The following is a 115,343-nucleotide window of genomic DNA, read 5'->3' on the forward strand; positions in this document are numbered from 1 at the left end:
CTGCTGCCAACGCACCGTTTCTGACTTTGCTGGCCGGATGCATCCTGGTGCAACTATTGTGGCGCTGGCCGATACCCACCGGCCTGGCCTACGTGCTGGGATGTTTCGTTTTGGCCGCGCTCGCGATCACCCGCGGGGCTTTGCAAAAACGTCGTTTTGCGGCGGACGGAACACATAGTGGCGATTTGCTGTGGGCCGTGGGCAGATTTCCACTGGCTTGCGCGCAAGCCCTGGTAAACGGGATAGGCATGGTGATTACCGGGGCCGCTGGCGGGCTCGCCCTGGCCTGGGTGCTTTATCTTTTTGAGCTGGTAACGGTTGATTTTGCGTTCCTGGCGGGAGCTACCGGTGCAGTGCTAATGTCGTGGTTTGGCCCGGGCGGTGCGTGGACGCGGGAAGGTTCCCGGATCGTGTTTTCCGTGCTCGCCCCTTCGCCCGGTTACCGGCGTTTTTGGGGAGTGCTACTCGCTTTGGGCGCGGTGGCTTTACTGGCCGTCACGCTAAGCACGCCAACCAAATGGGCGCCGCTACCGGACGCACCTTTCTTTATTCCCGGCGCACCCGACGTCGATTTGGAATCCATTTTTGGCTAAATCAAAGGGAATACTGTGGCCGGGTCCGCCTTTGCGGGCTGAGAAAGGCGATACGCTATAAACGATGCTAATGCGCGACGGCGTAGCAAGCGTTCGGCGTCGTCGAAAACACTGAAGGAAGAGAATGGCGAAAAACGAAACGAAGGCACAACGCCGTGAGCGCGCCCGCGAGGCGGCCGCGAAACTTCGTGAGGAAGAAAAGAAACGCACCCAACGCAACCGCCTAATCGCGATAATCGTGGGGATCGTGGTGGTGGCTCTGGTGGGAGCAGCGATCTGGTACATCGTTTCCGGCAATAAGAAGTCGGCGATCTCGGATGCGGGTGAACAGTCGAGCACGGAGATCACCACCAAACTGCCGCAGGAAATTAACGAATTCGGCGGAATCAGTATCGGTAAGGAACTGGCTGCCGGTACCTCTAATAGTGGAGTGCCGCGGGTTTCGATTTACTTCGATTACCTGTGCTCACACTGCACGGTTTTGGACGATGAATACGCCGAAACTCTACGGCAGATGGCTCAGGACGGGAAGATTACTCTCGAGTACTATCCCACCTCGATTTACCCGAATATTCCCTTCTCTGCAGACGGGCAGCGCATCGAATTCTGGATCGCGGAGCACGCTCCCGATAAGTACCTGGACTTCCACAATAAGGTGTTCGCGGATATCACCATTCCGCTCTTTGCCCAGCCCACCGAAGGGGGCGTGCAACCGCCAGATGTTTCCGCCCTGTATGACGAAGCTAAGCTCGTGGGGCTCAGTGACGAGCAAGTGGCGCAGATGAAGCAAGATATCGACGGCGGTGCTTACAAGGAACTGTCTGAGCAGGCCCTCAAGCAGTTCACCAAGAACGGTTTCACCGGCACGCCGACGATCCTGATCAACGGCAAACAATACAATGAAAACTGGGCGAATGGCGCCCTGCTCAAGGCCATTGAAAACGCTAAGTAGCAAGGTTTGCTAGCCGCGCTTTGCTAGCCGAGCTTTGCTAGCCACGCTTGGCTCCGCTAGGCGTGCTTAGTGGCAAGCTCGGGCGTAGAACAGCCCGGTAGCAGAGCAACCCGGCGGCAAAGCAACCGAGTAACAAAGCAACCGAGCAACAAAGCAACCGAGCAACAAAATAGCCCGGCGGCAGAGCAACCCGGCGGTGGGGAACCCCGGCGGTAAAGTAGCCCGGCGGTAAAGTAGCCCGGCGGTAAAGTAGCCCGGCGGCGCCGTAATGCGAAGCAAATTACATAACAAAAAGGTCCCAGTGCTGGTCCGTGGCTTATATCTCGGCCTGGCACTGGGACTTTTCCTTAGAAACCGGTACACTTCTTCAGTGCCCGCCTAGCGGGCCACGCCCTTGTAGCTCAGTTGGTAGAGCACCTGTCTTGTAAACAGGGGGTCGCAGGTTCGAGTCCTGTCGGGGGCTCCAGTTTTATTTGCTGATGTGCAACCATCCGTTAACCTCCTATTCATATTACTTTCTCGGCGTAATCAATTTGGGCTTCCGGGTGTTTTTATCTCTTTCGCGCCGTGTTAGCTTTTTTCTAAGCCACAACCGATGGCCAAAGTAGACAGTTGGCGGAATGCAGGATGTACACCCGCGGGCAAGGAGGCCCTGGCATGGAAAACGCACAGCAAAGAACGCACAGCAAAAAAGCAGTCGGCGTCGTTATCGCAGTAATCTGCGTGGCCCTTTGTGCGGCTGTAGTTTATGGTCTCATGCGCTCTGCACGCAGCACCGCGGAGCCGCCCGCATCGGTATCGCGCGAGGCCGCCGTCGCCAAGATGCGGGAATGTACGGACGCGTATGCGAACACGAAAACCTACACCCTCGAATCTGGCCGTACGCTGGTAGCGCCGGTCACTTTTCTCGATCCGGAGGATGTGGCTACGTGTTGGCGGGAAAATAACCCGGAAGAAGTGGCCTTTTTGGAAAAGCAGGATTGTTTCCCGGCGCAGGTTACTGAACGAAACTGGGATAACGCGTGGGCGTGCGCCATGGAATGGGACGCAAACCTTCCGGGTACAACGTGGTACCTGAGCAAAGTGAAAAACAGCTTTGGGGTGATGCCAGATAGCGTGGCGGAAGCGATAAAGGCTTACAAAAAGACGCCGAACGCAAAAACTCTGCAAGAAATAGCAGAACTGGTACCAAGCACCAGCTCCAACCAAGAAACCCTTGCTGCCGAAGCTGCCGCGCACGGGGTTACGCTGGAAGTTGCACCCTAGCCATTCGCTACCGGTAAAGACCAGTCAATAGGCGCCCCTCCCTGCGCAACCAGGAGTTCGTTTGTGCGGGAGAAGGGTCGGGATCCGAAGAATCCGCGCGAAGCGGAGAGCGGGGAGGGGTGCGGGCTTTCAATCGCCGGGATCGAACCGAGTAGCGGACGTAATTCTTGTGCCTGCCGGCCCCATAGAATGGCCACCAGTGGGCCGCCGCGCCGGGCAAGGGCGCGAATCGCGTGGTCGGTGATTTTTTCCCAGCCGCGCCCGCGATGCGAGGCAGGTTTCCCGGGTTGCACGGTAAGCACACGGTTTAGGAGCATTACACCGCGTTGGCACCACGGTGTAAGGTCTCCGGTGGCTGGGGTGCCAACTCCGACGTCGGCCTGCAATTCTTGAAAAATGTTACGCAGGGAACGCGGAATTGGTTTTACTTCCGGAGCTACCGAGAAACTCAGTCCAACTGGGTGGCCGGGGGTAGGATACGGATCTTGGCCAACGATAAGCACGCGCACATCCGCCAGCGGATAAGTGAAAGCGCGCAATACGTTCTGGCCGGCCGGGAGATAACCACGCTGTGCGGCGTTTTCGGCGCGCAGGAAATCTCCCATGCGGTGAATATCTGGTTCTACGCTGGAAAGTGCGGCAGCCCAATCGGGGGCAATGATCTCGGAAAGCGGTTGCATAAACCCCAGGGTAGTAGCCACACCGCCAAAACGGGCAAAGCTTTCCGAAAGGTATGGGGTTTCCCGAAGGTGTGGGGCTTCCCGAAGGGCGTCCGCCGGGGTGGGGTTACCCGAAAGAGCGCCGGGGAAAAGCGCCGGGGAACACTAAGGAATAAGAACAAAGAAGGAAGGCGAATCGGGTACGTGAGTGCTGCAGAAGAACGCAAGGCGAAGGCGGCCGCGCGCGAGGCGCCTAGCCGGGAACAGCCGGCCGCTACCCGAAAACAGCCTGCGCGCGAGGCGCCTACCCAGGAACAGCCGGCCGCTACCCAAGGACAGCCCGCTACTCAAGAACAGCCTGCGCGCGAGGTGCCTAACACACTTGCCACCGAGCCCCTTACTGCCGCGGAGCAGAAAGTCTTGCATAATGAGAAAACCTGGCGTTCGCGGTTTCGGCGCAAAGCGGCATCGATCACCGCTTTGGGGATGACAGAAACCGAGTACTACCTGCTGGTGGCGAGTGCCGTGGAAAAGCCCGCGGCGGAGTTAGCGGATCCGGAACTAGTACGCCGGATCCGGAATTTACGCGCAGAGCGGGCTAGGGAGCGCGGCACATTCGGGCGTGGGGAATCGTTCCCGCAGAGGTGAAAGGTTAGGCTAGAGCTGTGGCTAAGAAGTATCCGGAGGACGAATTCGATATCGCGGCACGCCAGCGAGTAACCCAAGGCGCGCACCGCAAACAGAAATCGAATGCGAAATGGTGGATCGCCCTGGTGGCGGTCTTGATTTTGGCGCCCCTCGTGGGAATTGGGCTGATAAAGCTCAATAATGTAAACGTAGATTCCTTGGTGAAGGAATCTCCTACCCCGGCCGTGGTAGAAACGGCCACGCCAGAACCGGATCCCTCGGCTTCTTTGCCGGTGTATGGCGAAGGCGAACAGCCCGGTGAAAGCCCGATACCGGAACCCGGCCAACCGGTGAAGCCGGGTGCGAACGGGGCAGAAGATGGAACCGAGGCAAATGCGGACGCGGCGGAAGCAGAACCGGCCGAAAATCCCACGCCCCAGGCCGATACTTCGAAGTCTATTTCCTTGCTCAACGCTTCCGGAATTAATGGCTACGCGGCAAAGAACCAGAACCTTCTCCTCGAAGCCGGCTATACGAATGTGGCGATTGGTAATTACCGCCACGCCGCCCCGGCCCATAGCCAGATCTTCTACCCGGCCGCAGCCGATCTACCTACCGTGCAAGCAATTGGTGCGGCCTTAGGGATCACCGATTTCGTGGAAAACGCACAAGCCACGGGTGGCAACCAGATCGTCGTCGTACTCGTGGACTAGGCGAAACCCACCGCGCGCGGACGCGCCGAATATCAGACCCGGCGGGCGTGCTTGCCGCGAAAGCCCACCCCCAGCGGATGCGCCAGCCACCGGATCAGTGGGAGCACTGCCTGGGCGGTACTTGTGATGGGCGAGGCTCCCGGTGAGGTGTGCTAACCCGTGGCCGCTGCGCGTGACACCCGTGCGGCAAACCCTGTTTGGTATTGAAAAACCGCCGGTATTTCTTCCCACTCTCGCCAGGCGCGAAAAGTTGAGTTCCAAAGACTCAAGTTTGCGGCGCGCAGTTTTCCGTAAAAGGGCGGGAAATTGCGGGTTTGTGCCGTATTTGCGGCGAGCGTGAAGCGTGGCTCAATATTTTCTAAAACTTGCACTCTCCGGGTTCGAGTGCCAAAATTCTAACTGGCACTCGAAGTGACAGAGTGATAATTCGTTCGGCCGATGAGGAGCTTCCAGCCGCTATGGAAAACGGTTGGCGCTTCGTCCGTCGCGGGCATCAGCCGGAAACATCCCTAGGGGAGGAAAATCCGTTATGGCAAAGACCATTCTTTTCGATGAGGATGCTCGCCGCTCTATGGAACGCGGCTTGAATCTTCTCGCCGATACCGTCAAGGTAACTCTTGGGCCCAAGGGCCGCAATGTTGTTCTGGACAAGAAGTGGGGCGCCCCCACGATCACGAACGACGGCGTTTCCATTGCTAAGGAAATCGAGCTGGAAGATCCGTACGAACGCATCGGTGCGGAACTGGTCAAGGAAGTAGCGAAGAAGACCGACGACGTGGCCGGTGACGGTACCACGACCGCTACGGTTCTGGCGCAGGCGCTGGTTGAGGAAGGCTTGCGCAATGTGGCAGCAGGCGCGAACCCGATCGCGTTGAAGAAGGGCATCGATAAGGCAGTCAAGGCGGTTTGCGCCAAGCTGCTCGAAGACGCCACCGAAGTTGATACGCCGGATCAGATTGCTTCTACCGCCGCCATTTCCGCGGGCGATCCGGAAATCGGCAAGGTCATTGCCGAAGCTATGGATAAGGCCGGCAAAGAAGGCGTTATTACGGTGGAAGAATCCACCGGGCTGGAGCTCGAACTGGAGCTCACCGAAGGTATGAACTTCGACCGCGGCTACCTTTCGCCGTACTTCGTAACCGATTCCGAACGTCAGGAAGCGGTACTCGAAGATCCGTACATCCTGCTCGTAGACAGCAAGATTTCCAATATGAAGGATCTGCTCCCGGTGCTGGAGAAGGTCATGCAGGCGGGCAAGCCGCTCTTCATCGTGGCAGAAGATGTAGAAGGCGAAGCGCTGGCCACCCTCGTGGTCAACAAGATTCGTGGCGTCTTCAAGTCGGTAGCCGTGAAGGCTCCGGGCTTCGGCGATCGCCGCAAGGAAATGCTGCAGGATATGGCAGTGCTGACCGGCGGCCAGGTAATTTCCGAATCCGTGGGTCTGAAGCTGGAGAACACGGACCTCTCCATGCTCGGCAAGGCCCGCAAGGTTGTTGTTACCAAGGATTCGACCACTATCGTGGACGGCGCGGGCACGGCTGAAGATATTGAAGGCCGCACCTCGCAGATCCGCAAGCAGATCGAAAACTCCACCTCCGAATATGACACGGAGAAGCTGCAGGAGCGTTTGGCGAAGCTTGCCGGTGGCGTGGCCGTAATCAAGGCCGGCGCGGCTACCGAAGTGGAACTGAAGGAACGCAAGCACCGCATCGAAGATGCCGTGCGGAACGCGAAGGCCGCGGTTGAGGAAGGCATCGTCGCCGGTGGTGGCGTGGCCCTCATCCAGGCCGGTGCGGAAGCATTCGATTCGCTCACCTTCGATGATAAGGACGAAGAAACCGGTGCGGAGATCGTACGCGTAGCCATCCAGGCGCCGCTCAAGCAGATCGCGATCAACGCCGGTATGGAAGGCGGAGTCGTAGCCGAAAAGGTCAAGGGCCTGGGCAAGGGCGAAGGCCTGAACGCGGCTACCGGCGAATACGAAGACCTGCTCAAGGCTGGGGTTATGGACCCCGTCAAGGTGACCCGTTCTGCACTCCAGAACGCGGGCTCCATCGCGGGTCTGTTCCTCACCACGGAAGCGGTTGTGGCCGATAAGCCGGAACCGGAAACCAATAACCAGGGTGGCGAACAGGGCGGCGGCATGTACTAAAGCGCCCCGCGCGTGAGCGCGGCCGTGAATACACATACGCGCTCTAAATAACGACGCCGAACGGGCGGGCAACTTTACGTTGCCCGCCCGTTTTGTGCTAGCTACGTGCCGCTTCCGCAATCCGACTTTTTGGCCGCGCTCGATATTTTTCTTGGGGTTGGCGGTGCTAGGGGTTTGCGGCGCTGTGAGAAGGCGGTGCTAGGGGTTGGCGGCGCTATTCTTCCGGTTCGCGCTCCACTCCGTGCGTGGGCGCGGGCGGCAAATCCGGATTAGCTTGGGCCCTAATATCAGACAAGAGTTCAGGATCGAGGCGCGGAAGCTTCCCGGTTTCAGAGGCCAGAGTTTTATCACGCAAAGGCGAATCGGCCTTGGCCTCCAAAGCTTCCCGCACTTCCCGTTCCAAAGCTGCAGCATGTTGGGATTCCTCAATCCGCCGCAAGATTTTCTCCGAAACTTCTTCCCGGCGCCGCTTACCCTCCCGAGCTGCGCCCGCGGCTGCCGGTACAGCTGGAACCGGAGCGGCAGGAACTTTAACGGAAGCCGCCGTAGCGGATGCCGGTTTAACCGGGGGAGCTGTAGCGGAAGCAGCCGTAGCGGAAGTAGCTGTAGCGGAAGCAGCCGTAGCGGGTGCCTCGGCGTGTGGGGCAGCGGCCGGCTCCGCCTCTGCCTCCGCGAGCGGTTCGGCCGCCGGTTCCGGGGTGGGGAAGCCGGGTGTGGGCAAATATTCTTTACCGCGCGGGGCCGGACTGTCCGTGCTCCGCAATTCCGGATAAGCCGCCAAGATGCGGTCAAGTTCGGCGGTGAGGTTCTGCCGTGCCGAGTTTTCCCATTGCCGGGCGGTAGGCGTGAAATACAAGTATTTGCGGGAAAGTAATTTCTGGATCACGCTACTGCGGCCGCGGTAGTAGGAAGAATCGTCATAGAACGAGTATTCGCGGCGCAAGCAGTCCAAATAGGAACGGTAGTGTTGCGGTGGTTCTGCCAAAACTGCCAAATGTGCATCACGCAAAACCATGAGGTCAATATCGCGCGGATCTACCGGTCCGCTCGTCGAACCGCCAATCACTGCCCACTTTTCGGGATGTTTACTGGCCATTCCACGAATCAATTCCGCTACGCGTTGGGAAGCTTCTTCGGGCACGTCTAATTCTCGCAAAGCCGATTGCGCGGCCAAAGCCGAAGCGAACTCGTTTTCGCCCGGGTTGCGCCGCGTGCCGGCGTCTTTCGGCGTCGTAAATTCGACGCCGTGGTACCAGGCTGCTAAACGCACCACATCGGGTGAGTGGGTTTCGGTGATCAGTGCCTCTAAATCTTTGAGCATCGCTACCACGTGCGAAAGGCCGTGGAAAGTGCGCGCGGGGTCGCTCCAGCGAGCAATCAACTCCGCACCGGCGGCTTCGATTTGTTCACGCGGGGCCGGGGAACCGAGCCCTCGCACCGAACGGTAGTAGCTTGCAGGCAACCACGCAGGTATTTCACCCATGAGACCTCCCCGCGGGCTGTTCCCGCGCATCGCTGCCGCCCCCGTGGTGGGCGCTAACGTAGTGGCAGTCTAGTCGGCAAAAACATGGGCGGAGCAATAACAAGGCCTAGGCGGTGTGAAACCGCAAACGTCCGCTCACAAAACCTTCCCTTATGCCCCGCCCTGGTTTGGGCAGGAAGCGGAAGCGGGCGCGCCGCCACGCGGCAGGCCACCCGATCAACTAACGTAGAAACGTGACCACTATAAACCCGAGTTTTACCGCTCCCGCCGGTAAACCTATCGCTTTAATAACGGGCGGCACTTCCGGTATTGGCCGGGCTTTCGCGCGGCTGCTCGCCCAACGCGGCTACAACCTGGTGATCGTAGCCCGGGGAACTACCGGGCTGGCTGAAACCGCTGCCGAATTGCAAGCTAGCGGCGCTGCGTGCGAACAAATCCGGGCCGATCTGGCCGATCCGGAAACGGTCACGGCCCTATGCGAATGGGTTGCGAGTCGGAATTTTGCTTTCGACGTTTTTGTCAATAATGCGGGGACGGGCCTTTACCAACCATTAGCCACCACAGACTTCGCGGAGGCGGAAACGGCCCTCACGGTAATGGGCCGGGCCCCGGTAAAACTTGGGGGAGCGGTAGCCCAAAAAATGCGGGAAGCCGGTTCGGGGCAGATTATCAATATTTCTTCGGTGCAAGGTTTTGTGCCGATGGGCATGTATGCGGCCATCAAAGCTTTTATTCGGGTGTGGTCTGAATCCTTAGCCTTGGAACTGGCCGGAACGGGCGTGACGGTGACGGCCGTGTTACCCGGGTGGGTGCGTTCCGGTTTTCACCGTGCCTCTGGCGGGCGGCGTAGCGGCGTCCCCGATTTTCTGTGGCTCGACCCCCAGCAAGTGGCGGCGGCAGGGTTACGCGCAGCTGAGCGCGGCAAGATCCGGTGTACGCCGAGCCGGCGCTACCAGGTGATCGCTTTCTTAGCGGAGAAAGGGCCACGCCGCGTCGTGAACCGGGTAGCCCGCGCCCTGCGTTCCGCCAAATCTAGCGCATCCACCAAACCAAGCGCTTCTGTACCTGCGAGCACGCCGGCTGAGAGCCCCGCAGCAAGTTCCGGTTCTTCCACAGGTACCGTTGCAGGTACGTTTAACGACGGCGTCGGCACGAACCACGATATAATTCAGGCCACGAATGCAGAACTTGGCGAGCACGGGGTGAGGTGATCGGTAGTGGAGGAACTCGAACCGATTGATCCCTATCTCGACGACGGCAAAGCCAAGCGCCGGCATCGGGTGCGCAAATTCCTCACCAAACCGGTACTCAACACGGTTCTGAAAAGTACCGTGCTGGGGGAAGAAAACATTGAGGATTTAGACGGGGCTTTCGTGTTGGTGCCGAACCATTCTTCGCACCTGGATGCACCCATGATTTTCTCCCTCCTGCCCGATAAACTCACGGAACGGCTGGCCACCGGGGCAGCCGCCGATTATTTTTATCGCAACCCGGGGATTTCTGGCCTCACCTCGCTGTTTTTCAACACTTATCCGATTGAAAGAAAGAAGAACACGCCTTCGAAACACGGACGGGGTTTGAAACCGGGCCGCGCGAAGGGAATGACGGGTCGCCTCTTGCGGGCCGGAGTGCCGATCCTGATTTTCCCGGAAGGTACACGTTCCCGCACCGGCGAACTCGGCACCCCCAAAGCTGGGGCCGCCGCGCTCGCCCAAAGATTCGAAGTACCGATCGTGCCAATCGCAATGGCGGGCGGGCACGAAGCCATGCCGGTAGGCGCGGTACTGCCCAAACCGCGCAGCGAAGTATTCCTCTTTATTGGCAAACCCATGTACGGCCAAGAAGGGGAAGACGCCGATTCCTATATGAAACGCGTATTCCGCGCCATCGAGCTCATGCTCGAACAAAAAACCGCCCACCCGGTGGAAACCGACGGCACTAGCGCCTTCGACCCCAAATAGGGCAGTTTTTCTTTTCCCGTGCTGGCGGGTGCTCGCGGCGCGTTTATTTTAGTGTCAGTGCTCTGCGGATTGTGCGGGTGCCGGTGATTCTTCGGGAGAGAGTAGGCCGGCCGCGCGCATGGCAATCTCATCGCTGGAAGCACCCGGGAAAGCAAGTTGGACGGTGAGGCCGCCGCCCGGAGTTTCGAAAGCGTGCGCGCTGCCGCCATGGGCGCCCATAATCGCGGCCACGATCGCCAGGCCTAGGCCCGAGCCGCCAGAGGCACGGGAGCGGGAAGTATCCGTACGGTAGAACCGCTGGAAGATCTTTTCGGAATCTTCCGGGGAAATACCCGGCCCGTGGTCCCGTACTTCAATAATGCCCCAACCGTTATCAATGCCTACCGCGAGCTCTACCGGGGTTTCTTCTGGAGTATGTGCCAAAACATTACTGAGCAGATTGGCGATCACCTGGGTGACCTTATTGTGGTCGGCCGTGATTATGACATTGGGTGGTTCGGGGCTTTGCAAACCAATTAGCTGCGAATGCCGCTGGGGTGCCCGGGCTTCCAGATCGTAGAGGGAATCTTCCGCAATATCCGTGAGGGAGAGAGATTCCAATTCGAGGGGCCGGCCCTCATCCATCCGAGTTAGTTGCAAAAGGTCTTCTACCAGTTCGGACATGCGAGATGCTTCCGATTCGATGCGGCCCATACAGTCGGCCACTTTATCTTCGGGTACCCCGTTCATCCGGTACAGCTCGGTGTAGCCCTTCACGGTAGCGAGAGGAGTGCGTAGCTCATGCGAAGCATCGGAAGCAAATTGCCGCATTTGGGCTTCGCTGCGTTCCTTATCCGCAAAGGCATCTTCAATTTGGGTGAGCATCGTATTAATGGAAGTGGCCAGAGAACCCACTTCATCGGCGTCGTCATCGTGGGGAACGCGTTTCGTAAGATCGCCGGCCGCAATTGCTTGCGTGGCCCGTTCAATATCGCGCAAGGAACGCAAAGTGCGGGAAATTGTGGCGCTCACGGCAAGTGTGCCAGCCAGCATCGTGGCTACCCCGAGCAGCCCGAAGATCAAAGCGAGCCTGGTTACGGTGAACATAATCGGGGCGAGGGGCTGAGCAATAATCGCGTAGCCGAGCACTTGCCCGCCTTCATCTTTAACGTCCAGCACGAGGGCACGCCATTTTTGCCGCCCATTTTCGCCAGCCACCGTGAAAGGATCACGGTTGACCTTGGCGTCTTCGCCGCCCCGCAGAGCCTGCTTGATAATTCCTTCCGGGTTACCCGGGATGCCATAACGCAAAGAAGTGGAGGGGCGGATTTCGATCGGCTCTACAGCAACGTCCGGGGAAGCCCCGAAAGACAGGTAAATGTAGTAGTTGGAAAAACTGTAGGGAGTTTGGCCTTCGATCTGCCGTTGGTTTTCGATGTCATTGAGCAGGCGGTCAGCCACGCTATAGCCAGAATTGCGTAGGTCGGCATCGGTAGAACTGAGCATGTATTGCCGCATTAGCGTGGTGGTGGCTATCCCTAAGAAGAGAATTGCGGCACCGATAATTACCACGAAAACCGCCACGAGCTGTTTCGTGAGTGAACGGTGAGGAATGGTAGACGCCGCCTTTTGCCGCCGGTTTTCCCGCCCGCGGCGTTGCTTCGTGCCGGCTTGTGGGGAAGTGCGGAAAGTGTGTGCCTGTTGCTGGGGCGTTTCTTGGGTTGCAGATTGCCGCATCGCCGGGCTTCACCTACTTCGAGGTTTTGTTACCGCGGAGGACGTAGCCGATACCACGCCGCGTGTGAATTAGCGGGACGATTTTTTTCGCTTCTTCCGGATCAGTGATCCCCAGGTTTTCCGGAGAATCGATCTTGCGCCGCAAATAGGAAATATAGGATTCGACGATGGAGATTTCACCCTGCCAGTTGTAATCCCAAACGTGATCCAGAATCTGGCTCTTGGAGACCACACGTTCGGCGTTGATCATGAGGTAGCGCAAAAGTTTGAACTCGGTGGGGGAAAGTTCCACTTCCCGCCCGGCACGCCGCACCTCGTAAGAATCTTCGTTCAGTTCCAGATCTAGATAGCGTAACACCGGCGAATCCGCTTCTTCCGGGTTGGAGCGGCGCAATACCGCCCGGATCCGCGCTACCACTTCTTCCAAAGAGAAAGGCTTGGTGATGTAATCATCGCCGCCGATTGTGAGGCCCTGTACTTTATCCTTCACGTCATCACGCGCGGTCAGGAAAAGTACGGGCAGGTCCGAATCGCGTTCCCGCATGCGGCGCAGTACTTCAAAGCCGTCCATGCCGGGCATCATAATGTCAAGAACTACCAGGTCAATTGACTGGTTTTGCTGGTGGGCCAGGGCTTCTTGCCCGTCTGCCGCCGTGAGTACCTCAAATCCGGCGAAATGCAGGGAGGCGGAAAGCAGTTCGCGCAAGGATGGTTCATCGTCGACGACGAGGATCGTGGCTTCCGGTTCTTTTTCTTCGTTTCTAATATTGCTCTGAGCACTCATACTTAGACATTGAACGCGTGAATTCTGGGAGTTTTCTGGACGTTTACTGGGAAAGGGATTGCCCCGGTGCGGGCCGGAAAATCGGCGCGAACCGGGGCGAATCTGTAAGTTAGCAGCAGCGCTGCTATTAGCGCGGGCAGTAGGCGGCCGGCGGGAACCAGCTGCCCATGCCGGCCGCTAGCACCGCGCTGTAGCAGTTCCTTAGTGGTGCTTTAGCGTGCTTTAGTAAGAGGTGAAATCTTTGCCTTCGATTTGTTCGGGTGCACTGCCGCTTTTGAGGGCGGCCAAACGCGCTTCGATTTCGGCGTCGTTGGAATGATCTTCCAACTCGGCAAACTGATCGGCCAGGGAAAGGCTAGCCACTTCCGCCTTACCCGCGGCCAGGGCTTCGTCTCGGCGCACGCGTTCTTCGAAGCGGGAGAGTTCCGAGGTTGGATCGAGCACGTTGATCGAGCTGATCGCGTCTTGTACACGTGCCTGGGCAGCAGCGCTCTTTTGGCGCGCCACCAGGGAATCACGCTTGTTCTTCAGCTCGTTGAGCTTCTCCTTCATCTGGATGAGCCCGCTCTTGAGCTGTTCTACTACTTGTTGCTGGCTGGTAATAAGCGGTTCGGCCTCTTTGGCTTCTTTTTCAAACTCGATCTGCTTGCCCAAAGCAACCTTGGCGAGGTTATCCCAATGGGCCGCGCCTTCCGCATCCCCGCGCCCGCGCATCTCATTGGCCTTGGCTACCGAAGCGGCTGCCTTGTTACCCCAGTCTTGGGCAGTGCGTAGGTCTTCCTTATAGTCAGCTTCGGATAGCCGCAGATTGCCAATGGTTACGGCCACGGCGTCTTCGGCTTCCGCAATCGAGTTGGTGTAGTCCCGCACCATTTGATCCAACATCTTTTGGGGATCTTCCGCCCGGTCGAGCAAAGCGTTGATATTCGCTTTGGCGAGCTGGCTAATCCGCCCCAAAATCGTTTGCTTCTCCGCCATTATTGTCCTTCCTTCCGCGCCCACGCGCCGAAAAACTATTTTGCGCCGGAGCGCCGGAAATATACTTGCGCCGGAGCGCCGCGTTTCTATGTTCTTACGTTACTGAAAACCGGGGTGGTATTGCATCCTTATGCAGGGCTTTTAGTTGTTTTTTTGCCTGCCGGCGAGAGCTGTAGCGCAGCCGGGTGTAACCCAGCTTGGTACCGGCCGTCGCCCAAAACTTTAGAAGGAGAAACCTCCTCCCTTTGCGCCGCCGGAACTACCGCCAGAACTCCCACCGGAACTTCCGCCGGAACCGCCGCTCCAGCCGCCCCAGCTACCGCCCCAGCCGCCGCGGTTGCCTGAAGTTAGGCCGCCAATAATCACGCCGGCCAAGAAATTGCCCCAGTCTCCGCCGCCGCTGTGCCCGCCGCGCCGGTCTTGATAGTCATCCCAACCGGAATTGACGTCGGTTTGGGCGCGATGCAAAGCCTGTTGCGCTAAAGAATCAGCTTGCCGGTACCGGGAAACCGCCGTTTCGGGGTCACTGTTTTCGCAGGCCTGCCCGTGCGCTAATTCCCGCTGGGCAGAGTTGAGAGCAGTGCGGGCAGGGCTACTAACCAGCCGCCGGTACTGGTTTATATAGTCTTCCGCTGCGGCCACCGCAGCCCCCGCCTTTTCCCGCAAACGGCCGGCCGTGGCCACCATACGATGCCGGTTTTCTTCTTCGGTGCGCACTTGCACTAGCGCCTCATCCAAAGCGGCTTCCGCCTCGGTGAGCGCCGCAATTCCCGCGAAAGGATCAGCCCCGTGCCGGTTATAAGTGCCCACGACTTGCTGGGCGGCCTCTTTTTCAGCCTGGATATGAGCATCGTCGCTACCCAAACGATCCGCATCCGCAATATCGGCATAAATCGATTTCAGCCGTTCCACCAGTTCGTTTTCGGCTTGCGTGAAGGAATCTTGGGCGTGCGAAATCTTCTGATACTTTTCCTGCGCCGGCGTCAAAGCTTCTTCCGCGATCCGCGCAAACGGTACCGCCTGGTTACGTTCCCCGGCCTGCACATGCTCTTGCCCTTCCCGGATCGCTTTTTCGCAAGCTTCGAGTAGCCCCGGAATTTCGGTTTGCAAGGTTCGCAAAGTCTGCATCGCTTCCGGACCGTACCGCTGCGTGAGGGTATCTAATTGTTGCCCCGCAGCCGGCAAACCTGCGCGCAAGTCCTGGCAGGAAGCAGCCAATTTGCTAAGCCGCCGCTCCACGTTTTGTGCCAGATCGCGCAGCTCGCGCAGTCGCGCGTTTTGTTGGTCTACCAACTGTTGGGCTTGCCCGCTCAAAGCGAGGATCTGGTTGTGCATGTCCCGAGCTTGCGCGGGAGTTTCCGGTTCGTCATCATCCAATTGCCGGCGAATCTCAAAAGCTTGCGCCAGCAAAGCCCGTGCCTGTTGGAATGCCTCCGCAAACTGGGCGGCCTGCGCCTCCCCAAATTCGGCCTTCGCAAACTCTGCTTCCGCGCTGGCATCGCGTACGGCGTCGTCGGCCGCTAAAAGCTGCCCGGAAGCCCGCTTGGCAAGCGCATCCAGCTGCTCACTTTCCTGGTGTTTACGTTTCCGGTAAATAACGACGCCGACCACCGCGCCAGCGCCCACCAGCAGGAACACAATAATCCACGGGGCCGGGTTGAAATCGTGTTGATTGGCGTATTCGGCTTCCAGATTTTGGATGGCCCGCTCGGCCGCTTCCGCCCAGTTACCTTCCCGCAAAGCGTTCATGGCCGAGGAGTCAAAAGCATCCCGCACTTCTTCGGCAGTGAAAGACTGAGGCCCGTAGCCCACCGAAACCTGGCCGGCCTGGGTAGCAACCGCAATCACCGTGGCATCTTTCGCCTGGCCGGAAAGATCATGGGTTTTGCGGGCCCAATCCTCCGCACCGGCACCATCAAAAACATCCACGAAAACAAAGCGCACGGTTTGGCCGGTATTTGCCGCCAGCTCGTTGAGCTGGGTGCGCAGATCCGCCGCTTCGTTCTTGGTAAGTACCTGCGCGGTATCGGTGACCGCAGAAATTTGTTTTAGCGGTTCTTCAGCTCGGGCAGGGCCGGCCGGAAATAAGGTAGCTACGCCCGCACACAGCGTGGCCAGAGCTAACCCGATGGCCCGCCTACCGCGCGGATGCCACACTCTGGTGTTCTTTTGCCGCGCGACTTTTTCGGGGTGGCGCGCGGCCTTCTGCGTTTCTTTCCGGCGTCGGAATCTCATGCCTCAAAACTACCGGAAGTGGCAAGCCCAGGGTAGCGGCAAACCAGGCAGCGGTAAGCCCAAGGCAGCGGTAATCTCCAGGCGGCAGCAACCCAAGGTCGCGGCAACAAGTGCGCCGCGCGCGTAGTGAAAGGTGTGTCAGCGGGGCAACTGTAGCCTACGCAGGGCTCGCGCTATACTAGGGCGGTGCTTCCGCGCGGCCGCCGGCCGGGCGGTTTTTCCTAGAAAGCGAGTGTAAATTGCCAACCGGTAAGGTCAAGTTCTTCGACGAGAAGAAGGGGTTCGGGTTCATCGACGGTGATGACGGTGTGTCAGTATATCTGCCTGCCGATGCTCTCCCCGCGGGGGTGAAGCGCATCAAGCGCGGCACACGAGTTGACTATTCGGTGGCTGATACGCGGCGCGGCCCGGAGGCCCTCACGGTAGAAATAGTGGAACCGGTGGAATCCCTCGCGCATATTAATAGGCGTCCCCCAGAAGACATGGTGCCGGTAGTAGAAGATCTGATTCGTCTGCTCGATTCGGTATCTGGGCAGCTGCGGCGCGGACGCTACCCGGAAGGAGGCCGGCGGCTGGCCCGCGCACTGCGTGCCCTCGCCGATGAATTTGATGGCTGATCTCAAACTAGAAGCCGTGGCACAAGCGGCAGTTATAACTCCGGAACAACCAGACCGCGTTTACCCGCAAGCAGACTGCGAGGGGGAGCGGTTGCTCGTACGCGCGAGTGAAACTGCGCAAGAATTCCTCAAAAATGAGATCCCGGAACGGTATGTGGGGGCCCACGCTGGCCTGATTCTGGAAGAAGAACGCGTACTCACGCACTATTTCAAATGCGAACACCCCGGCTACCAGGGCTGGTATTGGGCAGTCACCATAGCCCGGGCCCCGCGCTCGCGGCGCGTGACCATTAGTGAATACGAAATGGTGCCGGGCGAAAAGGCCATGCTGGCCCCGCGCTGGGTTCCCTGGGCAGACCGTATGGAAGCCATCGAAGCTGAAAAGCGCAACCAGGAAGAGGCCGCAGCTGAATACGAACGCCGCGAACGTGAAGCGCGGCGGGAGCGGCGCGCCCAGCAAGCCCGCGCTGCCGAAGCCGGGCAGGTAGACGGCACCGAGCCGGCAAAAGAAAAGACGCGCAGGCGGGAGTGCATCTCGCGCACGGACTCGGCGCGCACGGAATCAGAGCGTACAGAATCAGGGACGCCGCGCACGGAATCAGGGCGTACAGAATCAGCACGCGCGGAATCGGGGCGCACAGACTCGACACGGCAGGGTTCTTCTCGGAAGGATATTGCGCGGAAAGTTTCTGCACGCGAGGAATCTACGCGGAAGGGTTCTGCGCGCGAGGAATCGCGCGGCAGGAAAACGCGCGGCACGAAAACTAGCGAAGCAGGGGCCGCGGGCACGGATTCGCCGCGGGCAACGCGCGCTGCACATCCCGAACTGTTCCCAAGTTTGGCAAGTTCGCGGCGGCGAGTGGTGCGGCGCGGTTCACGCGGGCGCCGCTATCTGGCCGGGCAAGAATCGGAGGACTGACGCGTGTTACGGCTGCAGGGCCGTGCGCGTGCCTATGACTGGGGTGGCACGCAGGCAATTCCGGCTTTATTTGGCTATGCGCCCGCGCAAATCCCAGTTGCGGAACTCTGGTTTGGGGCCCACCCAGACGATTCGGCCACGGTAGGTGGCAGCGCGGATACCCCGCTATTTGATCCAGCCCAGCTCTACCCAAAATCTCCGCAGGCCGATCACCGTTTGGAAGCTAACACACAGCGCCGCCGCCGGCGGCTAACCCACTGGAGAAACCGCGGCCGCGATGCGCGCAACGAACGCGAAGCGAGTAACAATAGCGCCACCGCGCCTACAGATTTATCCTTGCGGGAATATATTGCCCGCGATCCAGTAGCCGCGCTGGGCCCGGAAGTGGCCCGGCACAGCAGCGAATTGCCGTACCTGCTCAAAATTATTGCGCCCGAACAGCCTCTTTCTTTGCAAGTGCATCCTTCTTTAGAACAGGCACGCTTCGGTTTTGCCCGAGAAGATGCCGCCGGTATTGCGCGCAATGCCCCGGAAAGAAACTATCGGGATACAAACCATAAACCGGAACTGGCCTACGCCCTCACGCCTTTTGAAGCGCTCGCCGGATTTCGCACTAGCCGGCGCATTGCCGGCGTACTTTCCGGCCTGAATACCGAACTTTCCGCGCGCATGTTAGAGCTCATGGAAGAAGGTATAGGCACGGTTTTCTCGTGGCTACTTTCAGCCGAAACTCGGCCCGATAGTGAGCAAATCCAAGCGGTAGTTGAGGCCTGCGCGGCCCGGCTTGCCCGGGGAGAAAGCCCCAGCCCCCGCGCCGACCGCATCGTGGGCATGCTCGCCGAGCGTTACCCAGAAGACCCCGGCGTAATCGCCTCCCTCCTGCTCAACCCGCTCAGCTTGCGGCCCGGCGAATCCGTGTTCGTACCCGCCGGAACCGTGCACGCATATCTATCTGGCACAGCGATAGAAATTATGGCCTCCTCCGATAACGTGTTGCGCGCCGGGCTCACCCACAAACACGTGGACGTGCCCGAGCTACTGCGCATTATGGACACCGTTGCCGCCCCGCCGATTCGGATCGCCCCGGAACGGATGTCTGCCGCGGTATCAACCTTCTATGCCCCGGTAGACGATTTCGAACTTTCCGTGGTCCGTTTACGTGACGCCACCGCCACCGAAGCGTTACGTGCCCGCGGTCCGCGTACCGTCCTTTGCCTCGAAGGCGCGGCGCAACTAACTACCGACGCCGGAAGCGAAATGCTCAACACCGGTCAAGCAATTTTTGTGCCCGACGCCGAAGGCCAACTCCGCGTGCGCGGGTTTGGCGAACTCGTGGTAGCCAGCGTGCCCTAAGCGCGAGCATTGGCAGCTGCCGCACCGACCGCCGCATCCGACCCTCGCATCCAATCCCCGCATCCGTTCTCCGCAGGTGGGGCGACCAGTAAGCTTGGCCGCCGCTCACCCCGGGGTTCATGATCCGTTCTCCGCAGGTGGGGCGACCAGCAGGGCGGAACCCTAAAAATGGGTGGCCGGGCAACCAACAGGGCGGGACCCTAAAACTGGCAGGCCGGGAGGAAACTCACAGTGGAGGCAAAACCGCGAAATGTCGCGGAAAACTCTCGGTGCGTCTCGAATGGCGAGACGAATCTCGCTCCGAATATCCAAATGGCGAGATTTGCGTTGCTTCTGCGCGGGCAGACGGAGAGAATTAGTCCAGTCAGAGGCAATTTCTCGTACCGGCGTTGGCTTTCGCCGTCGTTCGTAAGGCGCAAGCAGCACCTCAGCCGGTACGGGGCCGGGCCCGCGGCGCGCAACCACGCCACGTACGGCCGGGCCAGGCGCCTAGGCGCTCCGCGTTAGAAACGCGTATAAGGAGAATACATTGACTGCTAAAACGCAGGTTGAAAACACGTCCGCGCCCGATGCATCATCCGCACCTACCAAATCGAGCGGGATTCTCGGCTATTTCAAAGTGAAGGAGCGCGGCTCAACCGTAGCGCGTGAACTTCGTGGCGGCCTCGTAACTTTCGTCGCCATGGTTTATATCCTCGTCCTCAACCCGATTATTCTTTCCGGGCCGGATTCTACCGGCATGTACCTGGGTGGAGGCACAGAACCGAATATGCCGGCAATTGCGGCCGGCACCGCCCTCGTTGCCGGAGTAATGACAATCCTCATGGGGGCGGTGGCGAACTTCCCCATGGCCATGGCTGCCGGGCTGGGATTGAATACTTTGGTGGGCGCCGTAATCGTGCAGATTCCGGGTATGACCTGGGCAGACGGCATGGGCATTATCGTCCTCGAAGGTATTGTGATCACCCTGCTCGTGCTCACCGGCCTGCGGGAAGCTATTTTCCGGGCGGTTCCCAAGTTCTTGCGCACCGCCATTTCGGTGGGCCTGGGCCTGTTCATTACGCTCGTTGGCCTCACCAATGCCGGCATCGTTTCCGGAAACGCAGAAGGCGGCACCATCCTCAACTTCGGAATTAACGGTTCCGTATCTTCCTGGCCCTTCCTCGTATTCGTAATCGGCCTGCTCGTAACCTTCGTGTGCATCGCCCGGAAAGTTTCCGGGGCCTTGCTGATCGGCATTGTAACTTCTACCGTGCTCGCCGTTATCGTGGAACAGGTGGCCCGCCCGGGATTGCGTGCCGACGGCGTAGTGACCGGCTGGTCGGGTAGCGCTCCGGTACTTTCCGGAAGCCCGATACAAATCCCCGACTTTGCCACCCTCGGCGAATTCTCCATCGTGGGCCCGTTCCAAAAGATCGGGGTTATCGCCGTCGTCGTCCTCACCTTCTCCGTAATGCTCGCCGACTTCTTCGACACCATGGGAACCATGGTGGCAGTGGGCCGGGAAGGTAACCTCTTGGACGAAGAAGGGCAACCCGAAGGTACCTCGCGCGTGCTCCTCATTGACTCGCTTTCCGCCCTGGCCGGCGGTATGGGCGGCGTCTCCTCGAACACATCCTTCGTGGAATCCACCACCGGCGTGGCTGATGGTGCGCGTACCGGCCTCGCCTCGATCACTACGGGCGTGCTCTTCCTTCTCTCCATGTTCTTCGCCCCGTTGGTCACCTTGGTGCCCTCCGAAGCGGCGGCACCTTCCCTGGTCGCGGTGGGTCTGCTCATGCTCGACGGCGTTATCGAAATCAACTGGGAAGATCGCCTAGAAGCCGTACCGGCCTTCATGACCATCGTGTTCATGCCCTTTGCCTACTCGGTTACCGTGGGCATTGGCGTGGGCTTCATCTTCTACGTGCTCATGGCCGTATTCATGGGCAAGGCACGGCAGATTAAGCCGCTCATGTGGGTTTCCGCGGTACTCTTCGTGATCTACTTCCTGCTAGATCCGCTGCAAAGATTGCTCGGAATCTAAATGCTTGTTCTGAATCTAAGCGCCGGTTCGGAGTCTAAGCGCCTGTTTGGAATCTAAGCGCTTGTTTGGAAGCTGTAGAACAAGCTAAATCCGGGCGCGTGCCGGCTGGCGGCGCGCACATAATTCCATAGGTAACTCCCGCGGGGAGGTACGGCTACACGGCCTGACTAATAGCTAAAAGCAAGTAGCTAATAGCTAATAGCAAGGAGGGGCGGTGGCCGTGCCTCCCCGCAACCTATTTTGCCGGGCGCGGCAGACTGTAGCAGGGTAAAGCAGCCAGCTGCGAACTGGCGTCGCTGCGAACCGGCGTCGCTGCGAACCGGCGTCGCTACTGCACCCCGCCGGTATTGCCGCTGCTGATTCGGCACGTTCGCAGCGAAGGGTAGCGATCAATAAGACAGAGACAGGTGTCCCAGAACTGTCGTACAATATAAAACCGTTCTGTCGCAAGACGGCGCCAGAAGGCAATATTTATTACTGATAATCGCGGGGAGCTGAGCACTCTTGGGGCGTACATTCGCCAGCCTGAAATTCTACAATTATCGAGTTTGGTTCTTTGCGGCTTTGATTGCAAACACGGGTACGTGGATGCAAAGAATTGCGCAAAACTGGCTTGTTATCAACGATCTCACCGATAATAGCGCCTCCGCAGTAGGTCTTATTACCGCCCTGCAGTTCGTGCCCGTTATTTTTGTGATGCCGGTGGCCGGCTCTTTGGCAGACCGGTTCGATAAACGCAAAATCGTGTTCGTTACCCAGCTGGGTCAAATGCTTTCCGCTTTCGGTTTGGCAGCCCTGATACTTACCGGCACGGCCAATCTGGGAAATGTGTGCCTTTTCGCCTTCATTTTGGGGATCGTGGCAGCTTTTGATTCACCGCCGCGCCTCACCTTTATTTCGGAGTTGGTACCGCCGCGTTCGCTCCCGAACGCTATCGGGCTGAATTCGATGTCCTTCAATATTGCCCGCCTGATTGGCCCGGCCCTGGCCGGCGCGCTCATTGCCGCGGTTGGCACCGGGTGGGTTTTCGTTATCAATGGCGCCATGTTCTTGGCCACTCTGGTAGCGCTCTTGCTCATGCGGCCCAAAGAATTTCATCCGGCTCCGCAGTCCGAACAGAAGGAAGGGACCGTGGAAGGGATCGTGCACGGCCTCAAGTATTTGCGGCGCCGTTCCGATCTCATGCTGATTTTCGTGGTGGTGGGTATCGCTTCCTGCACTGCCATGAACAACAATTTGACGACGGCGGCTATGTCTACCTCCGTTTTCGATAAGGGCGCCGGCGAATTTGGGGTAGTGGGATCCGTCCTCGCCATCGGTTCGCTCAGCGGTGCACTACACGGAGCTCGGCGCACCGCCCAGCCACGCGTGCGCTCGGTCGTTGGCGCGGGGTGCGGCCTGGCCATAGCCATGGCGATTAATGCCTTAGCGCCTAGCTTCTGGCTCTACACGGTCACGCTGATTCCCGTTGGGTACTTCATGATCGTGATGCTCACGGCGGCTAATACCGCCGTGCAGATGTCTACCGCTCCGGATATGCGCGGCCGCGTGGTTTCCCTGTACCAGACCGTGGTGCAAGGCGTAGTCCCGGTAGGGGCTCTGCTCACCGGGTGGATTTCGGATGGCTTTGGCGCCCGCTGGGGCGTGGGCATGGGTGCTATTGGGTGCGCCGTTGCTGTTGTGGGCGCACTCATCTGGGGCCGCCACAAGTGGGACGTGGAAATCCACTACCGCATCCGCGAACCCCTGCACCTTGAAATTCTTGGCCCGCTAGAGCACGAACAAGAGCAAGCAGAAGAAGAGGCAGCCACCACGGCGTCGGCCCCGGCAGAAGAAGCAGCCCCGGCAGAAAAGGCCGGGCCAGAACTGGGGCGCGAAAGGGCTGCGAGCCAGCAAGCAGAACACGCGGCAGAAAAAGCATCGAAAAAGAAAACTGTAGAAATTCCAGAAAACATGGATAATGTGAACGGGATGGGCATCACGGAGGAAAGTGCCGCGGCAGGTACCTGCGATGCCGGAAGCGCAAGCGAAGACGCAGCGCCAAAATCCCGGAAAACGGAGGGTGAAATAGATGAGTAGTCGGCCAGAAGGGGAAGGTCTCGTCGATACCCGCGAGATGTACCTCAAGTGCATCTACGAGTTAGAAGAAGAGGGGATCGTCCCCATACGGGCACGGCTTGTGGAAAGGCTCAACCAGTCCAAACCTACGGTTTCGGAAACCACTGCCCGCCTGGAGCGGGATGGTTTCTTGGTTGTAGATAAACAGCGGGTTATTCGGCTCACCGCGCGGGGGCGTGCCCGGGCTACTTCCGTGATGCGCAAGCACCGCTTAGCAGAACGGCTATTGGTAGACGTGATCGGCCTGCCCTGGGAGCATGTGCATCTGGAAGCATGCCGCTGGGAGCACGTAATGAGTGAAGAACTGGAAGCCCGGATCGCGCAGATTGTGAAAGACGCCAGTCGCGATCCCTTCGGCAACCCCATCCCGGCAGCAGATGTACTGGGCCCAGGCGAAAATGCGGCCCGCCCGGCCGGCCTGGTCTCGGTAGAAAAATATCTCGCCGACCGCCGCGCCGCGCAGGCAGCAAACCAAAGCAGTGGTGCGTCAGAAGGTGGAAAGACGCCGGCGCGCGGCCCCGCAGACCGCAGCGAAACCTCGGTTGGCGCCGGCCAGGCCGCTAAGGCACCGCACCCGGATAGCACCGTGAGTACGGATAGCACCGCGAGTACAGAGTGTGCGCAAAGCGATACGGTAACGCTGGCCCGGATTGGCGAAACCCTGCAAACTGAGCCGGAGGTTTTGCTGGCTTTGCGCGAAGCCGGAGTAATGCCCGGGCAGCAAATCCGCATTATTGACGCCGCCACCGCAGCCGAATGTGCCCACTGCGGGGAACAGAGCACAGCACCCCAAGCAAGTGCGGGAGTAACAGAAGCTGCCGGCGCAGATGGCCACGTTATTGCGCAGAGTGCCAAAGGGTCGTTAGAGCTTACAGAGTGGATGCAAAAGCACCTGCAGTTACAGGTCTAGGCTCGCGGGGCATGCGGCTGTGCGGTGAGCAGACTAACAGGCCGCGCCAGAAATTGGGGCGCGCGGCGGCGGACTTTCGGGTAATGTATACGCGGCGCTTAAAGAGGCATAGCGGCCGGAAAGGTCACTGTTTCTGGCAGCTGCCGCAAACTGCGAACTGTATGCCCCCAGTCACAAAAAACGTAACCAGATCGTAACTTCTCGTGAACTTTGTGATTTGCGGACCAGTGCGGTAGCGATGGTGCCGTGCCTCGGAAACTGGCGGATTCTCGCCAGTTCTAGGGATTGATTTAATAGTTTGCGAAGAAAGTGGCGTAGCGCTCTGTTATCGAAACGTGACATTTCGGAGAAAGCTAGGTACTCTCTTCTTATATCCGGAGAGCGCGCTCTCTCTGGTTTCGAGTTTTGAAGGTTCACCAAGGAGTTCTTTTATGTCGGGAAGCCATGCGTATCGCGAGGCTAAGACTGGGATTCTCAATTCTTCTGCAGGGCGCGGTGTTATTGCCGCTCTCGCTTTCGGCACTGTCACCGGTTCCTTGATTCCGGCTGCCACTGCGGATACCCAGGATGCAAAGGCAACCCCTCTAAAGGCGGTATCTAACCCGCACGCTAATAACGAGGCAGTTGCTACGGAAGCAGTAACGGCCCCGGCAGATGCACAGTGGAAGATCGAACAGATCGAAGTAGGCGATACGCAAGCGATTGCGGACGCCTTCAGCGTGGAAGCGGCCCCCGAGGTTGAAGTAGCTGCGCCAGCCGCAGAAGCACAAACCACCACGGAAACGGCAACGCGTGGCACTTCCACGCAGGCAGCTACCGCCGCTGATGAAGAAGATGTAACGCCGCGCGCGGCGGTCAGCGGTTCGGGCTCTTCCGTTACCGGAACGGCTCTGGCCTACGCTGGTTCTCCCTACCGCTGGGGTGGCACCACTCCTTCGGGTTGGGACTGCATTGGCTTCGTGCGTTGGGTATATGCCCAGCACGGAGTTTCCATCGGAAGCACTCCGGCCTCCGTACTGTCGGCAGGTCGGCAGGTTGCCTACTCGGATGTACAGCCGGGAGATATTCTCTACTGGCCGGGTCACGTAGCGATTTCGCTCGGCAATGGCAAGAACGTAGCCGCCTGGAACCCGTCCATGGGAACCACGGTCGGTCCGGATTCTTGGGTAGGTACGCCCACCGTTATCCGCGTGTTCTAAACAACACGAACTAAAAACTTTTTCTCCACTCCGGGAATTTCAATACTCCTCGCGCTAGCGCGAAAAATATTTCGGTGCCGGGCATCCGCCTAGCACTCAAACAGCAGGTGAGCTTGCGGGCTCACCTGCTGTTTTTTTATGCCCGGCCGCGGTTCGGCAATGCTTTATCACCAGGTAATTCTCGGGACGGTAAAATATTGGCGCGTTAATATTTGGGGCTAGCTTTGCAAAGTGGAAGAATAGCGGCATGTACGTGCACGAAAATCTCGTAGTCGTGGGAGTCGATGGATCGGAATCGGCGCTGGCCGCATTGCGGTGGGCAGCAGCGGTAGCGCGCAATCGCGGTGCCGAACTGCGCGCAGTGACCTGCTACCAGCCCGGCCCGGATCCAGAAGCTTCCCGCGTGGGTGCCGAATCAATCGCCCACGAAGCCCTGGCAAAAACTGATACTACTGGCCTGAAAATAAGTGTTCATGTGGAAGCCGGCTCCGCGGGAGAGGTGCTCGTTGAACAGTCGAAAATTGCTTCCCGCGTCGTCGTCGGATATTTGGGTGCAGACACCACGGGAGGTGCTGAACCCGGACCGGTAGCCGCCTACGTGACCACCCGTGCCTACTGCGCCACCGTAGTAGTACCGCGCACCGATAGCACCCGCCTGCCCATCCGCCACATCGTAGTGGGCGTAGACGGCTCCACCGCCTCCCGCTACGCAGTAGAACTAGCCGTGCGCATGGCCGGCCGCTGGGGCGCCAAACTTTCCGCCATCAACAGCGTGCACGTGGAATCCCAGGCGGGGATGCTCGTGAGCCCCGAACTAGCTAAGGAAGTCCTGGAAGATACCCGGGTGGGGCTGGAAGAAACTGTGCAGGAAATCATGACGGGCAAGGAAGAAATCGAGGTCAAATGCTACGCCGTGGAAGGTTCGGCGGCGCGCTTACTCGGCGAACTCTCCTCCTCGGTAGACCTCGTGGTGGTCGGTACGCGTGGGCGGAGCGGCGTGGCGCAGTTTATTTTCGGGTCGACGGCGCAAGGCGTGCTCCGCAATGCGAAATCTCCCGTGGTGGTAGTACCAGCCCGCGCGGCCGAAAACGTGCACGCCCCGAATACGAACGTGCCCTGGGAAGCCGGGTTCTAAACCCAGCGACGGCGAAAACCCGGCCGCAGCGTAACTTTGGTGCCGCGGCAGCATAACTTTGGCGCCGCGGGAGGCTGGGCCGGGCATGGCGTGGGCCATGGCGCGCGGATACGGCGCCGGCCGCCTGCCAGGCCCGCAAGTTCCGCGCCGCAAAACATCTAATCTCGCCCTACCGCAAACCCGCACCTTAAGACAACCGAGAAGCGGCTAACAAGCACTCGGAATTAGATGCGGGGCGCGGTAGACTAAGCGGGTTGCCCTCGTAGCTCAGGGGAAGAGCGACCGCCTCCTAAGCGGTAGGTCGAAGGTTCGAATCCTTTCGGGGGCACTGAAAATCATTTGACTGTTCCGGGGTTTTTGCTTTCCCTGGAACAAACTGTGCTGGAACCCAGTCACCAGCAAAATTTCGCGTTGGTAGTAGCTCACACACCGGAATTCCGAGAAACTCTGACGTCGCTACAAGGTCGGTAGAAGACCACTCGGATGTGCCGCGAATGCGTTTGGATACGTTGGTTGAGGCCACGCCAAGGTGATCTGCCAGCTCTTTTTTCGTTTTCCCCTCGATGAATAGGTACTGATTGACCGTTATTCCGATGCATTCGGGAACGGTATATTCACGATTTCTTTGCTGTGTCATAACCTCAGAATACTCGAAACTGTCAAAAATCGTCAAGGCGGGCTGCTTGGATCAATCGCGTCGGTCGTGTATGCTGGGTCGTGACTGACGAAATTCGAGAATGCTAACTAGAAGGGTTAGGCGCGTGGCTGAGATGTTAACGAGCGGACAGGTGGCTGAACTGCTTGCGGTTTCTCGTGGGACCGTTGTGAATTGGTGCCGCACGGGCAAGGTGTCGGCTGTTCGTACGCCTGGTGGGCAGTATCGAATTGCGAAGTCGGAGGTTGATCGCATTCTTGCGCCTGCTAATGGTGGTGGGGTTGCTCGTTGTGAGAAGGGTGTGGTGTCATGAGTTGGCGGGCGTCTGCGTGGGCTTTGGATCAGGTGCGTGGTATTGGTGCTAATTGCAAGCTCGTGCTGCTGTCGTTGTGCGAGTTTGCGAATGATGAGCAGGTGACGTGGCGGTCGATGGGTGAGATAGCTCATCGTTCTGAGTGTGAGGTGCGTACCGTGAAGACTCATTTGAAGTCTTTGGAGGAGTGGGGGCTTATTACTCGCACGCCTCGTTATCGGTGGTGCGATTCTGATGCCCCCTCGTGTGCTAGTCGTGGTGCTCATAAGCACCGGTCGGGTACTGATTATCGGGTGAATATGGAGGTCGGTGACTTTGATGCTTCAAAGCTGGAAGCACCAGCCGGTAAACCTGAACCTGCGGAAAACCGTCCTGTGGATAACTCGCCTGTGGAAAACTTGCCTGTGGAAAACTTGCCTGTGGATAACTCCACAAGTGCAAAGTTTGCACCTGTGGAGGAAGTGGCGGAATCACGCGGGAAAGTCCACAAGTGCAAAAGTTTCACCTGTGAGACGGGGGAGGGTTCCACAGGTGCAAATTCTCGTCTGCCACAGGTGCAAAAACATGTACCCATAAGATCAGTTAACCCCCATGTAGATCCTCCAGCCAGCCATACGTTGACTGGTTCTAACGAGACCGGGCGGGTAGGTTCGCGTTCGGGCTTGGTGGCTGGCGGGCGTGAAAGTTTGCAAGGCGGGACTGACGACGTGGTGGCCGGGGCGGCTGACGCCGGCCCCGGCGGGCCTGGTCAGGATGGGCCGGGTTTGCGCGTGGTGGCAGACCCGTCCCCGGGCACCTCGCAAGCCTTGGTTGCAAGCTCTGGGCCTGCTGGTGGGCCGGTCGCGGGCGGGCTGGCTGGTGTGGGTGTGGATTTGGGCTTGGTGGCTGCGTGTGTGCCTTCTCGGTTGCGTGAGGTGTTACCGCCTTCGGCGTTGGGCCGGGTGTGCGGTTTGTTGCGTGAAGCGTTGCGTTTGGGTTGGAAACCGATTCAGATTCACACGCGGTTGAACATGGATCCGTTCCCGCAAGATGCGAAGAATCCGGCGGGTTTGGTGATTTTCCGGGTTGGCCAGTTCACCAGTGAGGTGCCGGCTACGGCCCGTAAGGCCCGGTCGCATACGAACTCGCTGGTGGACACGAGTGTTCCGGCCGGTGAGCGGGCTAGTGCTCCGCCTGCTGGGTGGGCTGAACTGGGCGAGAAACTGCGTGCTAACGCGGCTTTAGCACACGGGCCCGACCCCCGGAAAGTGGACATGGGGGTGGTGTTTATGCTGCAAGGTCAAGTGTAGCTGACGCGTGTTTTTCGAAGGTGTCTGGGGCCTGGTAATTGCACCAGGTGTGCAATCGTTTCGTGTTATACCGAGTACACCACGCAAAGACCTGCCGGCGGCAGGAGAGCATGTTGGGGAAAACCTTCGCATTTTTGAGAACTTCTCGTTTGAGCGTTGCATTAAATGACTCTGCCAGCGCGTTATCGGCACTACTGCCTACAGCTCCCATGGATTGTTGTACTCCCAACTGGCGGCATGTTTCTTGAAATACAGAGGAGGTGTATACACTGCCGTGATCAGAATGGAAAATCGTTCCACGCAAGGATCCTCGCTGGTCTGCGGCCATCAGTAATGCCTCTCGGGCGAGTTCAACACGCATGTGATCTGCAATCGCAAAACCGACCAGTTTCCGGGAGAAACAGTCAATCACAGTAGCCAGATACATATTCTTTTGCCCGGCAAGGGGAAGATATGTAATGTCCCCGACAAGCTTGTCGTTAGGCCTGGCCGCGGTGAAATCACGCTCGAGAAGATCATCAAAGACCCGCTTATGTGGATCACTGACAGTAGTGCGAACACGACGTTTTTTCGTAAAACCTGCCAACCCGAGAGCTTTCATCACCCGTGCTACGCGTTTGTGATTTACCGGCTGGTCCGGGGTCTGCGCAGTAAGCAACGCGGCTATACGTTTAGCACCATACAAGCCACCTTCCGCCTCGAAAGCGATCCGAATTCGCTCCCCTAGCAGCCCGTCAGCGTATACCTGTTGCTCGCGCCGGGCCGCATTTGCGGCCCACTTGTAATAGGAAGAACGCCTTACTTTCAGTACGGTACACATCCGCTTGACTGAGAACTCAGTACGGTGGTCCTCGATGAACTTGAAGCGGATCACAAGCCCATCTCCTTCGCGAAATACTGCGCCGCCTTGCGCAAAATATCGCGTTCTTCTTTCAAAAGCGCGTTTTCCTTTTCGAGTTGTCGGATTCTCTCTGCTTCAGATAAGACCCGCGCCGCCTCTGCTTCTTTGCGCCGCCTGGCCCGCACCCCGGTGCCAAACTGGTTTACCCAGTTTTGCAGCGAATTACGATTAATTCCCAGATCAGAAGCAACCTGCGCCATTGAAGCCTCGCTGGACTCGTACGCGGCTACCGCGTCTTTCTTGAACTGCGCGGAATATGTTTTACGGGACATGGTAGAAGACTACCTTTCTCCGGCTGAACGCCGGGGCTAGCCTATGTCCACCAACAGGGGGTCAGGTCCCACCGGGAACGGGGGTGGTAGCAGCTAGTTAGAACCATATTCTGGAAGAATGTTTTTATTGGGGATTTCCTTACGAGACGAGGGGAAGTGAGAAATCCATGGACAACACGAAAACAGTGGTGCTAGACGAGGTTGAAAGCGCCGTGCCAGGCGAGGAAAACCCGGCCACGCCAGGGGCCGTGCCGGCTGGTGGGGTAAGTGGTGCTGCGCCAGCAGGACCGGAAGATTTGCCGGTAGCCAGGCGTCGGCGTTGGTGGGTGTGGGGTATTACCGCCCTGGTTGTTGGTGGTCTGGCCGGTGGTGCTTATTGGGGGTATTCGGCGTATAACGCTACCCGGGTTAGGCAGGCCTATGAGAAGGTTTGGCCGGTCTACCAGGAGGCTTACCTGGAAGCAGGGCGGGCTGTGGAGAGCGCTCGGGGTGTGTGGGAAACCTGTCAAGCAGACGCCTCCGATCTGGGGTTGGAGTGCGGGCCAGGGCCAGAACTTGCACACCAGCGTGAGCAAGTGGACCTTGCCAATGCGAAGACGAGGACGGTCAAGAATGAAACGAGACAGTTAGAAGAATTAACGGATAGCCTGGCCGTGTTTGCTGGCGAATGGAATACCCAAGCTGACCAGTGGACTGAGAGTATTGGGACTGCGCGGCGGGCGTGGGCAGAAAACGTGCTTAGTGGGCGGTTAGGTGCCGTACTCGAAGTAGCTGGTAGTGGTAATCAGTTAGTGGCTGCCTATCCTGATAGTGATGAGACGGGCCGGATTGGTCAGATACGGCAATCTCTTACCGACCTGCAAACCAGTATCGGTGGTGACGTGTCTGGTATGGATAGTAAATGGCGTGAACAAGCACTGGAAACAATCAAGACTGGGGAAGAAGAACTACCAGGCCTAATCCAGGCCCTGCAGGCGCGCCACGATAGTGAGCAAGCCGCTGCTGCGGCTGCGGCCGCAGCAGCTAACCAGCCACGCACATCGAACGTTGCAAGTGCAGGTAGCAATAGGGCCACTAGCCAGCCCTCCGTCAACAAAGAAACTACTAAGAGCAGTAGCTCGAGTGCTCGTAGTGGTGGCAACAGCGAGCGGAAAGCACCAGCTCCAGCTCCGGCACGTCCACCCGCCCCCGCCCCCGCGCCTGGTGTCAGTCGAGACCAGGCTATTGAAAAGAGTTACTGGTCTAATCCAGGCGATAGTTTGGGCGGCGGCTGGGTAGACACATCTACTGGGCCTAACTTGTGCTGGATTTTGGACACTAAGGGAAATGCAGTCCCGTGTCCGTAAATGTGAAAAAACTGGGGAACTAGCAAATTAGGAGGTTTGTCCACGCGTTTGTGTAGTTAGGGCGGACTGTGCGGTAGTTGGCGCTGCCGCACAGTCCTAGAAGATGATTTCTTGTTTCCAACCAGTTTGGTTGGCGTTCGTATTGTAAATCAACTCCTTAAGGGGTAATTATGCCGAATTTGGCTTATCGTCGGGGTGGTACTTCCCGGCGTAGCGGGGTTGTTCTCGCTTTATTGGCAGTATTGACGTTGTTTGCGTCGATGCTTGGCCCGGTTAGTTCGCGGGCGGATTGGGATTCCTCGGTTGGTCGGGGGATCGACGTGACGGGGGTTAATCAGTATGGCCCGTTGCGGTTAGGGCCGCATTATGTGGAGACGGCGCAGATTAATGGGGAAGTGATTGAGGCTTACCCGATTTGGTGTATCCAGGCTTTGTATGCTGATCCGGGGCCTAATCAGATGACGGATATTGCAACGCTTACGGATTCTCGTAAGCTGGGGCCGGCTGAGTTGGCGTTGGAGACTCCGCAGGCGGCGTGGTTGTTGCAAAAGTATGAGCGTAATAAGGACGACAATGTTAATTTGGCGGCCTTGTCGTATCTCATGCATGTGAATTTCGAGCAGGATTACAAGACCCCGGGCGATGCGGCTAATACGGTTGCAGTGCTGGTGAACGCGGTACGCTCCCAGCAGCCCGCGGTTGAGGCCCGCGCTCAGCAATATGTTGCTGAGGCTCGTGCTTCTGCAGCTGTTGGTTACGAAGCTGGCAATGTAGACGGCGACGGACAACGCACCGGCAACATCCACAATATTGGTGTACACCCAGAAAATTCTGGAGTATGGGTCCCTGGTATCCCGGTCACAGTCACGTTATCGGGGCCGGCGGTTTTTGATGCGACTGGTACTAATACTTGGTCGGGTACAACGGGTGCGGAACCTATTACGCTTAATTGGTCCGCAAACGGAAACGGTGTGGTTAGTTCCCAAGTTAGTTACAAGTCCCCTGCACGTCGTACGTTGACGCGGTTTGCGGCTAATGGGGCTATTCAGGACATGTTGTCTTATGGGAATAGGCCTGCTTCTGACCCTGAAGAGGTTTCGCCTGGTCCGCGCGAGTTTCGGGTGATTTTTGATTTCCAGCCGGTGGGTGTTTCTAAGGCTCGTGTGGTGGAAGTTAATACGGACTCGAAGGTGCGTGATGATTTCAGGACCGGGGTTGATAAGTCTTATGGGGATGGTACTTGGACCGTGGTGGATGGTCAGCCAGTGCCTGTGACTTATACGGCTACGGCTTATTTGTCGCGTACGAAACCGGTAGAGACGGATACGGTTCCTGCTGGTGCGGTGAAGGTCGGCTCGGTGGATGTGGTTGCTAGTGGTGAGGGTCAGGACCTTACTGCGGAGCTGGATCTGCAAGAGCGTGGTTGGGTTACCTGGGTGTGGTCTGTGGATAAGGCCAAACAGGGCGATAACGCTAAGTACGTTCACGATAATTGGGCTGACCATTATGGGCTGGCTGATGAGACAACGAAAGAGAATTTCACTTTCCGGCCTATCGGGGTGTCGAATGTTGGTAGTGCGAAGGTGATTGAGGCGGGCGAGGTTCCTACTGATACTTTCGTGGCTAATGCTGATCCGGCGTTCCGGGATGGTGAGTGGACGCGCCTGGTTGAGGGTGATGGTTCATTCGACGAGGGTGATTATGTTCCGGTGACTTATCGGGCTAGCGCGTATTTGACTGGTGAGGTTTTGCCGGTTACTGGTGAGGTTGTGCCAGCGGATGCGAAGTTGCTGGGGTCGGTGACGGTTACGGCTAAGGGGCCGGGAGAAGAGCTTTCGGTTAGCTTGGATAAGCCAGCACCTGCTGGGTTTGTGACCTGGGTTTGGGAAGTTAAGCCCGAAGACCAGGATCCGGCTGTTATCCAGTGGATTGAGACGGGTTGGGCTGACCATTATGGGTTGGCTGATGAGACAACTTCTGTGCGGTACGCGGCCAATATTGATTCGGCGTTGTCAATTCGGGATACGAAGTCTGGTACTTACCTGGTTGATGATGTGTGGGTTTCGGGTATGCCGTCTAATCATGGCGATTTTCCGGGTGGGGCCGGGTTCGCGGCTGATGCGGTGAAGATTAGCCATGAAGTTTTGTTCTTCCCGCAGGGGTTGGATGTTGTGGAGGCTAACCGGGATAAGGCCGAAAAGATCGGTGTAACGGTTGAGCTGGATGCTAAGAACGGGTTTTATGCCTCGGTCGGGGATCCATCGTGGTTGATGAAGAAGAATGATGCGGGTGAGAACGTGCCTGGCACGTACGTGTTTGTTTCTTCGTTTGCTGGTGATGATCGGGTAGCTCCGGTGACTACTTCGGTGGAAGATACTAAGGAACAGTTCACGGTCAAGGCGGTACCGTCGTTAGGGACAACTCTGATGTATGAGGGCCGTCACGATGAGGTTCCTGCGGTTGGTCAGATCGAGCTTGTGGACCGAGTGTGCTACACGAGTGTTGAGCCGGGTAAGACTTACGAGGTTGTTGGCAAGCTCATGGATAAGGCCACGGGTAAGGCTTTGGAAGATGAGTCTGGTAAGCCGGTTACTTCAAAGGTTGAGATTACACCGGAGAGTGCTAATGGGTGTACAGAGGTCGTGTTCAAGGTGGATGCGAGCTTGTATGCGGGTAAGCAGACGGTTGCTTTTGAAGAGTTGCGTGAGAATGGCGAGCAGGTAGCGGTTCATGCGGATTTGGAAGATGAGGGGCAAACGGTTTCGTTTGCGCCGCGTTTGAAGACGAGCGCTGCGAATGCTGCGGATGGTTCGAAGGTGGTTGCTGCCGGGCCGGGTGCGAAGATTGTGGACCAGGTTTGTGTAGCAGATGATTCGGCTACCAATTTTGTTGCGGGCCGGGAGTACCAGATTCGCACGACGTTGAAGACTTCTTCGGGTGAAGACGTGGTGGACCAGACCGGTAAGCGGGTCATGGTTGATACCACGTTCGTTCCTGAAAAGGTTGGGGACTGCGCGACGGTGACGATGGAGTTTGACGCAAGCAATCTTGCTGGTCAGAAAGTGGTTGTGTTCGAGGACGTGTCCCATGATGGCCAGCTGCTCACGGTACACCACGATTTGGAAGATGAGGCCCAAACCGTAGAGGTCGGCAAGCTTCCGGTACCGGATGCGGGTCGGGGTTCTGCAGCGCGCGGGCTTGCTCATAGTGGCGCGAAAGTGGCGGGGCTTGCAGTCCTGGCTATGGCCGGTGTTGGGCTTGGCGGGGTTCTCGTCTATTTGCGTCGGAAGCGCGAGCTAGCTTAGAAAAACCGTTTAGGTAGAAGCGGGTGTGGCGGTATGCGCGTGTTTGTGAATCGTGGTCTTTTCCGGGTGTGCGCCGTCCGTCGTCTTAGCCGCCTTGAAAATGAAGAAAACATGATAGCGGACCTCGCCGCTTACCCCTTGTGTTTTCTTACCTCACAGGGCGTGCCAAACATCTAGAAAGACCACAAATTGAGGAGAGGGGCAGGCCAGTCATTTATTGGCCGGGTAATGCCAACACACCCACCGGCCGGTCTGGTCTGCCCCTTTTCCTCCTTAATAGCTGATGAGAGCTAAAAGATTTGCCCCTGTTAGTGCCGGTTGTGCGGGCAGGTGGTGGGCCTAGTGTGTGGCCCCTCCTTGCAAATGTTCACATGCTGGGCCCACCACGTAAGCCACGACCTTGAACAAAACATTCCTCCAGGCACTGGCGGGGTGGGAAACGAAAATAGGCGAGTTTTGCTGGGATTGGAAGGAGTGGAGGGGATCGTGAAGATTTTTGAGCGGATACGCCAGGTATCGGTACGTGGGTGGATTGTTGTTGCAGTTGTGGTGTGTGTGGTTGCGGTGGGCGCCGTGTGGCTTGTGGGCGTGGTACGTGACCGGGCAGAAAGACAGGCCGCGGTTGAGGCATATCAGGTGGCGGTTGCCGGTTTTGCGGCCGATGTTGATAGCGCGCACGCCCGTGCGAAAGATGCGGGCGGTGTGATCGAGTTGTGCCGCGGATTGGCTGACGCGCCGCGTCAGGGAAGTTGTGAGAGTGCTGCACAGATTGCGTCCGCGATTTCGGATTATTCGACGGATATGAGCGTGGTGCGGTTTGACCTGGATATGGAGTCAAGCCCGGTCACCGATATTGAGGCGGCGACGCAAAGGGTCGGCCAGGCGCGAGAGAATCTTGCAGGTTTGACCGAGGCGCTAGCGGACCGGGTTGGTAAAGCCCAGGCCGTGATTGACGGGGCGCAAAGCGCATACAAGAAATCGAAGTTGCAGCCGGTGATGAGGGAGGCGTCTGAGGTGGCGGTTAGGGCGCGAAGCGAGATTGAGGCGAGTGATGCGGCGTTCCCGGGCCTGGGGGTTACGAAGGAGTTGGCCACGAAAACTAGCGAGTTGGACGCAGCTTTGAGTAGTGCGCAGGAAAGGTTTACCCAGATTGATTACGAGGAGGCACAACACTTGCGCACCGGCCTGGCTGGCCTTTCGGGCGAGGTTTCGGGGTTGACGTTGGACCTTTCAGCCAAGCGCACGGCTACGGACACGCAGGGCTTGTTTGATCGAGACCAAAACGCACAGTGAAAGGGCAGTGACTGATGATGAAGCGTCGAGAGTGCGTAGTGGCCCATCGGGGCCTAACAGCAGTACCGAACTGGCTGATTCATGACAGCGGATTGTCGTATGCGGCTTTGGGTTTGGCGCTGACATGCCTTTCCATGCCGGTCGGGATGCCGGTCGGGTATCGCCGCTTGGCGGGGCGCGGACTGGGTGAGGCGGCAACCCGAAAAGCACTGGCCGAATTGGAGGCACGGGGTCTGCGTTTCCGTTTTACCGTGCACGTTGACGGGAAAATACGCGACGTAACCGTGGTTTCGGATATGCCGTTGACACCGGTCCAGGCGGCTGGCCAGGTGACCGAGTGTTTGGGGTTAGAAGAAAACGATGGCCACGCCTTGGCCTGTACATCTCACCCGCAGCCACCCGCCGCCCCTCCACAAACCGAAGCTGATAGCCAGGCGGGCGTTTTAAAGCAAGAGAGTGTTTTTGGGAGGGAGGCAGTTCCGGGCGGGATTGCCTCGAGCAAGGTTTCCGGTCTTGCTCCCGTCATTGCTGGTAACGGCGGTGAATCTCCCTTCACAGGAGCAAGGCCGGATGTTAAAACGTGCGGGAAAGAAAGAACACCGCACAAACCTACCAACGGGGAAGGAAAGAAAGAATGTCAATGAGGGTGAAAGTAACCGCTGTGGGCGTGGCACTGACAAGCCTTGCGGCAAGCTTTGCAGGCGGGATTGCGGTAGTAGCTGCAGCTGAGGACCCGGCGCCCGTGGCAACCACACAACCAACCGGTGACCCGAAAACGCCGGCAGAATACACGGGCGGGGATACCGATCCGGTTCCTTCCCCGGTCACTGATCCGGCGCCCGTCCCCACTACTCCGGCACCTTCGGTGGAGCCGGCCCCGGTCACTGATCCGGCGCCCGTCCCCACTACTCCGGCGCCTTCGGTGGAGCCGGGCCCGGCCACTGATCCGGCGCCGGCGCCCGCGCCTGTGAGCTCGGTGCCTTCGGTGGTAGTCCCGCCGGCGCCTTCTCCGGTTGAGGTTCCTGGGCCGAAGGTTGAGCCTGGGCCGGTGCCCGGCCCGGGCTCTGGCGCACCCGCGCCGGCGCCTGGAAAGCACGTTTTGGCGGGACTTTCGACCTCGCTGGAAAACGTGGCGAAGGCTAACCGTCAAACGGCTGCAAACAGCACGCGCGGGGACCGTTTGGCGGTGTCTGCACCGGCTGGTAAGCAGCTTGTGGCAGGCCAGAGCGAACTGGCCTATACGGGTATGGCCGGGCAGGCGCTGGTGCTCGCTGGTTTGGTTTCTTGCGGTGCAGGTGGGGTATTGCTGACCGTAGCGCGGAGAAAGGCGTAGTGGATGGACATTCTACAAAGCGTTCTGGAGTTTATTACCAAGGCTGCCACGATTGGTGGGAGTATGTGGGCGCTGTGGGGAGGCATCGAGTTCTGGCTTGCCCAGCGTGATCAGAACGGTGCGGCTAAACAGCAGGCGATTTGGCAGATTATTGGTGGCGCGATGATCGTGGCTATGGCCGGAATGTTTGCCCGGATTGCCCTGTAAGGGTGAAACAAGAAGGGTAGGGCGGTAATGGCGCTCGAAGTCAGAGTTTTTAAAGAGTTCACGTCGTATCAGGCGAAAGTGGTGGCGGGCATGTCCTGGCGTCAGCTTTTGGTGGTGGCCGTGGCTTTGCCTGTGTTGGCGGGTGCCTATTGGGTTTCCTTCAAGCTCGGGTCGGACGATGTGGGCGTCATTATCGTGGCCCTTCTTGCTATTCCGGCGGGTGCTCTCGGGTGGGTAAGGCCGATGGGCATTCCTTTTGAGCAGTATGTGGGTTTCTGGTGGGCACACCGCCAAAACCGTTCTCCATTGGTTTATTGCGAAATAGGTGGTCATGATGACATCACGAGTAGGGGTAAGGAAAAGCCGCCGGTTGGCCGAAGCAGAAAAGCCATCGCGGCATTCGAGCGGGGCAACTAGCCCGCGCGCAACACACAGCGTTAGCGAGAATACCCGTCAGGGCCGTCAGGGGCGGGCGCGGCGGGCCAATAAAAGCACGCAGGCGGCGATTAGTTATGAGGCAATGGCCGAGTCGGGTTTGTGCTACCTGGGTGGTAAGCGTTATTCGATTACGTTGCGCATGTCCGATGTGGATTACCAGTTGGTGCCTGGCGAGGTGCAAGAAAACATCGTAGAGAAGTATGCAGCGTTCTTGAACGGGCATTTGGCAGGTCAGCATGTGCAGATCACGATCATTAACCGGGTTTTGGATAAGGACCGGTTGATCCGGGATGTGGCGATTTCCCCGCGTGGGGATGGTTGGGATCAGGCGCGGCGCGAGTATAACGACTTGATTTCTGCCCGGTTGGAAACAGGACGCAATAACACGGTGACAGACAAGTTTTTGACCGTGTCTGTGGAGGCTGAGTCGGTTGATGAAGCGAAAACGATGTTGTGGCGTATCGCGGCGGAAGACGCGGCCTTGTTGCGTGAGGTTGGTGGGTGTAAGGCCTATCAGCTTGGCGGGCGTGAACGGGTGCGGATTTTGCAGCACATGCTACGCCCGGGCCTGGTACCCGATTTTGACTATAAGGACTTGCTGGGGCAAAACGCGACGACGAAGGATGCGTGCGCGCCGTGGTCGCTTGACCACCGTTCGCGCGCTGACCGGGTGGAACTGTCCGGGTCCCGGTCCGGTTTTTGGCGTACGTTTGTTTTGCGCAAGCTCCCGCCGTGGATGAGCGACCGGCTGTTGAAAGAGCTCTCGGAGATTCCCGCGGATTTGACGGTTTCGCTGCACTTGGATCCGCTCGATCAATCGGACGGGCTGCTGAAGGTTAAGCGGCAGATCGCGTCGATGGATATGCAGCGGACGACCGAACTACGCAAGCTGGCAAAACAAAACTTGACGTATGATTTCATTCCCCACGAATTGCAGAATGCTTACGATGAGGCCGTTGCGCTACGTGACCGGCTCGAACAGTCCAACGAAAAGCTTTTCGAGGCGACGATCGTGGTGGGCGTGGCTGGGGATGATAGTGAGGCTTTGGAGGAAGCCAGTAAACGCGTACTACGGGTGGCGAGTAAGAACTCATGCCAACTGGAAGTACTGAAATACATGCAGCTGGAAGGGCTGAACGCGATTTTGCCGCTCGGCGTGTGCAAGATCCCGGTCAAACGCAATATTACGACGGCGATCGCGGCGGTCATGATCCCGTTTACGACGCAGGAAATCATGCACGATACGGGTAATTTCTACGGGATCAACGCCTTATCGAAGAACTTGATTATTGCGGACCGGACCTGCACAATGAACGCCAATTCCTTCATTTTGGGCACCTCAGGGTCGGGTAAATCCCAGTTCGCGAAGTTCGAGATGGAGCAAACTTTTTTGCGCCGTCCCCACGATGAGATTCTCATTATTGACCCAGAACGCGAATACGTGCCTTTGGCTGACGAGCTACAGGCTCAACGGGTGGTTATTTCTGCTGGGTCTTCGGACACAATCAACGCCCTCGACTTGGCGAAGGACGTACGGGACAGTGAATCTGACCCGGTGCGGGATAAGTGTTCGTTTGTCCTGGCCTTGGTCGAGGTTCTCATTGGTGGCACTGAGGGCCTGTCAGCTGAGAAGCGGTCCGTGATTGACCGGTGTGCGCAAACCTTGTATAGGGAGTATTGGAATACGCCGGGGGCGTCGGCTCCGACGTTGGCGTCTTTGTACAGTATTTTGCGCGAGCAACCGGAGAAAGAGGCTACCGAAGTGGCTACCGCCCTGGAGCTGTATGCTCGCGGGTCTGCCTCGGCGTTCGCGCAAGCAACGAACGTGGATTTGAGTTCCCGGGTCATCGTTTTCGATATTGCCGACCTTGGGCAGGATTTGCAGACGTTCGGGATGATGGTCGTTTTGGAGGAAGTGTGGACGCGTATTAAGCGCAATAAGGCGAAGGGCGTCCGCACCTGGCTGTATATTGACGAGTTCCACTTGTTGTTTGGTAATGACTATGCGGCTGCGTATTGTCAAAGTCTTTTCAAACGCGTGCGTAAATACGGGGCGGCAGCTACGGGTATTACCCAAAATATTGAAGAGCTTTTGGGGAATGAGCGGGCCCGGCTTATGCTCTCCAACTCTGACGGGTTGTTCCTTCTCAATCAGCAGTCCACGGACGCGGACGCACTGACTGAATTGTTGAGGCTTTCGGCCCAGCAGCGTGGCTATTTCGTCAATGTGACGCCCGGGTGCGGGTTGATGAGGATTGGGGACGCAACCGTGCCCTTCGATAATTCGATGGATCCGAATTCGCGCATATTCAAAGTTTTCTCGACAAGGTTTGAAGAAATGGGCGGGCAGGAATGATACTCGATCACGATTTAACTCCGGAAAATTTGCGGGTCATCGCCTCCGAATACCCGCTCACCGAAGAACTCCTGGACGAATTGCGCACCCACCCGTCCACGTGGCCACAGCTGCAAGCCTGGACGGACTACGTGAAAGCAACAGGTACTCGCATACCCGTCCCAGAACCAACCGAAATACCCGTTCCGGCGGGTATGGAGGAGGAAAACACAAGCAAGCCGGCCAAGCCGGTTAGGCGCCGTACCGGAAAAGTACGCACGATGGTGACTGCCGTCTTGGTTGTTGTGGCGGCTGTTTTCGGGGGTGCTGCGGGTATTACCACGTTCCTAAAAATACGCGGTGACAATGTGCAAGCATCAAGCGTGGAGGCAAGCGTAACTCCGGCGTCGCAATTGACAGCGTCCGTGGCGTATGGGGATGGTTTTTTCTGTCGTTCAGATGGGAGTTCGGTGGTTGAGTGCGTGGGCGCGAACGATTTTGGCCAGTTGGGGGCCGGTCATAGCGGTCCGGCTGGTAAACACGTGTTTGACGTGGGCGGGAACGTGGAGGAACTGGTAGCTGGGAAGAATCACGCGTGCGCGCTGGTTGAAGGTGGCCGTTTGCTGTGTTGGGGTGATAACCGGTGGATGCAAGCCGCGCAAAGCATCGAACAGGTGGTGCCTCCTACCCTGGTCAATCTTAATAGTGGTAGCCAGGTTAGTGACGTGGCGGCCGGTGAGATCCACACGTGCATTATCGACGCTGCCGGCCAGGTTGTGTGTTGGGGTTCGGATTGGCATGGTGAGCTTGGTAGCGGCACGCAAGGTCAGATAGCCCAGGGACAAACGCTTGTTGACATCGGCCCCGGCCCGGCACAAAAAGTGTATTCGTTGCGGTTCGCCACGTGCGCGGTAGACGATGCTGGCCAGGTTGTGTGTTGGGGGTCGAATGATTCAGGCCGGTTGCTCGCGGGCGGGCCGGCGATTGTTGGGCCTACCGTGATGGGGGAGGCCCAGTGAGCAGGTTTCGCCGTTATGGCGATGAACCCCTTGTCAAACCACACTTGCGTGCCTCGGTGCCTCTCACCCGTGGCCGCACAATTTTAGGGGAGACTGGCCGGGAAGAAAGGAAACTGGTCGTTGCCGGACGGCCCGGCCACGCGCGCGTGGGCGTACGCCGGTTAGGTGCAGGCACGAAGATTGCGGGCGTGGGCCTTCGCAACGTATCCCAGGCTGCTCACAGCGAGGACGCGGGGCAAACAATCGAAGAAATGACCAAAGGAAAAGCTTCGAGCTTCCTGACCCGCCGCCTTCCTGACCTTCGCCGGCGGGCCGGCATTGGCGGCCACCGGCTCGGGGTCCGGGCAGGTGGCCGGGCCGTGGGCGCCTTCCGCGCTGCCGGTGTAGCTTCCCGGGAGACTGCTGGTGTAGCGGTTCGCGAGAGCCTGGGCGGGGCGCGGGTCGCGGGCATGGTTGGAGGCCGGCTTCGCGGGGCGGGCGCGGCTGGCCGGCAAACGATGCACGTGGCTGGCCGGCAAAGCGCGCAGGGAGTGCGTGCGGCTGGCCAGATGGCGGCGCGCTTGGCCCAGGTGGTGGCGCGCCGGTTGGCGAGTTTCGCGGCTGGTGTGGCCGCGAAACTGGCCGTGCCTTGGCTGGCCTTGGCCGCGCTTTTCGCTATCCCAATCGTGGTGGTGGTGTCGTTTATTCCTTCGTGGGTGGCGAACTTTTTCGACGATGTTTCTCCCAGGACTCTCGGTTTTTCGATGGGGGATGACTACCCGTGGGCCAGCTTGGTGCGCGGGGGTGATGGTAATGCCCTTCCTGCTTATAACACAGTCAACCCACATACGAACTACTATTACGGCAATTGCACGGATTTCGTGTTTTGGCGTGTGAACCGGGATATGGGCGGCACGGTTGACCACTGGGTGTACACGCGCATGGACCTGACCCCGCTGGGTGGTAATGGCCGCCAGTGGGGTAAGCCGGGTAACCTGCCCGGCTGGACTACGGTCACGCGACCGGAAGATGCCCGGCAAGGGGATATTGTTTCCTTCGAGACGGGCGCGTTTGGCCATGATTCCCCGTTCGGCCATGTGGCCTATGTGGCCACCGTGAATGAACGGGGCGATATTGTGACCGAAAACTATGGGCTCGCCAAATATTATGTGGAGACTCTAGACAACGCCCAAGCACGCAAGCTCATGGATTCGGGGGCACTGGTCATTAAACGCAACCCGGCCTTGCAAGGCCGGGTCGAGGCTGCAGGGTCTGGGATTGCGAGTGGGGTTCTTGCCCGGGCCGCATCAAATATCGGCACCCCCTATGGGGGCGGGTCCCCGCCTGGCCATTTCGATTGTTGCGGGCTGGTCAAAGACGCGTTCTTGTATGGGGCTGGCATCCAGCTGCCGATGAGCGTGCCCGGTAACGGGTGGGCCACATCGAAATGTGAATATGCGATGTATTCGCTTGCCCCCTCGTATGGGGGTACATACGTGCCTTTAGCACAGGCGCAACCAGGCGACATCGTATTTTTCCAAGAAGTGGGCGTGTCAAAAGCGTACGACAACTTGACACACGTGGCGATCTATGCGGGTAACGGGCAAGTAATTGACGCTATCCCTGCTGGTGGTGTGGGCGTGCGGGCGCTGAGTTGGTATTCAAAGACCGAGGCAGTTGAGCCGATGGTCGTTCGCGTGGGAGGCAAATAGATGGGTGACATTATTATCTCCATGCTGGAGTCGATTTTCGCAGGGTCTTTTGCTTCCGGGGCGCAATCCTTGCGCACCTCGATTATCGAATACAACGAATCTGCCTACCATTTCGCGCAAAACGTTAATACGGCTGCAGTTAAACCGGTGGCGGCAGTGATCGTGGGTATCATTTTGGTTTTAGAGCTGGCCAGAATCAGTATCCGCTATACCGGTGAACAAAAAGCGGCAACGCAAGTGGTGTGCGTGGCCTTGGTCAAGTCGGCCCTGCTGATTATTGCTATTCAACATACTGACCTGATTTTGGCGGCGATGAACGGCGCGGGGGATGCGATTATTGGGGCCACATCGGACCTCACCCCAGCCGTTACAGACCAACAACTCCCAGAATCTTTGCGCCAGGCGGTGGAGGACACCTCCATGATGGATAAGGCCGGGCTCATGCTCGTCCTCTTCATTCCCTGGCTGCTTGCGGCCGTCGGATCAATCGCCGTTAAAATCGTCGTGTTTATCCGCTTTGCGGAACTCTACGTGCTTTCGGCGGCCGCCACGCTGCCCATGGCTTTCCTGGGGAATCCGGACACTAAGTCAATCGCCATCGGTTTCCTGAAACGATACGGGGGCGTGGTGTTGCACGGCGTGATGATTGTGATCATTATTGCCGTCTATTCTTCCTTCCAATTCTCCGGTATCGATCTGGCAGGATTGACCGGGGATAACCTGCTCTCGGAATTGACGAAGAATTTCGGGGCGCTTATCGGTGGCCCCGTCGTCTTCATGTATCTGCTCTTCGGGTCGGGGCGTCTCGCTCGGTCCATGCTCGGTGACGGCTAATCCCCGTGTCGCGGGTTAGGAGAATGTGGGGGCGTGGAGTTTGCGGGAAAGGAAGGGACGAACTCCACGCAAAATATAGATGCACTTATCGGTGGGCAGGCGCCCCACCTCGTCCCCGGTTAAAAGCTCTCGGCCAAGGAGGCGGTCAGAACGGGAGAAGGAACCGGACCTGCCCTTCGATAGGGATGTGTCCGTGCCGATAATCGTTTGTTTGCCAAGCATTTTGGAAACATAGTCCGTCGTCGATTTTTCTTGCCCGCCTAAAAATAAGAGTGAGTCGCAGTTGCCGATGATGGTTTCCCAGTCGTCTTTGTACAGGGATTTTCCTTGCGCGAAGTTCTGGATAATGACGGATACGGAAATACCACGGGACCGCATGACCGCGATTTTTCGTTCAAAGGAAGGGAGTTTACCAATATTCGCGAATTCGTCCATGAAACATTGGACCATGACGTCGAGGCGCCCGTTGTCGTTGTGGTCAGCAATATAAAGATTGGTCTCAAATAATTGTTCGTAGAAGATCGCTGCGAGGAAGTTAAAGGTTGCGTGCGTGTCGGGAATGATCAAGTAGAGCGCGGTCTTTTCCTTGCCTAGCAAGTCCAGGCGGATCGTGTCTTGTGCGAGAAGGTGGCGTATTTGTGCCATGTGGAGGGGTGCCATGCGCACCCCGAGGGAGATGATGACCGATTTTTTCGTTTCCCCCGCTCCTTGCAGATACGTGTTGTATTGCGAGTGGGCGAACCGTAGCCCGCCCAGCATGGTGCGGGCGTCGCTGGTGATTTTTTCGGGAGGATAGTCGTCGTATTCTTCCAGGAGGTCTTTGACCGCGTCGAAGATAAGGTCTACTTTGCTTTGTTTTTCCTCGTCTTGCTCTGAGGCTTGCATGTCCGCTAGAAGGTTGACGACGTCGATGAGCGTGCCCGGCTGGGTGGGGGTTTGCGTGAAATACACGTAGGAGATGAGAGCGTTGAGGAGGGCACGTTCGGCTTTCTCCCAAAAGTCCCCACCGGACAGTGGCCGCTTACCGGACGTGTTCGTCACCAGGTTTTCCGTCAAAATAGTGCAGTCTACTTCGGCCTGGTTGGGGTTGAAGTAGGCCATGGGGTTGAATTGGTCAGAGCGTGCGAAGTCAATGAGGTTGAGGACTCGCACCTGGTAGCCGTTTTCTTCCAGGTAGGCGCTAGTTGCTCGGTAGAGTTCGCCTTTTGGGTCAGTGATCACGTAGGACGTGTTTGCCTGGTGAATGTTGGGCATAACGTAGTAGCGGGTTTTACCTGACCCGGAACCGCCAATAATGCACGCGTTGAGATTTCGTTGGGTTGTGCGCGAGTCTAGCGATAAGGATTCCGTGCGCGTGAAAAGAAGATTGGAAGCGGTGGTCCTGTTTTTGTAGGGGCGGATATCTGACCGGGATGCCCACGTTGCTGACCCGTGTTCTTCACCCCGGCGGCGCTGCCGGTTGCGTGCAGTCCTGTCAGCAAGCAACATGACAACACACATCGCGACAAGGGCGCCGGCGATGAGATCTCTCGGCTCGCCGGAAATGTGGAGCGGGTTTTCGGTTAGGTCGGTGAGACAGTGGTTGAAGATCTCGCCGGGATTCATGCCACTGGCCGCGTCCGTGCGTACCTGCCAACTGATTTTGTTGGCTGCCCAAAAGCACGGCAGGGCGATAAATAGGTAGAGAAGGTAGGTCATGAAAGGCTGCGTTCTTTCGTGGTGTGGGCTTGCCCGGTCGGGTCAAGCCGGTTGTTAATACGCGTGGCAAGCCGGGCCAAAATATAAGCCCGATCAATATGGGAGGCACCAACCTGCCCGCCCTCCACGCCACTACTAATTTGTTCATCTCCGAATGCCGGGCCGGGCACGTCGCCATCACTTGGCGAGTCGCTTGCGGCCATGCCGGCCACGGCCGGCATTGTTTCCACCACCGCCGGCGCTGTTTTCTTCACTGGCAGGGAACTTGGAGTGGGCGGGGTTTCTGGGCCTTGGGTTGTTTCTTCCTGGATTGGGGCCAGTTGGGTTGCTGGTTGGGCGAGAATATTGGAGAGAAGTTTCCCGGCCCCGCCTTGTAGCGCGATGAGAAGCGTTGGGGAGGCATAGATGAGAGTGTCATCTTGGCCCATGCCAAGCCGGCGCAAATACGGGTCGGGTTTGCCTTCATCGAGGGCAACGATTTCGACGGGCGCAAGGCGCTGCAAGCTCGTCGTATCCGATTGGTCGCGGCTGGTGCGAGTAAGGACAACTATCCAGCTATTCATTGTCTTTTACCCACTGCTCGAACGTGTCGATAGCGAGAACCTCGGCTTCGATGCCGTAAGCATCGAGTTTTCCTTGCTGGTAGAGGTGCCCGTAAACGATGACGGGCACGTCCAGGTTGCCGCGCGTGTTCACGTAGTCTTTGAAAAGCTCGCGGGCGTGGCGGGCGCGCGGCCCGGTCATGCGCACGCTTATCCGCAATTCGTGACCGTCTGGCCCGGTCGTGGTCACCGAAAATGACAGGCAGGTGTCTGCCTGGGCGCGGCTTTCGCGCGGATATTTTTTCACTCTGCCAATCACGGCAATAATTGATTTCATCGCCGCGGCCCCAAACTACGCGCCGGTTTCGGCGTGCGTGTTTTTATCGTCACGGTTTTCTTCTCGATGCGTTTTTGGAGGTTTTCTCGCACTTTTTGCGCGGTAACTGTCCCCTCGCCTTCTTTTTTCACGACTTTCGTGTTCTTCTTAGCCTCTCCCTGTACCGCCTTGGCCGGCGTGGCAACTGTTTGGGTTTGTTTTTGGGTGGGGGCATCTTCCCATGATGTTTCGATAGTGGCCGGGTCGAGGTCGGTTTTCTCGGGTGAGGTTTGGTCGCGCGTGTGGGCGGTTTTTTCCACGCGGGCAGCCACCTGGGTGATGGCGTGGCGTACCGAGTCGATGTCTTTGCCTGCGAAGTGGAAATAGGTTGTCCCATCCGTGCCTTTCTCCACTGAGAAATTAATCCCGCGCTTCTTTAGGTCTCGGGAAAGACTGTTCATGAGATTAGAGGAGACGGGCAGGGAGTGCAGGTCTCCACCGGAAATATGCTGCAAGGTGCGTAGGCGTAGTTTGCCATGCGGGTTCTTTTTAGGTACGCCGGGCAGTTTTTGCAGGCCGTGTTCGGCGAGCTTGAGGCCGCGTAGGAATATTTTCGAACTGGCGGTGATAGCTATCCCAGAGACTTTCACACCCGTCCGGGTCAGCTCGGCGGTAATGGTTTGGGCGTATTGTTCGGAGCCGATAATGCTCATCGTGAGTGCTTCCTTTCCGGAGGATTGATCTGTTTGAGAGCTTTTTCTAAACGGGCCGCATCACGCGCGTGTGTTGCGAGGTCTTCGTCGATGGCGTCCGTGTTTTCGTTTCGGTCTGCTAGTTTTTGCCGGGTAAGGACAAGAGAGCTAGTTTCGGTGCGCAGAGCGGTGATGCGTGTGCGCAGTGCGGCCACGAAGTCGGGTTTTTCTTCGGGGGCCGTCAGGCGGTAGTCGCTGACGATGTTGATTACCGCGGCGTCGTCGCGTAGTGCCTCAACCTTGCGGTCGATGAGCCGATAGTAGGCTTGCTGGCGGGTGGTGAGCCCGCGCGTGACGATCGGCGCGCTAGTTGCTAGCGGGTCAAGGTTGGGGCGCGTGAACCACTGGTAGAGATCTTCAGGGTTATAGGTGCCCGCGTAGGCGCCGCGTTTATCGATTAGCGTGACCGGAAGTGTTTGGGGAAGAAACATACGCGAGGTTTGTCCGTGGGAGTTTATGGCGTCGCTGGAGACGATCATGAACGTGGGCGGGCTCGCCCCTGGTACGCGAACTTTGACCCGCTGCTTATCTACTTTTTCGATGAGTGAGGGCTGGAGGACGAACTCGCTGACGGCTTCGCGGCCCAGGCGGGTCATGATCGCACTTTCCGTAAAGGCAACTCCCAACCGGCTCCCGCGCACGGGCCGCCGTAGAAGTTTCGGGTCGTGGAAGACAATATTCTTTCCCCGCTGGGTGACCGATACTCCCATCTCTTTGAGAGTTGCCACCATCGCGGTCCACGTGGAGGTTTCGTAGATGGCCAGGTCGATCTTCCGCGCCAGGGTTTGCAGCTTGGACCGTCCAGCGGACCGGGCATAGATTTCCCCGATGGACACGCGCCCGCTCGCCGTCTTTTTCTTTTCGGGCTTGCGGGTAACCGCTAAACCAAGGGGCCCAGTTAAATCGTTGGATAGTTTCCGGAAAAGGTCCGCACGCGTTTTCGTCATGCGATACCTTTTCAACGTCACCCGGTTGACGGGATTAAACATGATGTGGTTGTGGATGTGGGACCGGTCAAGGTGGGTGGGACCTGACCCCCTGTTGGTGGACATAGGCTAGCCCCGGCGTTCAGCCGGAGAAAGGTAGTCTTCTACCATGTCCCGTAAAACATATTCCGCGCAGTTCAAGAAAGACGCGGTAGCCGCGTACGAGTCCAGCGAGGCTTCAATGGCGCAGGTTGCTTCTGATCTGGGAATTAATCGTAATTCGCTGCAAAACTGGGTAAACCAGTTTGGCACCGGGGTGCGGGCCAGGCGGCGCAAAGAAGCAGAGGCGGCGCGGGTCTTATCTGAAGCAGAGAGAATCCGACAACTCGAAAAGGAAAACGCGCTTTTGAAAGAAGAACGCGATATTTTGCGCAAGGCGGCGCAGTATTTCGCGAAGGAGATGGGCTTGTGATCCGCTTCAAGTTCATCGAGGACCACCGTACTGAGTTCTCAGTCAAGCGGATGTGTACCGTACTGAAAGTAAGGCGTTCTTCCTATTACAAGTGGGCCGCAAATGCGGCCCGGCGCGAGCAACAGGTATACGCTGACGGGCTGCTAGGGGAGCGAATTCGGATCGCTTTCGAGGCGGAAGGTGGCTTGTATGGTGCTAAACGTATAGCCGCGTTGCTTACTGCGCAGACCCCGGACCAGCCGGTAAATCACAAACGCGTAGCACGGGTGATGAAAGCTCTCGGGTTGGCAGGTTTTACGAAAAAACGTCGTGTTCGCACTACTGTCAGTGATCCACATAAGCGGGTCTTTGATGATCTTCTCGAGCGTGATTTCACCGCGGCCAGGCCTAACGACAAGCTTGTCGGGGACATTACATATCTTCCCCTTGCCGGGCAAAAGAATATGTATCTGGCTACTGTGATTGACTGTTTCTCCCGGAAACTGGTCGGTTTTGCGATTGCAGATCACATGCGTGTTGAACTCGCCCGAGAGGCATTACTGATGGCCGCAGACCAGCGAGGATCCTTGCGTGGAACGATTTTCCATTCTGATCACGGCAGTGTATACACCTCCTCTGTATTTCAAGAAACATGCCGCCAGTTGGGAGTACAACAATCCATGGGAGCTGTAGGCAGTAGTGCCGATAACGCGCTGGCAGAGTCATTTAATGCAACGCTCAAACGAGAAGTTCTCAAAAATGCGAAGGTTTTCCCCAACATGCTCTCCTGCCGCCGGCAGGTCTTTGCGTGGTGTACTCGGTATAACACGAAACGATTGCACACCTGGTGCAATTACCAGGCCCCAGACACCTTCGAAAAACACGCGTCAGCTACACTTGACCTTGCAGCATAAACACCACCCCCATGTCCACTTTCCGGGGGTCGGGCCCGTGGCCACGACGTAGTCGTGTTCCCCGCCCGTGATTTTTTCTATCAGCTGCACACCAAGGTCGTGAGCAAGATTCGGGTCATCAATTTCACCAGGCTTGAAGGACTGAATGATGTGGTGGGCCAAAATCAGGGTTGGTGAACCGCCCGAACGGCGCTGCCGTTCGGCCCGCGCCACCGTCTGCTCGAACGCGCGAACAATATCGCGCGGGAATTGCGGGGCAGCGCAATTCGACGAGACCATAATCCCGCCATTCGTTTTGTCAGGATTACAAATGTAGTCAATCGAGAACCCGAGAGTCTTTTTCACCTGTAAGACTTTGATGATCGCCATGTGCGCTCACTGGCCTATCTGCCACAAGGCGGCGAACTTCCTCAAGCAAGCTCAACGCTTCCATCGACAACTCGATCGTGATGCCCCGCTGTGTGTTAGCCCACCGGGCAATCTGGTTGATGTTATTACCGATGCGCGCAATCTGCGCGATCAATTCCTGATCGCGCTCGGGCCTGTACACAACTTCGACGCGTCCCCTGGCGAGAGCGTCACGTGCAAATTGAGAAAAGTTCGTGCAATGCGTGCTGCGCATACGGCGCAAAATCCGGTCCCACTCCACGGCGGAAAAATACAGGTCCTTACGGACTGTCCGCCTCCTATTCGCAGACATTTCATGTCTCCTTAAGGGGTTTGGGTATCCCAAGTTTAGCACAAGCGGGGCAGTTGTGTCCGGACAACTGCTAATCTTGCTACACCCCGCGCCTGCTACACCCCGCGCCTGGGACGAAAGCCCCAGGCGCGGGGTGTTGTTTAGGTGCTGTAAGAACAGCGAAAACCGTTTCGGTTTTCGCCTTTATCCCGCCTGCCGGCGGGCTGCGCGGGGTGCAGCGCGACGCTTTGCGCCGCGCTGGCGCAATTCCTTGCGGCGGAAAGGAGTTGCGGGCCGGCGGTGAAGGGAAAAATTTTGCGCCGCCTGTCAAAACATAAGGCGAGCAAGTTTTGCAATCATGGTTGGCAAATTTAAATCGTTATAGTGTGAAGATATTCGGTTGGTGCGGCGTGGCGTGAAAGTGTAGCGGGTGAAGTTTTTCGTAGGTTACGTGCAGGCGTGATAGTTAGGCGGTTGAAGAAGTGTGTGGTGGGTGGGGAAAACAGCAGCGCGGGCCGTGGTGGGGTAGGGTTTGCGATGGGAGATTCATCGCCGGTTTTTTGATCGGGGATTGAGAGTATGGAGTTTCCGGGTCGCCGCAGCGAGCTTGATGAGATGACGGATAAGGTTTTTCAGGCTGAGATTGCCGCTCTGGAGGTCAAGCGTGTGGCTATGCGTAAGTTGGTTGCAGCGGTGGAGGTGATGGAACAGGCTCACGCGGAAGTTTTGAAACAGCGTGATGCTTTGGAAGCGGCGGGGATGCGCCGCGCGTCGATCATTAAAGCGGTCGCGCCATCGACGTTGGCAGCGCGCGTGCTTCGCTCGAAGGCGCAAAACTTGCAGGCGCAAAAGGATGTGTCTCGTAGTGGCGAGGGGGAAGGTGGCGTATCTGGTGGGCCTGGCATGGCTGGCGAGGAACACCACGAATAACGTGACCGGCACGTAAGCCTCGCGCTCGGGCGGGCACTGTGCGTACGTGGAGGGCGGACCCTAAAAGGGGCCCGCCCTCCACGCGCGTTGTGTGTGGTTGGTTCTTATCTACTGATGGTTGGCCCGCCCCGGGTGGGTTCGGGCCCGTTTTGAGAGCGGGCGGCTATTGCTTTATTGACGTGGTCGAGTGCGTCGCGCGTGTCGGTTAGCTCGTCTTGGTAGGGGGAGGTTTGCTCGCCGTATTCTTGGATTTTTTCTATCTCGGCTTCTAATTCTTGGATTTTGGCGAGCGGTTTTTGCAAGCGAGTTTCCAGATCGTTGACTAGGTTCTCGATGCGGATGATCGTATTGTGGGTGGGTGCGCGTAGTTCGCTGACGGGTATTTTTACTACTTGCTGATTCCATGGTGTTTTTCCTTCCATGTCTAGTCGCTGCGCGTAGTAGAAGGGCGCGGGCGTGAGAAGAAGGGTCGGTTCGCGTTTGGGCGGCTGGTAGGACAGGGTCTTAAGGATGACCCCGTTGATGATTATGCTGGCGCGGAAATCGTAGGGCGTGCGCGCTTGGTAGACGTCACCGTACCCGTTAGATAGTGGCTGGGCGGCTGATAGTTCCTGGTGGGCTAAAGTTTTCAAGAACTCGGCTGCCTCGCGCCGGTCTGTGAAACTAGAGCGCATATGCCTGTCGCCAGATATGATGGTCATGCGAAAATCTTTGCCCGTGTATTCTGCCAGTGTTATTTTGAGCGTGTCGCGTAGCCGGTTAAGGTTTGCTGCTTGCCGTTTCAACATAGTGGCACGTGAGAGGTTGTAGCCACGGTTTGACTCCCAAGATCCTTGCAAACGCGAGAGCCTGCTTACCTTATTCTTCAGTTCGACTTGTCGGATAATGAGCGGGTCGGCGGTTGCGATCGCTTTCGATTCGGCATAGTCCATTTGGGCTTGCGAGATGTCTTCGACTTCCCTGCCGTCGAACTTGCCACGCATGACCTGAGAGATAAACGATTGTTTTCTCTCCAAGGTTTGCCACCGGTAGGCGTCCAGAGAATGCAAGGTGACATACCGGTAGGATTCGATTTCCTTGTTTTGGTTGCCTTGCCGGATGATACGCCCATCCCGCTGGGTGATATCGGCTGGACGCCATGGTGCATCGACATGGTGGATAGCCACTGCACGGTCTTGCATGTTTGCCCCGGTCCCCATTTTTTCGGTGCTACCAATAATCACGTTGACCCCACCCGTGCGGGCGCGCAAAAACAGCTGGGTTTTCTCAACCGTGGTTTTCGCGTCGTGGATGAATGCTATCTTCTCGCGTGGGATACCGCCTTCTACAAGTAGCTCACGGAGTTCTTCGTAGACCGAGAACCCGTTCTTTTTCGGGGTTCCTTGATCGCAAAAAACGATCTGCAAGGCCCCGCGTACCGAGTCCTCCTCCCCGTCATCGTTGACATAGACGTTGTCTTTTGTCCGGTTGAAGACGTCAAGGATTTGAGCGGCAACCACATCGACTTTGCGCTCGGTGACGTCGCTCGTGTCCATATCACCGAGGGCCCGCTCGGCCCGTTCGGGGGAGAAAAGACGGTCATCAAGAGCAAAAGTGGTCCCGTCCCCGGTCACGGCTAGCCAGTTATCGGCGTGCCGGTCTACATGTCGCGCTGAGATCATTTGGGCTCGCATGTCCAAGCGTTCTTGGAACTCTGCCATGGCTGGCCCCAAGTCCACTGTCTTTGTGACGGGTTGACGTTTACCGTCTTCGCTGCGTTTGGCAAGCTCGGGGACTTTTAGGTCAAGATCGGCTGCGAGTTTCACGTCAGCGAAGGTGTGCCACATGGCAAGTAGTTCTGGCACATTCTGGAAACGCGCGAATCGTTCCTTGACGGTGAACTGGCCGGCCGCGTTAAGCTCAACGTTTTGCTCCCGGACCGCGAACTGTTTAGCCCACGCGTCAAACACGTCCACGCCCGCATCGACAAGCAAATCTGGGCGCAAATAGTGGGTCATAACAAACATTTCCCCCATAGAGTTAGCCACGGGCGTGGCAGTCGCGAAAGTAACGCACCGGGGTGAAACATTGTCGCGCAACCAGTTGATCTTCATATCCATATCAGTTGCCCGCCCCGAACCGTTAGAAAGAAGATCAGCGGTTTGCTTGCCGGCCCCAATAGTAAGGTTCTTATAGCTGTGCGCCTCATCAACCACCAAGTAATCAACCCCAAGTTGCTCGAAGGTGAGCGCCCCCTTGTCTTGCTTTATCCGTTGCTTGTCAATCTCGCGGGTGATCGTGGTTTCTAGGCTTCTGCGTGCTTTCTCAACAGAGACTACAGACTTTTCCTCCCCGTTTTCTCGCAGGAACTCCAATAGCCGGTCGTATTGGTCAAGGGAGTGCCGGGCGTATTGTTCGTAGGAATCGGCAGATAGTGCGAGTTTCGTAAAAGCGGATTGGGAAGCAATGATGACATCCCACTGGGAAGTTGTCGCTTGCGCGAAAAATTCAGCCCGGCCCTCTTTCTGCAGGTTAGCAGTGTCAATCGCTAGCACGCGGGCCGCGGGGTAGGCTTGCAGCCACTCATTTTCAAACTGACCAACTAAATGGTTGGGGACAACAGCCATGGGCTTGTTTATCAGTCCGAGGCGTTTTTGTTCCATCACCCCACAAATCATTTCCAGGGTCTTCCCGGCACCAACCTCGTGGAACAGGCCGGCTGTTGGTTCTCCAATCATGCGTGCCACCGCCGATTTTTGGTGCTCGTAGAGTGTGATAGATGAGGCCAGGCCAGGCAAGCGTAAACGGTCGCCTGCCCGTGAATAGTCCCGGCCTACTAAAGAATTGAATTGCCGGTTGTATTTGGCTTGGAGCCGATCAGCCCGCTCGGCATCTGACCAAATCCACCGTGAGAATTCCGCCTGGATCTGTTCGGCTTTATCCTTGGCGGCTTCGGTCGGGCCTGGTAGAATAATCAGATTGCCCTCTTCGTCCTCACGCTTGACGGTAATCTCTTTACTCGAGAGCAAGCGGCGGAAGATCTCCGAGGCCCGCATGGCCGGAGTTCCCCACTTCGTGGTTTGCAGGAAATCATCGCTTGGCGCGCCGTTGAGCGTTACCGAATAGTCGCTTATCCCTGACCGGCGTACCACGGCTTTGGACGTGCGCAAAAGATGGTGAAGGAAGTCTTGATAGTCTTCCGTTTCGATCCACTGAGCCCCAATCTCGGTGGCAATCTGGTGGCGGGGAATATCGGGTGGCAAGACCTCGGTTAACGCGGCAACGTTTGCTTCATAGCGGTTATCGGTGAGTACAGCTTCGTGGGCCGCGTCTAGCTTGCGACGCACATTTCCGGAGAGGTATTCCTCGCGGATCACAAGGCCGGCATCCGGGTCGCGGAATATGAGGCCCTCGCGTAGCAAGTCCTCGGTGGGATCGGTATTCGTGCCCAGCATGTAGGCAATATATTGAGTGTCGATTTTTCCGCGTGCTTCTAAGGAAAGTTGTAGTGCGTCATCGAGGGAGTCAGCTCCTTTAGGGGTGTAGCGTGCATAGATTTGCCGGGAGGAAAGAATATCGGCGGGGCGGGCCGTGCCCGTCTCGTCATCGAATTTTTCCATGCCGAATGTGACCGCTGCGCGTGGATCACGCCGGGCGGCGACAACGGCGGGCGGGTAGATAACACGCAAGGTTTCTTCTTCGTGGACAGTGCCGTCCTTGTCTTTCTTGCGGCGAATCGTCGCACGTTTTTCATTACGGTTCAACGGCCCATATTTTTGCGTGTAGGCCATATATAGGGTGCGCACGTGTGAACGTACGTCCTCAAGCTGGGCGGAATAGCCCCGCTCCACGCTTTCCAACGCCACAAGTTCTTTCGCGTTTTCCATCAGTTCCATGATCGCGTGGAACTCGGGTACGTGTTTCTTCGCTAGCCGGATCGGCTCCCACGTGCCATTTCCGCTAAGCTTCTCCCCACCATTGGCGGTTGCCCGCAAAGAACCAACCGGTTGGTCCAGTTCCACATGTGTGAGAGTCACCTCGCCTTGTTCTACCGGGTGGTAGGCCAGGGGAGACATGCGAAGTATGTCGGTGAGGGTGGTTTGCAGCCTGGTCGCCAATTCTTTGTCGCGCACACCTGTAACAGTCAATGTCTGACTGCCATACATGCCATTGGCAAGGCTCATCTCACCCAGTACATGGGTAGGGTGGGCCGCCCAGTAAGTGTTCATCACGTGATCGTGGGCATTTCCATCCTGGTCGGTGAGCGTGAAGGGTGCGGTGAGCGTCCATGTATCATCGCCCGGAGTGTCTCCTTCCGCGCGGCGGCGGAATACTAGAAGGTCGGTGACTACTTGCGTGCCGGCGGTACTCTGGTGTGCTCCCGAGGGCAGACGCAACGCGGCCACCAAGTCCGCGCGCTCATACATATCACGGCGTGCCGCCGGATTACGCGAGTCCATCGTAAAGGACGAAGTCAGCAAAGCAACGTAGCCGCCAGCTTTGACCAAATCTAGGCTTTTAATAATGAAGTGATTGTGAATTGAGTGGTTGCCTGGGTTGTGTGCCCGATCTTGTAGCCGAATATCACCGAACGGCACATTGCCCACAGCCACATCGAACACAGCAGGAAGTTGCGTCTTCTCAAAACCTTCAATACGAATCTCATCATCCGGGTTCAGAACCTGGGCTATCTGGCCAGTCGTCGGGTCCAGCTCCACCCCGGTCATTGCCATGTCTGCCGGCGCGTTAGAAATAAAGGATCCAGCCCCGCACCCGGGCTCTAAACCGCGCCCGGCGGTAGCTCCGCATTCGGTGAGGGCTGCCCATATTGCACGCGAATATGCCGGGGCTGTGTAGTGGGCGTCAAGCACGCCGCGCCGGGCGGCGCGGTAGCCGTCTTCACCAAGCAAGGCGTGAAGTTTTTCCCGTCGGGCGACAAGGCTCTCAGACGTTTCGCGTTCGTCGAAGATGCGTGAAAGGCCGCCCCACCCGGACCAGGCTGCAAGAATTTCTTGCTGGGCGGGGGTAGGGCGGCCCTCGACGCGGGAAAGGGTTTCAATTGCGGCGATATTAGCATCCACGCGGGCCGTGAAACCCGAGGGAGAAGACAAGGGCGTGCGAGAAGGACCTACTCGAAGATCTCGTAGAGCGTTTCCTTGTACCCCTCCGCGACGCGATCCGGATGAGCGTCGATCCACTCCAGCAGCCACCGGGACACCGGCCCGGCCGGGTAGTATCGCTCGTAGTTGATCGCCAGGTCCCACAGCTGCGTTTCCACTGCTTCCTCGCCCATGAATTTCCATATCCACCGTCCCAGTGGTACCTCGTCCGGGCTGGGAGGGGCCATCATTTGGGCTAGTGTCACGTCCGGATCCGCGAACCAATATGTGTTCCAGATACTCATCAGGCTTTCCGCGTTCGCGTGAATTTTCGCTCCCCGCCCCGCCAAAAACCTCGCTAGCGGCACTTCGAGGTACCACCGCATTGCCCGCTCGAGGTCTCTCAGGTTCGAGGTGATCGTCTCCAGCGCCGATTCCTCCGAGTCCTCCTCGTCGATGTACGGCAGGTAGTCCTCCCACTCGATGTTCAGCCGGTCCCACTTTTCCGTCTCCGGGAACTCTTCCTCGGGAAAGTACGTCTCCCAGTTGGCGAACAGGTCCGCCAGAAGTGGGTGAGCCTGCGGGTGCTCGGGTAGCCATTCCTCCCAAAATCTCCACGCCTGGATCGGCATGAACTCGGCCATGATCGCGTTCAGCTCCTCGGCTTGCATCTCCCGCCTCACCCATCTGGCTTGCTCGGTTTTCTGCACCGTCTCCAAGAACGTTTCTCCCTGCACGATCGGATCGGGCAAACTGATCGCGCCTCTCAGACTCTCCTCCAAGACTTCCCGCTCCTCCGGATTCGACCCGAGCATGTGCGCGGCTGCTGCGAACGGATCTTTCGACATCATCTCCTCGTCCTTCCACTTTCACGGCGAACAAGCCATCAAAACTGAACGCCAACTGTTCTTCAACCATCGGTTGCCTACCTCCAATATAATCCTTATGTGGAGAAACATCCATGGCTCCATCATTTGTTGTGGGCATGGGTTCTACTTTTTCTCAAATAGGTGCCCTGACCTGCCCAAAGACTAGGTGCGCGCCCGTCCGGGCGTGCACCTACACGGCCCTGTCGGGCTCTGCGGAAAGGTGGTGTGGGGCTGGCGGCTAGCGTTGCCGTGGCTGCGCCTGCCTGCCTTACCTGCGGGTATAGGTGCGCGGGCGGGGTTAGCGCGGCGCGGAAGGCGTTAGCGGTGGCCATGGAGAGTAAGTCATTCATGTAGAGATAAACGCAAGCGGGGACGCACGTTGTGCGTCCCCGCTCTTCTCCACTGTCCTAGCACGCCTCTCCACGGTCGGCGCGCTAGGTAAGCAGCGACAAAACTAATCGATTGACGGCCCCATGTCTTCCCTCGCTCGGTCCAGGTATTCATTCACTGCGGAAATGATGACCGAGGTTATGGTGACATCGTTCAGCGCGCAATACACGCGCATCCTCTTATGCAAGCCGGTCGGACAATTAAAGTGTACATCTTTGAACCGGTCATCGCGTCGGCGTTCAACTCTCCTATCCATGACACGAATACTCCCACAACTATGGAGAAAGATCCATACCTCCGTATTGTTTCGTTGGTTGGCGTGCCGAACAGTAAGAATGAGTGGGGGCTAATAGGAGTTATGGGGTCATTCGCCCTATTGGCGCCATAAACCCTATTAGCCCTTTTGTTCCTTTTTATCTCTTTTGTTTCCTGTGGGGCTTATGAGGGGTAGAGTTTATTATTTGGGTGTTTTTGGCCATGTGAAGGTCGCGGTTTGGCGGGTACCGTCGTCGGTGATGATGTTCTGGACAATGACGCGTACGGGTTTGCCAGATTTTTTGATGACGGGCACGGTGGTGCCTTCTTCTAGGCCTCTGCCCTGGATGAGGTAGCCGTCTCCTTCGGGGTTTTTGGTGAAGGTGATGGTCGCGGGGTTTGGGTGATCGAGCCATACGAATCGGGCGGTGGCGAGGTTGTCGTCCATGGCGATGATCTCGGTGACTTTGACGGCTCGTTCTTTGCCGGTTTTCGTGGTGGCGATGACTTCTTCGCCTTCGGAAAGGTCGAGGCCTTGGATGGTCCATTCGCCGTCTGTTTTCCTGAAAATGATGGTGCCGTCTGCAACAGTTTCGGGATCGGCGCTGTTAGGCCAGTGGAAGTGTGCGGTATCCACGCCGTGGGAGGTTTCAATGAGTTCTCCTACGATCACTTCTTTATCCGGGCCCTTTTTAGTTTGTACGAAGCGGGTGGTGCCTTCTTCAAGGTCAATGCCATCGATAACCCATTCTTCACCGATTTTGCGGAAAATGACTGCACCTTCGTCGAAAGCCCCGCTTTCCGTGCTTTGAATGTTTTCCATTTTCTTTCGGTTTCCTTTCCGTGTTTAGCGGCGCCGGTAAGAGCGGCTGGTACGGGGCGGGGCTTATGGGGTCAATAGCCCTATTGGCCCCATAAGCCTTGTTAGTCCTGTAAACCCTGTAGGCCCCGTTTTTGTCCTTGTTTTTGGGTGGTTGGTGTTATGGGTTGAGTGGGCGGCCTTTGCGTAGCTGGCCGGCGGGTATGCCGTGGAGTGGGCCGGTGGTTTTTTCGGTTTGGTCTACGGCTTGGGCGATGATGGTGGCTAGCCATTGGGAAAAAGATGGTGGTCGGCTGGTAGCGGGTAGAGCGTTGTAGGCAGCCCGGGTGCGTTCTGCCTCGCTTTGTTCCATGTAGACCGCGATTTTCGTGCGGGTTTGCCCGGGCCTGGAAATGGTGGTGCTAGCCGGACGGGTCGGGGCTGGGTTTGCGGTGATGACCGGGTCTGTTACGGGTGCTTTCGCTAGGCTTGCTAGGTCGTGCACGTTAGGTTTTTTCATGTCATGTTCTCCTGCGTTTCATCAAGTTAAAGTGAGCCGTTTGTGCACTGGATGGTTTGGGCGGCTTGTTCTATTTGGTAGCGAACTTCTGCGATGGCTTTGCAAGCTTCGCTGGATTCCACGGTGAGCACAAGCCGCGTGGCCAGGCAGGAAAGGTTTATCCATGTGGCCCGATTGTCGTGGCGATTGCTTTATTGAACATCTGCTCGTATTGCGGGTCGTTGAGAGTTGCCTTGATGTTTTTGATAGATGCCATTAGTTGGGGTCCTTTTCTTGGGTTGTGGTTAGCGTGGTGATGATCGCAGTGAGCGCGTTATCGGTTTGCGGGTCGATACCGTGGGGGATGGGGGCGTGAGTGGACGCTGCGCGAGCGATGTATTCGCGTTCTGGCAGGTGTGTGTCGATCAAATATTGGCCGTAGTAAGCTGCCAAGTTTTCTTTCCACGTGCGCCGATCTACTCGGTCGGGCAGGTACTGATTGACCACGATCCCGGCCAGCGATAAACCGTGATTGTAGTGCGTACGCACGGTCGCAATGGTGGATACCATTTCGGCTACCCCGTCGGCACTGGTTTCGCGTGCCGTGGATACGATGAGCGCTTGGTCAGCGGCGACAAGCGCATTCGTGGTGAGCATACCCAGAGCTGGCGGGCAGTCAATGATGATGTGCGCGTAAGTGTTGGCCACGCCTTGCAGAGCGGTGGCTAGACGGCTTTCGCGCCCCAAGCTGGTATCTGCTTCCCGTGAGGCTAGTAACCGGTCGGCAGGGAGGATATCGACGCCGGGCCATGCCGGGCTTGCGTGTTGTATTGCTTCACGGGTGACGGTTGGTGCGGACCCGGCTGCAATGGCCGCGAGAACGTCATTGAGTGTCAAGGTTTCTGGGTTAGTGGTCAAGCCGAGTGCAGTCGTCGCGTTGCCTTGCGGGTCACCGTCCACGACCAGCGCGGGCGCGTCCTGGGTGGCAAGCCCTGCAGCAATGTTGGTGGCCAGGGTGGTTTTACCTACCCCTCCTTTCTGGTTACATACCGCGATGATCATTTTTGGCCTCCATCTCCTTGTTCCATGCAGTGATGATTGGGGTCGTGGCGAGCTCGTCCATTGTGGGCTTGCGACCGTGTAGGGTTTGGAATTGCCCTGAAGCTGCGCGCATGGCGGCTTGCGCGAATTGGGAAGATAGACGCCCCTCAGTGTCGTCGATCAGGCGAAGAACGTCAGATACGTACATGACCATGCGGTGGTCCTCCGTGAAATAGATATGTGGCTGATCCATGGTGTTTCCTTTCAATTAACAATCAACGCCAGCACCGCCGGCAGTTCCCGCGGTGCTGGCGTTGATTTGGCTGGTGGTTTCATGAGTTTTGGCGATCAAGCTGCCCAGGCATAAATGGTTTTCAACCCTCATCATCTTCTCCTTCTGGGGTTTTCTGGGTTTCTATGGTGTGGATATAGGCGCGGATCGTGTCGGCGTCGCGGGCGGTGCTGGTGCCGGTTTCCACACGGTGCAAAACTTCTTCTAAGCGCGCCTTACCCGTAGAGCAGGGCGGTGCCACTGCAGGGTTTTTTCGTTCCATAACGCACTCCTTACCGAATAACAGGGGTAATCAGGGCTTACAGCCCTAACAGGGATAATGGGGTCAATGGAGTTAATGAGGTCTAATTTGTCTCTTTCGGTTCGTTTTATTGATACTGAGCACTGCTTACCCCGCCTCGTCGTTGTGATTTCTGGTAATCACGCAATTCTCCGTTCGGGTTTAGGTATGTCGAGCTTCATTAAGGCGTCGCGTCTCTGTGTGTCATCCACAGCGACATAGATAGCCGTTGATTGGAGAGACTCATGTCTCATAAGGGTTTGCACTACACGAATATCGACACCTTTTGCTACCAAATTGGTTCCAAAGGAGTGACGTAACTGATGGGCGGTCATCCGGATGCCATGCCGACCAAAAGTCTCAGATATGGTGCGTCCAACAGAACTGCTTTTTATTGGCTTTCCGGGATGAATATAGGAAGGGAACCACCACGAATCACAGGGCATGTGAGCGAAGAACTCTTGCAACGTTGGATGCAGCGGAATGATCGCTAGTTGATTTCCCTTACCCAAAACCGTTAGCTGACCAGTTTCGGGGTCGTAGTCGTTACCGTGAATTTTGGCTATCTCGTGAATGCGTAACCCCGCGAAAGTGGCTAGTAGTATCATTGCGCGGGTTCGCCGGTGAAGATTACTTGATAGAACTCTTTGTATGTGTACATTTGCTACCGGTCGTGGGTGATGTTTCGGGCATTTTGGTGCCGGAACGTGTTCCAAGGGATTATTTTGCGCATATTTCATCGCGGTAAGCCATACGTAGAAAGCTTTTAGCGACCTGAAATAGGTCCACTTGGTGTTTGCTGACGGTTTGTCAGCAATCCACTCCAGGATTTGCTCGACTCCCGCTTCCAATAGATCTACATGCATGTCGCGGGCGAAGGCGGATACCACTCGTATTCTTTCGTTAATGGTTCTTACGCTTAGATTTTGTGCGGTCATCGCTTTTTCCCATTTCATGCAAATAGATAAATTCACATCTCTCATGAAATTACGGTAACGTACGCCACGTGAGTGGATGGCGTTACCGTTGGTCGAAGACTTGACGGTACCGGCAATTACTGAAAACGAAAGTCCAAATATAAGCTAAGGCAAAAACAGATACACTAGCTTCGCGAATATAAGCGGTAGGTCGAAGGTTCGAATCCTTTCGGGGGCACGAAAAGGTCGGGGCGCCTGATTGGCCCGGCGAGCAGGTGAATTGGCACCGCCGCGGGTATGTAATGCGCGCGCGTGCCGCTACGCTCGCGCCGTGTTTTATTGCCGAAGGAAAATGCCCGGAGAGGAAGCGATGGGTAAGCAAACCGAGGAAGAAAAGCCAGCCCTGCGCATTGTAATGCCCGTAGTGCATACCTCTCCGCTGGCAACCCCCGGTTCGGCAGATGCGGGCGGGCTAAATGTTACCGTCACCAAAGTGGCCGGCGCGCTCGCTGCCCACGGCCACCGCGTAGATATCGTGACCAGGCATTTTGCTCCGAATATGCCCTACGTGGAAGAAGTCAGCCCGGGAATTCGGGTTTTCTACCTGCCGGCCGGCCCGGCCTGTATGGTCGCTAAATCCGCGGCGGAATCCCTGATTGCGCCTTTCACACGCGAGTTCCAAAACTGGTGGGAAAACTATGGGGAAGGCGTGAATATTATCCACGCCCACCACTGGTTTGCGGGCGTGGCCGCCGCGCCAGTAGCTCGGCGGGCCGGGGTGCCGTTAGTTGCTTCCTACCATTCGGTAGCCGCGCCGGAAGGGGCGGGCCTGGAACTGGGGGAACCGGCCGAATCTCCGGGGCGGGCGGCTGGGGAAGCCGAAATTGCGCGTACCGCGGATCTGATCGTGGCGGTTTCGCAGGCCGAAGCACAGATGATTACCGACCATTACGGGCAGCCGCGCGGCCCGGTAAAAGTGGTGCAACCCGGGGTCGATACAAAACTGTTCCATCCGGCTACCGGCACGGAAATACCGGCGCAAGTAATGCGGGTTACGGAGGGGCGGCCCTACATTTTCTTCGCGGCGCGCCTGCAACCTTTGAAAGCACCAGAATTGGCGATTCGCGCTCTGGCAGAAATTCCGGTTGCCTCCCGGCCGTTGCTCGTGCTTGCGGGAGAAGCGTCCAGTGATTTTGCGGGCTATGAACAAGACCTGCAAGACTTAGCAGCCGCGGTGGGCGTGGCCGGGGATACACGCATGATTAGCCCGCTTTCCCGGCAAAACCTGGCGATCATGCTCGCCCATGCCAAGTTGCTTATTAGCCCTTCCTATTCAGAAACGTTTGGGATCATCAATCTGGAGGCCTCCGCTTCCGGGATACCCGTGGTAGCTTGGCGCAGTTCCGGGATTCCCGAATCCGTGCGCGACGGCGTCACGGGAACCTTGTGCCGCACGCGCGAACCTGCTGAATGGGCGCAAGCGGTAGTGCGTTATTTGGAAGATCCAGAACTCTGGGCCCAGCATGCGGCCGGAGGCCGCCAGTTCGCCCTCGCCCACACTTGGGATAAGGTCGCGCGTGAATATATTGCTGCCTACGAATCGGTGGTTTCATAAAACATGCCCGTACACGCAAAGAATAATCCGGCAAATAACCCGGCTCGGCCGGCCTCGGGAAGTTCCCTAACCCTGGGAAACACTTTGCCCCCGGGAAGTAGCCCCTCCCACCCGCTCGACCTTGCAAGTTTTTTGGATTCTCCGGCTCGGCAAGTAGTTATGGGGCACGTGCTTTTCATTCATGCCCACCCGGACGACGAAGCCGTGCAAACCGGTGCCCTCGTGGCCGCGTTGGCCGCCCGCACCCAAGTTTCGATTCTTACCTGCACGCGCGGCGAAATGGGGGAGGCAATTCCCGGGGTGCTCCCGGAAAATGCCACCGCGCAGGATTTTATTGCGCAACGTTTGCGGGAAACTGCGCGTGGCCGGGAAATCCTGGGCGCCCAGGCAGGATATTTCTTGGGCACTCCGCCGGCTTTGGCCCCCGGCGCCCACGCGCGCCACTATTCGGATTCGGGGATGCGGTGGATTCGGGAAGGCCTGGCTGGTCCGGCGCCGCAGGCTCCCGCAAATGCGCTGGCTTTGCTTCCCCTGGCCCAAGAGGTTGACGACGCCGTTGCCCTGGCTACGGCCATCGGTGCCACGGTGCTAATTGGCTACGACGCGGAAGGGTCCTACGGGCACCCGGATCATTTACGGGCCCATGAAATCGCACTTGGTGTGGCCCGGCGCACCGGCCTGCCGCTTTTCGAAATTGCCTCCGGCGGCATTGCCCCCGGCAGCGGCGTTGCCTCCGGCAGCAGCGTTGCCTCCGCCGATACCTCCGGCGATACCTACGGCAGCGCACCCGGTATTACGCCCGGCGGTGCGGCTGTTGCCCCGCCTGCCGAGGGCGCTTTTACGTGGGTAGATGTGAGCGGCTATGTGGATACGGCGGCCCGCGCGTTGGCGGAGTATCGAACTCAATTGTCACTGGTTGAAAAACAGGGACGCCTAATGATCCGGCATGTGGGTGGGCAATACCAGGAGATTTACGCGCAGGCCGGGTTGCGTGCCCGATCTTTGCCCTGAGAAATACGGGTAACGTGCGAAAAATATCGCGGCGAGGATCAAGATTTTTTATGCGCGCGCGGCTACGGTATTGGTGTGAGTCCTTTCTTCAAGCGCAATCGCAATAAAAATAATGCCTCCCGCGAGGGCGTGGAGGAAGTACAAGCCGGGGAATTCTCCACACCGAGCGCAGAAAGCCCCGCACCGAGTGCTGCCAGTTCCGAGGTCGCCAACTCGGAGGCTGCCAGCTTCACGGAACCCGGTTCCGTGCCGAGCGCGGATAGCACCGCGGGCTTCTCACTAACGCCCGGCGAAACCACAAGCGCAGCGGAGGGCACCACCGGTGCCAGCTTCGCCTCTGCCAACAGTGCCGCAGATAACGCGGCAGAATCTCCCGCTGATTTAGAACTACCACTTCACCGGGATGTAACCGCGCGCAGCGAAACCCAACTTACGAGTAGAACATTGGCCCCGAGTGCGGAATCACTGCCCTCCGCTGGGCCGGGCCGGGCGGCGGGAACTCCGCCGGCACGGCACGCAGCCTTGGGTGGCGGTTGGTCGCGCCGTAGCACCTTACGTTCGGGCCGTCGGTACCGGGCTGCCGGCACTTCTTCCCGTACTGATTCACGTGACGCAGAAGCGCGGAACACCGGCCTTAGCGGTGAAAGCTTTTGGGGCGGGGGCGGTGCCACCGCCACGACCAGCGCGGAAGAAGCTGCTGAACCTGCGGTGCAACTACCGGAACCTAGCCGGGAAGAGCTTTTGGCCGCAGCGCTAGATGAATGGCGCCAAGAGCTTACCGCCGCGGTCGCTGAAAACGAATCTAAAGGCACCAATCCGGTAATTGATCTCACCCATCCGCATCCAACCGGTGCCGCGCAAATCGCTTCCGGCTCGCCCGCCCTGCTCACGTCTTTGATCCGGGAACCGTACGCGCAAAACGAAGCGCTCAGCACGCTGGTCCAACTGCGCCAAAAAATCGCGGAAAACCGGGAAAAGTACGGATATGCGGTAGTACATTTCGCGATCGGGGAGATCACCTGGACGGAACTACCTCCTCGCAAAGATGGCGACCAGCTCGAAAACTTTTATGAAGAAACCGGGGAACTCAAACTTGATCCGCTAGAAATCCGCCGGCGCGAAGCCGCTGCTGAGGCTGGCCTGGGCCTGGCCTCCGCTAATCTTTCCGGAACCGGTACCTCTAGCACTTCCAGCACTGCCGGCACGGCCAGCACCTCCGGCGTCGCCACCCACGCATTCGCGGCAGGCGACTCTACCGTGAACTCTGCCGCGAGCAGTTCTGCTTACAGCGGCGGCCCGGTAGATGACAATGCGCAAGCCGAGGCCCTCGCCCGCCCTAATTCTTCATATTTGGAAACAAGCACAGCAGTCCGGGAAGTCCAAGAAGTCACCCACGCGGTGCTTTTACGCACGGTCCGTTTGGAAGACGAAGGCAAAGATTGCCGCATCGTCCCCACGCGGGATATTTCCGTGAACCCGAAGATTATTGCGGCGCTGCGCGCCCACGGCACTCCCACCCGGGAGATTCGCAAGCTTTCTTCCCTGGGATCCATGAGCGAAGACGAAGCGCTCAACCAGGTGCGCCAACTCGCGCAAATATATTTGCCGGGCGCGAGCTATACACCGGCCCGCAAACTCGGAATTTTCATCGATCCGAACCGGGAAATCCTCGAAGACGTCAACCAAGCCCGGCCCTATATTCGCCGCTCGGGAGTGTTGGCCGCAGTTGCGGGCCATACCGAAACCCGTAAACTCACCACGGTTCCCTTAGCCCCGGCCGATAAAGAAGACCGCAGTCCGGAAGGTGAACGCGGGGTAGGCGATCAGGACGTAGCCGAACTGGCGGCGGTGGAAGCCGTAGCCACGGGCCGCGACGTCGTTATTGACACCCCGCCCGGATCTAACGACTTCGGGGCGAAAGTATCCGTGGCAGCCGACGCTGCCGGTTCGGGCCGTTCGGTTTTGTACGTGCCCGGAAGCGCGAACGAAGCGCGCGCTTTCGTGGAAGAAATGAACCGGCTCGGCGTGGGCAACCTCGTCGTCGACTTTACGGATTTGGACGGGGCACCTTTGCGGTTGCGTACCGGCCTGCGCCAACGGATACCGGAGGTGGACGACGCCGCTACCCTAGAATTGCGGGCGCGGCTCAAGGAAACCCGGCGGGCCCTCAAAAACTATGTGGCGGCTCTGCACGAAACCGATCCGGCGTGGGGAATGTCCGTACACGACGTCTTACAAAAACTCACCCAACTCACGCACGGGCAGCACGCTCCGGCTACGGAAGTCCGCCTGGCTGCGGATGTGGCACGCGACGTTTACGAACACTGGGATGAAGTGCTCGAACAGCTGGTGGAAGCGGCCCGGGCCGGCGCTTTTGAAGGGACGGACGGTTCGCCGTGGGCAACCTCCACGGTCCGTACCGAAGCGGAAGCGGAACGTGCCTATTCGGTAGCATCGCGAATGGCGAGCGAAACCGTGCCCTTGGCGATGGAACAGTCGCAACGGATCGCTTCCGAAACCGGTTTGGACCGGCCGGCCACGGTGGCCGCGTGGATCGAACAAACCAAGATGCTCGACGGCGTTTCCGCCACGCTCGACGTTTTCAAGCCGGATATTTATGCCCGCTCGGTGGAAGATATGGTGATTGCGACCGCGACCGATGAATGGCGCGCCCAGCATGGGGAAAGCATGAAGCGGAGTCAACGCCGGGCACTGCGCAAACAAGCCAAGGACTATGTGCGGCCCGGAGTTTCGGTGCACGACATGCATCATGCTTTGCTGGAGGTCAAAAAACAGCGGGAAGTGTGGCGGCGGTATTCTTCGGATTCTTCCTGGCCCACTTTGCCGGAAGGTATGCCGATGATTCGCGCTACCGCGCGGGAAGTGGAAGAACGCGTAGCCGAACTGGAAAGCTTCCTGCCCGGCATTGGCAAACTTGACCAGATGCCGATCGAAGAACTTTTGGCTTTGACCCGCAAGCTCGCGGCCGGCCAATCGGTGATTGCCAGCCAGCCGCGGCGCAATGAGTTGCTCTCCGGTTTGCACCGGCGCGGGCTGGGCGCACTGGTGGAAGACTGCGCGCAACGCGAAGTTCCGGTACAAAAAATTGCGAGCGAACTCGAATTGGCCCTCACCAATTCGATTTTCGAACAGCTCATTGCTCGCAATACGGTGCTTGCCGATTTGGGGCCGGCCGAACTTACCGAACTGCTCACCCAGTTCCGCACGCTCGATAAACAGCACACGGAAACTTTGCCGGGGCCGATTATGCGGGCCGCGGTAACAAATATGCGCAATATTGCGCGTAAATACCGGGAAGATACCCTCACGTTGGATGCGCGTTTGGGCACGGGCGGGGTAGCGGCTCTCCCGGAAGTTACCCGCGATTATTCGGCGCTGGTCCAAGCTTCCCGCCCGGTGTGGGTAATGCCGGCCGCCGTGGTGGCACATATTTTGCCGCCCGCCCCCTGGGCGGACGTAGTGCTCCTAGATGGCATTGGTAGCACCCCGCTTTCGCGTGTTTTGGGGGTGATGGTGCGCGGTGGGCAGATCGCCGCTTTTGGGGATGTGCGCGGGGCAGAACCCGGCAGCGCCCTGGCGGATTTGGCCGAAGTGTTACCGCACGTAGAACTACCTGCCTTCCGCACCCAACATGACGGCCTGGCCACCGAGTTCCTATCCGAACTCGGATATGGAGACGTCCTCGTCCCCATGCCAAGCACGCGCGAAAATGACCCCCACCTGCTTACCGTGGTAGATGGGCGCGGCGTGCCTGCCCCTTCCACCGGCATGGTGGAAGCTACCCCGGCCGAGGTCGACGCCGTAGTAGATGCGGTAGTCAACCACGCGCTGAGCCGGCCGCAAGAATCCTTGGCAGTGGTATCAATATCGGAAAGCCACACCGAACAGGTACGGCAAGCAATCGACCGGGCCGTGGCCGAAAACCCGGCCCTCGCCAATGGCTTGCGCGAATCCGGGTCCGAACCTTTCGCCGTGCTCAACGTGGTAGAAGCGGAAGGTTTGCGCCGCGATTCTATTATTCTCACGGTCGGCTTCGGGAAAACCGTACACGGCCGGGTACTCCACTCCTTTGGCCCCCTGCACCGGCCGGAAGGCGTTTCCGGTTTGGTGGCAGCAGTTTGTGCGGCGCGGCGCGATACGCGAATCATTTCCGCGATCGGCCCGGGAGAAATCGACATCGACGATCTGAGCGGGAAAGGCCCGCGCCTGCTCGCATACCTGCTCGATATTGCGGGTGGGCGGGGCGCTAACCATGCCGAACCGAGCATGGTGGGCTTCACCGCTCTGGAATCTGACCTGGTAAGCCGCCTCCAAGCCGCCGGCCTTTCCGTGGCCACCCACTACGGATATGACTCGGGGATGCGGATCCCCATCGTCGTCACCGAAAGTGACGAAGACGAAACTAAACCCGCGGAAAGCCCCGCCGGTACGTCAGCTGCTATTGCGCCGCTTTCCGGAGCGTCTACCGAGACTTCCGCTCCGACTGGAAACCTCACCGCCCCGAGTGCGGGCGCGCCTAGTGCGGTCTCCGGCGGCGGTGCCGCCTTGCCGGCTAGTACGGAGCTGTCTGGTATCGGTACGAGCGAAGCGGTGGTGGCGCCTAGTATGAGCGGTGCCCACAACGCTAGTTGCAGTGCCGACGCCGCCGTGCGCACCGCGGTGGAAGCGGGCGTGAAACCGGGGCACAAGGTTGCGGTGTTGCTCGACGTCGATGACTACGTGGCCGAGCCTTCGCTGCGCCGCCGGGACCGTTATACGGCCGAGGTTTTGGAAGAGCTAGGGTGGCGCGTGTATCAGACTTTCACGGCTTCCTTGTTCTTGGATCCGGCTGGGGAAACAGAGCGGATTATTGAGCTTTTGCGCCGGCCAGATGCAGATGCAGAACCAGCCCCGAGCGGGCCGGAACCGGTGGAAGTGCCGAGCACGGTGGAAAGTGCAGCCTGGGCGGCTTTCGGTACCGAAGATGACCATGCGGAAGTAGAACGGGAACTCGCGCAGGCCGCCGCCCAAACGGAACGGGAAGAGGCACGCAAACAGCGCGGCCCGCGCCCGGAGATCACCCCGGGTTTGCCGCTCGCCGCATATTCGGACGATCAGCTCGATGCCATGGTGGCCTGGATCGGTTCGGACGGTGTGGAACGAAGCGAACTGGACTTCATGAAGGCATTGCGCGCCGAACTGGATATTAAGCGCCGCGGCGCCCAAATTGACGCGATTTTGCGCAACGTGGTACGCCGTTCCGGTCTGCTTTCTCCCCAGAACTCGAAACCGGGTTCTTCCCAAAACTCCCAGCCGGGCCGCTAAATCATGCAGGCAAAGAAACCCTCCGAAGGCAGTACTGGCCGGCGGCGGCACCGGCCCGCGATCCAGCTTTCCACGGTAGACCAAGCACGGCTCGCGCGCGGAGAAATTGCTAGCGCAGAAGAAGCACTGGTGCAAGCCCTGCAAAACCCGGTGACCGCCGTGCCCCCAGCGGGCGCGGCACGTCCGGCACGCAGCCATGCCCCCGCGCCGCAGCCGCAGAGCGCGGCTACGGGCGCGGCTACGGGCGCGGCGAAGCAAGCGACCAAGCACACGGCAGCAGGAGCGGCAAAGAAACACACAACAGGCGCGGCAACGAGCGCGGCTACGCCTCGCGCCAAGTCCGGTGCTAAACAGCGCCCTGGTAGGCTTACGGGCAAAAATACGATTATCGCGCGGAATGCGGAAGAACAGCGCTTGCTAGATGAAAGGCCGCCGCATTTCGGTAAAATCTAGAAACCGAAATGCGGCGGCCGGCAAGCGCCAAAAGTAGCACAGTAGCGGGCTAGGCTCGAAGTGGCGCGGTAGCGGGCTAGGCCCGGAGTAGCGCGGTAGCGGGCTAGGCTCGAAGTGGCGCGGTGGCGGGCTAGGCCCGGCGGGCGGCCAGCATGAGGCCGGCCAATTCCCACGGCTCAATGATTTCGGGCCAGTCCGGAATATTGCCGGAAGGAGCCCATGCCACTACCCAAGATTCGCGTTCACGCGGGGAATCCCCGCCATGGCCGCCTTCATCACGGTGGCCATGATCGGTAGTGAGCACCACCAGCCAGTCTTCATCCCGCGCCGAAATCACCTCGATGAGGTGCCCCACATGGGCGTCAACTCGGCGGATCGCCGCGCGGTATTCTTCGCCTTGCAGTCCGTATACATGGCCGGCGTCGTCCACGTCGCAAAAGTACACGAAACCCACGTCAAAAGCTTCCGGAGAACGTAACTTCGCTGCGGCAATATCTGCGATTTCGGCGTCGATGCGCTGGTAGCCATAAGTTTCGCCGTCGCGCACGATCACGTTATGCAAACCGGCATATTGCTGTTCCATACGCGGATGAATGATCGGGCCTAAACCGCTTGGATCTACCAAAACCGGCCAACCGGCAGCGGCGAAAGTGGTAGTGCGCTGATCTTCGTAAAAGGCCTGGCTAAGGAAATCTGGGCAGTTCCACGTGCGGCCACCCACGCAGGAATTGTCACGCAAACCGTGTTCCGCATGGGTAGTACCCGTGAGAATAGAACCCCATCCGGGCGCAGAAATCGTGGGCACTTCCATCGTCATCTGATGCCAGGATCCCTCCCGAGCCAGGCGTTGCAGATTCGTACCCACTCCCGGTTCGGCCGCAATCGACCAGCGAGTACCATCCAGGCCTAAAAGTAATAGCGGGCGCGGCCGGACCGCGGGCGAAGTAGAAGAAACCTGCATAGCCTGTGCCGGGGTGGCTTGCGGCCCCGGTGCAGCTACGGTTTGCGAAGCTTGCGAACCTTGTGAGAGCTGCGAGGGCTGCGAACCTTGCGAGGGCTGCGAAGCTTGCGAGGGCTGCGAACCTTGCGAGGGCTGCGAAGCTTGCGAGGGCTGCGAACCTTGCGAGGGCTGCGAATCTCGCGAAGCTTGCGAGGAAATAGTCTGCGCGGCGGAAGCCGCATTACGGGCAAATGAGTTCACAGGGCGCTCCAGGCTTTTTCGAGGCGGCGGTAGATAGCAATCTCATCCTCGGAAGGGGTATCCACCACGGTGTCGGTGCGGGCTACGCGTAGGGAAACACGGTCGCCCAAAGCAAACTTGCTAGCTTCGCGGGCGAGCATATCGACCCGCAAAAGGCCTTGCCCCAAATCCCCTTGCACCGTGAGTGAGGAAGACATTCCGCGCAACTGGGCGTCGATAACCTTATAGCGCGCCTCCGGATCCTTTTCCATAATGAGCTGTTCAGGCCGAATCAAAGCGGTTGCCAGTTCACCTTGCGCGGCCGGCGCATCCCGGTTCACGATCCGCAAGTCAGTATCCAAAACGCGCAAATCATCTCCTATAACCTTGCCGATCACCCGGTTGGCTACACCCACAAACTGGGAAATAAAAGGCGATTGCGGATGCAGATACAGATCTTCTGGGGTACCAATCTGTTCAATACGCCCATTACTCATTACGCCTACGCGGTCGGCCATGGTGATCGCTTCTTCCTGATCGTGCGTCACCATGAGAGTGGCAATCCCCGCGTTTTGCTGAATACGGCGAATCTCATCGCGCAACTGTACGCGTACCTGCGCATCCAAAGCCGAAAGCGGTTCGTCCAAAAGCAAAACGCTCGGTTCGATTGCCAAAGCCCGCGCCAACGCCACGCGTTGCTGCTGCCCGCCAGACATTTGCGCCGGGAATTTCTCCATTTGGTCGGCCAAGCCCACCATCTCCAAGAGTTCCTGAGCGCGCCCGCGCCGCTTAGCCTTCGCTTGCCCGCGAATTTTCAGACCGTATTCCACGTTTTCTTGGGCGGTCAGATGCGGGAACAAAGAATAGGCCTGGAAAACGATACCCATATTGCGCTCGCGGGTAGGCGTATTAGCAATATCCTTCCCGTCAATGAGTACCTCGCCCGCATCCGCGGTTTCCAACCCGGCTAATACGCGCAGGCAGGTTGATTTGCCCGAACCGGAAGGGCCGAGCAAAGCTACGAGCTCACCCTGCTTTATTTCTAGTTCGAGATCTTTAAGTACGGTGACGTCCCCGAAGGACTTCACAATATTTCGCATATGTACAAAAGAATGAGACACGTTTAAATCCTTTACTTGCGGCGGGTGCGGCGCTGGTCGCGGTTGGCGAGGGAAGAAATCGCCTGGAGTAAGAACCAGCTAATGATCGTGACAATAAATGACAGTGCCGCAACGCCCTTGGGGGAGGAGGAAGAAACTTCCACCATGTACACCGGGAAGGTGTAGTGGCCGAGCAAGGAAGCCATTGCGTATTCGCCCAACACTCCGGAAATACAAAGCAGAGAAGCAGAAAGCATTGCCACGCGTAGATTGGGAATGATTACCCGAGCCAGGGTTTGCGCCGTCGAAGCACCTAAAGAAGCGGAGGCCGCAAACATGGTTTGCAAATCGAGAGATTTTACGCCCGCATCGATCGCCCGATAACACAGCGGCATTACAATCACCACGTAGAGCGGCACCAGAGACCAAATCGAGGTAACGAAAGCCGGGATAGTGGCCCGATACAGCTCCGAAACGCCCGAAACGAGGGCTACGGCCGGCACCACCATAGGCAAAATAGAAAGCGTTTCCGCGGCCTTCGCCAGTTGCGGGGCCCGCAAATTGAGAAACACGATGGTGGGTACCAAAAGCACCAGCATGAGTAGCGTGGTGGCAATAGTAAGCAAAACTGTGTTCACCAGCGCTTCGCCGGCCCGCCCCAAACCGAATACTTCGAGGAGTGGGTCGAGCGTAAAGGGCTTGCCCGGGCGCGAAAAACCGTAAACGGCGGCCGCCAGCCAAGGGAGTAACAACCCTGCCAAAGCCACGCCAAGAATCGCTACCGTACCCCAGTTGTAATCGGCCGAAGCACGCAAGCCCCGGACTTGCGGCGAAGCTGGTTTTGCGGGCCGCACCCGCTCGGAAGCGGGCCGCACCCGCTGGGAGGCGGGCCGGGCCTGCCGGGTTGCGATTAGTTCTTCAGCCATTGGTCACTCTTTCGGGTTAGATAGAAACGGATACCCATGGCAGCCAAAATAATGACCATCATCCAGGTCACCAGGCCGGCCGCGAGTCCAGGGTTGAGCAGCACATTGCCGGAAATGTAGAAACCAATGAGGATCGGCACGAGGTTGAGCGAACCTCCGGCAAGCGCGAATGCCGTGGCATATGCAGCGAAAGAATTCGCGAACAACAGGAGGAAAGAACCCAGCAAGGTCGGCCACAAAACGGGGATAACGACGTCGCGCAGGTACTGTGCTCGCGTGGCACCCAGTGAGGCGGCCGCCTCGTACCATTGTTTCTTGATGCCGCCGAGGGCGGGAAGCATGAGCACCGCCATGAGGGGAATCTGGAAATACAGGTAAACGAGGGTTACCCCGGTGAAACTCGTAATCGAAAAACCATCTAGCATCCCGGGGAACAGCTTGTTCAAAATCCCGGTGAGTAAGCCTTGTACGCCGAGCAGAGCAATAAAAGCGTAAGCCAAGTTCACGCCTCCGGATTGGGAGGCGAGAGCCGAAAAGCTGCGTACCAAAGAGTTTAGCCAGGCGGGTTTGCGGGCGCTTTGCAGCGCCCAAGCCAGGACCGTGCCGAGGATCGCGCCAATAAAAGCGGTGAGCACGGAAAGCTTGGTCGTGAGCACAAAAGCTTCCCGGTGCGTGCTGTCCATCGCTTCCGCCATCGTTTCGAAGGAGAAACTGCCATCGGGGGCGCGGAAGGCCGTAACCAGATTGGCCAGCAACGGGAAAATAAGGAAGAAGGCCATGAAGGCGAAGAAAGGCAGGGCGCCTGCCCAGGTGCCGGCACGAACCGAACTCCAGGGCAGGCGCCGGCGCTTCTCACCTGCGGCCTTTTCCTGTTCAACAGGATGGGCTACAGAAGTCATGGGTCTACATCTTCACTTTCTTAGCCCATTCGGAAGCAATAACCTTATTAGCCTTATCGCCTTGTTCCGCGGAGGGTAGTTTCACCTGGGCCACGATCTCGGGATCAGGCAAAGAAGCCAGGGCTTCATCGGAAAGCTTTCCGGCTTCGGCAAGTTCCGTGAAACGCGCCGGGATGGCCCCACCTAGCGCATACTGTTCCGCACCTTCATCGGAGGTCAACCAGTCCACCCAAAGGCGGGCCGCATTCGGTTGCGGAGAATTCACGGTTACTGGCTGGGCGTAATAGTTCCCGAAAACGCCGTCTTCCAGCACGAAGTACTGGAAGTTCACGCCGTCTGCCCGGAGCTGTTCTTCCCGGCCCAACCAGTTGTAATTCCAGTCGAAGATAATATCTGCTTCACCTTGGGTCAATCCGGCCGCGGCGGAAGAAACCGTTACGAGGTTGCCAGAATCAGCCAGTTCCGCAAAGAAATCAATTCCCGGCTGAATGTCATCGAGCGAACCACCATTGGCTAGGGAAGCCGCAAATACGGTAGCGATAGAGGAAGCTCCCTGGCGCGGATCACCCGGGATCGCGATCTGGCCCTTATACTGCGGGTCTTTCAGATCGGCGAAAGTCTTCGGTACTTCTTTCACCTTGTCCATATTTACCCCGATGGCGATAACACCGTAGTAGGCGCCAACCCAGTTCCCATCCGGGTCTTTCAAATGGTCCGGGATCGAATCCCAATTTGAAGGCTTATAGGGGTCAATCAGGCCGCGGTCAATGGCCGCATTGGTAAAGGAATAGCCGATATCCAGCACATCTGGCTGAGTTGCCTGCCCCTTGAGGTTCTCCACCGCTTGCAACTCTTCTGCCGAAGAAGCATCCGGAGAATCGACCTTCACCTTCACGCCGTACTTTTCTTCAAAACCGGCGAAATGGCCCTTGTAGTTAGCCCAGGTTTCCGGGTAGGCAATGAGGCGAACTTCGCCTTCTTCTTTCGCCTTCGCGGCGATCTCTTCCAAATTGCTGCCAACAGATTCCGATTTGGCAGCTGAATTTCCATTCCCGCCACCGCAAGCTACTAGAGCTAGCGTGGAAACAACAGCGGTAAGGGCGCGCAGGGCGCGAGTGAAGCCACGACGATTAGCTGTGGACGACATGTTTTTCCTTTCGTAGTCGTAGCAGTTAAACTGCGCTACCGGGGAAGCATGTCACCGTAAATTTACGTGGCGGCATCGCCCGGGTGAACACTTGCGCAACAAATGGCGAAGAGTTCGTGCCCGGGCACGCGGAGATTTTCGTATGCTGGGGTGCTTAGCCATGTAGAAGCCGGCGTGCTAGCTGTGTAGGAGCTGGGTACTTACCAGTGCAAGATCTGGAGTAATTAGCCGTGGCAGAAGCCGGCTTGATTAGACGTGCAGGAGAGGTGCGAGGTGCGTGAGCGGGGTGGCGACGACGTCGACCACATGGCCTTCGCTCGCCCGGGCTGCCGCTAGCCCTTGGAAGGAATCTTCGAAGATAAGGCACTCGGAAATATTCACGCCTAGCCGGCGGGCTGCTTCCAGGTAGGGGGCCGGATCTGGTTTGGCGGCCACGGGGTCACTGCCGGTTACTACGGTGTCGAAGTATTTTTCGCTAAGTGATTCTAAAGCTAAGGTGACCAGATGGCCGGAAGTTGCGGTAACCAACGCTTGGGGGATAGCGGCCGTGCGGAAAGCGCGCAATAATTCGGCGGCGCCGGGAACCAGCTGGCACCGCGAATAAGCCCGTTCGCCCAGTAGTTCTTCTACTTCATCCAGGAGGGCACTGCCGTCTGCAGTTTTTTGTGGCCCGCGGGCCACGGCTTCCTGCAGGCGGGCAGCGTGATCGGCCACGGAAGCCCCCAGCACATAAGCTCCATCTGCCGCAGTCCAAGTACCGCCATGGGCGATCACAATTTCACGGGAGCATTCGGAAAGGGCATCTTCGGTATCAATAATCGTGCCGTCCATATCCCAGAGTACGGCTGCGGGAATATCGGCAAGGCCAAGACCGGTAAGCACGGCATGCAAGCTCATGGGAAAACCGTATCAAAATCCAACCCTGGGCTGGCACTGCCGGCCGCGGCAAAAACAAAAACTGGCCGCTTGCCACACGTGGGTGCGGCAAGCGGCCAGCGGCCAGATAGTAATTCCTTAGCGGGAAACTGCTACCCCGATGCCATTGCCAAAGTTGGCAATCCATGCGGCATCACTGGGCGCCCCGTAAACGAAAGCAGAGTCTGCGGTGCCGGAGGTGAGGCTGTTCTTCACGTAGAAGGTGTTGCCTCGCTTCACTGCCACAGTGTCCTTACCATCGCCGTCGAAGTCGCCGGTGAGGGCGGCGTCGTTCGGGTTGCCGTAGGCGAAGTCGAGATCTGCGGTGCCGGAGGTGAGGCTGTTCTTCACGTAGAAGGTGTTGCCCCGCTTCACTGCCACAGTGTCCTTACCATCGCCGTCGAAGTCGCCGGTGAGGGCGGCGTCGTTCGGGTTGCCGTAGGCGAAGTCGAGATCTGCGGTGCCGGAGGTGAGGCTGTTCTTCACGTAGAAGATGTTGCCCCGCTTCACTGCCACAGTGTCCTTACCATCGCCGTCGAAATCACCAATCAGGAACTCGTCATTCGGGTTCCCGTAAGCGAAGACCACATCGGCAACCCCGCTAGTGTTCGAGTTACGCAGGTAGAAGGTATTACCGCGGCGCACGCCCGGAGTGGCAACGCCGTCGCCATCCCAATCGCCGAAGAACACGACTTCTCCGTTATTGCCGTACTGGAACTGCTGATCGGCCACCCCGGAGCTCAAAGAGTTCCGCAGGTACACATTGCCGGTGGCCGGTTTGGCCGGGGCGGGCTCGCTGGGTGCGGGCTCGCTCGGCGCAGGTTGCGCAGGTTCGCCGGTGCCTGGCTGTTCGCCCGTGCCCGGGGTCTCGCCCGTGCCCGGGGTCTCGCCCGTGCCCGGTTGTTCGCCGGTGCCCGGTTGTTCGCCGGTGCCCGGTTGTTCGCCGGTGCCCGGTTGTTCGCCGGTGCCCGGTTGTTCGCCGGTGCCCGGTTGTTCGCCGGTGCCCGGTTGCGGTTCTACAACTTCCGGCTTGGTGACGTTGAGCGTCACCTTTACCGTGCGGATTACGGAAATCCCGGCCGCATCGGTGGCCACGAGGTTTACCGTGTTCTCACCGGGAACGAGCACCGTGCCCGGCACCACCGCGAGGCTGGTATCGCCTTCCACGCCAGCAGCGCCGTCGTCTTCCACCCGGTAGTTCGCCAGCACCTGGGCCGCCAAAGCAGCCTGGTCACCAGCTTGTTCCTGGGCCACGGTGAGCTCCACCGTATCCGGACCGGAAATAACCGGTGCCAGATCCTTGGTGAAGGTCACGGACTGCGCGGTTACGTTACCTGCCAAATCGGTGGACTCCACGCGAATCGTGTGGGTACCGGCCGGCAAGGTGGAAGCGTCGAAGGCATAACCCAAATCGGTTTGCTCCGGGCGGGTAGCCGTCACCTGCGTGGAGACCGTCTGGGTTTCAGAAACATTCTGGAAGCTTTCTTCCACCGACTGCACTTCACCCACGAGGCTCGTTTCCTGCATATCCACTTGCTCGCCATCAACGAGCACCCGCAAAGACGCCAAGTTCGGATCCTGGACCGAAATCTGTGCCTGTGCGGCTTCGCGCAGCAGCTGATTCTCGCTTACTCCCGCGATCGTGACCTGCGGAGCGTCCTTATCAACCACCACCGGAATCACCGATCCCAGCACCTGGGTGTGCGAATCGCTTGCGAACATGAGGATTCGATCCCCGTCCGCAACCGGCACATCGTAGCTGAACTCTTGCCGGTTCTTACCCCCGGCCCAGTTATCGTCACCGAAGAAGTCCGCAACTTTATTGCGGTTGATGGTGAGGCTGTAGCCCCAGCCGTCATCTTCGATCGAACCGGCGAAACGCACCTGATCCTGGTTAGTGAACAGGGTGCCGTTCAGCAGATGCGGTTCGGTGAATTCCACCGTGGGCGGCGTGGCATCGAAGAAGATGTTCATGGCTTGGTCGGCGCGGGTAACGCCGTCTGCGTCCACGATCTTCACATGCACGTTATTGATGCCCGTGGTGAGCGGCAAGGCCACAGTGAAGGTCTTATCCGCAGCGATCTGGGCCGCTACCGGTTCCGGATTGGCCATGGTGCCATCATCTTGGGCCCGGTTTTGCGGGGTGATCTCGAAAACAGAAACGTCCGAGCCGAGTTTACCGGTGAGGGTAACGACGCCGTCTACCGGCTTTGCGCTCGCCCCCACGAAGCACATATTCAGGCCCCGGCAGTCCATGTTTGTGAACGAGGGGTTCACAAACTTCGCCGGTGCCGGCTTATCGCGGCCCGCAATCAGCACCGATTCGGTGGCCGTGTTCACGCCATCGGAGGCGGAAATCGAGACCGCATAATCGGCGGGCTTAACCTTAATAGTTACCGTGAAGGTGCCATCGGAAGCCACTTGTGCCGGGGTGGAATTCACCCGCACGCTCAACTGTGCGCCTTCCCGTTCATCAGTAACCTTGCCGGTAACAGTTGCCGAGCCGTCTTCCGCCACAGCCAAGCGGCCAGCGGCGTCGAGCCCCGAAACTTGCAAGACCGGCGGGGTTGCATCATACGTAAAGTTCAGCTCCGTGGCGGAAACTTGCGTACCGGTGCTATCGAAGCCAGCCACCGTTACCTTATTCGCGCCCTCCGTGATAGGGACGAGGGAAGCAAAGGTACCATTTTCGAAGATCTTGGCATCTTCGCCGTTGAGCGTCACCTTGGTGATGTCACCGGAGACCACGCCCTGCACGAACACGGAAGGATCCTTCGGGGAAACCACCTTCGAGCTGGCGCCCAAAAGCTGGCCATCTACCGCAGCCGCATTGGTAACCACCAGGTTTTGCGGGGCGAAGACCTTCGCCGCAGTGCCGGTATTCAAACCGTGATCGACCGCGGTTACCGTTACGTAGGCCAAACCGTTTTCTACCGGGAACTCCCACGTATCGTTATCCAGCTTGGTGAGCGGCAGTGGCTTGCCTTGCGGATCGTTGACGGTGGGATCCCCGGTAACCCCGGAGGTAGCGTCCGTTACCGTCACCTTGGCCTTGCCGGCCACCGGATTCGAAATCTCGATTACCGGCGCCGTGTTATCGACCCCAAACTGCATATCGGTTTGCTGCCATTCGAAGCCTTCACCCAAGCGGGCCTGGATCCGGTAGGTGTAAACCCCATCCGGTACCGGATCTTCCTTAGCCGTTTGCGGGTTGTAAACCGTTCCATCGAAAGCCGCGAAGCTGGGTGAAACGCTAGCGTTCTTCCCCTTCTTCTCATACGTGCGCGCAATATAGCGGCGCAGACCTTGCTGCTGGGAAAGGTCGCGCACTACCTGGCCATTGGCGTCGAGCACTTCGTAGCGGAAATCTCCCGCGTTACGCAAAAGCAGGTAGGAGGGGATCACAGAATCCAGGTAGCCGTCTCCGTTCGGGGAGATCCAGTACTTCAGGCCATCGGCCGGCAGGTACACCTGGTATACGCCCCACAGCATGGCGGGGGCTACCAGGCCCGTCTTTGCGCCGATCCCGAGCGTATCTTCACCCGGCTTAGCCACGATCGGTTCCGCATTCCAGTTCCCTACAAAACCGAGGTACGGGACGGAAAGATCCGGAACGCCCGCGGTGGCAGAAGCGAAGCGCGCCCAACCTTCAATGAAATGATCGCCGCTCTTCGTATCCGGCTTCAAAGTGAAGGTGACCTGGGCGGTGCCATTAGCCGGCACTTCCACCGTGGAAACATTCGGCGTCAAAGATTCCTTGGAAAGGAAGGTGGTGGTTGCTTCCCCGGCCGCATTGGTCTCATTGACCACTTGCTGGGCCGGCAAAGTGTAGCCCACGGAAACATCCGAATGGTTTTCCAAAGTAACGGTGAAGCTCACCGGTCCTTTGATTTCCCGCAAAGCCACCCACGGGTTGCCATCTACCGTTGCGGTGACGGGCGTTTGGGCCGCCTGATCCACGCGGATCAAACCCGCACCAATCTGGCGCGGGGCGAAAGGCACCCCGGCAGCAGTGGTCGGAATCTGGGCGGTATTTGCCAAAGCTTGCTGGATACGCGTATTCGTTTCGACCGCGTTCAGCTGCGGGTAACGCTGAACGTAGAGTTCCCGCATCACGGCCACGGCGCCCGCCACATTCGGGGAAGCCATGGACGTACCGTTTTCGGTAGCGTAACGATTGTTGTTTTGCAGGGAGTACACCTGCCCACCAACGCCCGCAATCTGCGGTTTGAAATCGAGGGTGGGCGTGGGGCCCCACGAGGTGAAGCTGGAAGGTTCGCCGGGTGCCGAATTCGGCAAGACGATCGTATCCTTCGTGGCGCGCAAGGTTACTTCCTTGCCGGCCGTGAGATCGTCAATGATTGCCAGGCCGTCGGAACGCTTGAGGGAACCGCCGAGCACATTGAAGGAATCAAGGCCGGCCATGCCCACAAATTCGTCCCCGCCTTCCGCGTGGTTGTAAACGAAGACGCCCGCCGCGCCGTGGTTCACGGCATTGCGGAACTTATCTTCGAAGGTGTTTCCACCGCGTTCAATTAGCGCGATCTTGCCGGAAAGGTCTGCGGCCTCGCCCTTAAAATCTTCGGGTTTGCCGGTACCGGCGTTGACTACCGGGTAGTCCTTATTATCAGCTTCCCCGCGTTGGATAGAAATCGCCACGGCCCGTTCGGTGCCGTTCGCGGTGACTACGCCCTTGGGTTGCGTGGAATGCGTGTTATTGATCGAAGCTACAGAGAAAGCTTCATCGACCGTGGAGGGGCTACCTACCGTGCCATCATCGAGGAAACCGAAAGCATCGGTATTCTCCCCGGCAGGGGAGAAGTTCTGGCCGTCATTACCAGCGGCGACGACGGTCATAACCCCGGCTTCCTTCGCCTTTTGGATTGCCACTGCGGTACCGGAAGATTCTTCGTAGTTACCGTTTGGCGAACCGAGAGACATATTAATGACGTCGGCACCGAGCTTCACCGAGTCTTCAATCGCGGCGATAATATCGCCATCGGCAGCGCCTCCGCCGCCGCCGTTGGAGAAGACTTTCATCGCCAACAGCTGGGCATTGGGCGCAATGCCTTCTACCCGGCCGGTCTGCTCAAAGGTTTCCCCAGGTTGCAGGCCGTTCGCGCCCACGATGCCGGCCACGTGCTGGCCGTGTTCGGAACCGGTGGTGTCAATGATTTCGTAGGTCTGATCGGCGTAGTTGAAGCCATTGGGCACCTTCTCCGTGAAGGTACCGGAAGTGCTCACGGCTTTGATCTTGGCTTTGCTCGGATCGTCGAGGCGCAGATCCCGGTGGCTGGTATCGATACCGGTATCCACAATAGCGACGACGGTACCGGTGCCATCAGCTCCAGCAACCCGGTAGGCCTCCGAAGCTCCCTGCTGATCTCGGGCCGAATGTTCGGTGGGATAAGACTTATCGCCTTCCGGCAGTGCGTCTTCCGTTGGGTAGTAGCGCCGTTCGATCTTCACCGATGCGACTTCCGGCTCCAAGCCGAGGGCCGTCATCTGGCCGGCCGGCATGGAAGCAGAAAAACCGTTGAAGAGGAAGCCGAACTGGCGATCCACTTGCAGGCCGTATTTATCCGTCCAGCGAGCGAGCAGATCATTTTGTGCCGCTACGTTCGCATTTTCGGTAGCACTGGAAGGCGTGGCCGGCTGATTTTTCAGCGTCACGATTACATTTACTAGTGTTGCATCATCCAGGCGGATAATATCTGCCGGGTTAATGCCGAGCTTTTGCAAGCTTTCCGGATCGAGATCATCGGTGGCTGCCGCGGTAGCGGCCGCCGCCTCACGCTGAGCCTGGGCTTGCGCTTCGAGATCCGCGGCTACCGCGGGCACTTGCGCGAGCGGATCATTTGCCTTAGCGGTGGCTTCATCGCCAGCGGGCGGAGTGGTGGCAGCGGCTTCCTCCTTGGCCGCTATCTCCGCTTCAGCCTTGGCTTGCACCTGGGCTTTCGCCTCCGGATCGCCACGGCGGATACCACCAATTTCGGCCGGAGATGCCGTAGCCGCACTTTGCGAGTTTTCGGCTCCACCTCCCGGCTCTGCTACAGCCGCCGGCAAGGAAGCCGGCGTGAGGAGCGCGGCCAACGCAAAAATTGCACCGACCCGCAACCATGGTTGTTTTCGCATATAAATTCCATTCCATCAGGTGAGAAATGAATGCAGTCGCCACGCGCGTGGATGAGGTGGCGAGCAGCCCGTATCTGTTGATACGGGTGTACTAAACCCTAGGTGGAATCTGTTGAAACTCGGACTGGCGGTTCAACAGGTGGACCCCCCTTAGTAGAAAACTTGAAAGCGTGCCAGGTGCGCGAAAAGTGCCTGAAAGAAGGCTGGATGAATTCTTAAGCTGAGAGGAAAGTCACCAAAAGTGCGTCAGTTGCGGTAATCTTAAACGAAGATGCGTGGGATTCACCTGTTATTCAGCGCATCGACAACAGTGAAAGTCTTGAAAACCGCAGGTTGTAGCACAAGGGAGTGGGAACAATGGCCTATAAGACCACGAATCCTTATACAGAAGAAGTGGAAAAAGAATTTGACACCTTCACGGACGATCAGGTGCGTGAAGCTATTGGGAAGGCCGATGCTGCTTTCCAGGAGTGGAAGGAAACTTCTTACGCGCAGCGGCGTGAAGTACTCCAACGGGCGGCCGATATCCTCAAGGCCGAAAAAGAAGATTATGCCAAGGTAATAACCACCGAAATGGGGAAGACCCTGGCCGAGGCCAAGGCAGAAGTGGATATCTGCATCGGCATGTTTGAGGACTATGTGAAGAACGGGGAGAAATATCTGGCTCCCCGCGTACTGGAATCCACGAAGTACGGGGAAGGTAGCGCCACCCTGTACTACGAACCGCAGGGCGTAATTTACATGGTCGAACCCTGGAACTTCCCGTACTACCAGCTGGCCCGGGTGGCGGCTCCGCAGCTCATGGCCGGCAATACGCTGCTCTACAAGCACGCTTCGAACGTGCCGCAGTGCGCTCTCAAGTTCGAAGGTTTGATGCGGGGAGCTGGCCTGCCCGAAGGTGGCTTCATCAACGTCTTCGCTTCACACGGCCAATCGGATCTAATCTTGGCTGATCCGCGGGTGCGCGGAGTGGCCCTCACCGGTTCCGAAGTTGCGGGCGCCGCGGTTGCGGCCACGGCAGGCAAGTATCTGAAGAAGTCCACGATGGAACTGGGCGGCACTGATGCCTTCATCGTGCTCGAAGATGCCGATATTGATAAGACGGTTGCCTGGGCAGTGACCGGCCGGCACTGGAATGCTGGGCAGGTGTGCTGCTCTTCCAAGCGCATGATCGTGGTAGACGCCGTTTATGATGAGTTCCTGGAAAAGTACCGGGCCGGGGTGAAGCAGCTCGTGGCCGGTGATCCGATGGATCCGAACACGCAGCTGGCTCCGCTTTCTTCCGCGCAGGCCGTAAAGGACCTGCAAGAACAGCTTGATAAGGCGGTGGCCGAAGGGGCTAAGGCCGAAGAAGCTGGGATTGAACTGCCCGAGAAGGGCTTCTTCTTCCAGCCCACTATTTTGACGGATATCCCGGAGGATGCCGAAGCTCGCTACGTTGAGTTCTTCGGCCCGGTATCGCAAATCTACCGGGTAAAGGATGAAGAAGAAGCGATCCGCTTGGCCAATGACTCCCCCTATGGCCTGGGAGGTTCGGTATTCACCGAAGATATCGAACGGGGCAAGCGCGTGGCTCGCAAGCTCGATACCGGCATGGTTTACCTGAACCATCCGACGGCGGTAGCCGCCGATATTCCCTTCGGCGGGGTAAAGCGTTCCGGCTATGGCCACGAACTGATTGACCTAGGCATTCACGAATTCGTGAATATCAAGGTGGTTGTAGATTCGCCGATCGATAGCGATTTCTAAGCCCAATCGCCCCGCGCGCGGCGCCGGGCGCGGGAAATAGAAAAACATAGTAGTACCGGGCCGGTACCAGAAATGGTGCCGGCCCAGTGCTTTGCCTGGTTCCGGCTCGTTGCAGCCGTTCGTTGCGGCCGTTCGTTGCAGCGCGCTGGTAAACCGGGCAAGTACGGTAGTGGTTTTTACGCGAGGGCGCAGATTTTAGGCGATGGCGCAGGTTTTAGGCGACGGCGCAGGTAATGGCCCCGCTTTGCGCCGTCGAAACATTGACGCGTTTGGCAAGCTCTAGCAGTGCTTCCGAACTTGTGGCTTCGGCCAGGAAATGGCGGAGTAGGGAAGCGGTGGCGCGGGCATTTTTGAGTGTGGAGTGGGCGCTGGGAAAACCGATGCTGAGCGCTTTGCAGCAATCGGAAAGATTATTTGTGCGCTGCCCGAAAGGATACCGGTGGGCTAGGGCGAGCGTATCGATTACCTGGATATCTTGGTTGATACCCAGGCCGGCCCGGCCGAACTCAGCGGCGAGGAAGGAAAGATCGAATTGTGCGTTATGCGCAACGATAATGCGCGAGCAAATAGTTTCTAGCAACCAGGGGGCCAGGGCCGAAAAAGAAGGCGCCCCGGCCACATCTTCCGGTGCAATACCATGCGTGACGGCCTGGCCAAGCGGACGGTGGGGATCGAACATCGAGTGAAAACAGCTCACTTCGGTAGCGTGCTCATCGAGGAGCACTAATCCCACTTCGACTATCCGGTCCGCACGTTGGGGAGCAAACCCGGTTGTCTCAACATCTATTACCGCAAAACCACGCATAGTGGAATTATCTACGGAGAGATCGTTCAAAAAGTGGGATTGTGACTAGGAAGCGCTGTGAATCCCCGCTCATGTCAGACAACTGACAAATTTAAAGGTGCACAAAGTCAAATTGCTGTTCACGATAGTTCGAAAATATGCATCTTTAATGCAGCACCTCAGTGCAATCTGTGATCTGCGCCCGCGGATCGGGGTAAACGGATTTTAATTTCATAGGCGATAAATAGTATTAGTAGCCATAAAGGTCCGATAAATGCGGCGATGCGATATTGCGGTAGGTAAACCATTAGCCCTGCACAAAGGGCGAGCATAATGAGCACAAAAACGCTGCTCACGCGGCCTCCCGGCAAGGGGAAGCGCAATTTAGCAACGCCCTCCGGGCCAATTTTCGAGCGGAATTTCCATTCGGTAATAATCACCATGGCCCAATTAATTAGTGCCGCAATGAGGGCAATGGAAAGTAAATAGGTGAAGGCAAAGTCTGGGAAAAGGAAGACTACGAATACCGCGATCACGGTAATGGCCGAGCTTACGAGCACTCCCACATACGGGGTGCCGCGGGAGGACAATTTGAGTAGCACGCGTGGCGCATTGCCTTGTTCGGCGAGGGCATAGAGCATCCGGCCGTTGGAGTACAGCCCGGAATTGTAGACGGAAAGCGCGGCGGTGAGTACCACGAAATTAAGGATATGGGCCGCGAATTTCACGCCGACGGAATCGAAAATCTGCACAAAGGGGCTCGTTTCGCCGTCGATCTGGTCCCACGGCACCACGGCCATAATGATTGTCAAAGACCCTACGTAGAACAGCAAGATCCGCCAAATCACCGCGTTGATTGCCCGCGGAATTGAGCGCTGTGGATTGTGTGCTTCCCCGGCCGTAATTCCAATTAGTTCGATCCCGCCAAAGCTGAACATAACCACCGCGAAAGCAGCGGCTGCGCCACCGAGCCCGTTCGGGAAGAAACCGCCGTGGTCTACCAGGTGGGCGAAGGAAGGAGCTTCCCCGGTCGGGCCAGTAACACCCAGGAAAATAACGACGAGACCGAGCCCGATCATGCCAATAATTGCTACCACTTTGATTAGGGCGAACCAGAATTCGAACTCCCCGAAAATTCGCACGCCCGCCAGGTTTATTACGGTGATCACCAGCAGGCAGAAAACGGCGGTAAGCCAGCGTGGCACCTGCGGGAACCAATATTCGACGTACAAGCCCACCACGGAAAGTTCCGCCATGGCCACAAAAATATAGTTGAACCAGTAGTTCCACCCGGAAATGAAACCGGCCCGCGGGCTCCAATGCTGGTAGGCATAGTGGCTGAAAGCCCCGCTAACCGGTTCTTCCACGCTCATTTCTCCCAGCGCGCGCATAACCAGATATATAACGAATCCGCCCACCAAATAGGTAAGAAGAATGGCTGGCCCGGCCAGGGAAATAGATTCATGAGAGCCGTAGAACAGGCCGGTGCCGATAGCCCCTCCCAGGGCGATCATCTGAATATGCCGGTTTTGTAGGTCACGGCGCAGATGCGCGGAAGTTTCATTGCGAGCAGTCACCGGGCCATTGTAGGACTTAGTTGGGTTGCATGTGGGGTTTGTACCATTTGGCGCAACGCGGAGGGAGACTGCACGGTGAAGAAACTGCGCCGTGAAGAAAATGCCCAGCGAAGAAACTGCACGGCAAAGAACCACGCGGGGAAGTAACATGCCGGGCGAGTTTCCGGGCGCCGCGCCCGTTTCTTGAGATGGCGCGCCCAATCTGGTTACTTCCACTAATGTGTACTTACGCCGTACGGGTACAAAAATCCCGGTAGCGGCACGAAAGTAGCTTCGTGGCAAACAATAAAACCGCACCGCGGAGGGTGGCACGCGAAGTGAAAATCGGCAGTAACCGAAGTGAAACTCGGTAGTACATAAACCGATTGTTTCGAGTTTAGAAAGTAAAAACAGCGAAAGGAAAGCGAATGAGTCGGATCCTGACTACGCACGTGGGTTCCCTACCCCGCCCGGATTCCCTCCGGGAGGCCAACGCGAAGATGTCTGCCGGCGAGATGTCGCGCGAAGATTTCCAGGCCCAACTGGACGCCGCGGTGGCCGACGTCGTAAAGAAGCAGCATGATATTGGCATCGATATCCTCAACGACGGCGAATACGGGCACATGATGAAGGACTTCCAGGACTACGGTTCTTGGTGGACGTATTCTTTCACCCGGATGAGCGGGTTGGAGTACACCGATGAAGGTTTACATGAGGGGCAGACCACGGGCGGGGGAGCAGTAGAGCTCACTACCTTTAATAACCGGCGGGATTGGGTGCGTTTCAAGGACGCCTACACGAATCCAGAATCCGGTATTTACCAGGCGCAGGGCAAGGAAGCGCAGATGCCTACGATTACCGGGCCGGTGAAATATACCGGGCATGATGATGTGAAGCGCGATGTGGAATTTACTTTGCAGGCGCTCCGGGCAAATGGGCTTTCCGCTGCTGACGGTTTTATTGCGGCACTTTCTCCCGGTTCGGCCGCGCGGATTTCCAACACCTACTACAAGACGGAAAATGACATTCTCTTCGCCATGGCGGATGCCCTGCACGAAGAGTACAAGATCATTACCGACGCCGGCCTTACCGTACAGATTGATGATCCTTCCCTCGCGGAAGGTTGGGATCAAATCAATCCGGAACCGCCGGTGGAGGACTACCGCAAATGGGTAGAAGTGCGGATTGAAGCTATTAATGCGGCCCTGGAAGGAATCAATCCGGAACAGGTGCGTTTGCACGTGTGCTGGGGATCTTGGCACGGCCCGCACACCACCGATATTCCGTTTATTGACATTGTGGATAAGGTGCTCAAGGTGAATGCACGCGGCATTTCCTTCGAAGCAGCGAATGTGCGCCACGCCCACGAATGGAAGATCTGGCGGGAAGTGGAATTGCCGGAAGATAAGGTACTTATTCCCGGCATGGTTTCGCACTCCACCAACGTGGTGGAACATCCGGAACTGGTAGCCGACCGCATCCAAAACTTCACGGATATTGTGGGCCCGGACCGGGTGATCGCCTCCACCGACTGCGGTTTTGGCGGGCGTATCTTCCCCTCGATCGCGTGGGCAAAGCTCGAAGCGTTGACGGAAGGCGCCCAGATCGCTTCGAAACGTCTGCGCTAAGTACCGCTAAAAGCGCTAAGCCGCTAAAGAGCTAAGCCGCGCTAAAAGCGCTAAGCACCGCGAAAGGCGCTTAACACCGCGAAAGCGCTAGCTCTTACCAAAAAAACGAGCATAGCGTGCGGCGCGGCCCGAAAGTATAAATGTGCGGCGCGGCTGGGAAGTAATAATTCCAGCCGCGCCGCACATTTTTATCTTATTTCCCGCGTTTTTGTTTTGGTTTCCCGCGGGTTTTAGTTTTCCTCTGCGGTTTAGTTCCCCGCGGGCCCCTGGCGCACCGGGTTTTAGCTCCCGCGGGTCCTAGTGCCCCGCGGTTTTAGTTCACCGGGGATTCGGTGAGCGTGACCTGTACGGTTTCTTGCTTATTCGTATTGCCCCGGATGAGGGAAACCTCGATCGTATCTCCCACCTTCTTGCCGCGAATATACTTGGCAACATCCGAAGCATTGGTGAGCTGCTTGCCGTCAACCGCGGTAATCACATCGCCGCGTTCAATACCGGCAGCTTCGGCGCCCGAACCGGCCGTTACCGACTGTACTGCCGCCCCGTTTTGCGTTCCCACAATGGTCACGCCTAGGGCCGCATTCCGGCCGATCTGCACGGTGCCAGATTCATCGCCCGCGCGGATCTGCTCCACCACCTTCGTAACGTCCCCGATTGGAATCGCCCAACCGAAAGCCGTTTCGGAAGTCTTCCCCAGATTGCCGGCAGTATTCATGCCGACGATTTCGCCGTCGGAATTGAAAAGCGGCCCACCCGAGTAGCCGGGCACAATATCAGCAGAAGTACGAATCATGCCGGTGAGCTGTTCGTTCGTACCGCCACCTTCATCTTGCACTTCCACGTTTTCGTCGATGCCTGTTACCTTGCCGGCCAGCGCCGTTAAGTAGCCTTGCCCGTTTCCGTTCCCCACGGCAACGACGTCGTCTCCCAAACGCACCTTAGAATCGGAAATTTTCACGGTGGGCAGGTCGTGTGCGTCCTGGAGTTGCAGTAGCGCAATATCGCGCTTTTCGTCGTGCCCGATCACTTCCGCTTCATAGGTTTTCTGGGTGGTGGGTACCGTTACGCGCACCGAATTTGAACCCATCACCACGTGGTAGTTCGTGAGCACCTGGCCGTCCGCCGTCAAAATCGAACCGGTACCGGCACCTAGCCCCGCGCTCAAAGTGGTGTTAATGAGTACGACGCCGGGCGTTTCCACCCGCGTGCCCTGATCGATCGGCGTGCCCCCATTGCGAGTTTCGGGCTCATAGTTAGGCACCGGCATGTACGGATCTACCGGGTTGCCATTGGAAGGGCCCCACTGGTGCCCGTCAATGCCGGAATCAGGTAGCTGTTGGCCAGAACCATCCGACGGGTTGAGCCAGCCTTGGGAAGAATCTTGGCGTGAGTTACCCAACCCGAAATAGCCGAGCCCGGTGCCGGCCAGCAAAGCCAACACCATGCCAATCACAATGAGCAGTGCCGTAACGCCCTTCGAAGGGCGTTTCTTTTGCGCTGCTGGTGCGCCCATACCCGCATAATCTGGGTAGCCATAACCGTACGGAGTGCCCTGCTGTCCCCAGGTGGAATTCGGGTTTTGCCACTGCGGGCCACTGCTCCACGGATAAGAACCACGGTAATCAGCTCCGGAATTGGTGCTGTGGTAATAGGCACCGGGCTGGCCATAACCAGAACCTTGGCCATAACCAGAACCTTGGCCATATCCAGAGCCTTGGCCATAACCGGAACCTTGGCCATAACTGGAACCCTGGCCGTAATCGGAACCGTAGCCTTGCCCATAGCCGCTGCCGTAACCGTAAGTAGAGCTGTGGCCGTAGCTAGTTCCCGGCTGGGTGCTGCTGGCGCTGGCAGGAGATGAAGCAGAACCGCCAGTGTTGCCGCTACCACCTTCCTGTGGGCGCTGGTTACCTGAGTTGTTCCAGCCGGCATCGGATGGGTTCGATGTGCTCATTCCTTCCTCCTTGCCTTCGGGCAAATTATGCTAATCAACCTGCTAAAATTGCGCGCGGCGGTATTACGAGCGTAATCGCCGGCGCCAACGAGATACAGTGTTTTCCTCCTAACTGAAAGTTATCTGGAAGGAAACCAGAAATATACAAAGTGAGATAATAATATTTAAATCCAGCTGGAAAGCCACATATGTGCCTGCCAGAACCAGCGCGGCACCGTCATTCCCGTCCAAATTGGATACCAGAAAGCCGCGAAAAGTACAATAACTACGGAGGCCGCGGCGAAGATACGGCGCCCGCGCGGAGTAATGGTAACGGGCGCGGTCACTTCCCGTGCGGGAAGTGAATCAGTGAGGAACGCTATTCCGTAGGTGAGGGCGAGTACCGTAAAGGGGAGAAGCGCGACGGCGTAGAACTGGAAAATTGTGCGATTGGCGTACAAGAACCAGGGCAACCAGGTAGCCGCATAGCCGGCGAGGATCGTCCACGCCCGCCAGTCGCGCCGCCAGAAAGCGCCGAAAAGCACGACGCCGAGTGCCAGGACGGCTGGCCACCACACCGCAATATTTCCGATAGAAGTAATTGCTTCCACGCATTCATGGCCTTGCTGGCACACTTGCCGCATACGTTCGTCGTCGCTCCCTACCCAATAGAAAGAAACTGGGCGCAACTGGAGTGGCCACTCCCAGGCTTGCGACATATACGTATGCTCCGAAGAAAGATGGGTGTGGAACTCCATCATCTTCGCGTGGTAGGCGAGCCAGTTATTGAAAGCTTGGGGCAGGAAGGAAAACTGGGGGGCGTGATAAGCCTGCATATCGGCCGCTACCTGCGCGGGCGTCCAGGAACGCATAAATCCGTGGGGGTTGGTAAACCAGGGCAACCAGGCCGCCAAATAGGTGAGCAGGGTGGTGGGGACGAGCCACAAAAAAGCGGGGAGGCCTTCCCGGAAAATGCCGGCACTGAACCAGCGGCGCACGCCAACGCTACGCCGGGCCGCGCAACCCCACGCGAAAACGAGGATGCCGCCTACCGCTACCGCATAAAAGCCGGACCATTTCACGCCGCAAGCCATCCCGAACAGCAGGCCGGCAACCAGCAACCAAGGGCGGCAGAAAACCGCCGGGCCCCAGGCACTAGCCGGAGAAAACTGTTCCGAATCGGGCCCTAATTCCGCAGTTTTAGTAGCAGTTACTAATTCCGAGGTTTTAGCGGCAGGCACTGATTCCGCGGTTTCGGTGGAAACAGAACTATTGTGCGCGGGCGCGGCGGCGCGCGGTGCCGGGCAGCTGGTTCGTTCTTGTTTCCCCGCATCAGAAGCCGGGGCAAGCGGTACCGAAAGCGGTTTGCGGCGCAGGGGTGAGCGGGCCACACGCTGGGCCAGGGTGGCGCGCGTGGCCTCACGATCGCGCAGAATCGCCCAGAAACCGGCGAGAATAAAGAAGGCCAAGATGTTATCTAGTAGCCCGGTGCGGGAAAGCACAATCCCCATACCATCTAGGGCCATCGCTAGGCCCGCAAAACCGGCGAGGGTAGGGGAGCGGAAGAGCCGCAAAGCTACCCGCACCAGCAACATCACGGCAAAAACCCCGATGAGCGCGGTAGCAAACCGCCACCCGAAAGCACTCTGCTGTCCAAACAGGGCTTGCCCGGCTGCCATTATCCATTTCCCGAGCGGAGGATGTACTACATAGTCGCCGCCGGTTTGCTGCATGGAATAATCACCGGCGGCAAAGAGCGCATCATTTTCGGTGCCGCCCTCCCAATCGGCTTCGTAGCCGAGCCGCAACAAAGAATTCGCGCCCTTCACATAGTAGGTTTCGTCGAAAATAAGTTGGTGCGGGTGGGCCAGGCCCACAAATCTGACTAACGCGGCCACCAGGCCGGTGGCGAGCGTCACCAACCAGCCGGCTCGCGCTTGCGCCCGGGGTAACAGGCGCTGCCCCGCCCCCGCGATTCCCAAGCGACCGCGCAGACTGTTCTCAAAATGACCGGCGGTAATGTGTGGCAACTGCACAGTTTGCGGTTGGGGTACGGATGAATCCGGTGTACTTGCGGTGGGTGTACTTGCGGGCATGTTCGCGCTAGGAGCAGTACTTGCGGCGGGCGCGTTTGCACTGGGCGCGTCCGCACTGGAGGCGTTCGCACTGGACACGTTTGCACTGGACGCGTTCGCGTTGGGCGTGCCGGCGCCGGTGTTAGATACGCCCGTGCGCGGCATGCCTGCACCGGGCACGGAAGCAGGGTTTTGCTCTTGGTGGCTCACGTCAGGATTCTATCGAGCTACGCCAGGTTAGGGGTGAACCGCACCCGGCGCTTGCCCAACCACAGTGTGCGCATGGCGCCAGTTCTGGCCCGCTTAAAGCGTGTGGTTAGTACCGGTTCTGCTGTGCTTCGTATTGTGCATGGCAAGCAGGCAATCCCTTTGATCCAGTGTCAACAACCCTTTGATCCAGTGTCAACAAAGCAAGGGTAGTCCCGTACCCGTTTACACTGGGGGCATGGATATGCGCGAAACCGGAAAACTTGTGGTGGCGGGAACTCCTATAGGTAACGACGCCGATGCCAGCCCGCGGCTTTTGGCAGCTATGGCCGAAGCGGATGTGATCGCGGCGGAAGATACGCGGCGGTTCATGAATCTCGCGGGCCGCTTGGGGGTGCAACCATCCGGCCGTGTGCTTTCCTATTTTGAGCACAATGAATCCGAGCGCGGGCCGCAACTCATTGCGGATATTGAGCAAGGTGCAACCGTCCTGCAAGTTTCTGATGCGGGAATGCCCGCGGTTTCAGATCCGGGCTACCGTTTGGTAGCGCGCGCTCGGCAAGCAGACCTTCCCGTGGAAGTAATTCCGGGCCCTTCCGCGGTACTCACCGCACTGGTAGCGAGCGGGCTTATGAGTGACAGGTTTACTTTCGAAGGTTTCTTGCCGCGCAAAGATGGCGAACGCCAAGCCGTATTACAAAGGCTACAGGGCGAGGAACGCACCATGATCTTCTTTGAATCACCGCGCCGCCTGCCCGCCACTTTGCAAACCCTGGCAACAGTTTTCGGAGAAAGCCGGCAGGCCGCGGTATGCCGCGAACTGACGAAAACCCATGAAGAAGTAGTGCCGGGAGAGCTGGGCTTTTTAGCCGAAAAGTTCGCGGGGGAAGTGCGGGGCGAAATCGCGCTGGTAGTAGCTGGTGCAGACCCGGCCGAAAAAGCCGCACAAATACAGCCGGCCGCAGTGGCCGAAGTGCAAGAACTAGCCGCGCTCGGGGTGCGGCTAAAAGACGCCGCCGCCTTTATTGCCCGGCACACAGGCCTGCGGAAAAACGAACTTTACCGGGCCGCGCTCGCGGAGAAATAACGCGAAATAGCGCGAAATAACGCCCGGCTGCGGTGAAATGAAATAACGCCGGCCGCGAAGAGAAAACGCCTGGCCACGGAGAGAAAACGCCCGGCCGCGAAAAAATAGCGCCCGCATACGTGAAATCCCGGGCCGGAAACGCGGGTGCGCGTTTCCGGCCCGGGATGCGGGTAAAACTAGGCCATGCTATTTCTTGCCGTCGCCATCCGGGTTGAGCGGATCTACCTCAATATCGGAGAAGTCGAAATCGGCTTCGGAGGCCTCGGCGGAAAAGTCGGCATCGAGGTCGATGCCTGCTAAGGCTTCGTCGAACTCATCGCCCAAGAGGGCTTCGAGTTCATCATCAAATTCCTCTACCGCGCCGCTATTAATAGAGATAGGGGCCTCGGCATCGTCACCAGTTTCCGCGGCGGTTGCGGCCGCGCCGGCGGCCACAGAATCTGCAGCCGGCTTAGCCCTATCCGCAGTATCCGTAGCTGCAGTGTCCCTAGTCGCAGTATCCGTAGCTGCCGCGCTCTTAGCCCGGGAATTTCCCGCCGGGTGGGCGGTTTCTACCGGGTCATCAATGCTGGGCAGATTGCGGGCGGATTTTTCAAGTTCGGCAAGGATTTCGTCATCCTTATTCCGCTCCGTTTTCTGGTAGTCCAGCTGGAAGTCCTCGTTGAAATCGTCGAAATCATCGTCGTCGTACACTTCGTATTCATCACCGGCGTGAATCGGCATCCGCAGCCCGCCAGCGCTGGAACGAATTGGGAAACGCGAGGAAAACTCGAAGTCTTCATCCTCATCCTCGGGAAGAAGGCGATCTTCCGGTTCTACATAGAAATCAAAGGCGTGGGAAGAATCAATTTGTTCCACCCCTCCTTCATCCATTTCGAAGCGGGCCAGCACGCCGAGCTCTTCGGAGGTAGGAACCGTCAGGTCGGAAAAGACCCGAGTTTCAAAGCCGCGCCGCCGCGCATCCAAAGCCGTGGCCTTCACGCAATGAGATTCCGCAATGCCCACAATGTCTACATACTTGGTATCCAGATCGCGCAGGATTTCTTCCAGGGAATCACCCACGGAATCTTTCCCATCGAAACCGGAATATCCGGCCGAATACTGGCCTTTCTTCACGTACACGTCGATGGGCAAAGAAGCAATGGCATCATGCAACTCCGCCTCTTCCGTGCCGGCCACGCCATGCGGCGGCCAGGAATCTACATAGTCCGGATTATCGGAAAAATGTTTTCCGGGGTTAATATGCCAATCCTGCGTGGTGAGGATGAGATCATATTTATAGGCATTGTTAGTTACGAAGTCAGCAATTCTTTCCGCTACCGCGTTTCCACCTTCGACGCCGAGGGCGCCGCCTTCGCAAAAGGTTTTCTGCACGTCCACGATGACGAGTACTCGAGAATCCTCAATCATTATTCTCTCTCCCTGAATAGCGGGGTGCGGCCCTCTCACCAATAACTTACCTAATACGAATCAGGGCCGGCGCCGTGATTCTATCGTGAAGCTCCGCCCGGGGCCAAGGGGCGATAAAGCCAAACATACGCAAAACCATGCCAGCATGCACGCGCCGAGGCAAGTTCGTAGCGGTAGCCGTTAGTTGTTAGCGGTAGCCCCTAGTTGCGCGGGCAGCTGCTTAGCGGTGCCGCTAGCTGCGGGGCGGCTGCTAAGCGGTAGCCGCTAGATGCGGCGGGGGCGCCGCGGGAAAGGTGGGCGCCGTTCGTCGGAGGGGCGCAAACCAAGGAGGCCTTCTCCGGCGGCTTTGAGTTGCGCGGAAGTTTCTTCCGGGTCGCCATGTACCACGACGACGTCCCGCGGATACGCCTGCCCTCCTGCCTGCACGTGGCGGAGCCGGCGTTGTTGCGCTGCCGCTTCCGCCGCGCGTTCTGCGGCCGCCAATTGGGCCGGATCAGGCCCCGGGGAAACCCAATGCGGCCGCGCGCGGCGCGGCAAATGTAAAGAGGAATTAGCAGGCATGGCCTCATTCTAAAGAACCGCCATCAAAAGACCCTGGGACGCCCAAACTCCGAATGTGATTTCGCTTGCGCGTTTGGTGGAGCTTTACTCTGCTGGGAATACTGGCGCCCCGAGCCGAGTAGGCTTAGGGGTATGACGCATATTCTTTCCGCGGTTGCATGGCCGTACGCGAACGGCCCCCGCCATATCGGCCACGTAGCAGGTTTCGGTGTTCCCTCCGATGTTTTCTCCCGCTATATGCGAATGCGAGGGGAAAACGTGCTCATGGTTTCCGGTACCGATGAACACGGCACGCCCATCATGGTGGCGGCGGATAAAGAAGGCGTAACCGCGGAAGAAATTGCGGACCGCAATAACCGCATCATTGTGGAAGACCTCGTAGCCCTCGGCCTTTCCTACGATCTGTTTACACGTACCACCACCGTCAATCACGAGCGTGTGGTGCAGCAAATGTTCGAAACTTGCCGGGACAACGGCTACATGGTGATCCAAAAAACGCCGGTGGCAATCGACCCGGATACCGGCAACACCCTGCCCGATCGCTATATTGAAGGCACCTGCCCGCTGTGCGGCAACGCGGGAGCCCGCGGGGATCAATGCGATAACTGTGGCAACCAGCTTGACCCGCAAGATCTCATCGATCCGGTATCGAAGATTTCCGGGAAAACCCCACTTTTCCAAGAAACTGACCACTACTTCCTGGATCTTCCCGCACTGGCAGAGAGCCTGAGTACATGGTTAGACGGCGTCGAAAAAACTGGAGAATGGCGGCCTAACGTTATTTCCTTCTCCCAGCATTTACTGGAAGACGTTCGCCCGCGCGCAATGACTCGCGATATTACCTGGGGGATTCCGGTACCCGGGTGGGAAGATCAGCCCAATAAGCGGCTATATGTATGGTTCGACGCCGTTATCGGATACCTTTCCGCCTCGATCGAATGGGCGCGGCGGCGGGAAAAGGCCGGCCAGGGGAGCGCTGCGGATTGGCGCCAGTGGTGGAATGATCCGCAGGCCCGCTCTTATTACTTTATGGGTAAGGATAATATTGTGTTCCATTCCCAGATTTGGCCGGCGGAAATTCTGGCCTATAACGGGGAAGGGAAACGCGGCGGCGAACCGGGCGAACTGGGCCGTTTGAACCTGCCCACCCAGGTGGTGGCATCCGAGTTCTTGACGATGGAAGGGAAGAAGTTTTCGTCGTCGAAAAATGTGGTGATTTATGTGCGTGACGTGCTGGAACGCTACCAGCCGGACGCCTTGCGCTACTTTATTTCGATTGCCGGCCCGGAAACTTCGGATGCTGATTTTACGTGGGCCGAATTTGTGCGGCGCAATAATTCGGAACTGGTGGCCGGTTGGGGAAACCTCGTCAATCGGACGGCGGCGATGATCGCGAAGAATTTCGGGGAAATCCCGGAACCGAGCGAACTTGCCGATATTGATCGGGAACTGCTCGATAAGATCGAAGCCGGTTTTGAAACCGTGGGGCAAAATATTGCGGCACACCACCAGCGTGCCGCCCTCACGCAGATTATGCGGCTGGTGGGAGAAGCTAATGCGTATGTTTCCGCTACGGAGCCGTTCAAGATGAAAGATCCGGCGCAGCGTCCGCGCCTGGCCACGGTACTGCATACTCTTGCCCAAGCGGTTTCGGATCTGAACACCATGATGAGCGTATTCCTACCGCATTCTTCGAATACGATTGACGCGGTAATGGGCGGGACAGGCGATATCGCGCCCATGCCGCAACTGGTAGAAACCACGGATCTGGATTCGGGTAAGGCATATCCGATCATTACTGGCGATTACACCAATCCGCGGCCGTGGAAACGGCAACCGGTACAGGTAGGCACCCCAATTTCCAAACCGAAACCGGTGTTCCAAAAGCTGGATCCGGCCGTGGTAGAAGAAGAACTGGAAAGGCTGGGCCTGGGCGAAGAGGATGAGTAAAAAGAAATCCAAGCGGCACATTTTTCCGGGTATTCCGGAACCACTTCCATACCCGGTGGTCGATAACCACACGCATATTACGGTTACCGGTGATCCCAACCGGGAAGACGGCACCGGGGAAGACGGCCGGCCCCTAAGCGGGGCAGAACAAGTGCGGCGCATGGAAGCTGCCGGGGTGCGGCACGCGATTAGTTCCGGATGCGAGATCGGCACGCTTCGCGGCACCGTGGAATTGGCCCGTGCTTTCCCGCAGTACATTAGCGCCGCGCTGGCAATCCATCCGAATGATGCGGCCTTGCATGCGGGAGTAACCGAACCGGGCCCGGATGGAATCGTCCACGGCCAGAATGCGGATCACTTAGCCTACAGTTTGGAAGAAGCTGTGGCCGCGGTTGCCGAACTTGCCCGCACGGAAGAATGCGTGGTGAGCATTGGCGAAACCGGGTTGGACTATTACCGTACCGCGGAGGCCGGGAAGGCCGCCCAGCAGGAATCCTTCCGCATGCATATTGCCTTGGCAAAGGAACTGGATTTGCCGATGCAGATCCATGACCGGGAAGCCCACGCGGATGTGATCGATATTCTGCGCCGGGATGGTGCTCCTGCTCGCACGGTTTTCCACTGCTATTCGGGAGATGTGGAAATGGCTCGCATCCTGGCCGAACAAGGCTGGTATGCGAGTTTTGCCGGCAATGTTACCTACCCGGCAAACACGGATTTTCGGGCGGCTTTGCAGGAACTACCTGCTCACCTCGTGCTTGTAGAAACCGACGCCCCATATCTGACGCCGCTTCCTTGGCGCGGGCACCCGAACGCCCCCTACGCGGTGGTCTACACGGTGCGTGCCACCGCAGAATATCGCGGCTTGGCACTAGATGCGTGGTGCCGCCAGCTCGATGCTAATACCCGCGAGGTATACGGCATCTAAAGCTCGTGCGGTACTAATCGCGCGGTACTAACGCGCCGCGGATTGCAGCTTTGCGGCGCGGGCCAGGGCCACGATTTGCGCGAACCCGGTAACTATGAGTACGCCGGCACCTACCACGTAGACCCAAAAGCCCCACCCGTAAGCCGCACCGAAATCAATGGTGAGGCGTACGGCGTCGGCTCGGCAGAAAGCAAGGAGCGCCCCTGCCAGCACCGCGCCACCCAGCGGTATCAGTACCGCCGCAAGCGTGCTGAGCTTGCCGCGATAGAAAGCGAAAACGGCACCGATTATGGCCGCCACTATGCCGGCGAGCGCGAGGAGGAAGGGGAGATCGGCGTCCGTATATATAAGGGTGGAGAGAAGGGTTTCTTCCGCGGTGCTGCCCGCGTCTACTTGCCCGGTGAGTACCGGGAAGGTAAACAGCCCTATCGCTAACAGCACGCCTAAGCACAGGTTGAAGACGCCGATACCGCGGGCCACGCGCGCGGTTTTGTTTTGCACCGGTGGGGTGGGCATGGAACCGTAAGGTGGGTAGGCTGGATAGCCTTGCGCGGGGAAAGCTTGGTTTGTACCGGGATAGGCCGGGCCCGGGTAGGCCTGCGGGCCCGGGTAGGCCTGTGTGCCCGGGTAAGACTGTGGACCTTGATAGGACTGTGGGCCTGGATAGGTGGTCTGGCGCGGATGCGCCGGGTTAGCGTAAGCCTGAGCCTGAGGGGCTGAGGTCGGGCTGGTTGGCGTGGCACTTTGCCCGGATTCGTGCGGCTGGGACTCCGAATTGCTCATAGGAATAAATCTAGAACACTCCGCTTCCAAAATGCCGGAAGTTCGCTTGTTGATCAGCTCGCTTGTTGGACTCACCACGGGCAGTAGCCAGAAGGTCACGATTTGATTACAATCGATCTCGATTCGTTATAAATCCGAGATATTTCGGGTGGATCCGGCCGGGACCTAGTGGCAAAAACCGCTCCTAGAAACGGCGATTCATAGCTCGCAGAGCCCTAATATCTAGCATCTACGCAGTTAGATAGCCCAGAATGAACGGATTTGTAGAAGGTTCGAGAAGGGGAAAGCTTTGGGACGTCACGGCGGGGAAAACTCCAGTATTTCCGAACGGGTGGCTCGGTCGATGGCCGATGCTCCGAAGCCTGGCACACGGCGTGCGCTGATTCTGGCCGAACGGGAAGCGCAGGAAGCGGCAGCTATCGCGGCTACGCAGATTGCGAAAAACACCTCCACTTTCGCGCGGGTAGGAACCACGGCTACCAATGTTCCCAGCTCGCTCCTGGCGCGCTCTACCGCAGCATTGGCTTCCGTCTTGATTGCGGCCCCTACCGTGGCTTTCGCCGCCGGTACCATGGGTAATACCGCGCAGGCGGCTACCGATAATCACCCTGATCCGGCCCAAAAAGCCCATCTTTTGGCCGCAAATAACGCTGCCAAAACTGTTACTTTCGTGTTTGATGGCACCTCTAAGACCATCACCACTACGGCCCCTACTTTGCATGATGCGTTGCAGGAAGCGGGTATCCAGGTAGATGGGGACGACGTCGTCTCGCAGGAACTGGCGGCGCCCGTTACCGATGGTTCCACCGTGAATATCACCCGCGTGGAATACAAGATGGTGACGGAAGAAGTAGTGGACGCCCACGAAACCAATGAGGTAGAAGACGCAGCCTTGCCGCAAGGCGAACGGGATGTGGAAACCGCCGGGCAGGATGGCGTTTCTGCTAACACCTACCAAATTCGGGTGGAAAACGGGAAGGAAGTTTCCCGTACCTTGCATTTCACCGCGCAAAAGCAACAGCGCGTGGACGAAGTGGTGAAGGTAGGCACGGCCGCGCCGAGTGCCCGCGAGAATACGGGTGGCAACGGTGGGGGTGCACCGAGCGGGGCAGTAGCCGTACCGGCCGGTTCGGCCCAAGAAATTGCTGCCGGCATGCTTTCTTCCTACGGCTGGGGTGGAGACCAGTTCTCCTGCCTCGTTACTTTGTGGAACCGGGAATCTGGGTGGAACCACCTGGCGCAAAATCCTTCTTCGAGCGCGTATGGGATTCCGCAAGCACTGCCAGGATCGAAGATGGCTTCTGCGGGAGCTGATTGGCGTACCAACCCGGCCACGCAAATCAAGTGGGGCCTGGGCTATATTCAGGGCCGTTACGGCACCCCGTGCGGCGCCCTAGCGCACTCCAATTCCGTGGGTTGGTACTAGAAACTAGCCGTTCAAAACCGGTTATAAAACTCGCTCTGAAAACTCGACGCGGAAAACTTAGTGCTGGATTGCAGTGGCAGGCCAGTGAGTGTTCTAGACTCGAGGGCGATGACTGATATCCAAGCTAAGAACGGGCAGTTGCCCGAACTCGATCTGTTAACGGCACGGGACGTGCGCGGCCTGGCACAAGTGCTCGGCTTGCGGCCCACGAAAAGCCGCGGCCAAAACTTTGTGATCGATCCGGGAACCGTCCGGAAAATCGCGCGGGAAGCCGAAGTGCAAGCGGGCGAGTTTATTCTTGAAGTAGGCCCGGGCCTCGGCTCCCTTACCTTGGCGTTACTGGAACGCGGCGCCCAGGTAGCCGCCGTCGAAATTGACGAAAAACTGGCCGGCGCACTGCCGCAAACCCTCACGGTACACGGGGCCGCTCCCGATAATTTCGCGGTCACCAAAGGCGATGCACTACATTTGGCCGGCCCGCAGTCTCTCACGCTTCCCGCGGCCTGCGCGCGGGACGGGCGGCACGAACCGGAAAAGCTCGTGGCAAATCTGCCCTATAACGTGGCAGTGCCAGTACTATTGCAGATTTTGGAACGGTTCCCCACGATTCACACCGCCGTGGTGATGGTGCAATTAGAAGTGGCAGAACGGTTGGCAGCTACGCCCGGTTCGAAAGTTTATGGTGCTCCTTCGGCGAAAGCGGCTTGGTATGCGCGGGTGCGGCGCGGGTCGAAAATTTCGCGGAGCGTGTTTTGGCCGGTACCGCGCGTAGATTCCGCCCTCGTAATCGCCGAGCGGCGCCAGCCCGGAGAACTGCAGCACCAGCTCGGTACGGCGGAGCAACCCGGTACGGCGGAGCAACCCGGTGCGGCGGAGCAACCCGGTGCGGCGGAGCAACCCGGTGCGGCGGAGCGCCAGCTTGGAGAAACTTTGACTGGGGAGGAAAACCTGGAGAACGCAAAACTGCGGGAAGCAACTTTTGCGGTAATCGATGCGGCTTTCGCACAGCGGCGGAAAACCTTGCGCGCGGCACTCGCAACCTGGGCGGGTAGCCGCGAAAAGGCAGAAGAAATTTTAGTGGCGGCCGGTATTGATCCGGGCGCGCGGGGCGAAACTCTTAGCATCACCGATTTCTTGCGCATCGCCCGTACCGCCGGCAAATAAAGGAGTTTTATAGATGGCAACGCCACTGATTACCGCGCATGAACTACGCCTTGAATACGCTACGAAAACTGTCTTTGATTCTTTGACGATCGGCGTGGCCGAGGGGGACCACATCGGAATTGTGGGCCGTAATGGGGACGGCAAATCCAGTTTATTGGGAATGCTCGCCGGCACCGTGAAATATCAGGCGGGCCGGGTTACCCGGCGCACCGGCCTAAAAATTGGCCTGCTCGCACAAGGCGATAACCTAGACCCAGAGAACAGTGCCGGGCAGGCGGTGGTAGGAAGCCGTGCGGAACACGAGTGGGCCGGCAACCCGAAAATTCGCGATATTATAACCGGGCTCATGGCTGATATTCCGTGGGAAGTGAAAGTCGGTGAGCTTTCCGGTGGGCAACGCCGCCGGGTAGCTTTAGCCGCCGTGCTTATCGGAGATTGGGATGTTATCGCCCTAGACGAACCTACGAACCATTTGGATTTGGAAGGTATCACCTGGTTGGCCGGGCATTTGCGCCGCCGCTGGCCGCAAAACCAAGGCGCTTTACTCGTGGTCACGCACGACCGTTGGTTCCTGGACGAAGTATGTACCCAAACCTGGGAGGTCCACGATTCTATCGTTGAACCCTTCGAAGGCGGGTATGCCGCCTACGTATTACAAAGGGTGGAACGGGACCGCATGCGTGCAGTGGCAGAACAAAAACGGCAAAACCTCATGCGGAAAGAACTTGCCTGGTTGCGGCGCGGTGCTCCGGCACGCACCTCGAAACCAAAGTTCCGGATCGAAGCTGCCAATGAGCTGATTGCGGACGTGCCGCCGCTACGCGATTCGGTGCAGTTGCAGCATGTGGCCATGGCCCGCTTGGGAAAACAAGTAGTGGATCTGGAAAATGTGTCCGTGAGTTTTGGGGCCCAGGAAGTGCTTCGCGATATTACCTGGAAAATCGGGCCGGGTGATCGCCTGGGTATTCTCGGTGCTAACGGGGCCGGCAAGTCCACCCTCTTAGCGCTTATTGCCGGGGAGCTGGAACCTACCAGTGGGCAGGTAAAACGCGGAAAAACGGTGAAACTGGGTGTGCTTGACCAGCGCTTTTCGCAGCTGCAAGAAATTGGTGGGTACCGCGTGCGGGAGGTACTTGCCCGCCATAAAACGAGTTTCCAAATTGATGGGAAAGAGTATTCGCCTGCCCAGCTTTTGGAGCGGCTCGGTTTTCGGCGCGAAGCGCTTTCCCAGCGGGTAGCTGAGCTTTCCGGCGGGCAAAAACGGCGGTTGCAGATTCTTATGCTACTGCTGGCGGAGCCCAACGTGATCGCGCTCGACGAGCCCACCAATGACGTAGATTCCGATACGTTGGCCGCTTTGGAGGAGATGCTCGATTCCTGGCCGGGCACCCTTATCGTCGTCTCCCACGATCGCTACCTGCTAGAACGCGTTACCGACCAGCAATATGCGATACTCGCGGGCACGTTGCGGCACCTACCCGGCGGGGTGGAAGAGTACGTGCGTTTGCAGGCGCAAAGCGAGAAACGTTTGCCGGCGGTTTTCGCCGCGAAAACCGGAACGACGCCGGACGGTACTGCCCCGAGCGTGCCCGGCTCGGAAACCGGGCCTGCTACCGAACCGCAACTAACCGGGGCACAAAGGCACGCCCTGGCAAAAGAAGTAGCAGCGATTGAACGTAAGCTAAATAAAACCAACCAGCAGATTGGCCGCATCGAAGAAAAGATGCTCGCCCATGACCAAAGCGACTACCAAGGCCTAGCCGAACTCACCCAGAACATGAAGGAACTCGAAGCCGAAGCCACACAATTGGAAGAACAGTGGTTGGAGGCTGCCGGAAAACTGGAGTAGCAACAGGAGTCTGCAGCCCCGAACTTCGGCAGTTCTAGAAGCACGGGGACATATTTCCGGCGCGGAGAACCCGCAGGCGGAGAACCCGGCGGCGAGGAACCCGGCGGCGATGAACCCGGCGGCGAGGAACCCGGATACCCCAGGCGCGAGGAAGTTAATTGAAGAGGTATCTATCTGGCGCGAATTGCCTACACGTGCGGGATAAGGATTCTCCTTCTTCTGTTTCGGTGCTTACCAAATTTTGGTTCTTCTGGTTTTCCGTCCATTCGAAAATCGGATGCCAAAGCTCTCCATCACTGAGAGCGCTTTCCACATAGCTTTTTTCGCTGGGAATGACGCTGTGATCTACTACTACGCCGAAGGATTCCGCGCAGGGGATGTAGAAACCGGTGAGGTATTCGTACTGGATGCGCCACTGCTCTTCACCCCATTTCTGCCGGTATTTCGCTGCAATTGGGTATTGCGCAATGCACTTAGCTTCAGCTTTGGTTGCAGCGGCTAGCTGATCATCGGGTATCTCATTGGTGATAGATCCGCCCACAGCCATGGAAGGGAAGCCCGCATCGGTGAGGCACTGGGTCATAATGTCTGGCCATTCGTCTGTGCTGATTTCTCGGATGACTGGTGGGAGTTCGGTTTCAGTCATTGCCGGTAGCGGTGGGTTTGCTGTGGATAGCGCCTGATTGACTTGGTCGAGGCGTGATTGTTTGGCGAATTCTGCGCTTACCGGGCGCGGTGCGGGAGTGAAGCTCGGTTTCCAGGTGTTGATATCACGCGGTGAAAAACTCGATGTGGTGCTGGGGCTCGAATCCGGTGGAGAGCTTTGAGTATCGCAAGCGGAGAGCGCCAAGGTGCACCCCACCATAGCGAGTATTGCGGCGCGAAGTACCCGTTGCTGCGTCATCTTGACCTCCGTATAAGGCGATGGAACCCTCTTTCGAACCGCGTTGATCGAAATAGTGAGATTAATGTAACCTGATGGTGTGCGTTCGTCAAGGTCTTCTTTTGACTAAGTATTGGCTTCGCAACGCATTAATGATGACGCTCAGAGTGGAGGTCGGATATGAAGCGAAAAATCGCTGGGATTCTTATTATCCTGGTGCTCGTTGCGGGCGGAGCTTACTGGGCCGGAGCTACTCTGAGTCGCAAAACGTTCACACCAGAACCATTTCCTACTCCCGCTTTGGTAAAGGTTTCCGAACAAACCGTGGGGCGGACGCTAGATTTGGCTGCGAGTATAGAAAGCCAGCTGGCGCCGGTGGCCGCAAACCAACTGGCGGGAGTAATTACTTGGGTCTCAGATGCCCGAGAATTTGGGCAAGGCGATCCGGTGTACGCGGTAGCCGGGGTGCCCGTCCGGGTAGTCAGCGGAGATACTCCTTTTTACCGCGAGCTAGCTCCCGGAACCCGCGGCTCTGACGTTCATCAGCTCACCCAGTTGCTGACCGATCTGGGATATCTGCGCCGGGCTGATAGCGAATTTGGTCCCGTCACCGAAAAAGCAGTGAAGGCCTGGCAAAAATCACAGGGGAGAGAAGAAACTGGCACGATACAACTGGGTGAACTCGTAGCCATTCCAAGTATTCCTACCACCCTGGTTCTTGATCGCAAGATCGCTAAACCCGGCCTAGATCTCCAGGGTGGAGAGAATATTATCTCCGCTACTACCGGTGATCCGAATGTATATCTCATGGTCAGCGAACAGCAAAGAAATCTAATCCCCGCCGGAGCTGCTGTTACTTTGCAAAATGGAGAGCAAAAGTGGCGTGTAGCAATATCAGATATGAACCAGCGGACGGAGGATGGCTTCTATAAAATCTCCCTAAAAGGCGAAGACGGCGGGCCTGCTTGCGGAGCCGAATGCGAAGGCCTTGGCGGTGGTGAAGGAGTATCTTTGCCAGCTGCGGTAGAAGTAATCCCGGCCGTAACCGGCCCCGCCGTGCCGCGCGCCGCAATTATGACCAACGCTAAAGGTGAATCTTATGTGGTGGATGAAGCTGGAAATCACATAGCGATCACGATGAAAGGGGCGGCGGAAGGCATCGCCGTCGTAGAAGGGGTGGAACCGGGTACCACTATCCGCGTGTTCGGGGAGGCTGGCGCATGAGTGAGCCCCTGAGCATGGCCTGCCAAGGCTTAAGATTTCGCTACGAAAAACACTCTCCGGAATTATTTGGTGGACTCAACCATCGTTTTGCGGCCGGTACGATGACGGCGCTAACCGGTGCTTCCGGGGCTGGTAAATCTACCTTGCTGTATTTGCTAGGTCTTATGCTTACACCGATAGCCGGTGCTATTACATATCGCGGCCGGGAGCTTAGTTCGTTACCGGATTCAAGCCGTTCAGAATTTCGGGCGAAACATATCGGTTTCGTTTTTCAAGATTCGGAGCTAGACGCCTTTCGCACCATCCTCGATTCAGTGCTCGAACCTGGCCTTTATGCGGGCCAAACCCGTAAAAACTTAGAAGGAAAAGCGCTCGAGCTGCTCGAAAAAGTCGGTTTGGCGCAGATCGCAAGCCAGCGGCCCACCCAGATTTCTGGAGGCCAAGGGCAAAGAGTTGCGGTATGCCGGGCCTTGGTGAACAATCCGGAGATTATTTTGGCAGATGAACCCACCGGGAATCTTGATCGGGATAATTCCAGTACCGTGCTCGACCTTTTGCGGGCGGCCAGCGAAGAGGGACGGATAGTTATTATTGCTACCCACGATCCGTTTGTAATGGCAAATTGCTCAGCGGTTCTCAATATTACGGAGGCGGTGGAAAATGCGGTGGCGTGAACTAATCCGGGAAGCGTGGAAAGACGCGCAAACCCAAAAAATCCCCTCCCTCTTGCTTTTATTGGTTACCCTCGGTGCTTGCCTGGCAGCATTGTTGACGGCCGGGCAACAGGAAGCACAAAAAGCCGTACTGGCGCAAAAATTGCAGGATCCCGCCTCACGGATGCTGGTAATCCGCGAAAAGAAAGGCCTGATCACGCCGGAGGTTTTAGCATTAGCCCAAGCAACGCGCGGCGTAGAAATAGCCGTCGGGGTAGTAAAAGTAGACGATGTTGAGCCAACGGTTCCCGGTCTGCGAGTTCCTGCTTGGACGGTCTCAAATGTGGAAGCAATCTATGCGTCAAGTCTCGGCCGCGCCCCGGAAACAGGGGAGGCCTTAATCCAAACCGGGGAAGCTGCAGAATACGGTTGGGAGGTTCCCGCCGGCGTCTTTACCGATCGCGACGGCCAAGAATTTCCCGTGGTAGGTGAGGGTGCTCCTCGCCCGGGATTTGCTTCCTTCGCGAACGGGGTGCTTATTCAGGCAGATCCGCACCCGGCGGCGTATCAAAGCTTGCATGTGCTCGCGAGTTCTTTGGAGGTGCTGCCAGATGTGCAGACAGCCTTGCTTTCCTATATTTCGGCGCAGGGCGGAGCCGAAATTTCGGTGGAGAATGCGGGCATGCAAATAGTAAGTGAGTTGACCGGTGGGGAATATGCCCGGTACGGGCAGTCGATTCTATTGACGGTTCTGGTGGCGGGCGGATTCCTCACCGCCGTCGTTACTCTCACCTACGTATTACTGTATCGGCGGATTTTGGGCCGGCGCCGCGCCCTCGGAATTACTCGTTTTGAACTCGCTTTACTCACCCTGCTACGAATTGCGATCCCAATCAGTATCGGGGCCGCGATAGGCGCGCTGGTGGCATACACCTACGCGGCTACCCGATTGGCCACGATTCCGCTCGATTACACCGTGGCGAGCGCGCTCATCTTGGTGATTATCTCGGTGCTGGCCGCGATCGCACCAATTGCATGGGCCGTAAACCGCGACCCGGCACGAATCATGCGAACGCCCTAGAAACGCCTCCCTTAGGAGCTTTCTTCCGAGCTCCCCTCCCCGGAACGCTGCGGCTACGCCGCGTTTTCGTTTCGGCTACGCCGCGTTTACTTTCGGCTACGCCGCTTCCGTCCGGCTTACGCCGCCTGGTTTCCCTCCGGCTTACGCCGCTGGTTTCCCTCCGGCTTACGCCGCCTTGCGGAAGATCTGGGAGAGCTTCACGCGTTCTCCGATGCGCAAGATAGAGCGTTCGTAGATAACGGCGCCCAAGCGGCTGAGCAGAATCACGGCCAGCCCCGCCAGCGCATAGGCAATAAGCTGTTCCGACCAGCCGGATTGATTAGCACCGAACCGGATTGGCATGAAGTACTGCGAAAAGCCGGGCACGAAGGAAAGCACTTTATACCAGGTGGCATCAATGGATGATTGCAGGCCGAAAACAGCCGCGTAGAAGGGAATTAAAGCGGCGAAAATCAGGGCGGAAAGCGGGCCGGAAAGGTCTTCTTGCCGTGAAACCATGGACGCAATCCCGCCGGCAAATGCCGCCATGATGAAGTATCCGAAAACTACCCAAATGAGAATATTGAGCAGAATCGGCCAGATCCCAACTTCAGTGATTAGGCCTAAACTTGGCATAATTCCGGAAATATAAACCGCGGCCAGCGCGCCCACAATATAGGTCAGGTTAGTCACCAAAACGGCTCCGCCCACGCCGAGGACTTTTCCTAGCAACAAGGTAGAGGGTTTGACGGTAGTTAAAATAATTTCCACCACGCGGCTCGATTTTTCTTCTACCACACGTACCGGAATGCCATTCACTCCGCTCATGGTTACGAAGAGAATAATTGATGCGCCTATAACTCCTGCCGCCACGCCGAAAAAGTTTGTGTCCGCAAAAGCGGCTTTTTCGGTCAAATCGGTACTGCTCAGGCTTTCCGCGGCGAGCAGTTTGCTTTGTATGTCCGGAGAAATATTGCTTTGCCGGAGCAAGCTGCCCACGGTTGCCGCTTTCGTTATTTCAACATACTGACTGCTCGGCGCACCGCGGCTGTTGGTATACACATGAGGCACTTCCGCAGTGCCGCCGATCACCGCATCGGGAGCGTCCTCCCGCGCGAACACTTCTTCCGGGGTGGTCTCTCCCACGTTTTCCACTTCCACGCCTTGTTCGCGCAGGAGAGGTTCTAGCGGCGCGGTTTGCGTGGTTACGGCGAATTTCGTGACTTCCGGTGTATCGGCGTCGTTGAGGAGGAAGCGCCCTACCACCCCTGCGCCGAGGAAAATCGCCACCGCTACAGCGATGCTAATTATGTTCGCCCGCGAAAATAAGAGGGTTCGAAATTCGCGATCGATAATAACGCGGAGCATTAGGCGGCCTCACTTTCCGGGGCGGGAGTTTCCTGTTCGATAGCGTCTTTGAAAAGTTCGGTGAGGTGGGGGCGGCGCGGCCCAAACTCGTGCAGGGTTCCTATCTGGGTAAGTGCCCGCAAAACCGCCTGGTCACTCACATTGGCGGGGAGGTTGAAAATAACGCGCGTGAGGCCCGGGCGTGCAGGTGCATCTCCGGTGCCTTCCAAAGGGTCAGGTTGGGCGGTAATTCCGAGGGTAGCCAGGGTGCTTTGTACCGTTTCTGGTGGGGCGGCGACGGCGACGGCGAGGGGCGCCGGCGCATTTCCACGCAATTCGCTAATCGAGCCGTGTGCGAGCAACCGCCCTTGGGCCATGATACCGACCGAATCGCACAGTCTTTCCACCAGGTCTAATTGGTGAGAGGAAAACATAACCGGTGCGCCAGCATCCGCCATGAGCCGCAACACTTCACTCATTGCGGTTACGGCTACGGGATCTAACCCGGAAAACGGTTCATCCAAAATCAAAAGTTTCGGTTCATGCACCAGGGCGGCCGCCAATTGCACGCGCTGCTGGTTCCCTAAAGAAAGTTTTTGCACCGGGTCGTCTAGCCGTTCATAGACACCAAGAGTGCGAGCCCATTTTTCGGCATTCTTAGCGGCCTGCGTGGTGGAAAAACCGTGTAAACGCGCAAAGTAAATGAGCTGTTCCCGAGCCTTCATTTTCGGATATAAACCGCGTTCTTCAGGCATGTAGCCGATCTTTTGGCGGCGGGTAAAAGTAATTTCTTCCCCATCCCAGAGCACTTCACCGCTATCCTTCGATAGCAGGTTTAAAATAATGCGCATGGCGGTAGTTTTGCCGGCGCCATTAGCTCCTACAAAGCCAAAAATCTCGCCGGGCCGAACGTCAAAACTCAGCCCGTTGAGAACCTGATGTGAGCCGAAGCTTTTATTGATCTTGCGGAGACTTAGCACCCTTGCTCCTTGCTGTCTGGCGCCCGGTAAGGCCCTCATAGATACCGGCTAATTATAACTGAGATAAATGCGCCATGCCACTATCTTTCATTCGTGTAGGGGTTCGATCGCACCGCTCTCTGGAGTTTTCGGAAACCGGGATTGCTTATCACGGTGCGGGGTGATGGGGTATGGGGGTGGAGCCGCGCAGTTTTGGTTCGGTTTCCAGGCCGCGCAATCCGTCCCACACGAAATTGACTACATGGGCGGCCAGATTTTCCTTATCTGGCACCTTCTCATCTACCCACCACTGGCCTACCTGGCCGATTCCGCCGGCGAGCATTTGCCCATAAATCGGCGCGGTACGCGGATCGATCCCGGAAGCTTCCAACATGGGAGCAATGAGTTCCGACACGATATCGGCAATGTCGGCGAGCACCGTGGAGAAAGAATCTCCCTCCAAAGTGGAAGGGGAGCGTTGCACGAGGAGCCGGAAGCCCGCCTCATTAGTTTCGATGTATTCGAAAACAGCGACGACGATCGCCTCCAGGGTTTCCCGCGCGCGTGCGTCCTTGTACATCTTCGAAAAAATGAGCTCCGAAAGAGTGGTAAGTTCCCGATCTACCACCACGTTGTAAATACCCTCTTTCCCGCCAAAATGTTCATAAACGACGGGTTTGGAAACTCCGGCCTGGGCCGCAATTTCTTCGATTGAAACGGCGTCGTACCCCTTGCGGGCAAATAGATCGCGCGCCACTTGCGCCAGTTGGACGCGCCGTTCGTTGCGCGTCATACGGACGCGTTTATAGGGGCGGTTCGGCGCACTTTTGCCCTGATTATCCGACGTCGATTCAATTCGTGACATAGCTCTATTATGCCTAACGGGGGATTATTCGCTAGACTATGGCGGTGCGCTTCGGAACGGAAACGTAACGGAAGCGATCCGCCCTGGTGTAACGGCAGCACAGCGGTCTTTGGAACCGTATGTCTAGGTTCGAATCCTAGGGGCGGAACAAAATTTGGGTTTTGCGGAAAATCAACCCTGTCATCAACCCTGCCATCAAATCTGCACTGCCATCCGCGCCCGCGGCAGATAACATGGTGCCGGAAGAAGCGAATGCTACTAGTAGATCTCGAAAGGGAAATGAGCGATGGCAGCTCCCGCAGCAGTTATTATCCTGGCCGCCGGCCAAGGCACCCGCATGAAATCAGAGCTACCGAAAGTGCTCCACGAAATGTGTGGGCGCACCTTGCTCGGGCACGCGATCGTGGCGGCGCGCGGCCTGGAACCGCAAAACGTGGTGGTAGTGGTACGCCATGAACGTGCCCAGGTAGCTAGCCATGCGCTCGCGGTTGACCCGGAGGTCATTATTGCCGACCAAGACGAAGTGAAAGGCACCGGGCGCGCGGTATGGTGCGGTTTAGCCGGGTTGTCGGAAAACATTTCGGGGCCGGTACTCGTAATGGCCGGAGATACCCCGTTACTCACTTCCGATATTTTGGCGGAGCTGTTCGCGCGCCACGGGGAAAACGCGGTTACCGTCCTCACCGCGCAAGTACCGGAAGCTACCGGATATGGGCGGATTGTGCGGGATGCGCAGGGCAAAATATCCGGAATCGTGGAAGAAGCAGATGCAACGCCGCAGCAGCACACTATCCGCGAGATCAATACCTCTACTTACGTTTTCGACGCCGCTTTCCTGCGCCGCAGTCTCGCCCGCCTCGGCACCGACAACGCCCAGGGGGAGATGTACCTCACGGATGTGGTGGCGCAGGCTTACCGGGAAGGTGCGGGCATTGGTTCGTATATGGCGCCCGATTATCGCACCGTAGAAGGGGCGAATGACCTGGTGCAATTAGCGGCTCTGCGGGCAGATATGCGGCGGCGTATCTTGGAGAAGTGGATGCGGGCCGGGGTGAGCATTATTGACCCGGCAACCACCTGGATTGATGTGCAAGCAGAGCTGGAACCCGATGCGGTGGTGGAGCCCTTCACGATTTTGCGCGGGAACGTACATATCGAGCGGGGGCAACGCGTGGGGCCGGGCGAATACGGGACGCGCGCCAACTAACTGCTAACTGCGGATGCGGTGCGCATTGTGGCGGGGCGGCCAGGCGGATGAATAGTGGCGATGGGCCACGCGGATGAGTAGTAGGCGATGGCACGCGGATAAGCAGGATAAGCAGGATGAGCAGTAGGCACGCTCCGATTGGCCTGGTATGCGCGGGGCCTGGGCCTAGGTATTATGTTTCGGGTAAGTCCAGGTACGCTCCGGTAAGCTTTAGCGGCGCCCATATAGGTTCGCGGCAAAACTGCTTATTGTAGGGCAAGGTGGACGCCGCCTGGGTGAAAGTCTTGAAAACTCATAGCTTGAGATTTTCATAGCTTGAAATGCATAAAGCGGGTACCGTTAGAGGGCGCTGGTTTTCGCGTGCCGCGTGAAGAGTTAACCCTACGTTTCGGCTGGTGAGGCCCGGGGTTAACGCAGCTGACATAAAAGTATGCGGGGAAAGGTAAACGGATTCATGGCCACTGGGATACGGATATCGAACGACAAAAGGCTCGTTTTAGTTTCGGGCAGAGCGTTTCCGGAACTAGCGGAGGAGGTAGCTAAAGATTTAGGGATCAGTCTCCTTCCCACTATCGCGTACGATTTTGCGAACTCGGAAATTTACGTGCGATATGAAGAATCGCTACGCGGCTCTGATGTATTTATTTTGCAGTCCTTCACCGACCCGATTAACAAGTGGTTGATGGAGGCTCTTCTTTTAGTGGACGCGGCGAAGCGCGCCTCGGCCAAACGTATTACCGCGGTCATGCCTTACTATCCGTATGCCCGGCAAGATAAGAAACATAAGGGGCGCGAACCGATTTCGGCGCGCCTCGTGGCCGATATGTTCAAGACGGCCGGTGCGGATCGGATTATGAGCGTGGATCTGCACGCCGCCCAGTCGCAAGGCTTCTTTGATGGTCCGGTAGACCACCTGTGGGCAATGCCGACCTTGGTAAAGTACGTGCGCACGCGGATTGATCCAGAAAACTCGGTTATGGTTTCCCCGGACGCGGGCCGCATCAAGGTGGCAGAACAGTGGGCTGCCCGCCTGGGTGGGGTGCCGCTGGCCTTCGTGCACAAAACCCGGGATATTAGCCGCGCTAATGTGGCGGTAGCTAACCGCGTGGTTGGTGATGTTGCGGGGAAGACGGCGATCATCGTGGACGATATGATCGACACCGCGGGTACCTTGGTCGGCGCAATTAATGTGGTCAAAGAAGCCGGGGCAAAAGAAGTTATTGTGGCTGCTACGCACGGTCTGCTTTCCGGCCCGGCAGTGGAAAGGCTGCAAGCAGCCGGATGCCGTGAAATCATCATTACCAACACGCTCCCGGTTCCGGAAGAAAAACGTTTCGAGGGTTTGACAGTACTTTCAATCGCACCGGTACTAGCCCGGGCGATCGACGAAGTATTCGAGGATGGTTCGGTAACCTCGCTATTCGACGGTGCTTATTAATAGGTGCTTATTAATAGGTGCTTATTAGGGCGCTTATTAAGCAGCGCCTATTAGGCGGCGCTTATTAAACTGTGCCCGCTGGCTGTGCCTGCTGGCAGAGCGGGGCAAGGTAACACTTGCGGTAGGCGCGGCACGGCAGGCTCTTCGATATGATGAGGCAGTGCTACTCGTAAGCGTTTTCGGTATTGGACTTATTGGTGCAATCATTGGTTATCTTTCGGGCGCAGCCTCGGTATTTACCTATCCGGCCTTGCTTATGCTCGGATTTCCGCCGGTGATCGCTAACACTACAAATGTTATTTCAAACATTGGTGGCAGTACCGGAACTACAATTGCGGCTTTTCGGCAAATCCGGCAAGTACGTAGCTACCCGCGGTGGCCCCAATACCTGATTGGGGCAGCGGGAGGCGCGCTCGGAGGCTACCTGTTACTGGTAGCAGACCCGGGCGTTTTTGAAGCCGTTGTACCTTGGCTCGTCCTTTTCTCCGTACTGTCAGTTGTCATCGCCCCGATCTTGCACCGCCTCGGCCGCCGGGTAAATATTGGCACCGGCGCCTTTATGGTGCTCGTCTTTATTGTTGGTATCTACTCGGGATATTTTGGCGCCGCCTCCGCCATCTTGTACATGGCGATGGCCCGGCTCCTTACCAATATGACCACGCGGGAAGCCCTCGTTATGAAAGCGCCCGTTACCCTCGGCGCCAACCTGGTTGCTGGGATCTACTACGCCGCGATGGGTGCGGTGGACTACCCGGCCGCCCTAAGCATGATGGCCGGCGGTATCGTGGGCGGATGGATAGGCCCGAAACTCGGCCGGTTCTTCTCCGACCGCGTGATCAATATCCTCATCCTCATTTTCGGCCTAGCCCTCTTCTTCTGGCTACTTTTGCGCTAGGCCGCTCTTACGCTAAGCCGTTCTTACGCTAAGCCGTTCTTGCGCTAAGCCGTTCTTGCGCTAAGCCGTTCTTGCACTGAGCCGCTTTTGTGCTGAGCCACCTTTGTACTAAGCCGCTTTTGCGCTAAATTCCGTGCCGCATTCCATGCGTTTTCTGGTTATGGGTTTTGGCGGTGCGTTTCCCGCGAGCTTCGGCCCTGGCGTGGCAGGGCGAAGCCGTCTATAATAGCGGGGTTGCTTCGGCGAGGGAGCGGGAAATCCCGATACTCCGTTATCGACGTAGCAGGCACATTCCTTCGGGCTGGCCTGCGTATGTAAAACGAGGTCAACACGGTAAAAGTATTTCGGTGCCAGCGGGCGGCAAACGCTTTATCGCAGCTTTTTGCCCGGGCGCCTGAAACCGAAAGAAGGAATATTTATGGCAATGGAACAGAAGAGCCTCACGGCTCAAGAACGCCAGGAATTTGGTAAGGGCGCTTCCCGCCGGTTGCGCCGCGATGGCCAAACCCCCGCGGTACTTTACGGACACGGTGCCGCTCCGGCCCACCTGACCGTTGATGCACACGATCTCTTCCTCATTGTTAAGGACAACCCGAACGCCCTGCTGAGCGTAACGGTAGAAGGATCCGAATCCGGCAATCTCCTGGCACTGGTCAAGGACATTCAGCGCAACCCGGTTACCCGCCGCATTATTCACGTTGACCTGCAGCGCGTGACGCGCGACGAAAAGGTGGAAGTGGAAGTTCCGGTGGAAGTTGTGGGCGAATCGGCTCCGGGCACGATCCACACCATCGAATTCCTCAACGTGCAGGTTTCTGCTCCGGCTATCGACATTCCGGATTCCGTGATTGCCAACGTGGAAGGCATGGAAGACGGCTCGCAGATCACCGCTGCCGACCTGCAGCACGCAGACGACGTCGAAGTACTGCTCGATCCGGAAGAAGTTGTGGTTTCCGTTATGCGTCCGGAAGTTGATCTGGCGCTTGAAGAAGCCGACGCCGCCGTGGCCGAAGCCCAGGCGGAAGAAGCTCGTGAAGAATCTGAAGAACACGGAGCAACGAACGGCGAGTAAACACTTCGCCACCTGCCCAAGCTTTGCTTCGGCAGGCATAAGGTTATTGTTCGCAGGCCCGCAGAGTTCCCGAATCCGCGTGATCTTGGGGCTCTGCGGGCTTGCCCGCACTGGAAGGTAGGCCAGTATGTACGTCGTCGTTGGGCTCGGAAACCCTGGGCCACGGTACGTAGGCACCCGCCACAATATTGGGCACGACGTCGTGGAATGCTTGGCGCAACGCGCTAGCGGCACGCTTAGCGCGCACCGGCAGACGCGTACCCACCAACTTTCCGTACGTGCCGGGTATGGGCCGGAAGCGCAGCGGGTTATTCTCGCTACTTTAGACACGTATATGAATACTTCGGGCGGGCCCACGGCCGCGCTTTTGCGCTACTATGACTGCTCGCCGGAAAACCTCATCGTTATCCACGATGAACTTGATTTACCGCACGGTACCCTCAAACTGAAGCGCGGCGGGGGCGAAGGCGGGCATAACGGTCTGAAGTCGATTTCTCAAGCTCTGGGCACCAAAAACTATATTCGGTTGCGGTTCGGAATCGGCCGGCCGCCGGGCCGGCAAGACCCTGCCGATTATGTACTTGGCCGCTTTTCGGGCGCGGAGAAAAAGGACCTGGGCACGCTTATTGAGGAAGCGGCGGATGCCGCGGAGGAAGTGGTGCGAAACGGCCTGGAAACGGCCACACTCC

Annotated in this window: 90 protein-coding genes, 3 tRNA genes and 1 pseudogene (2 of these 94 cut by a window edge); 54 read left to right on the plus strand and 40 right to left on the minus strand. The window is 57.8% G+C overall.

From position 1 onward, the window contains the following. The 4 genes from H8274_RS09860 to H8274_RS02100 form a co-directional block, all read left to right on the plus strand. Positions 1–593, plus strand: partial view of a serine/threonine protein kinase gene (locus H8274_RS09860; RefSeq protein ID WP_185933697.1) — the 3' end only. Its footprint begins 1,774 nt before the window's first position; only the last 593 of its 2,367 coding nucleotides appear in the window; the start codon falls outside the window, past its left edge; its stop codon occupies positions 591–593. A 124-nt stretch (positions 594–717) separates the two neighbouring features. Next, on the plus strand, positions 718–1,545 hold the full coding sequence (locus H8274_RS02090) for a DsbA family protein (protein ID WP_049619129.1): 828 nt from the start codon (positions 718–720) through the stop codon (positions 1,543–1,545). Positions 1,546–1,935: 390 nt separating this feature from the next. Next, positions 1,936–2,011: transfer RNA gene (locus tag H8274_RS02095), tRNA-Thr, on the plus strand. Between the two features lie 191 nt (positions 2,012–2,202). Further along, the gene (locus H8274_RS02100; RefSeq protein ID WP_185933698.1) at positions 2,203–2,811 is read left to right on the plus strand and encodes a hypothetical protein; all 609 of its coding nucleotides are present in this window, start codon (positions 2,203–2,205) and stop codon (positions 2,809–2,811) included. Here the strand turns inward: H8274_RS02100 and H8274_RS02105 are convergent. Continuing rightward, positions 2,808–3,491 (minus strand): uracil-DNA glycosylase, encoded by a 684-nt coding sequence (locus H8274_RS02105; protein ID WP_049619150.1) that lies wholly within the window; start codon positions 3,489–3,491, stop codon positions 2,808–2,810. The genes H8274_RS02100 and H8274_RS02105 overlap by 4 nt on opposite strands. Before the next feature lie 183 nt (positions 3,492–3,674). Here H8274_RS02105 and H8274_RS02110 point away from each other — a divergent pair, with 183 nt between their 5' ends. The 3 genes from H8274_RS02110 (at position 3,675) to groL (ending at position 6,962) form a co-directional block, all read left to right on the plus strand. Then, positions 3,675–4,118 (plus strand): DUF3263 domain-containing protein, encoded by a 444-nt coding sequence (locus H8274_RS02110; RefSeq protein WP_049619131.1) that lies wholly within the window; start codon positions 3,675–3,677, stop codon positions 4,116–4,118. Positions 4,119–4,135: 17 nt separating this feature from the next. Beyond that, positions 4,136–4,810 carry a LytR C-terminal domain-containing protein gene (locus tag H8274_RS02115; protein WP_185933699.1) on the plus strand — a complete coding sequence of 225 codons (675 nt, stop codon included), beginning with the start codon at positions 4,136–4,138 and terminating at the stop codon, positions 4,808–4,810. A gap of 529 nt (positions 4,811–5,339) precedes the next feature. Continuing rightward, positions 5,340–6,962, plus strand: a complete 1,623-nt coding sequence (gene groL, locus H8274_RS02120) for a chaperonin GroEL (protein ID WP_049619134.1) — start codon at positions 5,340–5,342, stop codon at positions 6,960–6,962. Between the two features lie 214 nt (positions 6,963–7,176). Here the strand turns inward: groL and H8274_RS02125 are convergent, their stop codons facing one another. Further along, positions 7,177–8,445, minus strand: coding sequence for an HD domain-containing protein (locus H8274_RS02125; protein WP_185933700.1), 1,269 nt, complete (start codon positions 8,443–8,445; stop codon positions 7,177–7,179). A 233-nt stretch (positions 8,446–8,678) separates the two neighbouring features. Between H8274_RS02125 and H8274_RS02130 the strand changes: the two genes are divergently transcribed. After that, a complete protein-coding gene (locus tag H8274_RS02130; RefSeq protein WP_244924497.1) occupies positions 8,679–9,656 on the plus strand; it encodes an SDR family NAD(P)-dependent oxidoreductase in 978 nt (325 codons plus the stop codon). Between the two features lie 6 nt (positions 9,657–9,662). Next, complete coding sequence (locus tag H8274_RS02135; protein ID WP_065415625.1) at positions 9,663–10,406, plus strand: lysophospholipid acyltransferase family protein; 744 nt, start codon at positions 9,663–9,665, stop codon at positions 10,404–10,406. A 54-nt stretch (positions 10,407–10,460) separates the two neighbouring features. Here the strand turns inward: H8274_RS02135 and H8274_RS02140 are convergent, their stop codons facing one another. The 4 genes from H8274_RS02140 to H8274_RS02155 all read right to left on the minus strand — a co-directional run bounded on the left by H8274_RS02140 (position 10,461) and on the right by H8274_RS02155 (position 16,119). After that, positions 10,461–12,122, minus strand: coding sequence for a sensor histidine kinase (locus H8274_RS02140; RefSeq protein ID WP_082159969.1), 1,662 nt, complete (start codon positions 12,120–12,122; stop codon positions 10,461–10,463). A 13-nt stretch (positions 12,123–12,135) separates the two neighbouring features. Continuing rightward, positions 12,136–12,906, minus strand: coding sequence for a response regulator transcription factor (locus H8274_RS02145; RefSeq protein ID WP_049619137.1), 771 nt, complete (start codon positions 12,904–12,906; stop codon positions 12,136–12,138). A 222-nt stretch (positions 12,907–13,128) separates the two neighbouring features. Further along, positions 13,129–13,884 (minus strand): PspA/IM30 family protein, encoded by a 756-nt coding sequence (locus tag H8274_RS02150; protein WP_074661529.1) that lies wholly within the window; start codon positions 13,882–13,884, stop codon positions 13,129–13,131. A gap of 222 nt (positions 13,885–14,106) precedes the next feature. Beyond that, positions 14,107–16,119, minus strand: a complete 2,013-nt coding sequence (locus H8274_RS02155) for a TPM domain-containing protein (protein WP_185933701.1) — start codon at positions 16,117–16,119, stop codon at positions 14,107–14,109. Positions 16,120–16,358: 239 nt separating this feature from the next. Here H8274_RS02155 and H8274_RS02160 point away from each other — a divergent pair, with 239 nt between their 5' ends. The 11 genes and pseudogenes from H8274_RS02160 to H8274_RS02210 all read left to right on the plus strand — a co-directional run bounded on the left by H8274_RS02160 (position 16,359) and on the right by H8274_RS02210 (position 28,653). Then, positions 16,359–16,736, plus strand: a complete 378-nt coding sequence (locus tag H8274_RS02160; RefSeq protein WP_049619140.1) for a cold-shock protein — start codon at positions 16,359–16,361, stop codon at positions 16,734–16,736. Then, positions 16,729–17,655, plus strand: a complete 927-nt coding sequence (locus H8274_RS02165) for a DUF3027 domain-containing protein (protein WP_185933702.1) — start codon at positions 16,729–16,731, stop codon at positions 17,653–17,655. Before H8274_RS02160 ends, H8274_RS02165 begins: the two co-directional genes overlap by 8 nt. 3 nt (positions 17,656–17,658) lie before the next feature. Further along, positions 17,659–19,008 carry a mannose-6-phosphate isomerase, class I gene (gene manA / locus H8274_RS02170; protein ID WP_185933703.1) on the plus strand — a complete coding sequence of 450 codons (1,350 nt, stop codon included), beginning with the start codon at positions 17,659–17,661 and terminating at the stop codon, positions 19,006–19,008. A 529-nt stretch (positions 19,009–19,537) separates the two neighbouring features. Further along, a complete protein-coding gene (locus H8274_RS02175; protein ID WP_185933704.1) occupies positions 19,538–21,034 on the plus strand; it encodes an NCS2 family permease in 1,497 nt (498 codons plus the stop codon). Between the two features lie 504 nt (positions 21,035–21,538). Further along, positions 21,539–23,113 (plus strand): MFS transporter, encoded by a 1,575-nt coding sequence (locus H8274_RS02180; protein ID WP_185933705.1) that lies wholly within the window; start codon positions 21,539–21,541, stop codon positions 23,111–23,113. Further along, positions 23,106–23,525 (plus strand): annotated as a pseudogene (locus H8274_RS09685) (metal-dependent transcriptional regulator); the annotation flags it as partial. The gene H8274_RS02180 and the pseudogene H8274_RS09685, both read left to right, overlap by 8 nt. A gap of 968 nt (positions 23,526–24,493) precedes the next feature. After that, positions 24,494–25,261, plus strand: a complete 768-nt coding sequence (locus H8274_RS02190) for a C40 family peptidase (protein WP_185933707.1) — start codon at positions 24,494–24,496, stop codon at positions 25,259–25,261. Positions 25,262–25,508: 247 nt separating this feature from the next. Beyond that, the gene (locus H8274_RS02195; protein WP_065415632.1) at positions 25,509–26,396 is read left to right on the plus strand and encodes a universal stress protein; all 888 of its coding nucleotides are present in this window, start codon (positions 25,509–25,511) and stop codon (positions 26,394–26,396) included. A 256-nt stretch (positions 26,397–26,652) separates the two neighbouring features. Continuing rightward, positions 26,653–26,724, plus strand: a tRNA-Arg gene (locus H8274_RS02200). A 442-nt stretch (positions 26,725–27,166) separates the two neighbouring features. Next, on the plus strand, positions 27,167–27,364 hold the full coding sequence (locus H8274_RS09975; RefSeq protein WP_420807977.1) for a MerR family transcriptional regulator: 198 nt from the start codon (positions 27,167–27,169) through the stop codon (positions 27,362–27,364). Then, positions 27,361–28,653 (plus strand): helix-turn-helix domain-containing protein, encoded by a 1,293-nt coding sequence (locus H8274_RS02210; protein WP_185933709.1) that lies wholly within the window; start codon positions 27,361–27,363, stop codon positions 28,651–28,653. The genes H8274_RS09975 and H8274_RS02210 overlap by 4 nt, the downstream gene beginning before the upstream one ends. Here H8274_RS02210 and H8274_RS02215 read toward each other — a convergent pair. Beyond that, a protein-coding gene (locus H8274_RS02215) for an IS3 family transposase (protein ID WP_185933549.1) occupies positions 28,631–29,826 on the minus strand; the annotation gives its coding sequence in 2 pieces (ribosomal slippage) (positions 28,631–29,544 and positions 29,544–29,826; 1,197 coding nt in all). The two genes, H8274_RS02210 and H8274_RS02215, sit on opposite strands and share 23 nt — an antisense overlap. Before the next feature lie 167 nt (positions 29,827–29,993). On the opposite strand from H8274_RS02215, the gene H8274_RS02220 reads away from it, so the two are divergent. From H8274_RS02220 to H8274_RS02270, 11 genes are all read left to right on the plus strand, one after another. Beyond that, complete coding sequence (locus H8274_RS02220) at positions 29,994–31,172, plus strand: hypothetical protein (protein WP_185933710.1); 1,179 nt, start codon at positions 29,994–29,996, stop codon at positions 31,170–31,172. 170 nt (positions 31,173–31,342) lie between these two features. Next, entirely contained in the window at positions 31,343–34,477 is a 3,135-nt protein-coding gene (locus H8274_RS02225) for a VaFE repeat-containing surface-anchored protein (RefSeq protein ID WP_185933711.1), read from the plus strand. A 456-nt stretch (positions 34,478–34,933) separates the two neighbouring features. Continuing rightward, positions 34,934–35,770, plus strand: coding sequence for a hypothetical protein (locus tag H8274_RS02230; RefSeq protein ID WP_185933712.1), 837 nt, complete (start codon positions 34,934–34,936; stop codon positions 35,768–35,770). A gap of 14 nt (positions 35,771–35,784) precedes the next feature. Continuing rightward, positions 35,785–36,414 carry a hypothetical protein gene (locus H8274_RS02235; protein WP_185933713.1) on the plus strand — a complete coding sequence of 210 codons (630 nt, stop codon included), beginning with the start codon at positions 35,785–35,787 and terminating at the stop codon, positions 36,412–36,414. Continuing rightward, on the plus strand, positions 36,405–37,103 hold the full coding sequence (locus H8274_RS02240) for a hypothetical protein (RefSeq protein ID WP_185933714.1): 699 nt from the start codon (positions 36,405–36,407) through the stop codon (positions 37,101–37,103). Before H8274_RS02235 ends, H8274_RS02240 begins: the two co-directional genes overlap by 10 nt. Before the next feature lie 3 nt (positions 37,104–37,106). After that, a complete protein-coding gene (locus H8274_RS02245; RefSeq protein WP_185933715.1) occupies positions 37,107–37,310 on the plus strand; it encodes a hypothetical protein in 204 nt (67 codons plus the stop codon). Positions 37,311–37,337: 27 nt separating this feature from the next. Then, entirely contained in the window at positions 37,338–37,727 is a 390-nt protein-coding gene (locus H8274_RS02250; RefSeq protein ID WP_185933716.1) for a PrgI family protein, read from the plus strand. After that, positions 37,681–40,104, plus strand: a complete 2,424-nt coding sequence (locus tag H8274_RS02255) for a VirB4-like conjugal transfer ATPase, CD1110 family (protein ID WP_420807978.1) — start codon at positions 37,681–37,683, stop codon at positions 40,102–40,104. The genes H8274_RS02250 and H8274_RS02255 overlap by 47 nt, the downstream gene beginning before the upstream one ends. After that, complete coding sequence (locus tag H8274_RS02260) at positions 40,101–41,102, plus strand: RCC1 domain-containing protein (protein ID WP_185933718.1); 1,002 nt, start codon at positions 40,101–40,103, stop codon at positions 41,100–41,102. The genes H8274_RS02255 and H8274_RS02260 overlap by 4 nt, the downstream gene beginning before the upstream one ends. Continuing rightward, positions 41,099–42,793: a CHAP domain-containing protein gene (locus H8274_RS02265; protein ID WP_185933719.1), complete on the plus strand. Its 1,695-nt coding sequence runs from the start codon at positions 41,099–41,101 to the stop codon at positions 42,791–42,793. The genes H8274_RS02260 and H8274_RS02265 overlap by 4 nt, the downstream gene beginning before the upstream one ends. Further along, complete coding sequence (locus H8274_RS02270) at positions 42,794–43,627, plus strand: VirB6/TrbL-like conjugal transfer protein, CD1112 family (protein ID WP_185933720.1); 834 nt, start codon at positions 42,794–42,796, stop codon at positions 43,625–43,627. It begins immediately after the preceding gene. A 15-nt stretch (positions 43,628–43,642) separates the two neighbouring features. Here the strand turns inward: H8274_RS02270 and H8274_RS02275 are convergent, their stop codons facing one another. The 5 genes from H8274_RS02275 to H8274_RS02295 are packed head-to-tail and all read right to left on the minus strand — an operon-like array spanning position 43,643 to position 47,987. Beyond that, positions 43,643–45,325, minus strand: a complete 1,683-nt coding sequence (locus tag H8274_RS02275; RefSeq protein WP_185933721.1) for a VirD4-like conjugal transfer protein, CD1115 family — start codon at positions 45,323–45,325, stop codon at positions 43,643–43,645. After that, positions 45,322–45,888: a hypothetical protein gene (locus tag H8274_RS02280; RefSeq protein ID WP_185933722.1), complete on the minus strand. Its 567-nt coding sequence runs from the start codon at positions 45,886–45,888 to the stop codon at positions 45,322–45,324. Before H8274_RS02280 ends, H8274_RS02275 begins: the two co-directional genes overlap by 4 nt. Continuing rightward, positions 45,881–46,204 (minus strand): hypothetical protein, encoded by a 324-nt coding sequence (locus H8274_RS02285; RefSeq protein WP_185933723.1) that lies wholly within the window; start codon positions 46,202–46,204, stop codon positions 45,881–45,883. The genes H8274_RS02280 and H8274_RS02285 overlap by 8 nt, the downstream gene beginning before the upstream one ends. Continuing rightward, positions 46,201–46,896 (minus strand): PcfB family protein, encoded by a 696-nt coding sequence (locus tag H8274_RS02290; RefSeq protein ID WP_185933724.1) that lies wholly within the window; start codon positions 46,894–46,896, stop codon positions 46,201–46,203. Before H8274_RS02290 ends, H8274_RS02285 begins: the two co-directional genes overlap by 4 nt. Further along, positions 46,893–47,987 (minus strand): relaxase/mobilization nuclease domain-containing protein, encoded by a 1,095-nt coding sequence (locus H8274_RS02295; RefSeq protein ID WP_185933725.1) that lies wholly within the window; start codon positions 47,985–47,987, stop codon positions 46,893–46,895. The genes H8274_RS02290 and H8274_RS02295 overlap by 4 nt, the downstream gene beginning before the upstream one ends. A 43-nt stretch (positions 47,988–48,030) precedes the next feature. Here H8274_RS02295 and H8274_RS02300 point away from each other — a divergent pair. Next, positions 48,031–49,226, plus strand: a protein-coding gene (locus H8274_RS02300; protein ID WP_185933549.1) for an IS3 family transposase whose coding sequence is annotated in 2 segments (ribosomal slippage) — positions 48,031–48,313 and positions 48,313–49,226 — 1,197 coding nt in all. Because the reading frame shifts where the segments join, the coding sequence is not laid out codon by codon here. Here H8274_RS02300 and H8274_RS02305 read toward each other — a convergent pair. Continuing rightward, a complete protein-coding gene (locus H8274_RS02305) occupies positions 49,200–49,595 on the minus strand; it encodes a relaxase/mobilization nuclease domain-containing protein (protein ID WP_244924499.1) in 396 nt (131 codons plus the stop codon). The genes H8274_RS02300 and H8274_RS02305 overlap by 27 nt on opposite strands. Beyond that, a complete protein-coding gene (locus tag H8274_RS02310; RefSeq protein ID WP_420807968.1) occupies positions 49,543–49,926 on the minus strand; it encodes a MobC family plasmid mobilization relaxosome protein in 384 nt (127 codons plus the stop codon). Before H8274_RS02310 ends, H8274_RS02305 begins: the two co-directional genes overlap by 53 nt. Before the next feature lie 558 nt (positions 49,927–50,484). Between H8274_RS02310 and H8274_RS02315 the strand changes: the two genes are divergently transcribed. After that, on the plus strand, positions 50,485–50,835 hold the full coding sequence (locus tag H8274_RS02315) for a hypothetical protein (protein ID WP_185933728.1): 351 nt from the start codon (positions 50,485–50,487) through the stop codon (positions 50,833–50,835). A gap of 104 nt (positions 50,836–50,939) precedes the next feature. Here the strand turns inward: H8274_RS02315 and H8274_RS02320 are convergent, their stop codons facing one another. From H8274_RS02320 to H8274_RS02355, 8 genes are all read right to left on the minus strand, one after another. Then, on the minus strand, positions 50,940–55,925 hold the full coding sequence (locus H8274_RS02320) for a helicase-related protein (RefSeq protein WP_221884757.1): 4,986 nt from the start codon (positions 55,923–55,925) through the stop codon (positions 50,940–50,942). Positions 55,926–55,942: 17 nt separating this feature from the next. Next, entirely contained in the window at positions 55,943–56,764 is an 822-nt protein-coding gene (locus H8274_RS02325; RefSeq protein ID WP_185933730.1) for a hypothetical protein, read from the minus strand. Between the two features lie 865 nt (positions 56,765–57,629). Next, positions 57,630–58,250: a hypothetical protein gene (locus H8274_RS02330; RefSeq protein WP_185933731.1), complete on the minus strand. Its 621-nt coding sequence runs from the start codon at positions 58,248–58,250 to the stop codon at positions 57,630–57,632. Positions 58,251–58,407: 157 nt separating this feature from the next. Then, a complete protein-coding gene (locus H8274_RS02335) occupies positions 58,408–58,746 on the minus strand; it encodes a hypothetical protein (RefSeq protein WP_185933732.1) in 339 nt (112 codons plus the stop codon). Positions 58,747–59,001: 255 nt separating this feature from the next. Continuing rightward, positions 59,002–59,787: a ParA family protein gene (locus H8274_RS02340; RefSeq protein ID WP_185933733.1), complete on the minus strand. Its 786-nt coding sequence runs from the start codon at positions 59,785–59,787 to the stop codon at positions 59,002–59,004. Continuing rightward, complete coding sequence (locus H8274_RS02345) at positions 59,768–60,019, minus strand: hypothetical protein (protein ID WP_185933734.1); 252 nt, start codon at positions 60,017–60,019, stop codon at positions 59,768–59,770. Before H8274_RS02345 ends, H8274_RS02340 begins: the two co-directional genes overlap by 20 nt. A gap of 121 nt (positions 60,020–60,140) precedes the next feature. Further along, entirely contained in the window at positions 60,141–60,320 is a 180-nt protein-coding gene (locus H8274_RS02350; protein WP_185933735.1) for a hypothetical protein, read from the minus strand. Positions 60,321–60,478: 158 nt separating this feature from the next. Next, positions 60,479–61,321 carry a tyrosine-type recombinase/integrase gene (locus H8274_RS02355; RefSeq protein ID WP_185933736.1) on the minus strand — a complete coding sequence of 281 codons (843 nt, stop codon included), beginning with the start codon at positions 61,319–61,321 and terminating at the stop codon, positions 60,479–60,481. Positions 61,322–61,625: 304 nt separating this feature from the next. Between H8274_RS02355 and H8274_RS02360 the strand changes: the two genes are divergently transcribed. The 4 genes from H8274_RS02360 to H8274_RS02375 all read left to right on the plus strand — a co-directional run bounded on the left by H8274_RS02360 (position 61,626) and on the right by H8274_RS02375 (position 69,659). Beyond that, positions 61,626–62,870: a glycosyltransferase gene (locus tag H8274_RS02360; RefSeq protein WP_185933737.1), complete on the plus strand. Its 1,245-nt coding sequence runs from the start codon at positions 61,626–61,628 to the stop codon at positions 62,868–62,870. Between the two features lie 3 nt (positions 62,871–62,873). Further along, positions 62,874–63,881, plus strand: coding sequence for a PIG-L deacetylase family protein (locus H8274_RS02365; protein ID WP_221884758.1), 1,008 nt, complete (start codon positions 62,874–62,876; stop codon positions 63,879–63,881). A 75-nt stretch (positions 63,882–63,956) separates the two neighbouring features. After that, positions 63,957–69,206, plus strand: coding sequence for a hypothetical protein (locus tag H8274_RS02370; RefSeq protein ID WP_185933738.1), 5,250 nt, complete (start codon positions 63,957–63,959; stop codon positions 69,204–69,206). A 3-nt stretch (positions 69,207–69,209) separates the two neighbouring features. Beyond that, positions 69,210–69,659: a hypothetical protein gene (locus H8274_RS02375; protein ID WP_185933739.1), complete on the plus strand. Its 450-nt coding sequence runs from the start codon at positions 69,210–69,212 to the stop codon at positions 69,657–69,659. 130 nt (positions 69,660–69,789) lie between these two features. On the opposite strand, the gene H8274_RS02380 is transcribed toward H8274_RS02375, so the two are convergent. From H8274_RS02380 to H8274_RS02410, 7 genes are all read right to left on the minus strand, one after another. Beyond that, the gene (locus H8274_RS02380) at positions 69,790–70,860 is read right to left on the minus strand and encodes an alkaline phosphatase family protein (RefSeq protein WP_221884759.1); all 1,071 of its coding nucleotides are present in this window, start codon (positions 70,858–70,860) and stop codon (positions 69,790–69,792) included. After that, positions 70,857–71,960: an ABC transporter ATP-binding protein gene (locus tag H8274_RS02385; protein ID WP_221884760.1), complete on the minus strand. Its 1,104-nt coding sequence runs from the start codon at positions 71,958–71,960 to the stop codon at positions 70,857–70,859. The genes H8274_RS02380 and H8274_RS02385 overlap by 4 nt, the downstream gene beginning before the upstream one ends. A gap of 11 nt (positions 71,961–71,971) precedes the next feature. Further along, on the minus strand, positions 71,972–72,865 hold the full coding sequence (locus tag H8274_RS02390) for an ABC transporter permease (RefSeq protein ID WP_185933740.1): 894 nt from the start codon (positions 72,863–72,865) through the stop codon (positions 71,972–71,974). Continuing rightward, positions 72,850–73,764, minus strand: a complete 915-nt coding sequence (locus H8274_RS02395) for an ABC transporter permease (RefSeq protein ID WP_049620188.1) — start codon at positions 73,762–73,764, stop codon at positions 72,850–72,852. The genes H8274_RS02390 and H8274_RS02395 overlap by 16 nt, the downstream gene beginning before the upstream one ends. Before the next feature lie 4 nt (positions 73,765–73,768). Beyond that, entirely contained in the window at positions 73,769–74,911 is a 1,143-nt protein-coding gene (locus H8274_RS02400; RefSeq protein ID WP_074661557.1) for an ABC transporter substrate-binding protein, read from the minus strand. A 249-nt stretch (positions 74,912–75,160) separates the two neighbouring features. Continuing rightward, on the minus strand, positions 75,161–75,808 hold the full coding sequence (locus tag H8274_RS02405; protein ID WP_185933741.1) for an HAD family hydrolase: 648 nt from the start codon (positions 75,806–75,808) through the stop codon (positions 75,161–75,163). 117 nt (positions 75,809–75,925) lie between these two features. Continuing rightward, a complete protein-coding gene (locus H8274_RS02410) occupies positions 75,926–81,961 on the minus strand; it encodes a S8 family serine peptidase (protein ID WP_185933742.1) in 6,036 nt (2,011 codons plus the stop codon). A 357-nt stretch (positions 81,962–82,318) separates the two neighbouring features. On the opposite strand from H8274_RS02410, the gene H8274_RS02415 reads away from it, so the two are divergent. Next, positions 82,319–83,710 carry an NAD-dependent succinate-semialdehyde dehydrogenase gene (locus tag H8274_RS02415; RefSeq protein WP_185933743.1) on the plus strand — a complete coding sequence of 464 codons (1,392 nt, stop codon included), beginning with the start codon at positions 82,319–82,321 and terminating at the stop codon, positions 83,708–83,710. 214 nt (positions 83,711–83,924) lie between these two features. Here H8274_RS02415 and H8274_RS02420 read toward each other — a convergent pair whose 3' ends face one another. Together H8274_RS02420 and H8274_RS02425 are read right to left on the minus strand one after the other, a co-directional pair. Beyond that, complete coding sequence (locus H8274_RS02420; RefSeq protein WP_141670197.1) at positions 83,925–84,545, minus strand: 3'-5' exonuclease; 621 nt, start codon at positions 84,543–84,545, stop codon at positions 83,925–83,927. A gap of 128 nt (positions 84,546–84,673) precedes the next feature. Next, a complete protein-coding gene (locus H8274_RS02425; protein WP_244924500.1) occupies positions 84,674–86,071 on the minus strand; it encodes an amino acid permease in 1,398 nt (465 codons plus the stop codon). A 407-nt stretch (positions 86,072–86,478) separates the two neighbouring features. Between H8274_RS02425 and H8274_RS02430 the strand changes: the two genes are divergently transcribed. After that, positions 86,479–87,678 (plus strand): cobalamin-independent methionine synthase II family protein, encoded by a 1,200-nt coding sequence (locus H8274_RS02430; RefSeq protein ID WP_049620195.1) that lies wholly within the window; start codon positions 86,479–86,481, stop codon positions 87,676–87,678. Positions 87,679–87,991: 313 nt separating this feature from the next. Here the strand turns inward: H8274_RS02430 and H8274_RS02435 are convergent, their stop codons facing one another. Both H8274_RS02435 and H8274_RS09690 read right to left on the minus strand, forming a co-directional pair. Further along, positions 87,992–89,632 carry a S1C family serine protease gene (locus H8274_RS02435; protein ID WP_185933744.1) on the minus strand — a complete coding sequence of 547 codons (1,641 nt, stop codon included), beginning with the start codon at positions 89,630–89,632 and terminating at the stop codon, positions 87,992–87,994. 164 nt (positions 89,633–89,796) lie between these two features. Beyond that, entirely contained in the window at positions 89,797–91,896 is a 2,100-nt protein-coding gene (locus H8274_RS09690; protein ID WP_244924501.1) for a dolichyl-phosphate-mannose--protein mannosyltransferase, read from the minus strand. A 235-nt stretch (positions 91,897–92,131) separates the two neighbouring features. Between H8274_RS09690 and rsmI the strand changes: the two genes are divergently transcribed. Continuing rightward, positions 92,132–92,980 carry a 16S rRNA (cytidine(1402)-2'-O)-methyltransferase gene (gene rsmI / locus H8274_RS02450; RefSeq protein WP_185933745.1) on the plus strand — a complete coding sequence of 283 codons (849 nt, stop codon included), beginning with the start codon at positions 92,132–92,134 and terminating at the stop codon, positions 92,978–92,980. Between the two features lie 186 nt (positions 92,981–93,166). Here the strand turns inward: rsmI and H8274_RS09695 are convergent, their stop codons facing one another. After that, a complete protein-coding gene (locus H8274_RS09695; protein ID WP_244924502.1) occupies positions 93,167–94,390 on the minus strand; it encodes an isochorismatase family protein in 1,224 nt (407 codons plus the stop codon). A gap of 264 nt (positions 94,391–94,654) precedes the next feature. Further along, positions 94,655–94,951: a hypothetical protein gene (locus H8274_RS02460; protein ID WP_049620198.1), complete on the minus strand. Its 297-nt coding sequence runs from the start codon at positions 94,949–94,951 to the stop codon at positions 94,655–94,657. Between the two features lie 132 nt (positions 94,952–95,083). Between H8274_RS02460 and metG the strand changes: the two genes are divergently transcribed. After that, a complete protein-coding gene (gene metG / locus H8274_RS02465) occupies positions 95,084–96,901 on the plus strand; it encodes a methionine--tRNA ligase (protein ID WP_185933746.1) in 1,818 nt (605 codons plus the stop codon). Further along, positions 96,894–97,829, plus strand: a complete 936-nt coding sequence (locus H8274_RS02470; protein WP_185933747.1) for a TatD family hydrolase — start codon at positions 96,894–96,896, stop codon at positions 97,827–97,829. Before metG ends, H8274_RS02470 begins: the two co-directional genes overlap by 8 nt. 27 nt (positions 97,830–97,856) lie before the next feature. On the opposite strand, the gene H8274_RS02475 is transcribed toward H8274_RS02470, so the two are convergent. After that, positions 97,857–98,612, minus strand: a complete 756-nt coding sequence (locus tag H8274_RS02475) for a hypothetical protein (RefSeq protein ID WP_185933748.1) — start codon at positions 98,610–98,612, stop codon at positions 97,857–97,859. Between the two features lie 289 nt (positions 98,613–98,901). Between H8274_RS02475 and H8274_RS02480 the strand changes: the two genes are divergently transcribed. From H8274_RS02480 to H8274_RS02490, 3 genes are all read left to right on the plus strand, one after another. Continuing rightward, on the plus strand, positions 98,902–100,038 hold the full coding sequence (locus tag H8274_RS02480) for an aggregation-promoting factor C-terminal-like domain-containing protein (RefSeq protein WP_244924503.1): 1,137 nt from the start codon (positions 98,902–98,904) through the stop codon (positions 100,036–100,038). Between the two features lie 108 nt (positions 100,039–100,146). Further along, entirely contained in the window at positions 100,147–101,202 is a 1,056-nt protein-coding gene (gene rsmA, locus H8274_RS02485; protein ID WP_185933749.1) for a 16S rRNA (adenine(1518)-N(6)/adenine(1519)-N(6))-dimethyltransferase RsmA, read from the plus strand. A gap of 13 nt (positions 101,203–101,215) precedes the next feature. After that, a complete protein-coding gene (locus H8274_RS02490; protein WP_185933750.1) occupies positions 101,216–103,051 on the plus strand; it encodes an ABC-F family ATP-binding cassette domain-containing protein in 1,836 nt (611 codons plus the stop codon). A 154-nt stretch (positions 103,052–103,205) separates the two neighbouring features. Here H8274_RS02490 and H8274_RS02495 read toward each other — a convergent pair whose 3' ends face one another. Next, positions 103,206–103,697 carry a hypothetical protein gene (locus H8274_RS02495; protein WP_185933751.1) on the minus strand — a complete coding sequence of 164 codons (492 nt, stop codon included), beginning with the start codon at positions 103,695–103,697 and terminating at the stop codon, positions 103,206–103,208. 417 nt (positions 103,698–104,114) lie between these two features. On the opposite strand from H8274_RS02495, the gene H8274_RS02500 reads away from it, so the two are divergent. From H8274_RS02500 to H8274_RS02510, 3 genes are read left to right on the plus strand one after another with little or no spacing between them, the layout of a single operon-like run. Continuing rightward, entirely contained in the window at positions 104,115–105,158 is a 1,044-nt protein-coding gene (locus H8274_RS02500) for a peptidoglycan-binding domain-containing protein (RefSeq protein ID WP_185933752.1), read from the plus strand. Further along, positions 105,155–105,832: an ABC transporter ATP-binding protein gene (locus H8274_RS02505; protein ID WP_049620209.1), complete on the plus strand. Its 678-nt coding sequence runs from the start codon at positions 105,155–105,157 to the stop codon at positions 105,830–105,832. Before H8274_RS02500 ends, H8274_RS02505 begins: the two co-directional genes overlap by 4 nt. Beyond that, a complete protein-coding gene (locus H8274_RS02510; RefSeq protein ID WP_185933753.1) occupies positions 105,819–106,892 on the plus strand; it encodes an ABC transporter permease in 1,074 nt (357 codons plus the stop codon). The genes H8274_RS02505 and H8274_RS02510 overlap by 14 nt, the downstream gene beginning before the upstream one ends. Positions 106,893–107,057: 165 nt before the next feature. On the opposite strand, the gene H8274_RS02515 is transcribed toward H8274_RS02510, so the two are convergent. The 3 genes from H8274_RS02515 to H8274_RS02525 all read right to left on the minus strand — a co-directional run bounded on the left by H8274_RS02515 (position 107,058) and on the right by H8274_RS02525 (position 110,042). Next, complete coding sequence (locus tag H8274_RS02515) at positions 107,058–108,239, minus strand: ABC transporter permease (protein WP_185933754.1); 1,182 nt, start codon at positions 108,237–108,239, stop codon at positions 107,058–107,060. Further along, positions 108,239–109,237, minus strand: a complete 999-nt coding sequence (locus H8274_RS02520) for an ATP-binding cassette domain-containing protein (protein ID WP_185933755.1) — start codon at positions 109,235–109,237, stop codon at positions 108,239–108,241. The genes H8274_RS02515 and H8274_RS02520 overlap by 1 nt, the downstream gene beginning before the upstream one ends. Before the next feature lie 109 nt (positions 109,238–109,346). Further along, entirely contained in the window at positions 109,347–110,042 is a 696-nt protein-coding gene (locus tag H8274_RS02525) for a TetR/AcrR family transcriptional regulator (RefSeq protein WP_244924504.1), read from the minus strand. A gap of 77 nt (positions 110,043–110,119) precedes the next feature. Between H8274_RS02525 and H8274_RS02530 the strand changes: the two genes are divergently transcribed. The 6 genes from H8274_RS02530 to pth form a co-directional block, all read left to right on the plus strand. Then, positions 110,120–110,190 (plus strand) — tRNA-Gln (locus H8274_RS02530). A 138-nt stretch (positions 110,191–110,328) separates the two neighbouring features. Next, positions 110,329–111,249 carry a bifunctional UDP-N-acetylglucosamine diphosphorylase/glucosamine-1-phosphate N-acetyltransferase GlmU gene (locus H8274_RS02535; RefSeq protein ID WP_185933756.1) on the plus strand — a complete coding sequence of 307 codons (921 nt, stop codon included), beginning with the start codon at positions 110,329–110,331 and terminating at the stop codon, positions 111,247–111,249. Between the two features lie 454 nt (positions 111,250–111,703). Continuing rightward, positions 111,704–112,687: a ribose-phosphate diphosphokinase gene (locus tag H8274_RS02540; protein ID WP_065415560.1), complete on the plus strand. Its 984-nt coding sequence runs from the start codon at positions 111,704–111,706 to the stop codon at positions 112,685–112,687. A gap of 160 nt (positions 112,688–112,847) precedes the next feature. Next, on the plus strand, positions 112,848–113,582 hold the full coding sequence (locus H8274_RS02545) for a sulfite exporter TauE/SafE family protein (RefSeq protein WP_049618988.1): 735 nt from the start codon (positions 112,848–112,850) through the stop codon (positions 113,580–113,582). A 418-nt stretch (positions 113,583–114,000) separates the two neighbouring features. Further along, on the plus strand, positions 114,001–114,654 hold the full coding sequence (locus tag H8274_RS02550; RefSeq protein ID WP_049618987.1) for a 50S ribosomal protein L25/general stress protein Ctc: 654 nt from the start codon (positions 114,001–114,003) through the stop codon (positions 114,652–114,654). 127 nt (positions 114,655–114,781) lie between these two features. Further along, a protein-coding gene (gene pth, locus H8274_RS02555) for an aminoacyl-tRNA hydrolase (RefSeq protein WP_074661640.1) crosses the window boundary here: on the plus strand, positions 114,782–115,343 show its 5' portion. It continues 23 nt past the right edge of the window; 562 of the gene's 585 nt are visible here — the first part of the coding sequence; its start codon is at positions 114,782–114,784; its stop codon lies off the right edge, out of view.

Source organism: Actinobaculum suis (genome assembly GCF_900618115.1).
Lineage (GTDB): Bacteria > Actinomycetota > Actinomycetes > Actinomycetales > Actinomycetaceae > Actinobaculum > Actinobaculum suis.

What these genes read in the sequence shown, in the direction of transcription:
- H8274_RS02400 (WP_074661557.1), bottom strand. Translation starts at nt 74,911, where the DNA reads ATGTCGTCCACAGCTAATCGTCGTGGCTTCACTCGCGCCCTGCGCGCC.
- H8274_RS02520 (WP_185933755.1), bottom strand. Translation starts at nt 109,237, where the DNA reads ATGAGGGCCTTACCGGGCGCCAGACAGCAAGGAGCAAGGGTGCTAAGT.
- H8274_RS02345 (WP_185933734.1), bottom strand. Translation starts at nt 60,019, where the DNA reads ATGGATCAGCCACATATCTATTTCACGGAGGACCACCGCATGGTCATG.
- H8274_RS02145 (WP_049619137.1), bottom strand. Translation starts at nt 12,906, where the DNA reads ATGAGTGCTCAGAGCAATATTAGAAACGAAGAAAAAGAACCGGAAGCC.
- H8274_RS02305 (WP_244924499.1), bottom strand. Translation starts at nt 49,595, where the DNA reads ATGGCGATCATCAAAGTCTTACAGGTGAAAAAGACTCTCGGGTTCTCG.
- H8274_RS02295 (WP_185933725.1), bottom strand. Translation starts at nt 47,987, where the DNA reads ATGTCCACCAACAGGGGGTCAGGTCCCACCCACCTTGACCGGTCCCAC.
- H8274_RS02500 (WP_185933752.1), top strand. Translation starts at nt 104,115, where the DNA reads ATGAAGCGAAAAATCGCTGGGATTCTTATTATCCTGGTGCTCGTTGCG.
- H8274_RS02275 (WP_185933721.1), bottom strand. Translation starts at nt 45,325, where the DNA reads ATGACCTACCTTCTCTACCTATTTATCGCCCTGCCGTGCTTTTGGGCA.
- groL (WP_049619134.1), top strand. Translation starts at nt 5,340, where the DNA reads ATGGCAAAGACCATTCTTTTCGATGAGGATGCTCGCCGCTCTATGGAA.
- H8274_RS02415 (WP_185933743.1), top strand. Translation starts at nt 82,319, where the DNA reads ATGGCCTATAAGACCACGAATCCTTATACAGAAGAAGTGGAAAAAGAA.
- H8274_RS02435 (WP_185933744.1), bottom strand. Translation starts at nt 89,632, where the DNA reads ATGAGCACATCGAACCCATCCGATGCCGGCTGGAACAACTCAGGTAAC.
- H8274_RS02190 (WP_185933707.1), top strand. Translation starts at nt 24,494, where the DNA reads ATGTCGGGAAGCCATGCGTATCGCGAGGCTAAGACTGGGATTCTCAAT.
- H8274_RS02390 (WP_185933740.1), bottom strand. Translation starts at nt 72,865, where the DNA reads ATGGCTGAAGAACTAATCGCAACCCGGCAGGCCCGGCCCGCCTCCCAG.
- H8274_RS02325 (WP_185933730.1), bottom strand. Translation starts at nt 56,764, where the DNA reads ATGATGTCGAAAGATCCGTTCGCAGCAGCCGCGCACATGCTCGGGTCG.
- H8274_RS02360 (WP_185933737.1), top strand. Translation starts at nt 61,626, where the DNA reads ATGGGTAAGCAAACCGAGGAAGAAAAGCCAGCCCTGCGCATTGTAATG.
- H8274_RS02515 (WP_185933754.1), bottom strand. Translation starts at nt 108,239, where the DNA reads ATGCTCCGCGTTATTATCGATCGCGAATTTCGAACCCTCTTATTTTCG.
- H8274_RS02525 (WP_244924504.1), bottom strand. Translation starts at nt 110,042, where the DNA reads ATGTCACGAATTGAATCGACGTCGGATAATCAGGGCAAAAGTGCGCCG.
- H8274_RS02550 (WP_049618987.1), top strand. Translation starts at nt 114,001, where the DNA reads ATGGCAATGGAACAGAAGAGCCTCACGGCTCAAGAACGCCAGGAATTT.
- H8274_RS02220 (WP_185933710.1), top strand. Translation starts at nt 29,994, where the DNA reads ATGGACAACACGAAAACAGTGGTGCTAGACGAGGTTGAAAGCGCCGTG.
- H8274_RS09975 (WP_420807977.1), top strand. Translation starts at nt 27,167, where the DNA reads ATGTTAACGAGCGGACAGGTGGCTGAACTGCTTGCGGTTTCTCGTGGG.
- H8274_RS02260 (WP_185933718.1), top strand. Translation starts at nt 40,101, where the DNA reads ATGATACTCGATCACGATTTAACTCCGGAAAATTTGCGGGTCATCGCC.
- H8274_RS02330 (WP_185933731.1), bottom strand. Translation starts at nt 58,250, where the DNA reads ATGGAAAACATTCAAAGCACGGAAAGCGGGGCTTTCGACGAAGGTGCA.
- H8274_RS09695 (WP_244924502.1), bottom strand. Translation starts at nt 94,390, where the DNA reads ATGATTGAGGATTCTCGAGTACTCGTCATCGTGGACGTGCAGAAAACC.
- H8274_RS02105 (WP_049619150.1), bottom strand. Translation starts at nt 3,491, where the DNA reads ATGCAACCGCTTTCCGAGATCATTGCCCCCGATTGGGCTGCCGCACTT.
- H8274_RS02150 (WP_074661529.1), bottom strand. Translation starts at nt 13,884, where the DNA reads ATGGCGGAGAAGCAAACGATTTTGGGGCGGATTAGCCAGCTCGCCAAA.
- H8274_RS02505 (WP_049620209.1), top strand. Translation starts at nt 105,155, where the DNA reads ATGAGTGAGCCCCTGAGCATGGCCTGCCAAGGCTTAAGATTTCGCTAC.
- H8274_RS02165 (WP_185933702.1), top strand. Translation starts at nt 16,729, where the DNA reads ATGGCTGATCTCAAACTAGAAGCCGTGGCACAAGCGGCAGTTATAACT.
- H8274_RS02235 (WP_185933713.1), top strand. Translation starts at nt 35,785, where the DNA reads ATGATGAAGCGTCGAGAGTGCGTAGTGGCCCATCGGGGCCTAACAGCA.
- H8274_RS02410 (WP_185933742.1), bottom strand. Translation starts at nt 81,961, where the DNA reads ATGCGAAAACAACCATGGTTGCGGGTCGGTGCAATTTTTGCGTTGGCC.
- H8274_RS02125 (WP_185933700.1), bottom strand. Translation starts at nt 8,445, where the DNA reads ATGGGTGAAATACCTGCGTGGTTGCCTGCAAGCTACTACCGTTCGGTG.
- H8274_RS02540 (WP_065415560.1), top strand. Translation starts at nt 111,704, where the DNA reads ATGGCCACTGGGATACGGATATCGAACGACAAAAGGCTCGTTTTAGTT.
- H8274_RS02210 (WP_185933709.1), top strand. Translation starts at nt 27,361, where the DNA reads ATGAGTTGGCGGGCGTCTGCGTGGGCTTTGGATCAGGTGCGTGGTATT.
- H8274_RS02225 (WP_185933711.1), top strand. Translation starts at nt 31,343, where the DNA reads ATGCCGAATTTGGCTTATCGTCGGGGTGGTACTTCCCGGCGTAGCGGG.
- metG (WP_185933746.1), top strand. Translation starts at nt 95,084, where the DNA reads ATGACGCATATTCTTTCCGCGGTTGCATGGCCGTACGCGAACGGCCCC.
- H8274_RS02460 (WP_049620198.1), bottom strand. Translation starts at nt 94,951, where the DNA reads ATGCCTGCTAATTCCTCTTTACATTTGCCGCGCCGCGCGCGGCCGCAT.
- H8274_RS02395 (WP_049620188.1), bottom strand. Translation starts at nt 73,764, where the DNA reads ATGACTTCTGTAGCCCATCCTGTTGAACAGGAAAAGGCCGCAGGTGAG.
- H8274_RS02100 (WP_185933698.1), top strand. Translation starts at nt 2,203, where the DNA reads ATGGAAAACGCACAGCAAAGAACGCACAGCAAAAAAGCAGTCGGCGTC.
- H8274_RS02285 (WP_185933723.1), bottom strand. Translation starts at nt 46,204, where the DNA reads ATGAAATCAATTATTGCCGTGATTGGCAGAGTGAAAAAATATCCGCGC.
- H8274_RS02140 (WP_082159969.1), bottom strand. Translation starts at nt 12,122, where the DNA reads ATGCGGCAATCTGCAACCCAAGAAACGCCCCAGCAACAGGCACACACT.
- H8274_RS02535 (WP_185933756.1), top strand. Translation starts at nt 110,329, where the DNA reads ATGGCAGCTCCCGCAGCAGTTATTATCCTGGCCGCCGGCCAAGGCACC.
- H8274_RS02245 (WP_185933715.1), top strand. Translation starts at nt 37,107, where the DNA reads ATGGACATTCTACAAAGCGTTCTGGAGTTTATTACCAAGGCTGCCACG.
- H8274_RS02350 (WP_185933735.1), bottom strand. Translation starts at nt 60,320, where the DNA reads ATGGAACGAAAAAACCCTGCAGTGGCACCGCCCTGCTCTACGGGTAAG.
- H8274_RS02355 (WP_185933736.1), bottom strand. Translation starts at nt 61,321, where the DNA reads ATGAGAGATGTGAATTTATCTATTTGCATGAAATGGGAAAAAGCGATG.
- H8274_RS02405 (WP_185933741.1), bottom strand. Translation starts at nt 75,808, where the DNA reads ATGAGCTTGCATGCCGTGCTTACCGGTCTTGGCCTTGCCGATATTCCC.
- H8274_RS02475 (WP_185933748.1), bottom strand. Translation starts at nt 98,612, where the DNA reads ATGAGCAATTCGGAGTCCCAGCCGCACGAATCCGGGCAAAGTGCCACG.
- H8274_RS02270 (WP_185933720.1), top strand. Translation starts at nt 42,794, where the DNA reads ATGGGTGACATTATTATCTCCATGCTGGAGTCGATTTTCGCAGGGTCT.
- H8274_RS02495 (WP_185933751.1), bottom strand. Translation starts at nt 103,697, where the DNA reads ATGACTGAAACCGAACTCCCACCAGTCATCCGAGAAATCAGCACAGAC.
- H8274_RS02280 (WP_185933722.1), bottom strand. Translation starts at nt 45,888, where the DNA reads ATGAATAGCTGGATAGTTGTCCTTACTCGCACCAGCCGCGACCAATCG.
- H8274_RS02310 (WP_420807968.1), bottom strand. Translation starts at nt 49,926, where the DNA reads ATGTCTGCGAATAGGAGGCGGACAGTCCGTAAGGACCTGTATTTTTCC.
- H8274_RS02340 (WP_185933733.1), bottom strand. Translation starts at nt 59,787, where the DNA reads ATGATCATCGCGGTATGTAACCAGAAAGGAGGGGTAGGTAAAACCACC.
- H8274_RS02470 (WP_185933747.1), top strand. Translation starts at nt 96,894, where the DNA reads ATGAGTAAAAAGAAATCCAAGCGGCACATTTTTCCGGGTATTCCGGAA.
- H8274_RS02240 (WP_185933714.1), top strand. Translation starts at nt 36,405, where the DNA reads ATGTCAATGAGGGTGAAAGTAACCGCTGTGGGCGTGGCACTGACAAGC.
- H8274_RS02290 (WP_185933724.1), bottom strand. Translation starts at nt 46,896, where the DNA reads ATGAGCATTATCGGCTCCGAACAATACGCCCAAACCATTACCGCCGAG.
- H8274_RS02335 (WP_185933732.1), bottom strand. Translation starts at nt 58,746, where the DNA reads ATGAAAAAACCTAACGTGCACGACCTAGCAAGCCTAGCGAAAGCACCC.
- H8274_RS02090 (WP_049619129.1), top strand. Translation starts at nt 718, where the DNA reads ATGGCGAAAAACGAAACGAAGGCACAACGCCGTGAGCGCGCCCGCGAG.
- rsmA (WP_185933749.1), top strand. Translation starts at nt 100,147, where the DNA reads ATGACTGATATCCAAGCTAAGAACGGGCAGTTGCCCGAACTCGATCTG.
- H8274_RS02365 (WP_221884758.1), top strand. Translation starts at nt 62,874, where the DNA reads ATGCCCGTACACGCAAAGAATAATCCGGCAAATAACCCGGCTCGGCCG.
- H8274_RS02195 (WP_065415632.1), top strand. Translation starts at nt 25,509, where the DNA reads ATGTACGTGCACGAAAATCTCGTAGTCGTGGGAGTCGATGGATCGGAA.
- H8274_RS02490 (WP_185933750.1), top strand. Translation starts at nt 101,216, where the DNA reads ATGGCAACGCCACTGATTACCGCGCATGAACTACGCCTTGAATACGCT.
- rsmI (WP_185933745.1), top strand. Translation starts at nt 92,132, where the DNA reads ATGGATATGCGCGAAACCGGAAAACTTGTGGTGGCGGGAACTCCTATA.
- H8274_RS02155 (WP_185933701.1), bottom strand. Translation starts at nt 16,119, where the DNA reads ATGAGATTCCGACGCCGGAAAGAAACGCAGAAGGCCGCGCGCCACCCC.
- H8274_RS02510 (WP_185933753.1), top strand. Translation starts at nt 105,819, where the DNA reads ATGCGGTGGCGTGAACTAATCCGGGAAGCGTGGAAAGACGCGCAAACC.
- H8274_RS02315 (WP_185933728.1), top strand. Translation starts at nt 50,485, where the DNA reads ATGGAGTTTCCGGGTCGCCGCAGCGAGCTTGATGAGATGACGGATAAG.
- H8274_RS02430 (WP_049620195.1), top strand. Translation starts at nt 86,479, where the DNA reads ATGAGTCGGATCCTGACTACGCACGTGGGTTCCCTACCCCGCCCGGAT.
- H8274_RS02375 (WP_185933739.1), top strand. Translation starts at nt 69,210, where the DNA reads ATGCAGGCAAAGAAACCCTCCGAAGGCAGTACTGGCCGGCGGCGGCAC.
- H8274_RS02250 (WP_185933716.1), top strand. Translation starts at nt 37,338, where the DNA reads ATGGCGCTCGAAGTCAGAGTTTTTAAAGAGTTCACGTCGTATCAGGCG.